This window comes from Hymenobacter wooponensis, assembly GCF_004745865.1.
Lineage (GTDB): Bacteria > Bacteroidota > Bacteroidia > Cytophagales > Hymenobacteraceae > Hymenobacter > Hymenobacter wooponensis.
In genome coordinates this window covers 56,453-169,413 of the sequence record NZ_SRKZ01000007.1, presented here as the reverse complement: position 1 = coordinate 169,413, position 112,961 = coordinate 56,453, and the positions used below count along the sequence as shown (strand labels likewise).

109 protein-coding genes and 2 pseudogenes (2 of these 111 running past the window's edge) are annotated in these 112,961 nt (G+C 57.1%); 65 read left to right on the top strand and 46 right to left on the bottom strand.

Annotated features, from left to right (window positions below; all coding sequences use genetic code 11):
• From EU557_RS21905 to EU557_RS21870, 8 genes and pseudogenes are all read right to left on the bottom strand, one after another.
• Positions 1–504, bottom strand: the 5' portion of a protein-coding gene (locus EU557_RS21905; RefSeq protein ID WP_135532620.1) for an erythromycin esterase family protein. Its footprint begins 792 nt before the window's first position; only the first 504 of its 1,296 coding nucleotides appear in the window; it begins with the start codon at positions 502–504; its stop codon lies off the left edge, out of view.
• A gap of 91 nt (positions 505–595) precedes the next feature.
• Positions 596–937, bottom strand: coding sequence for a hypothetical protein (locus EU557_RS21900; protein ID WP_135532619.1), 342 nt, complete (start codon positions 935–937; stop codon positions 596–598).
• Positions 938–1,057: 120 nt separating this feature from the next.
• A complete protein-coding gene (locus tag EU557_RS25740; RefSeq protein ID WP_210116108.1) occupies positions 1,058–1,255 on the bottom strand; it encodes a FeoB-associated Cys-rich membrane protein in 198 nt (65 codons plus the stop codon).
• Positions 1,256–1,472: 217 nt separating this feature from the next.
• Positions 1,473–2,270 (bottom strand): inositol monophosphatase family protein, encoded by a 798-nt coding sequence (locus tag EU557_RS21890; RefSeq protein WP_135532618.1) that lies wholly within the window; start codon positions 2,268–2,270, stop codon positions 1,473–1,475.
• Positions 2,271–2,329: 59 nt separating this feature from the next.
• The gene (locus EU557_RS21885; protein WP_135532617.1) at positions 2,330–2,674 is read right to left on the bottom strand and encodes a hypothetical protein; all 345 of its coding nucleotides are present in this window, start codon (positions 2,672–2,674) and stop codon (positions 2,330–2,332) included.
• Between the two features lies 1 nt (position 2,675).
• Positions 2,676–4,382, bottom strand: coding sequence for an apolipoprotein N-acyltransferase (gene lnt, locus EU557_RS21880; RefSeq protein WP_245326352.1), 1,707 nt, complete (start codon positions 4,380–4,382; stop codon positions 2,676–2,678).
• Entirely contained in the window at positions 4,372–5,115 is a 744-nt protein-coding gene (gene rsmI / locus EU557_RS21875) for a 16S rRNA (cytidine(1402)-2'-O)-methyltransferase (RefSeq protein ID WP_135532616.1), read from the bottom strand. Before rsmI ends, lnt begins: the two co-directional genes overlap by 11 nt.
• Positions 5,116–5,395: 280 nt before the next feature.
• A pseudogene (locus tag EU557_RS21870) lies at positions 5,396–5,662 on the bottom strand (4a-hydroxytetrahydrobiopterin dehydratase); the annotation flags it as partial.
• Between the two features lie 231 nt (positions 5,663–5,893).
• Between EU557_RS21870 and EU557_RS21865 the strand changes: the two are divergent.
• From EU557_RS21865 to EU557_RS21840, 6 genes are all read left to right on the top strand, one after another.
• Positions 5,894–6,622 (top strand): GAF domain-containing protein, encoded by a 729-nt coding sequence (locus tag EU557_RS21865; RefSeq protein WP_167855306.1) that lies wholly within the window; start codon positions 5,894–5,896, stop codon positions 6,620–6,622.
• Between the two features lie 285 nt (positions 6,623–6,907).
• Positions 6,908–8,134, top strand: a complete 1,227-nt coding sequence (locus tag EU557_RS21860) for a multidrug effflux MFS transporter (protein ID WP_135532613.1) — start codon at positions 6,908–6,910, stop codon at positions 8,132–8,134.
• 436 nt (positions 8,135–8,570) lie between these two features.
• Positions 8,571–9,662 carry a 3-oxoacyl-ACP synthase III family protein gene (locus tag EU557_RS21855; RefSeq protein WP_135532612.1) on the top strand — a complete coding sequence of 364 codons (1,092 nt, stop codon included), beginning with the start codon at positions 8,571–8,573 and terminating at the stop codon, positions 9,660–9,662.
• Between the two features lie 287 nt (positions 9,663–9,949).
• Entirely contained in the window at positions 9,950–10,450 is a 501-nt protein-coding gene (locus EU557_RS21850; protein WP_135532611.1) for a hypothetical protein, read from the top strand.
• Positions 10,451–10,517: 67 nt separating this feature from the next.
• Positions 10,518–10,733, top strand: a complete 216-nt coding sequence (locus EU557_RS21845) for a hypothetical protein (RefSeq protein ID WP_135532610.1) — start codon at positions 10,518–10,520, stop codon at positions 10,731–10,733.
• Positions 10,734–10,811: 78 nt separating this feature from the next.
• Entirely contained in the window at positions 10,812–11,510 is a 699-nt protein-coding gene (locus tag EU557_RS21840) for a metallophosphoesterase family protein (protein WP_135532609.1), read from the top strand.
• Here the strand turns inward: EU557_RS21840 and EU557_RS21835 are convergent.
• The 3 genes from EU557_RS21835 to EU557_RS21825 all read right to left on the bottom strand — a co-directional run bounded on the left by EU557_RS21835 (position 11,507) and on the right by EU557_RS21825 (position 15,309).
• Positions 11,507–12,313: a hypothetical protein gene (locus EU557_RS21835; protein ID WP_135532608.1), complete on the bottom strand. Its 807-nt coding sequence runs from the start codon at positions 12,311–12,313 to the stop codon at positions 11,507–11,509. The two genes, EU557_RS21840 and EU557_RS21835, sit on opposite strands and share 4 nt — an antisense overlap.
• Positions 12,314–12,414: 101 nt before the next feature.
• Positions 12,415–12,930, bottom strand: coding sequence for an RNA polymerase sigma factor (locus EU557_RS21830; RefSeq protein WP_135532607.1), 516 nt, complete (start codon positions 12,928–12,930; stop codon positions 12,415–12,417).
• Positions 12,931–13,062: 132 nt separating this feature from the next.
• Positions 13,063–15,309, bottom strand: coding sequence for a beta-1,3-glucanase family protein (locus EU557_RS21825; protein ID WP_135532606.1), 2,247 nt, complete (start codon positions 15,307–15,309; stop codon positions 13,063–13,065).
• A gap of 511 nt (positions 15,310–15,820) precedes the next feature.
• Here EU557_RS21825 and EU557_RS21820 point away from each other — a divergent pair.
• The 3 genes from EU557_RS21820 (at position 15,821) to rpiB (ending at position 18,650) form a co-directional block, all read left to right on the top strand.
• Positions 15,821–17,113 (top strand): serine hydroxymethyltransferase, encoded by a 1,293-nt coding sequence (locus tag EU557_RS21820; protein ID WP_135532605.1) that lies wholly within the window; start codon positions 15,821–15,823, stop codon positions 17,111–17,113.
• A gap of 135 nt (positions 17,114–17,248) precedes the next feature.
• Positions 17,249–18,121, top strand: a complete 873-nt coding sequence (tatC, locus tag EU557_RS21815) for a twin-arginine translocase subunit TatC (RefSeq protein ID WP_342588271.1) — start codon at positions 17,249–17,251, stop codon at positions 18,119–18,121.
• Positions 18,122–18,215: 94 nt separating this feature from the next.
• On the top strand, positions 18,216–18,650 hold the full coding sequence (gene rpiB / locus EU557_RS21810; RefSeq protein ID WP_135532604.1) for a ribose 5-phosphate isomerase B: 435 nt from the start codon (positions 18,216–18,218) through the stop codon (positions 18,648–18,650).
• 285 nt (positions 18,651–18,935) lie between these two features.
• Here the strand turns inward: rpiB and EU557_RS21805 are convergent, their stop codons facing one another.
• A complete protein-coding gene (locus EU557_RS21805) occupies positions 18,936–20,351 on the bottom strand; it encodes a hypothetical protein (protein ID WP_135532603.1) in 1,416 nt (471 codons plus the stop codon).
• 224 nt (positions 20,352–20,575) lie between these two features.
• Here EU557_RS21805 and EU557_RS21800 point away from each other — a divergent pair, with 224 nt between their 5' ends.
• The 6 genes from EU557_RS21800 to EU557_RS21775 all read left to right on the top strand — a co-directional run bounded on the left by EU557_RS21800 (position 20,576) and on the right by EU557_RS21775 (position 27,549).
• Complete coding sequence (locus tag EU557_RS21800; RefSeq protein ID WP_135532602.1) at positions 20,576–21,010, top strand: ribosome-binding factor A; 435 nt, start codon at positions 20,576–20,578, stop codon at positions 21,008–21,010.
• Between the two features lie 147 nt (positions 21,011–21,157).
• A complete protein-coding gene (locus EU557_RS21795; RefSeq protein ID WP_135532601.1) occupies positions 21,158–21,967 on the top strand; it encodes a class I SAM-dependent methyltransferase in 810 nt (269 codons plus the stop codon).
• A 92-nt stretch (positions 21,968–22,059) separates the two neighbouring features.
• Positions 22,060–23,289: an FtsX-like permease family protein gene (locus EU557_RS21790; protein ID WP_135532600.1), complete on the top strand. Its 1,230-nt coding sequence runs from the start codon at positions 22,060–22,062 to the stop codon at positions 23,287–23,289.
• Positions 23,290–23,588: 299 nt separating this feature from the next.
• Positions 23,589–26,558, top strand: a complete 2,970-nt coding sequence (locus EU557_RS21785; protein ID WP_135532599.1) for a DEAD/DEAH box helicase — start codon at positions 23,589–23,591, stop codon at positions 26,556–26,558.
• A gap of 42 nt (positions 26,559–26,600) precedes the next feature.
• Complete coding sequence (locus EU557_RS21780; protein WP_135532598.1) at positions 26,601–26,807, top strand: hypothetical protein; 207 nt, start codon at positions 26,601–26,603, stop codon at positions 26,805–26,807.
• A gap of 79 nt (positions 26,808–26,886) precedes the next feature.
• The gene (locus EU557_RS21775; RefSeq protein ID WP_135532597.1) at positions 26,887–27,549 is read left to right on the top strand and encodes a hypothetical protein; all 663 of its coding nucleotides are present in this window, start codon (positions 26,887–26,889) and stop codon (positions 27,547–27,549) included.
• A gap of 96 nt (positions 27,550–27,645) precedes the next feature.
• Here EU557_RS21775 and EU557_RS21770 read toward each other — a convergent pair whose 3' ends face one another.
• Complete coding sequence (locus EU557_RS21770) at positions 27,646–28,104, bottom strand: hypothetical protein (RefSeq protein WP_135532596.1); 459 nt, start codon at positions 28,102–28,104, stop codon at positions 27,646–27,648.
• Positions 28,105–28,313: 209 nt separating this feature from the next.
• Here EU557_RS21770 and EU557_RS21765 point away from each other — a divergent pair, with 209 nt between their 5' ends.
• The 7 genes from EU557_RS21765 to EU557_RS21735 all read left to right on the top strand — a co-directional run bounded on the left by EU557_RS21765 (position 28,314) and on the right by EU557_RS21735 (position 34,954).
• On the top strand, positions 28,314–28,769 hold the full coding sequence (locus tag EU557_RS21765) for an SRPBCC family protein (protein WP_135532595.1): 456 nt from the start codon (positions 28,314–28,316) through the stop codon (positions 28,767–28,769).
• A 102-nt stretch (positions 28,770–28,871) separates the two neighbouring features.
• A complete protein-coding gene (locus tag EU557_RS21760) occupies positions 28,872–29,408 on the top strand; it encodes a hypothetical protein (protein WP_135532594.1) in 537 nt (178 codons plus the stop codon).
• Between the two features lie 98 nt (positions 29,409–29,506).
• A complete protein-coding gene (locus EU557_RS21755; protein ID WP_135532593.1) occupies positions 29,507–30,694 on the top strand; it encodes a class I SAM-dependent rRNA methyltransferase in 1,188 nt (395 codons plus the stop codon).
• A gap of 474 nt (positions 30,695–31,168) precedes the next feature.
• Entirely contained in the window at positions 31,169–32,668 is a 1,500-nt protein-coding gene (crtD, locus tag EU557_RS21750; protein ID WP_245326351.1) for a 1-hydroxycarotenoid 3,4-desaturase CrtD, read from the top strand.
• A gap of 108 nt (positions 32,669–32,776) precedes the next feature.
• Positions 32,777–33,460, top strand: a complete 684-nt coding sequence (locus EU557_RS21745) for a carotenoid biosynthesis protein (protein ID WP_135532592.1) — start codon at positions 32,777–32,779, stop codon at positions 33,458–33,460.
• Positions 33,461–33,529: 69 nt separating this feature from the next.
• Positions 33,530–34,141: a TetR/AcrR family transcriptional regulator gene (locus tag EU557_RS21740; protein ID WP_135532591.1), complete on the top strand. Its 612-nt coding sequence runs from the start codon at positions 33,530–33,532 to the stop codon at positions 34,139–34,141.
• 198 nt (positions 34,142–34,339) lie between these two features.
• Positions 34,340–34,954 (top strand): TetR/AcrR family transcriptional regulator, encoded by a 615-nt coding sequence (locus tag EU557_RS21735; protein ID WP_135532590.1) that lies wholly within the window; start codon positions 34,340–34,342, stop codon positions 34,952–34,954.
• A 94-nt stretch (positions 34,955–35,048) separates the two neighbouring features.
• Here EU557_RS21735 and EU557_RS21730 read toward each other — a convergent pair whose 3' ends face one another.
• Complete coding sequence (locus tag EU557_RS21730) at positions 35,049–35,291, bottom strand: DUF6952 family protein (protein WP_135532589.1); 243 nt, start codon at positions 35,289–35,291, stop codon at positions 35,049–35,051.
• Positions 35,292–35,300: 9 nt separating this feature from the next.
• A complete protein-coding gene (locus tag EU557_RS21725) occupies positions 35,301–35,618 on the bottom strand; it encodes a thioredoxin family protein (protein ID WP_135532588.1) in 318 nt (105 codons plus the stop codon).
• Between the two features lie 389 nt (positions 35,619–36,007).
• Between EU557_RS21725 and EU557_RS21720 the strand changes: the two genes are divergently transcribed.
• The 5 genes from EU557_RS21720 (at position 36,008) to EU557_RS21700 (ending at position 39,817) form a co-directional block, all read left to right on the top strand.
• A complete protein-coding gene (locus EU557_RS21720; protein ID WP_135532587.1) occupies positions 36,008–36,601 on the top strand; it encodes an arylesterase in 594 nt (197 codons plus the stop codon).
• A 261-nt stretch (positions 36,602–36,862) separates the two neighbouring features.
• Positions 36,863–37,693 carry a metallophosphoesterase family protein gene (locus EU557_RS21715; protein WP_135532586.1) on the top strand — a complete coding sequence of 277 codons (831 nt, stop codon included), beginning with the start codon at positions 36,863–36,865 and terminating at the stop codon, positions 37,691–37,693.
• Positions 37,693–38,334, top strand: coding sequence for a hypothetical protein (locus tag EU557_RS21710; RefSeq protein WP_135532585.1), 642 nt, complete (start codon positions 37,693–37,695; stop codon positions 38,332–38,334). Before EU557_RS21715 ends, EU557_RS21710 begins: the two co-directional genes overlap by 1 nt.
• Positions 38,335–38,427: 93 nt before the next feature.
• Positions 38,428–39,228: a metallophosphoesterase family protein gene (locus tag EU557_RS21705; protein ID WP_245326350.1), complete on the top strand. Its 801-nt coding sequence runs from the start codon at positions 38,428–38,430 to the stop codon at positions 39,226–39,228.
• Complete coding sequence (locus EU557_RS21700; protein ID WP_135532584.1) at positions 39,212–39,817, top strand: hypothetical protein; 606 nt, start codon at positions 39,212–39,214, stop codon at positions 39,815–39,817. The genes EU557_RS21705 and EU557_RS21700 overlap by 17 nt, the downstream gene beginning before the upstream one ends.
• A 1-nt stretch (position 39,818) precedes the next feature.
• On the opposite strand, the gene EU557_RS21695 is transcribed toward EU557_RS21700, so the two are convergent.
• Entirely contained in the window at positions 39,819–41,219 is a 1,401-nt protein-coding gene (locus EU557_RS21695; RefSeq protein WP_135532583.1) for a lysophospholipid acyltransferase family protein, read from the bottom strand.
• A gap of 318 nt (positions 41,220–41,537) precedes the next feature.
• On the opposite strand from EU557_RS21695, the gene EU557_RS21690 reads away from it, so the two are divergent.
• Positions 41,538–42,350: a tetratricopeptide repeat protein gene (locus EU557_RS21690; RefSeq protein ID WP_135532582.1), complete on the top strand. Its 813-nt coding sequence runs from the start codon at positions 41,538–41,540 to the stop codon at positions 42,348–42,350.
• A 144-nt stretch (positions 42,351–42,494) separates the two neighbouring features.
• Here EU557_RS21690 and EU557_RS21685 read toward each other — a convergent pair whose 3' ends face one another.
• From EU557_RS21685 to EU557_RS21660, 6 genes are all read right to left on the bottom strand, one after another.
• Complete coding sequence (locus EU557_RS21685; RefSeq protein WP_135532581.1) at positions 42,495–43,568, bottom strand: proline iminopeptidase-family hydrolase; 1,074 nt, start codon at positions 43,566–43,568, stop codon at positions 42,495–42,497.
• Between the two features lie 154 nt (positions 43,569–43,722).
• Positions 43,723–44,610 (bottom strand): hypothetical protein, encoded by an 888-nt coding sequence (locus EU557_RS21680; protein WP_135532580.1) that lies wholly within the window; start codon positions 44,608–44,610, stop codon positions 43,723–43,725.
• Positions 44,611–45,195: 585 nt separating this feature from the next.
• Positions 45,196–46,299, bottom strand: coding sequence for a chorismate mutase (locus EU557_RS21675; RefSeq protein ID WP_135532579.1), 1,104 nt, complete (start codon positions 46,297–46,299; stop codon positions 45,196–45,198).
• A gap of 114 nt (positions 46,300–46,413) precedes the next feature.
• Positions 46,414–47,259 carry a prephenate dehydrogenase gene (locus EU557_RS21670; protein WP_135532578.1) on the bottom strand — a complete coding sequence of 282 codons (846 nt, stop codon included), beginning with the start codon at positions 47,257–47,259 and terminating at the stop codon, positions 46,414–46,416.
• 127 nt (positions 47,260–47,386) lie between these two features.
• Positions 47,387–48,574, bottom strand: coding sequence for a pyridoxal phosphate-dependent aminotransferase (locus EU557_RS21665; RefSeq protein WP_135532577.1), 1,188 nt, complete (start codon positions 48,572–48,574; stop codon positions 47,387–47,389).
• Between the two features lie 101 nt (positions 48,575–48,675).
• Positions 48,676–49,506, bottom strand: coding sequence for a prephenate dehydratase (locus EU557_RS21660; protein WP_135532576.1), 831 nt, complete (start codon positions 49,504–49,506; stop codon positions 48,676–48,678).
• Positions 49,507–50,141: 635 nt separating this feature from the next.
• Here EU557_RS21660 and EU557_RS21655 point away from each other — a divergent pair.
• A complete protein-coding gene (locus EU557_RS21655; protein ID WP_135532575.1) occupies positions 50,142–50,921 on the top strand; it encodes a porin family protein in 780 nt (259 codons plus the stop codon).
• 376 nt (positions 50,922–51,297) lie between these two features.
• Here EU557_RS21655 and EU557_RS21650 read toward each other — a convergent pair whose 3' ends face one another.
• Complete coding sequence (locus EU557_RS21650) at positions 51,298–53,217, bottom strand: vWA domain-containing protein (protein ID WP_135532574.1); 1,920 nt, start codon at positions 53,215–53,217, stop codon at positions 51,298–51,300.
• A 42-nt stretch (positions 53,218–53,259) separates the two neighbouring features.
• Positions 53,260–53,547 carry a hypothetical protein gene (locus tag EU557_RS21645; protein WP_135532573.1) on the bottom strand — a complete coding sequence of 96 codons (288 nt, stop codon included), beginning with the start codon at positions 53,545–53,547 and terminating at the stop codon, positions 53,260–53,262.
• A 185-nt stretch (positions 53,548–53,732) separates the two neighbouring features.
• Here EU557_RS21645 and EU557_RS21640 point away from each other — a divergent pair, with 185 nt between their 5' ends.
• Together EU557_RS21640 and EU557_RS21635 are read left to right on the top strand one after the other, a co-directional pair.
• Entirely contained in the window at positions 53,733–54,362 is a 630-nt protein-coding gene (locus EU557_RS21640) for an RNA polymerase sigma factor (protein WP_135532572.1), read from the top strand.
• Positions 54,349–55,794 carry a TonB family protein gene (locus EU557_RS21635; protein ID WP_135532571.1) on the top strand — a complete coding sequence of 482 codons (1,446 nt, stop codon included), beginning with the start codon at positions 54,349–54,351 and terminating at the stop codon, positions 55,792–55,794. Before EU557_RS21640 ends, EU557_RS21635 begins: the two co-directional genes overlap by 14 nt.
• A gap of 273 nt (positions 55,795–56,067) precedes the next feature.
• Here the strand turns inward: EU557_RS21635 and EU557_RS21630 are convergent, their stop codons facing one another.
• Positions 56,068–56,364, bottom strand: coding sequence for a hypothetical protein (locus tag EU557_RS21630; protein ID WP_135532570.1), 297 nt, complete (start codon positions 56,362–56,364; stop codon positions 56,068–56,070).
• A gap of 180 nt (positions 56,365–56,544) precedes the next feature.
• On the opposite strand from EU557_RS21630, the gene fumC reads away from it, so the two are divergent.
• The 10 genes and pseudogenes from fumC to EU557_RS21585 all read left to right on the top strand — a co-directional run bounded on the left by fumC (position 56,545) and on the right by EU557_RS21585 (position 70,526).
• Positions 56,545–57,951: a class II fumarate hydratase gene (fumC, locus tag EU557_RS21625; protein ID WP_135532569.1), complete on the top strand. Its 1,407-nt coding sequence runs from the start codon at positions 56,545–56,547 to the stop codon at positions 57,949–57,951.
• Between the two features lie 240 nt (positions 57,952–58,191).
• Positions 58,192–59,262 (top strand): DHH family phosphoesterase, encoded by a 1,071-nt coding sequence (locus EU557_RS21620; protein WP_135532568.1) that lies wholly within the window; start codon positions 58,192–58,194, stop codon positions 59,260–59,262.
• 106 nt (positions 59,263–59,368) lie between these two features.
• Entirely contained in the window at positions 59,369–59,965 is a 597-nt protein-coding gene (locus tag EU557_RS21615; RefSeq protein WP_135532567.1) for a GNAT family N-acetyltransferase, read from the top strand.
• The gene (locus tag EU557_RS21610; protein ID WP_245326349.1) at positions 59,958–60,350 is read left to right on the top strand and encodes a diacylglycerol kinase family protein; all 393 of its coding nucleotides are present in this window, start codon (positions 59,958–59,960) and stop codon (positions 60,348–60,350) included. Before EU557_RS21615 ends, EU557_RS21610 begins: the two co-directional genes overlap by 8 nt.
• Positions 60,351–60,469: 119 nt before the next feature.
• Entirely contained in the window at positions 60,470–60,946 is a 477-nt protein-coding gene (locus EU557_RS25905; protein WP_245326348.1) for a DUF6970 domain-containing protein, read from the top strand.
• An 86-nt stretch (positions 60,947–61,032) separates the two neighbouring features.
• Entirely contained in the window at positions 61,033–61,536 is a 504-nt protein-coding gene (locus EU557_RS21600) for a DinB family protein (protein WP_135532566.1), read from the top strand.
• A 96-nt stretch (positions 61,537–61,632) separates the two neighbouring features.
• Complete coding sequence (locus EU557_RS21595; protein WP_135532565.1) at positions 61,633–62,253, top strand: thioredoxin family protein; 621 nt, start codon at positions 61,633–61,635, stop codon at positions 62,251–62,253.
• Positions 62,254–63,484: 1,231 nt separating this feature from the next.
• Positions 63,485–66,469, top strand: coding sequence for an Ig-like domain-containing protein (locus EU557_RS21590; protein ID WP_167855305.1), 2,985 nt, complete (start codon positions 63,485–63,487; stop codon positions 66,467–66,469).
• A gap of 595 nt (positions 66,470–67,064) precedes the next feature.
• Positions 67,065–67,511, top strand: a pseudogene (locus EU557_RS26140) (Ig-like domain-containing protein); the annotation flags it as partial.
• 12 nt (positions 67,512–67,523) lie between these two features.
• The gene (locus EU557_RS21585; protein ID WP_245326347.1) at positions 67,524–70,526 is read left to right on the top strand and encodes an Ig-like domain-containing protein; all 3,003 of its coding nucleotides are present in this window, start codon (positions 67,524–67,526) and stop codon (positions 70,524–70,526) included.
• Positions 70,527–70,628: 102 nt separating this feature from the next.
• Here the strand turns inward: EU557_RS21585 and EU557_RS21580 are convergent, their stop codons facing one another.
• The gene (locus EU557_RS21580; RefSeq protein ID WP_135532562.1) at positions 70,629–71,468 is read right to left on the bottom strand and encodes a DUF4382 domain-containing protein; all 840 of its coding nucleotides are present in this window, start codon (positions 71,466–71,468) and stop codon (positions 70,629–70,631) included.
• 124 nt (positions 71,469–71,592) lie between these two features.
• Positions 71,593–74,673, bottom strand: coding sequence for an AsmA family protein (locus EU557_RS21575; RefSeq protein WP_135532561.1), 3,081 nt, complete (start codon positions 74,671–74,673; stop codon positions 71,593–71,595).
• A 364-nt stretch (positions 74,674–75,037) separates the two neighbouring features.
• On the opposite strand from EU557_RS21575, the gene EU557_RS21570 reads away from it, so the two are divergent.
• On the top strand, positions 75,038–76,051 hold the full coding sequence (locus EU557_RS21570) for a PorP/SprF family type IX secretion system membrane protein (protein WP_167855304.1): 1,014 nt from the start codon (positions 75,038–75,040) through the stop codon (positions 76,049–76,051).
• 67 nt (positions 76,052–76,118) lie between these two features.
• On the top strand, positions 76,119–77,375 hold the full coding sequence (locus tag EU557_RS21565; protein WP_210116106.1) for an SUMF1/EgtB/PvdO family nonheme iron enzyme: 1,257 nt from the start codon (positions 76,119–76,121) through the stop codon (positions 77,373–77,375).
• A gap of 106 nt (positions 77,376–77,481) precedes the next feature.
• On the opposite strand, the gene EU557_RS21560 is transcribed toward EU557_RS21565, so the two are convergent.
• Complete coding sequence (locus EU557_RS21560) at positions 77,482–78,189, bottom strand: ComF family protein (protein ID WP_135532559.1); 708 nt, start codon at positions 78,187–78,189, stop codon at positions 77,482–77,484.
• 206 nt (positions 78,190–78,395) lie between these two features.
• Between EU557_RS21560 and EU557_RS21555 the strand changes: the two genes are divergently transcribed.
• The 3 genes from EU557_RS21555 to EU557_RS21545 all read left to right on the top strand — a co-directional run bounded on the left by EU557_RS21555 (position 78,396) and on the right by EU557_RS21545 (position 79,972).
• Positions 78,396–78,776: a carboxymuconolactone decarboxylase family protein gene (locus EU557_RS21555; RefSeq protein ID WP_135430064.1), complete on the top strand. Its 381-nt coding sequence runs from the start codon at positions 78,396–78,398 to the stop codon at positions 78,774–78,776.
• A gap of 3 nt (positions 78,777–78,779) precedes the next feature.
• Complete coding sequence (locus EU557_RS21550) at positions 78,780–79,139, top strand: hypothetical protein (protein WP_135532558.1); 360 nt, start codon at positions 78,780–78,782, stop codon at positions 79,137–79,139.
• Positions 79,140–79,201: 62 nt separating this feature from the next.
• Positions 79,202–79,972, top strand: a complete 771-nt coding sequence (locus EU557_RS21545; protein ID WP_135532557.1) for an exodeoxyribonuclease III — start codon at positions 79,202–79,204, stop codon at positions 79,970–79,972.
• A gap of 150 nt (positions 79,973–80,122) precedes the next feature.
• Here EU557_RS21545 and EU557_RS21540 read toward each other — a convergent pair whose 3' ends face one another.
• From EU557_RS21540 to thrA, 6 genes are all read right to left on the bottom strand, one after another.
• Positions 80,123–81,388 (bottom strand): protoporphyrinogen/coproporphyrinogen oxidase, encoded by a 1,266-nt coding sequence (locus EU557_RS21540; protein WP_135532556.1) that lies wholly within the window; start codon positions 81,386–81,388, stop codon positions 80,123–80,125.
• A gap of 55 nt (positions 81,389–81,443) precedes the next feature.
• A complete protein-coding gene (locus EU557_RS21535; protein WP_135532555.1) occupies positions 81,444–82,271 on the bottom strand; it encodes a toxin-antitoxin system YwqK family antitoxin in 828 nt (275 codons plus the stop codon).
• A 112-nt stretch (positions 82,272–82,383) separates the two neighbouring features.
• Positions 82,384–83,061, bottom strand: a complete 678-nt coding sequence (locus EU557_RS21530) for a c-type heme family protein (protein WP_135532554.1) — start codon at positions 83,059–83,061, stop codon at positions 82,384–82,386.
• Between the two features lie 56 nt (positions 83,062–83,117).
• Positions 83,118–84,425 carry a threonine synthase gene (gene thrC / locus EU557_RS21525; RefSeq protein ID WP_135532553.1) on the bottom strand — a complete coding sequence of 436 codons (1,308 nt, stop codon included), beginning with the start codon at positions 84,423–84,425 and terminating at the stop codon, positions 83,118–83,120.
• A gap of 33 nt (positions 84,426–84,458) precedes the next feature.
• Positions 84,459–85,388 carry a homoserine kinase gene (locus tag EU557_RS21520; RefSeq protein WP_135532552.1) on the bottom strand — a complete coding sequence of 310 codons (930 nt, stop codon included), beginning with the start codon at positions 85,386–85,388 and terminating at the stop codon, positions 84,459–84,461.
• Positions 85,389–85,544: 156 nt separating this feature from the next.
• The gene (gene thrA / locus EU557_RS21515) at positions 85,545–87,986 is read right to left on the bottom strand and encodes a bifunctional aspartate kinase/homoserine dehydrogenase I (protein WP_135532551.1); all 2,442 of its coding nucleotides are present in this window, start codon (positions 87,984–87,986) and stop codon (positions 85,545–85,547) included.
• A gap of 410 nt (positions 87,987–88,396) precedes the next feature.
• Here thrA and prfA point away from each other — a divergent pair, with 410 nt between their 5' ends.
• The 4 genes from prfA (at position 88,397) to EU557_RS21495 (ending at position 92,366) form a co-directional block, all read left to right on the top strand.
• A complete protein-coding gene (prfA, locus tag EU557_RS21510; RefSeq protein WP_135532550.1) occupies positions 88,397–89,467 on the top strand; it encodes a peptide chain release factor 1 in 1,071 nt (356 codons plus the stop codon).
• 138 nt (positions 89,468–89,605) lie between these two features.
• On the top strand, positions 89,606–91,168 hold the full coding sequence (locus tag EU557_RS21505) for a right-handed parallel beta-helix repeat-containing protein (protein ID WP_135532549.1): 1,563 nt from the start codon (positions 89,606–89,608) through the stop codon (positions 91,166–91,168).
• 76 nt (positions 91,169–91,244) lie between these two features.
• The gene (locus EU557_RS21500) at positions 91,245–91,667 is read left to right on the top strand and encodes a secondary thiamine-phosphate synthase enzyme YjbQ (RefSeq protein ID WP_135532548.1); all 423 of its coding nucleotides are present in this window, start codon (positions 91,245–91,247) and stop codon (positions 91,665–91,667) included.
• Between the two features lie 108 nt (positions 91,668–91,775).
• A complete protein-coding gene (locus EU557_RS21495) occupies positions 91,776–92,366 on the top strand; it encodes a hypothetical protein (RefSeq protein WP_135532547.1) in 591 nt (196 codons plus the stop codon).
• A 97-nt stretch (positions 92,367–92,463) separates the two neighbouring features.
• On the opposite strand, the gene EU557_RS21490 is transcribed toward EU557_RS21495, so the two are convergent.
• Both EU557_RS21490 and gpmI read right to left on the bottom strand, forming a co-directional pair.
• Positions 92,464–93,051, bottom strand: a complete 588-nt coding sequence (locus EU557_RS21490) for a hypothetical protein (protein ID WP_135532546.1) — start codon at positions 93,049–93,051, stop codon at positions 92,464–92,466.
• Complete coding sequence (gene gpmI, locus EU557_RS21485; protein WP_135532545.1) at positions 93,044–94,591, bottom strand: 2,3-bisphosphoglycerate-independent phosphoglycerate mutase; 1,548 nt, start codon at positions 94,589–94,591, stop codon at positions 93,044–93,046. Before gpmI ends, EU557_RS21490 begins: the two co-directional genes overlap by 8 nt.
• A gap of 141 nt (positions 94,592–94,732) precedes the next feature.
• Here gpmI and EU557_RS21480 point away from each other — a divergent pair, with 141 nt between their 5' ends.
• The 9 genes from EU557_RS21480 (at position 94,733) to EU557_RS21440 (ending at position 100,587) form a co-directional block, all read left to right on the top strand.
• Positions 94,733–95,131, top strand: a complete 399-nt coding sequence (locus tag EU557_RS21480; protein ID WP_135532544.1) for a DUF4783 domain-containing protein — start codon at positions 94,733–94,735, stop codon at positions 95,129–95,131.
• A gap of 142 nt (positions 95,132–95,273) precedes the next feature.
• Positions 95,274–96,134: a carboxylating nicotinate-nucleotide diphosphorylase gene (gene nadC / locus EU557_RS21475; protein WP_135532543.1), complete on the top strand. Its 861-nt coding sequence runs from the start codon at positions 95,274–95,276 to the stop codon at positions 96,132–96,134.
• Between the two features lie 87 nt (positions 96,135–96,221).
• Positions 96,222–96,845, top strand: a complete 624-nt coding sequence (locus EU557_RS21470; RefSeq protein WP_135532542.1) for a hypothetical protein — start codon at positions 96,222–96,224, stop codon at positions 96,843–96,845.
• A gap of 61 nt (positions 96,846–96,906) precedes the next feature.
• Complete coding sequence (locus EU557_RS21465; protein WP_135430100.1) at positions 96,907–97,290, top strand: hypothetical protein; 384 nt, start codon at positions 96,907–96,909, stop codon at positions 97,288–97,290.
• A 3-nt stretch (positions 97,291–97,293) separates the two neighbouring features.
• Positions 97,294–97,557 carry a heavy metal-binding domain-containing protein gene (locus EU557_RS21460; protein ID WP_135532541.1) on the top strand — a complete coding sequence of 88 codons (264 nt, stop codon included), beginning with the start codon at positions 97,294–97,296 and terminating at the stop codon, positions 97,555–97,557.
• Between the two features lie 121 nt (positions 97,558–97,678).
• Positions 97,679–98,416, top strand: coding sequence for a class I SAM-dependent methyltransferase (locus tag EU557_RS21455; protein ID WP_135532540.1), 738 nt, complete (start codon positions 97,679–97,681; stop codon positions 98,414–98,416).
• Positions 98,417–98,563: 147 nt separating this feature from the next.
• A complete protein-coding gene (locus tag EU557_RS21450; RefSeq protein WP_135532539.1) occupies positions 98,564–99,295 on the top strand; it encodes a ZIP family metal transporter in 732 nt (243 codons plus the stop codon).
• A gap of 93 nt (positions 99,296–99,388) precedes the next feature.
• The gene (locus EU557_RS21445) at positions 99,389–100,135 is read left to right on the top strand and encodes a DUF2625 domain-containing protein (protein ID WP_210116105.1); all 747 of its coding nucleotides are present in this window, start codon (positions 99,389–99,391) and stop codon (positions 100,133–100,135) included.
• A gap of 92 nt (positions 100,136–100,227) precedes the next feature.
• The gene (locus EU557_RS21440) at positions 100,228–100,587 is read left to right on the top strand and encodes a hypothetical protein (protein WP_135532537.1); all 360 of its coding nucleotides are present in this window, start codon (positions 100,228–100,230) and stop codon (positions 100,585–100,587) included.
• A gap of 72 nt (positions 100,588–100,659) precedes the next feature.
• Here EU557_RS21440 and EU557_RS21435 read toward each other — a convergent pair whose 3' ends face one another.
• The 4 genes from EU557_RS21435 to EU557_RS21420 form a co-directional block, all read right to left on the bottom strand.
• Complete coding sequence (locus EU557_RS21435; protein WP_135532536.1) at positions 100,660–102,810, bottom strand: glycoside hydrolase family 97 protein; 2,151 nt, start codon at positions 102,808–102,810, stop codon at positions 100,660–100,662.
• Between the two features lie 406 nt (positions 102,811–103,216).
• Complete coding sequence (locus tag EU557_RS25975) at positions 103,217–104,806, bottom strand: OmpA family protein (RefSeq protein ID WP_135532535.1); 1,590 nt, start codon at positions 104,804–104,806, stop codon at positions 103,217–103,219.
• A gap of 183 nt (positions 104,807–104,989) precedes the next feature.
• The gene (locus EU557_RS21425; RefSeq protein WP_135532534.1) at positions 104,990–105,322 is read right to left on the bottom strand and encodes a chaperone modulator CbpM; all 333 of its coding nucleotides are present in this window, start codon (positions 105,320–105,322) and stop codon (positions 104,990–104,992) included.
• A 193-nt stretch (positions 105,323–105,515) separates the two neighbouring features.
• The gene (locus EU557_RS21420) at positions 105,516–106,445 is read right to left on the bottom strand and encodes a DnaJ C-terminal domain-containing protein (protein WP_135532533.1); all 930 of its coding nucleotides are present in this window, start codon (positions 106,443–106,445) and stop codon (positions 105,516–105,518) included.
• Between the two features lie 241 nt (positions 106,446–106,686).
• On the opposite strand from EU557_RS21420, the gene EU557_RS21415 reads away from it, so the two are divergent.
• Positions 106,687–107,103 (top strand): DUF6799 domain-containing protein, encoded by a 417-nt coding sequence (locus tag EU557_RS21415; RefSeq protein ID WP_135532532.1) that lies wholly within the window; start codon positions 106,687–106,689, stop codon positions 107,101–107,103.
• Between the two features lie 145 nt (positions 107,104–107,248).
• Here the strand turns inward: EU557_RS21415 and EU557_RS21410 are convergent, their stop codons facing one another.
• The 3 genes from EU557_RS21410 to EU557_RS21400 are packed head-to-tail and all read right to left on the bottom strand — an operon-like array spanning position 107,249 to position 108,722.
• Positions 107,249–107,446: a hypothetical protein gene (locus EU557_RS21410; RefSeq protein WP_135532531.1), complete on the bottom strand. Its 198-nt coding sequence runs from the start codon at positions 107,444–107,446 to the stop codon at positions 107,249–107,251.
• A 38-nt stretch (positions 107,447–107,484) separates the two neighbouring features.
• The gene (locus tag EU557_RS21405) at positions 107,485–107,880 is read right to left on the bottom strand and encodes a septal ring lytic transglycosylase RlpA family protein (protein WP_135532530.1); all 396 of its coding nucleotides are present in this window, start codon (positions 107,878–107,880) and stop codon (positions 107,485–107,487) included.
• An 11-nt stretch (positions 107,881–107,891) separates the two neighbouring features.
• On the bottom strand, positions 107,892–108,722 hold the full coding sequence (locus EU557_RS21400) for a glycoside hydrolase family 25 protein (protein WP_167855303.1): 831 nt from the start codon (positions 108,720–108,722) through the stop codon (positions 107,892–107,894).
• 120 nt (positions 108,723–108,842) lie between these two features.
• Here EU557_RS21400 and EU557_RS21395 point away from each other — a divergent pair, with 120 nt between their 5' ends.
• Both EU557_RS21395 and EU557_RS21390 read left to right on the top strand, forming a co-directional pair.
• Positions 108,843–109,115 carry a VF530 family protein gene (locus tag EU557_RS21395; RefSeq protein WP_135532528.1) on the top strand — a complete coding sequence of 91 codons (273 nt, stop codon included), beginning with the start codon at positions 108,843–108,845 and terminating at the stop codon, positions 109,113–109,115.
• A gap of 103 nt (positions 109,116–109,218) precedes the next feature.
• On the top strand, positions 109,219–109,545 hold the full coding sequence (locus tag EU557_RS21390; protein ID WP_135532527.1) for a hypothetical protein: 327 nt from the start codon (positions 109,219–109,221) through the stop codon (positions 109,543–109,545).
• Positions 109,546–109,632: 87 nt separating this feature from the next.
• Here the strand turns inward: EU557_RS21390 and EU557_RS21385 are convergent, their stop codons facing one another.
• A complete protein-coding gene (locus EU557_RS21385; protein WP_135532526.1) occupies positions 109,633–110,013 on the bottom strand; it encodes an Hsp20/alpha crystallin family protein in 381 nt (126 codons plus the stop codon).
• 236 nt (positions 110,014–110,249) lie between these two features.
• Between EU557_RS21385 and EU557_RS21380 the strand changes: the two genes are divergently transcribed.
• Positions 110,250–110,933 (top strand): alpha/beta hydrolase, encoded by a 684-nt coding sequence (locus EU557_RS21380; protein ID WP_135532525.1) that lies wholly within the window; start codon positions 110,250–110,252, stop codon positions 110,931–110,933.
• A gap of 109 nt (positions 110,934–111,042) precedes the next feature.
• Entirely contained in the window at positions 111,043–111,816 is a 774-nt protein-coding gene (locus EU557_RS21375; RefSeq protein ID WP_135532524.1) for a PPK2 family polyphosphate kinase, read from the top strand.
• Positions 111,817–111,844: 28 nt separating this feature from the next.
• Here the strand turns inward: EU557_RS21375 and EU557_RS21370 are convergent, their stop codons facing one another.
• Positions 111,845–112,153, bottom strand: coding sequence for a hypothetical protein (locus tag EU557_RS21370; protein ID WP_135532523.1), 309 nt, complete (start codon positions 112,151–112,153; stop codon positions 111,845–111,847).
• 124 nt (positions 112,154–112,277) lie between these two features.
• Positions 112,278–112,832: a GNAT family N-acetyltransferase gene (locus EU557_RS21365; protein WP_135532522.1), complete on the bottom strand. Its 555-nt coding sequence runs from the start codon at positions 112,830–112,832 to the stop codon at positions 112,278–112,280.
• A 106-nt stretch (positions 112,833–112,938) separates the two neighbouring features.
• Between EU557_RS21365 and EU557_RS21360 the strand changes: the two genes are divergently transcribed.
• On the top strand, positions 112,939–112,961 hold the beginning of the coding sequence (locus EU557_RS21360; RefSeq protein WP_135532521.1) for a hypothetical protein. It continues 394 nt past the right edge of the window; 23 of the gene's 417 nt are visible here — the first part of the coding sequence; it begins with the start codon at positions 112,939–112,941; the stop codon falls past the right edge of the window.

The window sequence follows — 112,961 nt, the reverse complement described above, 5'->3', positions numbered from 1 at the left end:
GGGCTCAAAGCACTGAAACGCTTTATGGGCGGCTTGCACGGCCCCGTCGCCCTGCTTCTCCACGTAGTGCAGAATCTCCTGCAACGACTCCCACAGGCTGTATACATCCAGCCCATAGAAGCCCACCCGCTTCTCCTCGGGCAAGGGGCGGTTGTGCTGGCGGAGCCATTCTACTAGGGCGGTAATTTCCCAGTTGCCCCACATCCAGGTAGGCCACCGGTTGAAGGTGCGCAGCACCCGGGACGCCGGCGTGTCAGATTCAGCTTTTTCTTTGATGGCAGCATTCACCTCGAAGCAGTCGGGCCAGTCGCCTTCCACAGCAATAAACTGAAAGCCTTTCTCCTGAATCAGGCGTTTGGAAAGGGCCGTGCGCCAGGTGTAGTACTCCGAGGTGCCATGGGAGGCCTCGCCGAGTAGCACCACGCGGGCGTCGCCGATGGCTTGCATCAGCGGGTCGAGGTCGGCAGCTGAACGCAGCGGATGGGTGGGCAGAGTCGTTTTCATAGTCGAGATTGGATGGAGCGGAAACGGAAGAGTGCGCCGCAACGGGGTTGCGGCGCACTCTTGAGTAGTGCGAAGAATGGTACGGAAGAGCTTATTTGTGGCTCTTGCTCAGATTTTTGCCGAGGTCTTCTACCTGCTTGAGGAACTCCAGCGCGTCGGAGTCGCCGTAGGTCCCGTAGGCCGAGGAGATGGTGCCCCGCACGCCATCGGTAGTTTCCAGGGCATACAGGATAGACATATCGTCGGGGTCACTCTCCCCTTCAAAGCGGTAGAAGTCTACGATGGTCACCTCATTAGGACCGTAGCTTTTGTCGCGCTCCGTGTCCATGGTGTGCAAGCGGCCGTCCGTCACGCGGAAATCGGCCGTGTAGCCATCCTGGCTGAGCTTGCGTTCTACGTTAACGAGCGAGCGTTCTTCTTCTTTATCTTGCATGGGAGGGGCGTTTTGGAAATGAAAGAGTCGGTTGGGAGAGGGCCCAAAAGAAAGCCCCGTATCGGCTATACGTAGCCAATACGGGGACGGGTTATCTGAAGTGTAGAAGAATACGGGCGCCTACTTGCCGGCACCCGGCGCGGCGGCCAGTTCAATGGTCCGCTGCAGGCGGTCAACGTCAATGGTGCTGCAAGCACCACCGCACCCTTTAGCACAACTGGCCTGGGTTTTGTCGAAGAAAGCACGCCAGAAAATCCGCCCGATGTAGAAGGCAGCTCCGGCAAAGAGCAAGGCGATGATCAGATACTGTATCCACATGATGGTCACAAAACTACGACGCTACAGGAAAAGTTTAGCGAAGTGGCCTAGAACCGTCATAACGATGTAGAGACGCATACTTGCATCTCGTCGTTGCTGATGTTGTTATGACCGGATCGTTCTAGGCCAGTTGTTGGCTCCTCCGACTTACGGTTCTGACATCGGCCGTTTAAAGACGAGACGCAAGTATGCGTCTCTACATCGTTCTGGCATCACACTATTCCTTCCAGAACTCCCGGATGGTGCTTTGCATTTCGTCGTGCACTAGGCCGTTGCTGGCTACAATCTCGCGGCCGAAAAGTGGGTCGCCTTCTTTCAAGAACTGGGTTACGCGGCCCCCGGCCTCACGCACTAGTAGAATGCCCGCGGCCACGTCGTAGGAGTTGAGGTTAAACTCGAAAAAACCCTCGAAACGGCCAGCAGCTACGTAGGCCAGGTCGGCGGCGGCGGAGCCTACGCGGCGCACCCCGTGCGAGCGGCGCATGAAGGCGCCCAGCAGCTGCAGGTAGTCGTCCATCTTGCCGAAGTCGGTGTAGGGGAAGCCGGTAGCAATGAGGGAGCTGTTCAGGTCGGGCACGTCGGTTACGTGAATCGGAATTTCGTTGCAGAAGGCTCCGGCCCCTTTAGCGGCCCGGAAGCACTCGTCGCGCACCACTTCATACACTACGCCAGCTACTAGCTCATCATGATGAATCAGGCCTACGCTCACGCAGTACACCGGCAGGCCATGCACGAAGTTGGTGGTACCATCCAGCGGGTCGATAATCCAATTGTAGCCTTCCGCGCGGTCGGCACCTTCAGTGCCTTCTTCCGTGATGAAGCCTGCCTCGGGCAGCACCTCGCGCAAGCCGGCCACCAGCAGCTTTTCCGTTTCCTTGTCCACGTACGACACCAGGTCGTGCACGCCTTTTGTTTCGATGTGGCTGCGGTTGAAGGTGGCCGCCTCCTGGCGAATGAACTGACCTGCGTGGCGCGTTACGGCCGCCAGCTGAAAGCTGAGTTGATTGTAGTCCATAAAGTGAAATATGTCCTCGGCGGTGCCGAAGATCGTGCGTGCAAAGATGCGCAGTTAAGCTAAAACAGCGAGTCGAACGGGACCCACTGTCCATCAACCAATTTCTCGAAGTAACTCCCTGATGGCGTGCCTTCGGAACGGCCTTTTACGCGAACCGGCGCAATCCAGTCATGTTGACACTCGGGTAAGGGGTCAGCAACGGGCACCCAACTAGCCGCAGATACTCCGTATTGCTCAAAGGCAGCTTCTTCTGCATCGGCAATGGTTTCAAACCAGGTATCCCACTGGCAGCCAGCATCAACTAGCGTCTTGTAGCCGAATAAATAAGCGCCATGCTCATCCTCATGCAGCATCAGCCGTACCGTATCCGCTATTGGCTGCTGAAGAGAAGCTGTTTTTCTCATTCTATGCCCTAGCTGCCCGCCGGTTTTGAACGGCCAACACTACCGTCAGCACTAGCAGGAGCACGGCCAGCACCTGCGTAGTAGGCCCAATTAGCTCGCCGTGGCGGACGTAGAAGGTGTCCTCCGTATTCAGGTGCACGGTGGCGCGGCTCACGGCCTGCACCCACCAGCCGGTGCGCTGCGTGATTTCGCCCTTCTGGTTGATGAAGCCTGAGATGCCAGTGTTGGCAGAACGGGCAATATCGCGGCGGGTTTCAATGGCGCGCAAGGTGGCGTACTGCAAGTGCTGGTTGTGGCCCGGCGAGTCAGACCACCAGCCGTCGTTGGTGATGATGCCCAGCAGAGTGGCGCCGTTCTTCACGTAGTCGCGCACAAAGTCGCCGTACACTGACTCGTAGCAGATGATGGGGCCGATGCGCAAGGCTGGCGTATTGGTCTGGTACACCGTGCGCTCTTCCTGCGAGCCTAGGCCACCGGCGGCACCGCCCAAGTCAATCACGAAGGCCGAAAGCCACGGCGGCACGCCCTCCACACCCGGCACCAGCCGCGACTTATGGTAGAACTCCGGGGCTGCGGCAGCATCGCGCAGGTGAATGGCGGCGTTGAAAATATCGTAGTAGCCTACGCCTTCACGGAAGCGGGCGGTGGGGCTGGCGGTTTCCTTAGCAGAATAGCGCACCGCCGACGTCAGGCCCGTAATCAGTTCCACGCCGGGGTGCTGGCCTAGCCACTGGCGCAGACGCACAATGTTAGGGTTGAAGTTGATGGTTTCCTCGGGGTACACCTCGTCGAGGGAAGTTTCGGGCCAGAACACCACCTTGGTTTGGGATGTCAGGTTCTGCTCGGTGAGGGTGAGCAGGCGGGTAATCTGCTCGGTGTGGGGGATGAACCGGGAGCCGCCCTCAAACTTTTCCTCGAAGGGGTCAACGTTGGGTTGAATTACCAGCACCTCGGCCGTAGCACCTTTCTCCTGGTACTGGCTGCCAATAAGATACGACAAGCCAATGGGCGCCACTACGGCCAATGCGGGCCAAACCCAGTTTACCCGTAGGCCACGGGTAGCCAGGCTGCCAGCTTCAGCTAGTGGCCTAGCCACGCTACGTAGCCCAAACCACGCCCCAAACACGAGAATGTTTACTACCCACACCCAAACGGAGCCGCCCAGGAAGCCCGTGTACTCATACCACTGCACCAGTTGGTTAGCCTGCGCGAAGCCGTTGCCGAGCGTCAGCCAGGGCCAAGTCAGGAACCAGTGCAGGTGGAGCTGCTCGAAGGCAATCCAGTAGATGGGCAGGGAGATATAGCCGATGAGGTGGCCTAGGCGCTTCTTGGTGTGGTAAAAGGCCGTGAGCGGCAGGCTCATCAGCAGAGCGTTGCACACCACCGCCGTGATGCCGCCGCCTAAGGTGCTGTAGCTCACCCAGTAGGTAGTGAACAGGTTCCAGAGCACTAAGGCCAGGTAAGTGTAGCGCCACACTTTCCAGCCGCTGGCCCCGCGCTGGCCCAGCACCTGCTCCATGCGCAGGTAGGGCACCCAGGCTACCAGCAGCACTAGTGCCAGCGGGGCCGGGTGCACCGGCCAGCCCAGCCAGAGCAGAAACGCACTGAGTACCGCCAGCAGGCTCGGGAGCCAGTAGGCCAGTCCGGATACAGGGCGTGCAGAGTCCGCAATTGCGGAAGCCGCGGAAGGAGTGGATTTAGTCAGCACTGCGGTCGTTGGTATAACGGTCTTCTTTGATACGTTCTTCTTTCTCGCGGCCCTGCACCACCAGCACAATCTCTCCTTTGATGGCGGCGCGGGCGGCAAAGTTGGCGGCCAGCTCGGGCAGGGTACCGTTCACGGTTTCCTCGAACAGCTTGGTCAGCTCCCGGCTCACCGAGGCCTGGCGGTCGGGGCCCAGTGTTTCGGCCAGCTGCTCCAGGGTCTTCACAATCCGGTGCGGCGACTCGTAGAAAATCATGGTCCGGGTTTCCGATGCCAATTCCTTCAGGCGGGTCTGGCGGCCTTTCTTCACCGGCAAGAAGCCCTCGAAGGTGAACCGCTCGGCCCCGAAGCCCGACTTCAGCAAGGCCGGCACAAAGGCCGTGGCACCCGGCAGGCACTCTACCTTCAGGCCCTTAGCCAAGCACTCCCGCACTAACAAAAAGCCGGGGTCCGAAATTCCGGGCGTGCCCGCATCCGAGACCAAAGCCATTGTTTCGCCCTTGCCTAGGCGCTCTAGCAGGCGCTGCACGGTTTGGTGCTCGTTGTGGAGGTGGTAGCTGAGCATAGGCTTTTTGAGACCCAGGTGCTGCATTAGGCGGCCACTGGTGCGGGTGTCCTCGGCCAGCACGGTATCTACCTCACCCAGCACCCGAATGGCGCGTAGCGTGATATCTTCCAGATTGCCAATGGGCGTGGGAACGAGGTACAGAACAGTAGGAGCAGCGGTATCAGACATAAGCACAAAGGTAACGGGAAACCTAGCGGCGCAGGCAGGCCTAGCGGCACCTGTATCTGGTCAACGGGCCACTTAGCGAGCAACGTGAGCTATTGGAGAGCATAGGCCAGTGTGCGGCAGGCTGCCATACATACCCTATTTTTAGGGCTGCGCTCTGCCTGTGCTCAGTTCTGCCTGGGCCTGTGAGTTTAACACAGTGCACAGGGCATTGCTGATGATTATCGCTAGCCTGTAGCTAGTACACTCACTGCCCGCCTCGCTAGGCCACTCGCTGCACGCTCTATTCCGCTACGCCGCTGTAATCGGTAGCGAGGTGGTCGATGGCGGCGGCCAGTTGATGGTCTTTCTCCGTCACGCGGTTGCCGGCGCTGTGGGTGCGCAGCCGAAACGTGACTACGTTATACTCATTGCTCCACCAGGGGTGGTGTTCCTGGTACTCGGCCTCCTCCGCCACATCCGACATAAAGCTGAAGGCAGTTTGAAAATCCTCGAAGCGGAAGGTGCGGATGAGGGCGTTGTCGTGTTCGGTCCACATAGCCATTGGTAAAGGAGAGTAAAGCTCAGAAGCGGTACGTTAATATACTGGCTGACCGGCAAAGCGATTCGTTTGGCCTGAGCGCAACATCTTGTACTTAAGTAGTCAGCAGCAAAGCTAGTTGCCCGGAAGCACGACACTACCTCCCACTTTTTCTAGGCCACCCAACTTCCGGATCGAGGCTTTTACAAGTATCTTTGACTGCCTTGGCATGCCGAATACCTGCTCATGGCTTGTCAACTTATGCCTTTGTCCAACGCCCTGCTGCCACTTAACGAAGCGGAACGCTTAGCAGCCCTCCGGCCATATCAGGTGCGCGGTTCGGCTCCCTTTTTCGAGGAGTTTATTCGTGTAACTGCCAAGCTGTTTGGGGTGCCTATCGCCGTTATTTCCCTGGTTGAGGCCGACAATGTGTGGTTTAAGGCCCATACGGGGTTGCCCGGCGCCACGGAGGTGGCCCGTCCTAACAGCCTGTGCTCCGTGGCGGTGCTGCAAGAAGATACCACGGTGTATGAGGAATGGCAGCAGGACCTGTGTACGCTGGTAAATTCTAATGCTATGCTACAGCTGGGCCTGCAGTTTTACGCTGGCCACCCACTGCGCACGCTCGCGGGGGAGGCCATTGGGGCCCTCGCTATTATTGATAGGCAGCCGCGGGCCTTTTCGGAAGAAGAGCGGGCGGTGTTGGAAAGCTTGGCGTCTGTGGCCATGCGCCTGCTGGAGTTACAAGTGGTGCTGGAAGGTGCTACCCTGCCCGTGCCTGCCCTCTGGCCCGATATCTACATTTCCATTGCTGACTCGCTGACTCGCCTGGATACGCTGACGGCGCTGGCTGAATGGGAAGAAAGCCCCGACACCGTTTCTGCCCAGGCCTACCGCCGCTCCCGCTATGAAGAAATGGCCAGCGTGGCCGCCGGCATGCAACGCCAGATTCAGTCGGCCATCGTGCGTTTCGCTGAGCAGCGAAACTAACTGGTACTACTACGGCCTCCCACTCATATGCGGCTTGGGCTGAGGTAGTACTCTGTTAATCAGGGTGATGTGCCTGGGCAATAAGCAGGACGAGTAAGGTTGTGCTAAGCTCAACGGGGGAGAGAAAGCAGTTATTTATTCAACTCCCGAATGAACAATTCGGGTAGGCTTTGCCTTGTAAAGCCTATTCTTCACGTACGCAGCCATTGCCCAACTGGGGCGTGCTGCATTTTGGGCTCCTTCCTCCGCGAGCCGTTGAACCGACGAGCGCCTGACGCCGCACCCATGAGCAAACAACGCTATTTCCTTCTGATCCTGATTCTGGGCACCTTGGCAGCGCTCGGGCCTTTCTCCATTGATATGTACCTGCCGGGCTTTCCGGCAATTGCCAAAGACCTGCGCACTTCGGTAGCAGAAGTGTCGTTGTCGCTTTCTAGTTTCTTCATAGGCGTTTCGGCGGGCCAGTTGCTTTATGGTCCTCTGCTAGACCGTTTTGGCCGTAAAAAGCCCCTCTATGTTGGGTTGCTGTTATATCTGCTGGCTTCAATAGGTTGCTACCTGGCCTACTCCATTGATGCGCTAATTGCCCTGCGGTTTGTGCAGGCGCTGGGTAGTTGTGCTGCCACCGTAGCCTCGGTGGCCATGGTGCGCGACCTGTTCCCGGTGAAGGATAGCGCCAAGGTGTTTGCCCTGCTATCACTTGTTATCAGTGTTTCGCCCATGCTGGCACCCACGGTGGGCAGCTACATGATAGCTGCCTACGGGTGGCAGTCGGTGTTTTTGGTGTTGATTGCCATGGGGGCACTTATGCTGGTGGCGGCGTTTCTGTGGCTGCCGGAGAGCTACCCACCCGACCCTAGCTATTCCCTGCACCCGCGCCCCATCCTCACCAACTTCTGGACGGTGAGCAAGAACCCCCAATTTTTCACCTACGCCCTCACTGGTGCCATGACGTTTGGGGGGCTACTGGCCTACGTATCGGGCTCCCCCTTGGTGTTCATGGATATTTTTGGCGTCAGTGAGCAGCACTACGGCTGGATCTTCGCGCTGCTTTCGGTGGGCTTTATTGGCTCTAGCCAAGTGAATAGCTGGGTGCTGCGCTATTACCGCAGCGAGCAGATTGTGCTGGTGGCTATGATTTGCCAGTCGGTTATTGGGGTGGTATTTCTGATCGGAACCTCGCTCGGCTGGTTTGGGCTGTTGGCTACGGTGGGAATGCTCTTTCTATTCTTATGCTGCCTGGGCTTTGCCAATCCTAACGCGGCAGCGCTTTCCATTGCTCCGTTTGCCAAGAATGCAGGCAGCGCGGCGGCCCTTATGGGAGCTACTCAAATGGCAGTGGGGGCCCTGGCATCTTTTGGGGTGAGTGTGTTCAATACCCATACTGCGGTACCTATGGTGGCCATCATGGCCGCATCGGCTCTGCTGGCGTTGCTGATTCAAGTAATAGGCCGCCGTGTAATTGGGCAGCCGGTAGCAGTGGCCGAAGACGCTACGGTAATGGCCCACTAAACTTGCTCTGGTCCAGAAGGCTACAATATCCTGGCTCAGTAAGCTAGGCCACTTCGCCTGAGCAGGTGAGTAGAGCTCTAGATAAGCAACGCATAGGCGTACATGAGCGCTGAAAGAATTGCCAAGCAGAGGTGAACTCAGAAATACGAACCAGCTGACACTGATTTGCTTGAATAGGCGATTATTGAAATAAGGCTATTGTTAGAGTATATTGAACGGCTTTCGCAAAAGCTTTGAATGCCGGCTTACTACTATAAAAAGTGCGATTTGTAGATGGGAAAGCCAGTGTAATACATTGCGCAGCTTCTGTTAAATAATTAAATAGTTTAATCTGTAAATCGTAGAAATTGTAATTGCTACAGGAGTAAATCAGCCGGGACGCCCGTATTATGTTACTTTTGATTTGATCGACACAAGAGCCGCATACAAAAAGTACATGATCAACACCTCTAGGATCTACTCCGTCATCGTCGGCTCAGGTAGCTACATCCCTCATAGCATCGTCACTAACCAAGACTTTAGTACCACCGAATTCTACGATTCGTCGGGCGCAAGGCTGCAAAAGCCTAGCTCCGAGATTGTGGAAAAGTTTGAGCAGATAACCGACATCCAGGCCCGGCGCTACGTGACCGATGACCAGGTGACGTCTGATATTGCATTTCTAGCGGCCCAAGAGGCGCTGTCTACATCGGGGGTAAATCAGGAAGAGCTGGATTATATTATTGTGGCGCACAACTTTGGCGATGTGCCGGCCCACAACAAGCGCACCGATATGGTGCCGAGCCTAGCGGCTCGGGTCAAGCATAAGCTAGGGATTGTGAACCCCTTCACGGTGGCCTACGATTTGCCGTTCGGCTGCCCTGGCTGGCTGCAGGCCGTCATTCAGGCCGACTATTACCTGCGCTCCGGCGACGCCAAAAAGATCTTGGTGATTGGGGCTGAGGTGCTTTCCCGGGTATCGGACCCGCACGACCGTGACAGCATGCTGTACGCTGATGGTGCCGGCGCCGTAATTCTGCAGGCCGTAGAAAGCGCTGAACCCGTGGGTATCATCACGCATACCACCCGCTCTGACACTGAACGGGCTGCTCATTTACTGCGCATGGGGTCTTCTTACAATGCCGAGTACGCTGGCACCGACCAGTTCCTTAAGATGGATGGCCGCAAGCTGTATGAGTACGCGCTCAAGACAGTACCCCAGGCTATTCAGGCGTGCCTAGAAAAAGCGCAGGTGCCTATTGAGGAGGTGCACAAAATCCTGATTCACCAAGCCAACGGCAAAATGGACGAGGCCATCTTGAAGCGCCTCTACAGCCTCTACAACATTCAGGAGGTACCACAGGACGTGATGCCGATGACCATTTCGTGGCTGGGTAATTCCTCCGTGGCCACCCTGCCCACGCTGCTCGACCTCATGCTAAACGACAAAATGGACAAGCACGAGATTAATGCCGGTGATACCCTAGTGTTTGCCTCGGTAGGAGCGGGTATGAACATCAACGCTGTCGTGTATAAGATGCCCAACTAACAGGCCTGCGGGCCGCTAGGCCACCCAGCCGCGGCTGCCGCGGCCTCAACTCTTACGAAGCCTCTTCGCAAAATCACTGTCTTTCTAGGCAGTGGTGCCGCGGAGAGGCTTCGCTGTTTTGCAGGCTATGCTAGAAAAAATGGATGGAAGAAGAGGGTTACGGAGTAGGATAATGTGCAGAGGATAACAATTTTATGTACTGTTCTTGGTTGGTCAGCTAAACCCAAACTCCCAAACCACAGTACATTCTAGTGTACTACCTCCCACTCCCACTCTAGATTACTCATATGGCCATTGACCCAAATAACCGTCCAGTTCGTGTCATCAACGATGATACCACGGACCAGGAACTAGCCGCCGGACACATTATCCCCGGCGCTGATCCACCCAAAAACGAATCGGCCCGCGGGGGCTTTGGCAACCGCGATGGCAAAGAGGGCTACGGCACCGATAGCGAATCGGGCATTACGGCTGTGGCCGTAAACGAAAACGCTGACGACGCGAACCGCCCTAAGGATAACCTGCGCAGCAACGAGGAAGGCCGCGAAGACCTGCCCAACCAGGATATGCCCCAGGACCGCGACCCTGATCTGCAGCCCCGCCGCCCCGTAGACGAGCTGGATGCCGATGACGACCGGCCCGGCAAAGACGAAATGCGCAACCCCAACTCGCGCGTGGGAATGGGCCAAATGGAGCAACGCCAGCCCAATAACGACGAACTCGCCCGCCAGGGCACCAACGCCGACCTAACTGACCGCAACGCCACTGATACGGCCATCGACCAGTAGTAGCCTGATAGGCTGCTGTTGATTTTGCCCTGATTTATCTGAAAACAAACGCAAAATTCTTCAAGCCATGCCCTACAAAAGCAATAATACCAACAAGCAGTCCCGTCGTGCACCCGGCAGCCCTACCCAGGCCGAACAGCCCAAAGGTGCCGGTAACCTTCCCGTAAATGACCGGGACCAGCAGACGGAAGACCATTTGGAAGAGGATGCACAAGATGCGCCACAGCGGCATCCTAACCGCAACCTTGATAAGCCAGAGCTCGGGAAAGCGCCATACGCTTAATCTCTCTCTACCTATTAGTAAAAGCACCTGCCTTGCGCAGGTGCTTTTGTTTTGTCTGGAAACTCCTCTTTGCTCTTTATGGCTCGCTACGTAACCACCGACCTGCACGGCTGCCTGCTTTCTTTCCGCCACCTGATTGAGGAAAAGCTCAAACTCACCCCTCAGGATGAGCTGTATGTGCTGGGCGACTACGTGAACAAAGGCCCCGATAGCCGGGGCGTGCTAGACTACTTGATGCGCCTGCCTGAGCGCGGCTACCGGGTAATATGCCTCCGCGGCAACCACGACCAGGAACTGCTTGATGCTGCCCGTGGCCTAGAAAGTCTTACCTGGGCATCGGCCCACGATCGGGCCCTAACCTTGCAAAGTTTTGGCGTAGGCCAGGTGGAAGACATTCCGGCCCCGTACTTGCGCTGGCTCGATGACCTACCTTATCAGTTTGAGCTACCCGACTTTGTGCTGGTACACGCGGGCTTCAACTTCCGCCTGCCTCCACAAGAAATGCGCCGCGACTGGCACACGATGCTCAATACCAAGGAGTTTGTAATGGATGCTTCCAGGCTGGGTGGCAAACGCTTGCTGCATGGCCACGTGCCCACGCCTACTACCACGGTGCAGCAACGGGTGAAGGACCACGCGCAAGCCATTGGGCTAGATACGGGCTGCGTGTACCGCCATAACCCAGAGTTTAGCCAACTAGCAGCCCTTAACCTCGATACGTTTACGCTAACCCTACAGCCCAATATTGAGGAGCCGTATGAAATAGCAAAGCGTTAACGCGCAATACCGTTGGTTTGGAGAATACGGCGGGCAGCTTGCTGATAGGGGTTGCTCGCGTCGTTGGCCACGGTTTGCAGGGCGGCGCGGGCTTGTTGCGGCTGCTTCGCAAACCAGTAGGCCATGCCCAGGTGGTACTGCGCCTTGGGGGCCAGCCCGGAGCCCGACTGTTGGGTTACTTTCCGCAGAAAGGTTTGGGCATCTTGGGCTTTCTCAGTGTCCTGCTTGCTCTGGCTAAGTAGAAAGATACCCGTGTAATACAACAGGGTGTCTTGACCGAGGTTGCTGGTGGGCACGCGGCGCAGCGTGAACAGGGCAGTGGGGTAGCGCCCTTCCTTGTACTCCCGCATTGCCTCAGCCAGTAACGGGCGCCGCTCTTCATTGATAACTGCTGCAGGCAAGCCCGCGTCGGGCACGTAGTACTGAGCCCAGGTTTCCTCAACGGAGGAGGTAGAAGGTCGGAGCAAAAGCCACAGGGCCAGCAATGCTACCCCAGCCACACTAGCAATGAGGCCCCACCGCTTCTGCGTTTTGCGCTGCTGCTGCTTAATCCGGGAAAGGGCCACATCGCGTTGGGTGAGGCGCCGGTCCAGCGACTCCAGGCGCAGGCGTAGGGTTTCGTGGCCAGCTACCCAGCGTACATCAGCCGTGAGCTGCTCGTAGGTCAGGAAGGCCTGGGCGAGAGCCGCATCCTGCTCTAGGCGCTGCTCAAAAGCCGCCTGCTCAGCAACAGTCATCTGCCCATCGGCAAAGCGTTCCAGCTCTTCCAGGTACGGGCGCAGATCGGGGGCAGACGGGGCCATGCTAAAAAACCAGAGATACAGTTATCCGCAACCAGAGCTGGTGCGGTGGCAGAGAGAAAAAGAACCAGGGGCTAAACTACGCAGAAGCCGGGAGCCGGCCGCTACGTGGTAGCGCTTTCGTTGCGCAGGCGCAGCTCGTAGAGCTGGCGCAGGCACCCAGCTTTCTGAATGCGGGCCACGGTAGAATTGGCGAAGCCCATCTTGCCGGCTACTTTCTCGAAGTTGTAGCCTCGGAAGTAGAAGTACATGAGCACTTTCTGGCAATCGGTGCTGAGCTGCCGGAACAGGCCTAGCAGATACTGGCGGCGGCTGGCCTCGGCCACGGGCAGCACGGCCGTGGTGCGGCTGGCTACTTCAATATGCTCACCAGCCATACCGTACAAGTACGCCCGCAAGTCGGGGGGAAGCTTGGTCATGCGGCCGTCCACCACTTGGTCGTAGAACTCGACTAGCACCGTCCGGAGCAGCTTATGAGCAGCCGGCGCATCCAGATTGTGATGGCGCCGGGCCCAGCGGGCAAATAAGCCGCGGTTCTGCTCGTAAAAGCTTATCAGGAACGATTGGTTACCGACGCGCAGGCTGGTCAGGACTTCGGCTAACGGCTGAGAAGTGTTCATAGTGGCAAGTAACAAGGAACTCTCGACATAGAAGCAAGCAAAAGACAAAATGAGTGGCCTAGCCGAGCACTCACGACGCAAAAAAGGCCGCCCAAGTTCGGGCGGCCTTTTAACCATTACGCTTTGCGCGACTTATTTAGTGAAGCGCCGAGTAACTACCCGGTGGTCTTGGGTGCTTACCTGCAATAGGTACATGCCCCCGGTCAGCTTTTCTACGGGGGCGGAGCCGCGGTCAAAAGCACCTTCGGCCACGGTTTTGCCGCGCACATCCAGAATACGGTAGCGGCTACCCGCCAACTGGCCCTCTAGGCCACTTACCTGCACCCGGTCTACCGCGGGGTTGGGGTAGAGTTGCACTGCCTCTAAGTTGCTGGCTTCTGAGGTAGCCAGCGTAGTGCGGGCGGCCGAGGCCGTAGTGGACTTGGTAATCCTAATCCAGTTGATGTTATAGCCACCAGTTTGGGCAAACACCCCGAAGTTGTAAGTACCCGCGTTGATGGTCACAGTTCTAGAAACGGTAGTCCAGGTCTGCCAGCCGCCGGTAGCCGGAATGGCCGTGTTGCCCAGCTGAATGGCGCCGGCGTTAAGGTCCGAAGAAATGGTGCCGCCGCTGGCGCCGCTGGCCACACGGTACTCAATGGTGTAAGTACCCGAGGTGGGGAAGTTGATGCCATTGAACACCAGGTAGTCGCCGGCATCTACAAAGCCCATATCCTGGCCGCCACCCGTATCGGAGCAGGCCTCCACCGTCATGCCGTTGTTCACGTTGGCGGCTTCAGCCTGGAGTAATAGGCTGAACGTGGTGCTGGTGGTAGCGGCTCGTACCCGCAGGGAAGTCGTCTTATCGTTCCAGTTGCCCGTACCGAGCGGGTTGTTTACCAGGCAGCTGTTGCCGGCGCTGCCCACCGTGAGCGTGCCGCCGGTGAAGTTGTCGTTTTCATACAGTACCACTTCATAGCCGGCATTCACCTTAAGGGAAGAAACATCGTCGTTGAGGATGCCGCGGCTCTGCAACGCGGCCAGGTTATAGTCGCCCATGGGCAGGTTCACGGCCGTACCCGTGTAGTTGCAGTCCTTGTACATGGTGCTCACGCCCGAAACCGGGGGCGGCGTGCTGCCGGCGTACCCGCCGAAAGTGGCAACAACCTTGGTGGGCTGGGGCGTCTGCAGCGTGGCCGACTGGTCGTTTACGTCATCGTAGGCGAAGCCGTAAGAGAGGTTATCGACGCTAATACCGGGCAGGTGCCAGAAGCGGGCGTAGTAGTTGGCCGGTGCGGCCTGATAGTACTTGGTGGCGTCGTACCAGTTCTGCTGGCCCGGCGTGGCAGTGGTTACGTCTACCACGTGGCGGTTAATGGCGGCCGTCATCTGGGCCTGCACCACCAAGTCACAGTCGCCGTCGCTCACGCGGTTATCGAGCAGGCCTTTACCCTCGAAGGCCATTTGTGTGGTGGGGCGGCCATTGATGATGCCCGTGCGGCCCGCAAAAGCGCCCGACTGCCCTACCACGACCAACCGGTCGTTGGCATCTACGCGGCCCTTGAATACGCCCGCGTTACCGGCGTAGAAGATTAGATCCGTGGTCTTGTACTTGTTCCAGATGGCATCTATGTAGCTTTTGAAGTAGTTGCCGTAGGGGCCGGCTACGGTACCATTTGAGCCATCTTGGAACGCCGCCGTTTTGGAGGGGAAGGTGATTTCGCCGGTCGTGTTATTCACGGTGCCCTGAAACTCAGTGGGCACGTTGGCTTTGTAGGCCGCCACAATATCGGCGGCGCTTTTCAGCTCCCCGGTGCGCTTCTGGTATCCATTGCCAAACAGCTCCAGGCCCATGGGGTAGCGGAACGCGTCGACGCGGGTAGTATTACCGAAGAACCCCGATTGATTATTGGTTAGCTCGATGAACTCGTACATGATGCCCGTATTCGGGTCGCTGGCATTCTGGGGGTTGGGCGCCGCGTAGCCCGAGGGTGCCCCGGATGCACCAAAGAAATATAAGTACAGCTGTTGGCCCTTGGAGATGAACACCCGGCAGCCGGCAATGTATGGCAGGGTGAAAGTCTTGTTAGGGATGTTGCTCAGCTTGGTGAAGCAAGCCGCGTACTTAGAATTGGCGCCGGGGCCGGTGTTGCCGTTAATAGTGGGCCCCGTCACAGTATTGTACGACGAAGACATGGGCAGCACCTGACTGTTGGCGGCGTTGATCCACACGTGGTTGCCAGCCGGGTCAATGCCCACAATGGCTACATACAAATCAGTGTCGGGGAAGGGCGAGTTGTTGGCAATAGTAAACGGAATGCTGCCCTGAGCCCAGGTAGCTAAAGGGCTAAGCACGCTGACTAGTAGAGTCAGCAAGGCCAATAGAGTACGCTTTTTCATAAGGTGAACTGGTTGTGGTGGGAAATGGATTGGACTGCGCGCACTAGGCCACTACTGCTCCGGCGGAAGCAGCCATAACCTATATGTGTAATGAGTGCCCAAGGGCAGATAAGCAAGACTAGGAGATGGCCTAGGGGCGGTACCGCCGCGCTAGGCCGCTGCTGCGGCAGGGGCCGCCGGTTTCATAGGATATTTGAAATATATCTGGGCTTTTCCAGGAAATAAAGTGCCCACTTAAGTGGCCTAGTGGGGCCTCAGCAACTCAGAATCACTTAATCCTCATTCGGGAGCAGGTTACTTCACATGTGAGGTTCACTGCCTGGGGTCAACTGGCCTACTGCGCTGCAATGCGCTTAACACTTACTGCACACGCCGCCAACTGGCTGAGGCTAGGCCACATAACCAAATTTTGTAACTCGCTCCGCTATAAAAGTGATAGCCACATAATGAGCTCACCTCCTCAGTAGATTGAGTGCCTACCTAATGCCCTCAATCCCCTACCTTTGAAGCCATGGAAACGCAAGCCACCACCCTCGCCCAAGACACGGCCATCTTCGACCTCATTCAAAAGGAAAAAGACCGGCAAACCCACGGTATTGAACTGATTGCCTCCGAGAACTACGTTTCGGAGCAAGTGATGCGGGCCCAGGGCTCCATCCTCACCAACAAATACGCCGAGGGCCTGCCCGGCAAGCGCTACTACGGTGGCTGCGAAATTGTAGACCAGATTGAGCAACTGGCCATCGACCGTGCCAAGGAGCTGTTTGGCGTAGAGTGGGTGAACGTGCAGCCCCACTCCGGAGCCCAGGCCAACGCGGCCGTAATGTTGGCCGTGCTCAACCCCGGCGACAAAATTCTCGGTTTCGACCTGAGCCACGGCGGCCACCTCACCCACGGCTCGCCGGTTAACTTCTCGGGCAAGCTCTACAAACCTTCCTTTTATGGCGTAGAGCCGGAAACTGGCCTCATTGATTGGGAGAAAGTAAAGGAAACCGCTCGCCGCGAGCAGCCTAAGCTTATCATCTGCGGTGCCTCGGCCTATTCCCGCGACTGGGACTACAAAGCCCTGCGCGAAGCTGCTGACGAGGTAGGCGCCCTACTGCTGGCCGATATTTCGCACCCCTCCGGCCTCATTGCCAAGGGCTTGCTGAACAACCCCTTCGACCACTGCCACATTGTAACTACCACTACCCACAAAACCCTACGCGGCCCCCGCGGCGGCCTCATCCTGTTGGGTAAGGATTTCGAAAACCCCTTCGGCCTGAAAACCCCCAAGGGCGAAATCCGAATGATGAGCAGCCTGCTCGATGGTGCCGTATTTCCCGGTACCCAGGGCGGCCCGCTTGAGCACGTAATTGGTGCCAAGGCCGTAGCCTTCGGTGAAGCCCTCAGCGACGCCTACACCGACTACACCCACCAGGTTATCAAGAATGCTCAGGCCCTGGCCGGTGCGTTTGTGGAGCGCGGCTACCAGATTATATCGGGCGGCACCGATAACCACCTGATGCTAATTGACCTGCGCAGCAAAGGCCTGACGGGTAAGCTGGCGGAGAACACCCTCATCAAAGCCGACATCACCATTAACAAAAACATGGTGCCCTTCGATGATAAGTCGCCCTTCGTGACCAGCGGCATGCGCATTGGCTCGGCTGCCGTTACCACGCGTGGCCTGCGCGAGCCCGACATGGTGCGCATCGTAGACTTCATCGACGAAGTACTGACCCATAACGCCGACGACGCCCGCATCAGCCAGGTGCGTGGGCAAGTGCAGGAGTGGATGCAGCAGTACCCGCTCTTCGCGTAAGGTAAACTGGTGAGCCGGCGCCCTGATAAAACAGGCCAATTCTAGGGTGCCAGCATCCTGTTAGGGCTAAATTTCGTTTGTCTTTCGCTGGTTACTGTATCGGCTCGCCGGCTCACCATTTCTCTACCTCACCCTTTGGCTACTTCCCCCTTGAATACCGAACAACCTGTGCGGGGCGACCAGCACGAAATGTCCTTCATAGACCACCTCGAAGCCCTGCGGTGGCACATCATCCGCGCGGCTATTGCGGTGGTGGCGTTTGCCACGGCGGCCTTCTTCTCGAAGGAGCTGCTGTTTCACGACCTTATCCTAGGCCCCTCGCGCCCCGACTTCTGGACCTACCGGATGTCGTGCAAGTTTGCTGCCTGGCTGGGTGCGCCCGACTTGTGCATCAACAAGATTGGGTTCGTGATTCAGAACCGCGAGATGAGCGGACAGCTGACCATGCACATCAGCACCTCGTTCATTGTAGGGCTGGTGCTGGGCTTCCCGTACCTGTTCTGGGAGCTGTGGCGCTTTATCAAGCCGGGCTTGTACCCGCACGAGCGCCAGAACTCGCAGGGGGCCGTGTTCTTTGTGTCAGTGTTGTTTGCGGTAGGCCTGTTGTTCGGCTACTACATTGCTGCTCCCATGAGCATTCAGTTCCTGGCTGGCTACGTGGTTGACCCCACCATTGAGAACCAGATTGACATGCAGAGCTACCTGAGCACGCTCACCACCATGTCGGTGGCCTGTGCTTTCGTGTTTGAGCTGCCCATGATTGTATTCTTCCTGGCCAAAGCCGGACTAATTACGCCCGAGATCATGCAGGTGTACCGCAAGCATGCCATCGTAGTGGTGCTGGTTATTGCGGCCATTATCACGCCCCCCGAGGTTACTTCTCAGATCATCGTTACCATCCCCATTGTGCTGCTGTATGAGCTCAGTATTCATATTGCCCGCATCGTAACGCGCAACCGCACGGCCTCGCTTAATGCGCAGCTCGCGGAAAACCAGGGAGTAGCCTGATTTCACTTGTTTGCATGAAGCAGGGGCTGGTCTGGTGAACGTTTCGTTACCCGACCAGCCCTTTTCATTTTCGTTCCATCCTAATCCTTTAGATATGAGTAACCTGATTGCCATCGGCTCCGACCACGCTGGCTTCGAGTACAAGCAGATGCTAGGCCAGTGGCTGCGCGATAATGGCTACGAGGTGCGCGACTTCGGCACCCACTCTACCGATTCCGTTGACTACCCCGACTTTGTGCACCCGCTGGCCTCGGCCATCACGAGCGGTGAGCTGGAGCGGGGCATTTTGGTGTGCGGCTCCGCCAACGGCGTCTGCATCACGGCCAACAAACACCAAGGGGTCCGGGCGGCTATTGCCTGGCAGGAGGAGTTGGCCGCGCTGGCCCGCCAGCACAACGACGCCAACATTATCTGCATCCCGGCCCGCTTTATCAGTGAGGAAACCGCCCGCGGCATCGTCAGTCAGTTCCTGAACACTGCCTTTGAAGGCGGCCGTCATCAAACCCGCGTGAACAAAATCAGCTGCTAAGCGGTGAAATTGTGAAGTGGTGAATTTGTGAGTGGCCTAGGCCTGTCATGGCAAGCACGTGGCGCATTAAGCCAGTGTCGAAGCACCCGCAGGACCGCGCCGCTAATCATAGACTTCTACTAGCTCTACGCTATTCAAAAGCCCTTACCTCCACACAGGAGGTAAGGGCTTTTCGCCTTTTTAAGGTGTTTGCGCTAAATAAGGAGGGTTTACTCCGCGTTGCTTGCAATGACGCCGTAGACGTAGGCTACTTCACTCATTCGCTCCCTTCACTCAATCACCATGTCACCGCGTCAGCCGGTACACTTTGGGGGTGTTGGTGCGCTCGTAGCGGCCGAAGATGGAGGGCACCTTGTATTGTAGCTCGGGCATGAGGCCCTTCTGGTCGATAATGTAGCGGGGCGGGGCTGGCTCGAAGTTTTGGGCCAGTCGGAAGACGGCATCGTACTCGTTGAGGTGAGCGAAGTCAACCTGGGCCAGCTGCCAGTCAAGGTAAGGTGTTGCCAGCCGGTTCTTCAGGTAGGGCCGCTGATCGGGACCTAGCACCAGCAGATGCTGACCTTCGAGAAAGGCGTAGGTAGGGTTGGGGTTCACCGCATACCGGCTCTCCGCCGGAATTTGCATTACCTGCTCTAAGTGCAGCACGCTGCGGTAACGAATAACCACTACGGTGCCCAGCACCACCAGCAACAGTACCTCGGGTACCCAGGCCCGGCGAGCTTTCTGCCACAGAAAGAGACAGTAATAGGTAAGGGCCGGCAGAAACAGCACCAGCGTACCCGTAGCCATGCCCCGACCCACGGCAGCCATGCCGGCAGCCACTAATAGCCACACCAGCATTAGTTGCTGAAACTTGATCTGGAATACCAGGCCTAGTGGGGTGGTAAAGCTGCGTACTAGGCCCAAGACTAGCAGCACACCCGGCACAATCAGCAGGCGTAGCAGCACCCACAGCGGCAGCCCGTCGGTTTCATTCATGAGCCCCTGGAGCGTAGGCTGGAGGTGAAACTGCGCAAATCCGGCCAGAGAATCGGTGTACATGAAGAACGTAGCCGCCACCGCGTACGGAAACAGGAAGCCACACACCAGCAGCAAAAAGCTTCTAAATGAGTTGGCCGCGAAGATGATAACCGCGAACAGGCCTACCAGCAGGAACAACGCCAGCGGCAGGTAGCACAGCGCCGCCACCCCCACCAGAAAGCCCGCCCGAAACAGTCGGCGGTTATCATAGCCTTCTCGGGAAGTGGGCAGCAGGGCACTTAGGGCCGCAATGATAAAGGTGTGGCCTAGCAGCAGCGGCGAGAGGGTGTCGAGGTCGGAGGTGAGGCTGGCCAGCAGCAAGTAGGTGAGGGCCCCCACGTACCCACGCTCCGGGTGCACATCGGCGCGGTTGAGCACGAAGTTGAAGCGTAGGGCCTGAAACCCCAGCAGCAGCAGGGCCAGCACGCGGTAAAGCCACAATGGGCGGTTACCCACCCACTCCAGAGCCCCAGACAGGGCCGCCGTGAGTGGCGCAGTGCTGTCGTACAGGTCGCGGTAGAGCACGGCCCCATCGCGGAGCCGCTCGCCCACTAGCAGCCCGTGTAGCTCAATGGGCGTCAGGGCCACGCCCCACCACAGCAAGGGCAGCCGTACCGCCAGTAGCAGTACCACCAGCGCGAAGAGGCGGGTAGGGAGGGAGCTTTTAAAGAATTGAAGCAAGGAAAATGAGGAGCTTAGGAACTTGGCCTACCGCGCCGGAGAGGCCTAGGCCACCCCGGCGCGGTAGGCCCGGATAAGACAAAGATAACCGCCGAGGCCGCCAGCACGCCCAGCTCTTTTCGGGAGCTTTTTGCGGCTGTGGCTCGTAGGCCAGTATAGCGGCCGTTACCACCCGTAACTTCCTGCGCTGCCAAGCCCCTAACTTCCTATCTTTGCGGATTCTTATGGAAAGTAAACGACAGCAAAAAGTAGCCAGCCTGCTCCAGCAGGAATTGGCCGCCGTATTTCAGCGCGACCTCCCGCACCTGTTTCCGGGCTTGCCGCCGGGTATCAGCTTGGTGCGCGTATCGCCCGACCTGGGCGTGGCCCGCGTGTACCTGAGCCTGCTGCTGGCCCGCGATGTAGAGGCCCAGCAGACCTTGGTAGAAGATAATGTGAAGGTGATTCGGCAGGCGCTGGCCAAGCGCGTAGGCAAGCAGCTCCGTATTGTGCCCGATCTGCAGTTTTTCATCGACGACTCAGCTGCCTACGCCGCCCACATGGACAAGGTATTCGGCGACCTGCACATTCCGCCCGCTCCCACGGAAGATGATGCGCAGGCCGGCCCTGAAGACAACAAACCCCAGCGTCCCAAGCTCTTCGCCGACGAAGACGAGTAAATAGTGATTTAGAGATTGAGTGATTAAGCGGATTGGATGTTCGACTGGCCTAGACTGCGCAAAAGGCATGTGTAGCGCAAGCAGAACATCAAACGCACTACTTCACTCAATCACTCAATCACCACTTCACTAAATCACGAATCCCCCTTGTATTACGACCCGATTAAGAAGTCGCTCGGCGAAGTCTTCAACCGTACGCCCTGGCTGCGGCGCTTGTTTTATCACCTGCTCGACCTGCTGTTGCTCCGCACCTGGCACGTGCACCGCGAGCTGCGCCAGTGGGCTAAAGGCCGCACCAATGAGCCCACCAGCATTCTGGATGCGGGCTCGGGCTATGGGCAGTACACCTACTGGATGTCGGGCCTAAGCAAGAAGTGGGAAATCCTGGCCGTGGATGTGAAAGACGAGCAGGTAGCCGACTCCAACCGCTTCTTCCGGCAGATTGGCCGTACCAATGCCCAGTTTGCCGTGCAGGATTTGGTGCTCTATCAACAGCCCAACACCTTCGATCTGGCCCTGTCGGTAGACGTGATGGAGCATATTCTGGAAGACGTAGAAGTGTTCCGCAACATCCACGCCTCCCTTAAGGATGGTGGTATGCTGCTCATCTCCACGCCCTCTGACCAAGGCGGCTCCGATGTGCACGCCGACGGCGAAACCTCCTTTATTGAGGAGCACGTGCGCGACGGCTACAACATCCACGAAATTCAGCAGAAGCTGCGTACGGCGGGTTTTGAGCGCATTGAGGCCCAGTACAGCTACGGCGAGCCGGGGCAGATTTCGTGGCGCCTGAGCATGAAGTACCCCATCCTGATGCTCGGCTACTCCAAGTGGTTCTTCGCGCTGCTGCCCTTCTACTATCTCGTTACTTTTCCCTTCTGTCTGCTACTGAACTGGTTCGATGCAAATACCAAGCACGAATCGGGCACGGGCCTGATTGTGAAGGCTTGGAAATAGACCTTTTGCGCCCTGTGGCGTATCTTGCTCCAAGATATTTAGGTCTAATTCATTCGTATTACGCTACCTACTAGCTCCTCCGCGCCCCGCACGTGAACGTACCGTTGCTCATTGCCCGGCGTTATTTTCTCTCGAAGAAGAAGCGCAACATTATCAGCATCATCTCAAACATCTCCATGATTGGCGTGGCGGTGGGAACGATGGCGCTGATTATCGTGCTGTCTGTTTTCAACGGACTAGAGGACTTGGTGCGCAGTCTCTACGGCAAGTCGGATCCCGATCTGGTGATTACGGCAGTGGAGGGCAAGTCCTTCCCCGTAGCGGCGCCCTTACTGACGCGTCTTACTTCCACGCCCGGCGTAGCCATGGTGACGCAGGTGATTGAAGATAACGCCCTGCTCCAGTACCACGACCGCCAGATGGTGGTAAAGATGAAGGGCGTATCCGACAACTACCACTACCAGAGTAACATCGACTCGGCCATTGTAGATGGCGACCACCGCCTCCACCACGATGGCGCCGATTATGCCTTGCTGGGGGCTGGCGTGCAGCACGAGCTGAGCATCACCATCAACAACCGCTTCTCGCCCATGCGGCTGTTGTACCCTAACAACACCGGCAAGAAAACGCTTTCCATGAACCCCGAAACGGCGTTCAACGAGCAGAGCATTCTGGCGGGCGGCGTGTTTCTGATTGAGCAGCACATCGACGACAGCTACATCTTTGTGCCGCTGGAGTTTGCGCAAGAACTGCTGAAATATGGCAACCGGCGTACGGCTTTAGAAGTGAAGGTGGCTCCGGGTAACTCCATCAGTAAAGTAAAGAGCGCCCTGAAAAGCCAGCTGGGTGACACTTTCAAAGTGCTTGACTCGGATGAGCAGCACGTGAGCCTACTCAAGGCCATTAAGGTGGAGAAGATGTTCGTGTTCATCACATTCGCCTTTATCCTGCTCATCGCCTCCCTCAATATCTTCTTCTCGCTGTCGATGCTGGTTATTGATAAGCGAAAGGACATTGCCGTGCTAATGGCCATGGGCGCCAGCACCCGCACCGTGCGCAACATCTTCTTGCTGGAGGGAGCCATTGTAGCCCTGGTAGGTGCAATTACTGGCCTAGTGCTGGGCGTGAGCATCTGCTGGGCCCAGCAGACGTTTGGGCTGGTAAGCATGGGCATGGCAACCAGCGTGGTAGACTCTTATCCCGTAAAAATGCAGTCGTCGGATATCTTCTTGACGGCCATTGCTATCATTGTTATTACTATTTCGGTTTCTATCCGCCCGGCCCTCAACGCCTCCCATCTCGACGTACGCGAGAACCTCTAGGCCACTCCTCAGACTTCTGTGTAACCGCATGGGAACAGGCGTAGCTAGGCCTGTTTAGAGGAGCACGTATCTCAAAAGCGCTGAATTTCACAAGGCTGCCGTACAAACCTTTTGAGGGAAATATAATTTAACCCCGAAAAGGCCTATATATTCGTCTACTGCAAAGGGCAACTAGACCAGGCTCAGAGCACGTTCGTCCTTTTGGTATAACTATTCTCTGAATGAATTTTACTTTTCGTTAAATAATCGACTATTTGTCAATTGTTATTACTTTCAACGCTGCATTATAGCCGCCGACTATGAAGGTTTCTACTTCACAGCCATTTCAAATTGTTTATTCCTTACTCGAGCACGAGTATTTAGGCTATCTATTCGAGTCATACGTAGTCCAGCGGAACCAGCGCGGACAACTCACGCTGCAGCACCAAACGGTATCGGCTAAGAACGCCCCTGAGTTTGCCGATGGCCTAGACATCATTGACTTCGAGCTCATTGCCCTCACCGACCAGATTCAGCAGGATGTGGTGATGAAGGAGTTCTGGCCGAAGAAAACCACGCCTGCCGAGTTCTTTCTCAAGATTTACGACCCGGAGAAGGGCGATAAAGCTCTGCAGGAAACCATCTGCCAGTACGTGCAGGAGCGCATGGGCCAGATTCTGGAACGCCTCCAGGGTAAGCTGGTCTTTATCATGGGCAAGGACGGGGAGCCCACCTGGCGCGAGATGCGCGTTGCCACCGAGCCGGCCTCAGTGCTGTTTCACTTCCGGCGCAACGAGGACAGCACCCATTACTTCCCCACCATTCAGTACAAAGGGCAAAAGCTCGACTTTCAGTACAAGAACGCCGTGATTGTGTGCGAGCAACCCGCTTGGCTGCTACTCGGCGATGTGCTGCACAACTTCCATAAGGATGTAGACGGCAAGAAGCTCAAGCCCTTCTTGAACAAGAAGTTTATCGTCATTCCGCGGCAGGTAGAGGAAAGCTACTTCCAGCGCTTTGTGGCGCCGTTGGTGGAGTCGTTCGACGTGCATGCCCGGGGCTTCGATATTCGCTCGGAGCGCTACGTGGCGCGGCCCCATCTTACCTTCTCCGATGCACCCGGCACTACAGTGGTTGCTGCCGAAACAGTGCGGGCTTCGGGCCCGGGCCGCCGGGCGGCTTCGGCCGTGGCTACAGTTACGGCCGAAGCGGCCGTGTCAGACCACATTCACTTTGACCTGAGCTTCCGCTACGGCGACCATACCGTGCACACGGGCCATGGCAAGCGGGTGTGCGTGAAGCTGGAAAAGCAGAACGACAATTACATCTTCCACCGGCTCATCCGCAACCTCGACCGGGAGCAGGAAATCATCAGTGAGCTGCACGACCGCGCCCTGGAGGTACGTAACGGCCGCGCGGTGCTGGAGAAGGCGACGGCCTTCCGCTGGCTCCACAACCACGCCGACGACCTTGTGCGTCTGGGCTTTACAGTACAGCAAGGCACTACCTCCGGCAAGGATTACTTTATTGGCACCATTACGGTGCAGGTGGGCATCACGGAAACCAACGACTGGTTTGACGTGCATGGCACGGTGCAGTTCGGGGAGTTTGAGATTCCCTTCATTAAGCTGCGCCCCTACATCCTAAACAAGCGCCATGAGTTCCGGCTGCCCAATGGGCAAATTGCCATTATCCCGGAGGAGTGGTTTACGCAGTACTTGGAGCTGTTTGCCTTCAGCGAGGAAAACCACCACACCCTCATGCTGCGCAAGCACCATTTGGCGCTGGTATCGGACCTGCAGAACGGCAATCTGGCTACCGTGCTCATGTCGAGGAAGCTGGAGAAGCTGCGCGAGTTTGAAACAGTAGAGGATAAGCCCATGCCCGCCGGGTTCCGGGGCGAGCTGCGGCCCTACCAGAAGGCGGGCTACAACTGGCTCCACTTCGTGCAGGACTACCACTTTGGCGGCTGCCTCGCCGACGATATGGGCCTGGGTAAAACCGTACAAACGCTGGCCTTGCTGCTCGACCGCAAGGAGAGTGGGGCAGCCAAGGGCGCGGCTTCGCTGCTGGTAATGCCTACTTCGCTGGTGTATAACTGGATGAGCGAGGCGTTTAAGTTCACGCCTGGCCTACGCCTGCTGATTTATACCGGCACCTACCGCGACAAAAACGTGGAGCAGTTCGCCGATTACGACGTGGTGCTGACCAGCTACGGCATTGTGCGCCTGGATATTGAGCTACTGAAAAGCTATAAGTTCGACTATGTGATTCTGGATGAGTCGCAGGCTATCAAGAACCCCAGCTCCACTACCTCACAGGCCGTGCGGGGGCTGCACTCGCGCCACCGCCTGATCTTGACGGGTACGCCCGTGGAGAACAGCACCATGGACCTGTGGTCGCAGATGTCGTTCATCAACCCTGGCCTACTGGGCTCGCAGTCGTTCTTCCGGAAGGAGTTCCTCAAGCCCATTGAGAAGGGCAAGGACGAGGCCAAGACCAAGCGCCTGCACGCCCTCATCAAGCCCTTCATCTTGCGCCGGCACAAGGCCCAGGTAGCTACGGAGCTGCCCGAGAAGATTGAGCACCTCAGCTATTGCCCCATGACCGAGGAGCAGCAGCACTGCTACGAGGAAACCAAGAGCTTCTACCGCAACAAGATTCTGCAGAGCATTGAGGAGCATGGCACCGCCAGCACCCAGTTTATGCTCCTGCAGGGCCTCACCAAGCTGCGCCAGATTGCCAACCACCCCCGCATGGCCGACGAGGAGTACGAGCATGAGTCGGGTAAGCTGCGCGAGGTGGTTCGGATGATTAAGAGCGTAGTGTCTGAAGGGCACAAGGTGCTGGTGTTTAGTCAGTTCGTGAAACACCTCGACATTGTGCGGGCTTCTCTGGATGAGCGGCAGATTGAGTACGCCTACCTCGATGGCAACACCCGCGACCGGCATAAGGAAGTAGCTCGCTTCCAGGAAACCGAGGACCTGCGCGTGTTCCTGATTTCGCTGAAAGCGGGTGGCGTAGGCCTCAACCTCACCGCCGCCGACTACGTGTTCATCCTCGACCCCTGGTGGAATCCTGCCGTGGAAGCCCAGGCCGTAGACCGCGCCCACCGCATTGGGCAGCAGCGTACGGTGTTTACCTACAAGTTCATCACCAAGAACACGGTGGAGGAGAAAATCCTGGCCCTGCAGAACAAGAAGATTCAGCTGGTCACAGACCTGATTACCACCGACGAAGCCATTATCAAGAGCCTAACCAAGGAAGATATTGAGGAGCTGCTGGGCTAGGCCACTGCTTGGCAGCTTTATCCTACGCTATAGTATACCTGAATGGGTTTATTCGATGCTCCTAAGCCCGTGGGAGTTGAAATAAAGGGCAACGTGCTGTACTGCGTTATCTGCCGGCACGACCGGTTCTGGCGGCGACACATCCGGCTAGACCCCGCCGAGCTATTTAACTCTGACTGGTTCGACCCAACCGTAGTGGCCTACACCTGCGACAACTGCGGCTACATCCACTGGTTTAAGCCGCAATAAAGCTCCACTGGCCGTTTGCGCCGATATGATAGGTATAGTAGCTTGGAGCCACTTTCCATGCTATTATTCCTTGTGTCGCATGAATTATTCGTTTTTGCCGCGTACTGCGGCAGTAGCTGGGCTGTTGCTCATTGTTGCAACCGGTGTACGTGCCCAGGAGGCAGCTCCATCAAGCAGCCGGTTTAGCATCCAGGCGCATTATGGCGTCAATGGTAATTTCTTCACCTCTTCGCAGGTAACGGAGTTTCCGGGCGAATACATTCGCACTAATTTTTTGGGCACCGCTGGCGGCGGTGCAGTGGCCTACCGGCTTACGCCTAGCAGTGCAGTGGCGCTGGAGTATACTCGTAGCATCAACTCCAAGCCGGTTCATTTCACACAGTACATTGGCCCGTATGGCTATCCGCTGGAAAGTGACCTGAGGATTCGCTACATCAACAATGCGTTTCAAGCCGTGTATGAGCGGCAATTCAGCCAAAGCTCGAACTGGAAATACCATGCGGGCCTGCTGTACATGACAACGGCATCCCAGAGTTTGAGTACGGGGCGCTATTTGTCCGTCAGTGAAGTCAACCGCAGCAATAGTTACTCCGAAGAAGCTGGTGTAATAGCCGGCTTAGAGTACTCCCGGCCCATCGACACCCATTTCCGGCTAGGCCTGCGGGCGCGTGGTTACTATATCATATCCGTTACCACATTTGAGATGGTGACGCTTACGCCCACCCTTACCTACAGCTTCTAGGCCACGCTTAACTTGCCGGTAGTCTCTCATAAAGGGTAATAAACCAGCCGCCCATTCCTGATTCCGGCGCGGGCGGCTGGGTGGAAAGCAGCTGGCTTACTTTGCCAAAATAGCGCCGTTGCAGTTGTGAGGACACTTCTCGTAACTCTCAACCGCCAAAACATCCTCGGCATTGTTGGACTTGGTCGTGGTGATGTCGCGGCCTTGCTCATCTACGCCTACCACCACGATGCCGTGGGTATTGTCGTCGTTCAGAATGCGGTATACCCGGATGCCGTAGCAGTTGGTAGCAGCCTTTATATCTTCAATGGCCTGTATGCTGCAATAGTTGGAGCTGGTATTGCCTTTGTACTTCGACTTGTACTTGTTGGCGTACTTCTTGGCCGTAGGAATAGAAACCGGGTCACCAGCGTTGGGATTGAACGGGCCTGTCATGTTTTTGTCGGAGTCGCCGAGGGGTAGGCCCTTGGAGCCGCCTTTTTTACGCGATGTAAGCAGCAGAGCAGTTCCGGTCAGCAGCAGGCCGAGCCCGAGTAGGGTGTTGTCGTTTTTCATTAGTCGGATAAGAGTGTAGGTGTGCAGTGCCGGATGCGCCAGCCCTGGGGTAAAGTATCAGCGGCAACTCAGGTTCTAGGTCTGCAATTACTGGGGCAATAGCAAATGAGGCCTTCGGGCGGAAGGCATTGCAAATCTGGCTAGGCTAGGTTGCGCCGGGCAACGTGGAGTTGCTGAACAAAGAACCCAGGGTGGAGGTACTACCAAGTATGCACTTCACCCTTCGCACGCACGTAGCTGCGCCGCCCGCCCAAGTGTGGGCGGGCTTTACCCGGGAGCTGTTTTTGGCGTTGGCCCCGCCGTTTCCGCCGTTTCATCTGCTGCGCTTCGATGGCTGCCGCCGCGGCGATGAGGTGCACATTGAATTAGGAGTGGGCCCCCTACGCAAACCCTGGACCTCCCTCATCACCGACCACGGCGTGCTCCCCGACGGCACGTATTATTTCGTGGATGAAGGCCAGATACTGCCCACCCCGTTGCGGTTTTGGCGCCACCGCCACCTAATGCAGCCTGCGCCCGGCGGGGGTACCTATATTGTAGAAGATCTGGAATACCGCACTGGCCTAGGTGTGCTTGACGTGCTGATGCGGCCCGTTATGTGGGCGCAGTTTGCTTGGCGTAGGCCTATCTACCGGCGCTGGTTCGGCAAGCCACGGGCCCACTGATCCATGAAAACTAAACCATAGGGCAGCGCCAGCCGGGCTGCTCCCGTATAGGACCGCAGCAAGTAGTGTAGCTTGCACCCGCTTCTGGTTTTGCCCATGCGTATGATCTGTACTTCTGCTCGCCGTGTCCGGCTTTCCTTTTACCTATCCCTGGCCCTGATGCTCCTGACGCTGGCGTCGGGGTGCCGCAGCGGGCAGTCGGCTTTTCAGTTTCGGCCCGCCCCAACGGTAGCCGCTAGGCCAGTTCCCGCCCCTGTGGTTGATGCTGTACCGGTTGTGGTAGCAGAAGTGCCAGCCCCAGCAAAGCCGGTAGCAGCGCCCCAGGCCGTAGAGCCGGCGCCCTTGAGGCCCCGCCACCTGCGCCAACAGCTACGGCGGGCGGTAGCGCAGGCCGTGGCACCCCGGCAGCTACTCAAGCCCTTACTGGCGAAGCCGGCCGCGCAAGGTGTGCGCCGGGCTGCTGGGCCACGCCATACTGCCGAAGTAGGCCTGGGTACTACGGTGCTAGGCGTGCTAGGCCTGGTAGTACTGCCCATTAGCCTGATCGGGCTGCTGATCTGGGGTGGTCCGGTATGGGCTATTCTGGCGGGGCTGGCCGCGCTGGCCGTGCTAGTGGCCTACCTTGACCCCTTCGGCTAACAGGTGATTTGACGCTGCCCACTGTGCTATTGGCCGGATGCTAGGCCACCGCCGGGCTATGGTGTACCTTTGCAGTCCGCTTTTCAACTTTTGCTGCCATGCCCGCCACTATCACGCTCAAACCCGGTAAAGATCAATCCCTTCGTCGCCGCCACCCATGGGTGTTTTCGGGGGCTATTGGCCGCATGCAGGGCGAGGTAGTAGAAGGAGAAGTGGTACACGTACAGGCCGCCAATGGGGAGCTGCTGGGCGTAGGCCACTATGCCCCCGGCTCCATTGCCGTGCGCATGCTCGACTTCGGCCCCGATGCCCAGCTGCCCGACGCGGCGTTCTGGGAAGCCCGCCTGCGCAATGCCTACCAACTGCGCCAGGGTCTTGGCCTCACCGGCACCGGCAACACTAACGTGTACCGCCTCACCCACGCCGAGGGCGACGGCCTGCCCGGCCTCATCATTGACGTGTACGGCGACGTGGCCGTGGTGCAGGCCCACAGCGCCGGCATGTACAAGGCCCGCCCCCTGATTGCAGCGGCCCTGCAAGCCGTGATACCTGGCCTACGCGCCATCTACGACAAGAGCGCCGAAACCGTGCCCGCCAAAGCGGCGCCTGGCGCCCAAAACGGCTACCTCTTTGGGGAAAGCAACGGGCAAGAGCACATTGTGCAGGAAAACGGCCACCCCTTTGCGGTAGATTGGGAGTCGGGCCAGAAAACCGGTTTCTTCATTGACCAGCGCGACAACCGCAGCCTGCTGGCCCGCTATGCCCCCGGCCGCCGCGTGCTCAACACGTTCTGCTACACGGGTGGCTTCAGCAGCTACGCCCTGGAAGCTGGCGCTGAATTGGTACACTCCGTGGATAGCTCCAAGAAAGCCATTGAGCTGACTGAGCGCAACGCCGCCCTCACTGGCCTAGAGGGCAAGCACGCCGCCTTCGCGCAAGATGTGTTTACCTTCATGAAGGACACTGAGGAGCAGTACGACCTCATCGTGCTTGACCCGCCGGCCTTCGCTAAGCACCTCTCGGCCCGCCACAACGCCCTGATGGGCTACAAACGCCTGAATGCGGCCGGCATTAAGCACATTGCGCCGGGTGGGCTGCTGTTTACCTTCAGCTGCTCACAAGTAGTTTCGGCCGAGCTGTTTGAAGGGGCCGTGCTGGCCGCCGCTATTGAAGCTGGCCGCCCCGCCCGCATCCTGCACCGCCTCACCCAACCCGCCGACCACCCCGTGAGCCTCTTTCACCCCGAAGGTGAATACCTAAAAGGGTTGGTGTTGGCGGTAGAGTAGGAGGGCAATGGATACGCTGGCTGATCCGTGGAATTTTGCCAATGAGGTCAGTGCGTTCTACTCGCCCAACGGCACCCAGCAGCTAGAGTACGGTGAGCTATACGAGAAGGGCCAGGGCGGGCCACTTAGCGGCAATTGTTTCTGGCTTACAGTACACGGGCAGCGTTTCCAACTGCCCGGTAGCTACGGCAGCCCACCTGTGTGGGAGCCACAAGGCTACCGGGTTGCATTGCCCCTTTGGTCAATCTCGTGGGGTACAGCTCAGCAGCTAGCTATACTGAATACGCAGCTTCGAAGGCTAGTTGTGTTTAGACAAAGCTTTAGATTACTGCATCTGCAGTCATTTGATAGTCTGCTGGTCAAGGGGCTAGATAGCCCAATCTATAAGCCTAGGCCCGTAAATTTCAATGCGGGTACGGAAGCCAAACAGCGCATTTTCGAGTTATAGCTGTACTATACTTTTAACACCGTCCTGTGGCACGTTCTACTACTCGTTCTTCTCTGAAGCAGCCCGCCGCCATTATTGGGGCCGGTATTGGTGGCATTGCTACGGCTGTGCGGCTGGCGCTGGCGGGGCACAAGGTCACGGTGTTTGAGGCCCAGGAGAGCTTTGGGGGCAAGATGCACCAACTGGTGCTGCCGGGCGGTTACCGGTTTGATGGGGGGCCGTCGTTGTTCACGCTGCCGCACCTGGTGGATGAGCTGTTCCGGCTGGCCGGCCGCAACCCGCAGGAGCACTTTCGTTACCAGCGCCTCGACCCTATCACCCAGTACTTCTTCCCCGACGGTACCCAGCTCACTGCCTGGGCCGATGAGGAGAAGTTTGCCCAGGAAGTAGAGCAGAAGCTGAAAGTGCCCGCCGCCGAGGTGCGGACTTTCCTGGCGCGCAGCCGGCAGGCCTACGATGCCACTGCCGATACCTTTCTGCAGAAATCCCTGCACAAGGCCAGCACGTACCTCTCATCTGATGTGCTGAAGGCCCTGGCGGCCCTGCCTACGCTAGGCCTCACCAGTACCATGCACCAGCGCCACGCGGCCGCCTTCCCCCAGGAGCCGCGCCTGGTCCAGCTCTTCGACCGGTTTGCCACCTACAACGGTTCCGACCCTTATCAGGCGCCGGCTACGCTCAGCATGATTCCGCACTTAGAGCACGGGCTGGGGGCCTTCTACCCTGAGGGCGGCATCTACGCCATTGCCGAAAGCTTGGTGAAGTTGGCCGAGGAGCTGGGCGTGCAGTTTCGCTACAATGAGCCAGTGCAGGAAATACTAACCGCCGCGGGCCGCGTGACTGGCCTACGCACTGCCCAGGAGGTGTATGACTTCGGGCTGGTGGTTAGTAACATGGATGTGGTGCCTACCTACCGGAACCTGCTGCGCGGGCAGCCGGCCCCGGAGCGCACCCTGCGGCAGCCGCGTTCCTCCTCGGCCCTGATCTTTTACTGGGGCATTGGCAGGCGCTTCCCGCAGTTAGGCGTGCACAACATCTTTTTCTCAGGAGACTACCGGCGCGAGTTCGACGCTATCTTCCAGGAAAAAACTATTGCCGCCGACCCTACTGTGTACGTAAACATTACCAGCGGCCACACCCCCACCGATGCGCCTGAGGGCCACGAGAACTGGTTTGTGATGGTGAACGTACCCCACGACCAAGGGCAGGACTGGCCTACGCTGGTAGCCCGTACCCGGCAGGCTGTGCTGGCCCGCGTGAGCAAAGCCCTGGGCACCGACGTAGGCCAGTTGATCCGGGCCGAGCACGTTTGGGACCCGCCGGGCATTGAAGCGCGAACCTCCTCGTTTGGTGGGGCGTTATACGGAAGCTCCTCCAACAATACGATGGCAGCCTTCCTGCGGCACCCCAACTTTTCGCAGCAAGTAGAAGGCCTGTATTTTTGCGGGGGCTCAGTGCATCCGGGCGGCGGAATTCCGCTCTGTTTGCTTTCGGCCCGCATTGTGGCCGGTCTGATTACCAACTAAATAAAGGAAACGTTGGGCCGTAGCCGTACGTTTTCTGAACCACCGAGCGGCGGCCTTGTTGTGGGGGCGCAGGTGTAGTTTTTGCGTGAGAATTTTTATTTGCCTCTGATGACCGAACCAACCCAACAGCCTCAGCCCATAGCCACCGTAGCGCCCCATGCTGCGCAGCGCCGCCTGCGGCTGGCCCAGGGAGTGCTGCTGCTTTTCCACGTTACGGGATTTCTGGGGCTGGGCTTCGCACAGGACAAGTCGTTTTACCTGCAGTTCGTACCCCTGAACCTGCTGCTCACGGCGGGCCTGCTGGTGGCCTTCCAGCCCCGCCGCGATGCTACTTTCTGGAGCTTTGCCATCGTAACCATGCTGGTGGGCTTCTTCGTGGAGGTGGCTGGCATCCAAACGGGCGTCATCTTCGGGCAGTATGAGTATGGGCCCACGCTAGGCCCACAGTGGCTGAGCGTACCCCTAATCATTGGCCTCAACTGGTTTATGCTCGTTTTGATGGGGGGCTCACTGGCCAACTACTTACGGCTGCCCAGCTTCCTGAAAGCGGTGGTGGCGGCGCTCCTGCTGGTGGGCATGGATTTGTGCATTGAGCCAGTAGCAGTGCAGTACGGTTTCTGGAGCTGGCGCTACAACATCATTCCGCTGCAGAATTTTAAGGGATGGTTTGCAGTAGCCCTCATTTTGCAAGTATATTTCAATCGAATGGATGTCAGCCGACGCAATCCACTAGTACCTTTTTTGTTCTTACTTCAACTCCTGTTTTTTTTCGGGTTGAGCATGCTAGGCTAGGCTTGTTTGCCGTTTGGTACTAGGTTGGTGCGAGCGGATGGCCTCATTATTTTTTTTATCCGAATTTTTATGGAGGACATCGTACTCCACCAACTAATAGAACGCGCCAACGAGTTAGTACGCCAAGTAGGCGTTGGCATTTTGCACGAAGAGCAGTTAGCCGTTGCCCTCGACCTGAGCTTACCAACCTTTCGCGAGCTATTTGGCAGTAAGGCCGGTCTCTTACGCCTTACCACCCAGCAAAACCTGCAGCGCCAGCGCCTAGAGCACGACGAGCTATTTACCAACCTGGCTACCCCGGTAGAGTGCCTGCTGGCCTGGCTGCACCACAGCCTGCAGGAGCTGCGCCGCTCACCTCACTACGACTACCATGTGCTGCGGGAGCAATACCCAGAGTGCTGGGGCCTGATTCAGGAGCACCTTTACGTGTATTCTTTCCCGCTGCTCACGCGCCTGCTGCAAGAGGGTATGCAGGAGGGGCAGTTCCGGTCTGATTTGGAGCCGGGTATGATTGCCCACATCATGATGGCTCAGATGAACCTGATCCTGAACGAGGCCTACTTCCCGCCCGACCACGTTAACCAAGCCGACATCTACCGGAGCATGTTTGCGCCCTACGTGCGTGGCCTCTGCACCGTAGAAGGCCTGCGCTTAGTAGCCCTGCACTTCGAGCGAATGTAGCCTTGCACAACCCGCAGCCCCCGCACTTGGACGTTATCGGTTAGGCGTACGGCTGAGCTGGCAACTGCGCACGCGGGTGTATGCTAAGCGCAGGCCCCCGCGAAATATTGGCCGGAAGATTGTGGGAGGGGCCGAAAGAAGCGTACTTTGGTAAGGGCAGCGATGCCTAAACGCCTCTGCTCGACCCTAACACTACCTATGACTCAAACTGACAAGGCCCGCCTGTTCGAACAGGTGCAGGCTCTATTTGACCGCGCCGGCGGCATGACTGAGTTGTCAGAAGACGACCTGATTACTGGCCTAGGACTCACTCCGGCCGACTTTCAAGCCACATTCCAGAATAAAGAGGAGTTCTTGGTGCAGGCAGTCCGCTACGATCTGGAGCGGCAAAAGCGGGAGCACCAACAGATTCTGTCTCAGGTGCACTCCCCGGTTGAGCGCATTCTGGCCCTGCTGCAGCATGGCATTGCCGAAATGCAGCGCGCGCCCAAAACCAACTATGCTGCCCTGCAGCAGGAGTACCCGCGGGTGTGGGAGGCTTTGCTGCTGCACTTGAGCACCTACTCAACCCCGCAAATTCATGGCCTGCTGAACGAGGGCGTACTGCAGCGCCAGTTCCGGGGCGACATCAACATTGTGCTGGTAACCAAGATTATTCTGGAGCAGATGCAGCTGATTCTGAATACGGCGGTATTCCCGCCTAGCCGCTATGACCTGGCTGAGGTATTCCGGAGCATCTACCTGTACTACATCCGGGGCATTTGCACCGAGGAAGGCATTCAGCTGGCCGCAGCGCACTTCTCCCGCATCTAGCGCCCACTCTAGGCCACCAAGCAACAGCGCCTGCTTTCCTCTGTGGAAGGCAGGCGCTGTTGCTTGGTGGTGCTAAGCAGCAGGGGCGAGTGGCCTAGCTGATGGATACGCGCACCTTTTTGGTGTATTCGCGCAAGGCGTCCTTAAACTGAGAGCCGTGCTCCCGCATGTGGTTGAGAATGAAGATGGCCGCGAAAATATGAGTCAGCTTTTCGCCTTCGTCTTCACCTTCTACCTCAAACGGTAAGGGTTGCTCTTCCAAGAGCGCCTCCTCAGCGGCTACCAGATTTTCCAGCGTCTGAGTTTCTACTAGGCGCTTGATAACGGGCATTTTCATGGCGTAAGCTTAGTTGGCGTGGAGTTTCGAAATCAGCTCTACTACCGCTTCTTCCTTGCTAGCAGCCAGAGTCTCAACCAGCTCACCATTGCGGAACACCGCGAAATAGGGCAGGTTGGTAACGTTGGCCAGCTTGCGGGTTTCGGGGCTGGTTTCGGCGTTTACATCCAGAAAAGCAACTTCGGGCTCAGCCTCCGAGAGGCGCTTGAACTTCGGCGAGAACAGCCGGCAGTTGCCACACCAGTCGGCGTAGAATTTCACCACTACCTTTTCATGCTGGTCGAGGAGCTGGCGGAAATCGGCATCAGTGGCTTTCGTAACGGGCATTACAACAGAATTTGGGTGAACAAAAGAAACGGCCAGATAAGAATGATTCTTATCGGGGTGCAAAGGTAAGGCACCCGTTCCGTAAAAGTGTACCCACCTGTGAAAGTTGCTGATATAGTAACTCAGAGGAGCGTAATAACTTGCTTATCAAAAGCTAGGGCTGCGTAAGAGCATCATTTTTAAGAGTCAATGAACCTGTGTTGGCAACAGTTGGCCGGGGCAAGTGGCCTACCGCTATAGCGCAACGGTGCCCTGGCTTGGCAAGGGAATGCCTTAACCTGAGGCCCCGGCTTACGTTAGCCTTAGCACGGCCAGCACCCCTAGGCCAGGTAGCGCCACTGCGGGGCGGCACTTGGTGGTGCAGGCACAACCGCAGCTATGCTTCGTGTATGCAGAACCTAATCTTCTTCGGCAACAGCCTCACCGCCGGCTATCAGCTTCGGGCCAGTGAGTCGTTTCCGGCTCGTATTCAGGAAAAAATAGATGCCCTAGGCCTGCCCTATAAAGCGCACAACTATGGGGTGAGTGGCGAAACCACCGCGGGTGGTCGGCAGCGCATCAGTTCCGTGCTGGCCCGCTTCACTACCATTGAGGTGTTTGTGCTGGAGCTGGGCGCCAACGATGGGCTACGGGGCATACCCGTGCGCGAAACCACTCAAAACCTGCAATTCATTCTGGATGAGGTAAAGCGCCAGCACCCCGAGGCGCGCATTGTGCTGGTGGGCCTGGAGTTTCCCTTTGATCTGGGGCCGCTGGCTACGTTGGGCGGCGGCCGTTACGGGCACTATGCCCAGGAGTTTAAAGCCTTATTCCGGCAGCTGGCCGAGAAGAACCAGCTCGACTTTGTGCCCTTCCTGCTGCAGGGGGTTATTGGGCAGCGCCACCTTAACCTTCCTGATGGGGTGCACCCGAATGCTGCGGGCCAGCGCATCCTGGCCGACAACGTGTGGGCCGTATTGCGGCCGGTTTTGGAACGAGGGTAGCCCGCAGCGCAGCTGGCTACCACATTTTTTTGCTGGAAACGCTGCTTTTTTTGAAGCTTGCTTACAGGTTTTGAATTCGGCCTTCCCAATAGTGGAAAAGCGGTTGACTATGGAAACTCAACCGTTACCAAGTGCCAGGGGCGGGGCCACGGCAAACAACGAAGCTGCACCATATTCAAACAAACGGGCGGAATCGCAGGTATATAGCTCTGTTATGATGCTTCAATTTGTATGAAGCCGCAGCTGTCACAGTGCAGAGGTATGCTTTCAATTTTCCGCTCCCATTCCCTTATTTCTTATCTATCCATAGCCGCCACCGCCGTTGGCCTGAGCAGCTGTGAGATGATAGAGTTTAGCCCCAACGATCATCGCTCCCCCGACGACAAGCAGGCGCTAACCGACAAACACCTAACCACCTTATTGGCTAACCCTCTCCCCGCTGGTGATACTCTGCGTTTTGTGTACACCGGTGACTCTCAGCGCTTCTACGATGATGCGGAGGACTTGGTGAAGAGCGTAAACCAGCAGAAAGGCGTGCAGTTTATGCTGGTGGCCGGCGACATTTCCGACTTTGGCCTAGCCCGCGAAATGTGGTGGGTAGATGATCAGCTGCGCAAGCTGACCATTTCTTACCTCACCGTCATCGGCAACCACGACCAGGTGGGCAACGGCCGCAAGGCCTACGGGGAAGTGTTCGGGGCACTCAACTACTCTTTCGTTTACGGCGACACGAAGTTTATCATGACCGACACCAACGGTCGGGAGTACAACTTCAACGGCCGCATTCCGGATATGCCGTGGGTGCGCCAGCAGTTGCAAGACAACACCGTGCGCCGCCACGTGATTATCTCCCACGTGCCGCCGCAGGATGAGGACTTCGACCCGGCCGTGCGTGAGGCCTACGTAACTGCTCTGCGCGAAGACCCGCGCCTAGTGTTCGAAATGAATGGCCACCGCCACGACTTCAGCATCGGGCAGCCCTTCAACGACGGCGTTACCTACGTCAACTCCTATGCCTTCGAAAAGCGTCAATACCTCATCGTGACGATGTGGGGCGACAAGGAGTTCCGACTTAAAAAAGTACCCTTCTAATGGCACCGCAATTACTTTTGGCGGCCGCGTTGGCCGGCCCAATGACGGAGCCCGACACCTTAGCTCGCCCCGCCACTCCTGATTCACTCATCACGCGCTCAACTGGCCTAGAGCCCCTTGACAAAAAGCCCTGGTACCGCCCACGCCACGTGGTGCTGCAAACCGGCGGCGGCATTGGCATGGTAGCGGCGGGTGTGGGCTACAGCCTCGGCAAAGACAAAAATGAGCTGGATATTCTGGTGGGCTACGTGCCTACCAAATACGCGGGCTCTTCACTGACCATTGCCACGGCTAAGTACACCTACTCGCCCTTCGTGCTGCCCGTGGGTGAGCGGTGGCAGATTCGGCCCCTCACCGTGGGTGGATACCTGAGCTATACCCACGGTACCGTCAACGACGAGGAAAAAGGCCAATATGCCAAAGGCTACTACTGGTTTTCTACTGATACCCGCGTGGGTCCTGTATTGGGCAGCCGCCTGGCCTACCGCCGACGTACCCCCGCTGGCCAGCCCCGCAACGTAGCCTTTTACTACGAGCTGGGCAGCAACGACCTCTACATTCTCAGCTACGTGCAGAACCGTAAAGCACTGTCAGTGGGAGATATCCTTACGCTAAGCCTAGGCCTGAAGGCAGACTTCTAGGGTGGCCTTTAGGCCGAAATGCAGGTTGGGTCAGCTAACGTAGCTCGCCCTTTAGGTTTCAGATGGATGAACAGCTGGTATTCCTGCGGATGTATGCTGGCCCTCACTGGTTTAGTGGGCTGCTCACTGGTGGAGTACAGTCCCAACCAAACGCACCTGCCCACTGCTGAGCGGGGCCTGACCACCCAAACGCTGGCCCTCCTGCAGCAAATGCCCCGCGCCGCAACCGCTGACACCGTGCGGTTTGTATTTGTGGGCGACACTCAGCGGTTTTACGATGAAACCGAGCAGTTTGTGGCCAGCGTTAACCGGCAGCGGGCCATTGACTTTGTGTTTGTGGGCGGCGACATCTCCGACTTTGGTCTGCTGCGAGAGTTTCGGTGGGTGCACCAGCGCCTGCAGCAGCTGCGCGTGCCCTACCTCACGGTGGTAGGCAATCATGATCTGGTGGGCAACGGGCGCGCTATCTATCAGTCTATCTACGGGCCCCTGAACTACACCTTCCAGTACGGCGGCACCAAGTTTATCTGCCTCGACACCAACGGCCGGGAATACGGTTTCGGCGCTCAGGTGCCCGATGTAGCTTGGCTCCGTCAGCAGCTTCAAGACACCACGGGCAGCCAGCGCGCGGTGGTGCTCAGCCACGTGCCTCCTACGGATGAAGACTTTGACCCCGCCCTGATACCCACGTACACGGCGGCGTTGCGTGGCTGTTCCCGGCTGGTATTTCACCTGAGCGGGCACGTGCACCGCTACACGGCCGGCCAGCCCTTCCGAGATGGAGTCACTTATCTGACCACCTACAGCTTGGCCAAGCACCGCTACCACATCATCTCGCTGTGGGGGCAGCGTCAGTTTCGGCTAGAAACCGTGACGTATGGGCCAGATGCGTAGGGTGCTGCTGGGGCTACTGGCCTATGGCTCAGTGATCCTGCCCATGCAAGCGCAAACCGACGCCCCGCCCCAGGCCGGACCGTTCTTTCTGACGCTGCACTTTGCCGGCGGTACTGGCCTAGTGGCGCTGGGGGGCGGCTACCGCGTAGCGCACCAGCGCTTAGAGCCGGAAGTACTTGTAGGGTACTTGCCGCGCCGGCTGGCTGGGCACCGGGCGGCTATCATCACCCTTAAAACCAGCTATATTCCTTTCTCGCCCCGGCTAGGCCACTCGCGCTGGGAGGTGAGCCCCGTGGCGGTGGGTGGCTTTATCAATTACACCACGGGCAGCCAGTACTTTCTGACCAACAACTCCGCGGGACGCTACCGGCCGGGCTATTATTGGTGGTCGGCGGCGGTGCGAATGGGCGCGTTTGCGGGCCCTCGCCTGACGCACCTAGGCCACCTCTCGGGTCGTTATGTGCCTAAGCAAACCCTCTACGCTGAACTGGGTACCAATGAGTTGTATCTAGTGAGTGCCCTCACAAACCGTAGCCTCAAGCTGAAGGAAATTCTCACGCTTGGAGGAGGCGTTAAAGGCAGTTGGTAGCTTAAGCACTCGGAGCACTGTCGGTGGCAGAGGCAGCGGTGCTAAGGTACACCTCCCGAGCCTCGCGCAGAACGCGAATGAGCTCGGTGCGCTGCCGCAGCAGCCCCTCCATGAGGGGGCGCTCCGTACGAAATAGGCGCAGCACCCGCAGCCGCCGTAGCCGGGCCGCCAGATTGCCCGAGTAGCTGAGGGCGTAAAAACCCGAAACCGGCAGGCTGAGGAAGTAAAGCAGCGTCCAGCGCCAGTCTTGCGTGAAGTGATACACCAGCACCGTTTGCCCTATGTAGGCCAGGGTAAACGTAATCATGCCTACTACCAGCATAATGGGCGCCACAAACTCTACGTCCTTCGTGGCTCGTTTCGCTACCATGGAGGGTATTTTGTAGGGCAAGTAGTTGTTGATGACCCCATACACAAACAGCGGCGCGCCCAGCAGCAGCCGGACGCCGGCTGAGAAGGCCCGGCTGGCCCGGCTGCCCTCTACGTGGCGAGTTTCCAGGGCGTCGTCGGTGAGGCGGAGCCGCCGGAGTTCCTGGTGGTAGTTGTGCAGCTGCTCGCGCACTTCGGCCAGCCGTACGGGGTCATGGCCTTCATAAAAACGCACGGCCTTAAGCAAAGTGCGGCTGAGCTGAAAGTTGTCGGATAGGGTTTCTTCGTCGTCCTGAATGAGGTGCTGGCCAAAGGTGCGTTCTACCTGCGTTACCAGCTCATCTTCCTCATCGGTGCGGGTAATGATGAGGCTGGCTTCCATGCGCCTTCGGATTTCGTCAGTCAGCACATCGGCGGCAGCTTCGGGGTCTTGGCGGTAGTGCTCGGCGTAGTCGGCCACGCTGATGGGCTCGGCCAGCTCCACAAACACATCGGAGCGGAAGCGCTGCGGGTCGAAGTAGTTGATGCCCATGGGCAGAATGTGCAGGCCTAGCTCAAAGTTGTGCCGGGCTTCGGCACCCAGCGCAATGCGGGCCGCGCCCGTTTTAAGGGGCCGCAGCCGCCGCTCCGACACGCTGGTACCCTCGGGGAAAATCATGATGGTGCCGCCCTTATCGAAGTAGTCGTAGCACCGCCCGAAGGCCTTCTCATTCTGGGCTTCCAGCTGGGCCGGCGTTAAGGTTTCGGCGCCAGTGTCAAGGTCTTGGCGCCGATAAATTGGGATGGAGTTGCCCGACTCCATAATGGCCCGCAGAATGGGGTTCTTGAAAAAAGTGCTTTTAGCCAGAAACGCCACCGGCTGCCGGCGGTTGATGGCGGCCACCAGCGGGTCCATGAGGGTGTTGGGGTGGTTACTGGTGATGAGCAAGGGGCCGCGCATTTGCAGCCGCTCGGGGTGGCGCACTTCCAGCTGCCGGAAAAATACGCGCAGGGCCACCTGCACGAGGGGCTTCATCACAGTATAAAAAAGCATAGGGGCAAGAAAAGCAGAAGGTGGGAGTACTGCGAGCGGAGAACGAGTTGTTGTTGAGCTTACGAGAGCAAAGAAAATTTAGAAACGTACCGGGGCCATCTTTCAGCCAGGGTAAGGCGAGTTAGCTGAGCTAGCGTGGTGCTACGCGGGCAGCAAGCGGTGGCGCGCCAACCAAGAGGGTAAGACTTAGTACGGTGGTTATCGTACGATGGGAAGGCCATGCAGCGTTCAAGCACGTAAGTGCCAGCGGGCAATATCCACTTCCGCTGCTTCCGCCCAAAATCCAGCATCTTTGACCCAAGTTTTCAATTGCCCGTTATGCGTTTGCTGTTTGTTTTTCTGGGGATGTTGCTGGTCCCGATGGTAAGTAAGGCCCAAACTTCGACTGCGGCCGAAGCGGCGGCACTGGCCACGACGCTAAAGAAGGCCAACCAGCTGATGCTGGAGCGCCGTTACGAATCGGCGTGGAAGCTATTGAAATTCGCGGACCAAATGAATGTGGAGCCGGCCGTAGCCCTGAAAAAGACGGAGCTAGCCCTCAATTACCACATTGGCACCGAAGAGCTCAAGCGCTTCGCCTTCCGCGACCTGGCGCTGCTGGCGCCCTCCATCGACAGCCTACGTCAGTCGGGCAAAGACTCCGTCCGGTACACCTTTCCGGTGCGGCGGGTGCTGGAGAAGCTCAAGGAAAAGTACCCCGACAACTATAAGCTCGACCGCGCCCTCGGCGACTACTACTTTGCCGTGCAGCAGTGCGACTGCGCCGAGCAGGACCTGGGCGAGGATGAGGTGTTTCGGCGGACCATTCAGTTCTACCAGCAGGCCCACGACCACGGCCAGGGCGACTACCTCTCGTATTTCGCGCTGGGGTATGCCTATCAGCGCCTAGGCCAGTTCAAGGAGAGCCTGGCGCCGTTTGAGCGCTCTATTCAGCTGCGCAAGAACTACCCTACCTCGCATCTCAACGTGGCCTTTGTGTACCTTGAGCTCAAGGAATTTGATAAGGCCCGCGCCCATGCCCGGCGCGCCGTTCAGCTTTTTGACGATGCCGCTCACAAAGAAGACGCCGGCTTCCTGCTAGCCCAGATTGAGGAACGCATGAAGGAAACCGCGTCCTCCAAGCCGCAGTAAAGCCAATCTTGCCTATCAGCACATCATCCTGACGAAGGAAGGATCTTATCACGCATAAACAGGTGGCCTTGGCCAGTTGTGTTACCGGGGTAAGGTCCTTCCTTCGTCAGGATGATGTGCGGGTAAGTGTGTATCGGGCGGGTGCTACAGCGTGGTACCTGCTTTGAAGGTGCCGTCGTTTACGGATTTGAGGAACTTGGTAAGGCCGCGGAAGTAGGTTTGCTGGTCGTCCCACATGCTCATATGGCTGCCTTGGGGGCAGAGTAAGTAGTTGCCTTGCTTCACCTTGTGGCTCATTTCCTCCATGTCTTTGGGGTTCATGGTATCGTACTGGCCGCCAATCATGAGGGTGGGCACGGTAATCTTATTGAGGTCGTTCCACCGGTCCCAGGTGAAGAGGCGGCCCATGGTTTTAAACTCGTTCGGGCCCTGCATCAGCTCATATACGTGCTGGTTCACGTGCTTGAAAGAGCGCGCCACTGGGTCGGGCATTTCGGGTAGGCGCAGCAGGTGCTGGGAGTAGTAGTTCTTGAACACCAAACCCTCGTAGGTGGGGTTGTGGTAGTCCTTCTTCACTTCAAACTTCTCCAATGAATCCAGCAGGGAAGGCCGCAGCTGGGCGCGCAGCGTCTTATTGTAGGCGTCGTAGCGCGGAATGCTGGCCACCATGTTTGAGATGACAAGGCCGGCCAGATGGTCTTGGTGCTTGAGGGCATACTCAAGGGCCAGAATACCGCCCCAGGAGTGGCCTAGTACGTAGAATTTATCAATGCCCAGGGCCTGCCGCACCTGCTCTACCTCATCCACGAAGCGCTCGGTGCGCCACAGGTCGTCATCGTTGGGCTGGTCGGAGTAGTAGGAGCCGAGCTGGTCGTACTCGTAGAACTGAATGCCTTCCTGCGGGAAGAAGCTCTCGAAGCACTCAAAGTACTCATGCGTCATGGCCGGGCCCCCATGCAGGAGCAGCACCTTTATCTTGCCCGTCCCAAACCGCTTCGTCCAAACGTTGAACGTGCCTTTACTCGTCTTAATCGGAATCAGCTGTACGCCCCCGCTGCGGATGCCCGTCTCAAACGGCTGCAAATAGACCGTGGTAACAGTATTAGGTGATTCAGCGGCTGGCGCCGACGGAGCATCGGGTTTCTGCTGACAACCGGTGAACAGCAAAGTAGCGGCCAGGGCTAGGCCACTTAAGCGGGCTAGGAGAGGTGCGGGCATGGGTGGGGCGTGTTAGTTCTCACCAATAGTAGAAAGAACTGACGGAAAGCCCGCTAAGCAAGTGGCATTCCCCCAAAAAAGCCCGCCACCCTACGCGAAGGATGACGGGCTTTTAGGTAACAGAGTAAAAAGTTGAGGATAGTGCCCTGACGGGTTACTTCCCTTTCTTCGCTAAGTAAGTTTCAGTTGATTTCAACAATGCTTTTTGCGCGTCGTCAATAGCCGTTGATGAGTTAATTCGGACGATGTAGCGGTCCATTGCCTTGGCAACTAAGCGTACACCTTCTTGCACTTCTTCCTTCAACTTCTTCGGATTGGGTTGGGTCTCTTGACCGGAAGCCGCAGTACTTAGGTGACTAAACTCATTGACAGCTTTGGCCAACTGTTCACCAGCCGTAAGCCTCTCAGTTAAGGCAGCATCTTGAATGAGTTGGTTGGCAGCACCTTGATCAAATTTGTCGGCGGCAAGCTGGGCATTGATGTTGCTAACCGAGAAGGCGGAGGGCATTGATGGAGGCGAAGCAAGATTGAATCCCAGAAGGCCAGTGGTGAGCGAGGTGAGCGTGTCGTTGTAAGCCTTAACGGAGGCCTGCAACTGCGCTCCTTCCCGGTTTTTCCACCATGACTTATCCATCAGGTTCTTGTTGAGGCGTTGCAACTGCTGCTGGGCCTCGGGCGAGAGTTGCTGGGCCTGCAGTGCATTGGTTACCTGTTCAGGCAAAAACACCTCACGGTAGTTTTTCACGGCGAGGCGGTTCAACTGTTTGTCGTCTTTTTTCTGCTGAAGCACCGCCTGCTGCGGGTTTGGGGCGGGGTGCTGCTGTCTTCTACGCTCTTGCTCCTGCGCCAATTGCGTAAGTTTCTCGTTGGCTTCCAACTCTAGCTTTTGCTGTTTGGCTTGGGCCTGCAGCTGCGCTTCTTTGCTCATTGGTCCAGCGCCGTAACCAGTTCGATTTTTTTGCGTCTGTGCCATGCGAAAGTCTTGACTCCGCTGGTTTGTCATCCTATTAAAATCCTGGCGGGACTGCTGGTTCTGCTGCATGGTAGGGCCGGTGTAGCCCCGGCCGAACTGGGCAAATGCATGGGCTGGTAGTAGAAAAAGAAGGAGTACAGCGTGTTTCAATGTATAAGGGAAAAAGTGAATAAACTCGTTTTGAATTGCCAGTAGCTATAGTATTTGAATCAACTGTGACTCTTGATTAAATTCAGTTTTAATTAAGAATTTTGCTGATGGCGTTATTTACAGCCACTACTGTTCGCATGCCCGCCAATGCGCTATTTATAGGTGCAGGCTTGGATGAAGTGTGTAAGATATTGTACCGCACGGTAAGGTGCAATCTTTTAATATTTCTATCTGCTGCCCAGCACGATTCGTGCTCCCAACTCTTGCTTGCTCACTAGGCTTGACAAGACGCGCTATACGTGTAGGTGCCCTATGGTAAAGACAAAAAGCAGCACGTCATCCTGATAGAAAATAGAGTTCAGCAGGTAAACACGACTAGGTAAGAACCTTATCGGGTTTGCATGAAAACTCTGTTTCCTCCAGAATGACGTGCTGCTTACAGCAACGACCCGGGCGAAATATTTAACGAGCTCGGAGAGACGAGCTTTTTACTTTGTCACTCCATTACAAATTCTCGCGGTTCATTACACGGTTTTGGCGGTTGATGGACTCCAGGTGAACGGCGTCGAAGTACTTCAGAATGAAGTCGCGGGTGAGGCCGAGCCGGTCGCCTTTCTGGAGGCCGCGCTCAAGGATCTCGTTCCAGCGGTTGGTTTGCAGAATAGTGATGTCGTTCTCCTTCTTGTACTGACCGATGCGCTCAGCTACCTGCATGCGGTTGCCCAGCAGGTGCAGAATCTCGTCGTCGAGCTGGTTGATTTGCTCGCGCAGCGTGGCCATTACCGTTAGGAACTGCTGCTGGTCGGTGGTTTCGTGGCGCCAGATCAGGCCGTCGAGTAGCTCGGCGAGGCGCTCGGGCGTTACCTGCTGCTTGGCGTCGCTCCAGGCATTGTCGGGGTCGATGTGCGACTCCAGCATCAGGCCGTCGAAGTCCAGGTCAATCGACTTTTGCGCGATGCCCGCTAGGCCAGTCCGGTTGCCGCAAATGTGGCTCGGGTCGCAGATGATGGGCATATCGGGCAGGCGGCGCTTCATCTCGATGGGCAGGTGCCACATGGGCGCGTTGCGGAACTCCGTGTTGCCGTAGCTGGCGAAGCCTCTGTGAATCAGGCCAATGTTCTTCACGCCAGCTTTAGCCAGGCGCTCCACGGCGCCCATCCACAGTTCTAGGTCGGGGTGCACGGGGTTCTTGATGAACACGGGCACATCGGTGTTGCGCAGGGCATCGGCCACGGCTTGCACCGAGAACGGGTTTACGGTAGTGCGGGCGCCAATCCAAAGCACATCTACCTCGAAAGCCAGGGCATCTTCCACGTGCTTGGGCGTAGCCACTTCCACGGTAGTGGGTAAGCCAGTCAGCTGCTTGGCTTTCTGCAGCCACGGCAGGCCCTTGGTGCCCACGCCCTCAAACAGGCCGGGCTTGGTACGTGGCTTCCAGATGCCGGCGCGCAGCATGTCTACCTTGCCAGTAGCGGCCAGGCGGGTGCAGGTTTCAATGAGCTGCTCCTCCGTCTCAGCTGAGCAAGGGCCAGAGATGATGAGGGGCTTCTTCGCTAGGAAGGTCTTATGTTCGGCCGCGTCGGCAGGGGAGGTGATGAGCTGTTCCATTATATGAGGTTGAGTTTTGCAGTTGGAAGGTGGCCTAGAGAGGCCTAAGAGTACTAGATTTTTAGACTAGGCTCCCCTCCTCAGATGAGGAGGGGAGCTAGCTTCTAGCTCTGGTTATTTCAGGATTTTTTTAATCAGGTTGGCTTGCTGTATCTGTTGATAAACAGCCGAGTAGTCTTCCTTATTCAGTAGCTCGCGCAGGTGTTGAAGCTGGTGGATGTGCTCATCTAGCACATCGAGCACATTCACGCGGTTCTGGCGGAAGATGGGCACCCACATATCGGGCGAGCTTTTAGCAAGGCGCACCGTCGACTCAAAACCACCACTTGCCAATGCAAATATCTGTTGTTCTTCCTTCTCTTTCTCTAACACGGTGAGAGCCAAGGCAAAAGAAGTAATATGCGAGATGTGCGAGATGTAGGCCGTGTGCAGGTCGTGGGCGGTGGCATCCATGTACACCAGGTGCATAGCCAGCCGCCCGAACACCGCTTCTACCCGCGCTACGGCGTCTTCAGCGCTGCGGGCAGCGTCGCAGATAACTAGGGTTTTGTCGCGAAATAAGCCGGGCACGGCCGCTGAGGGGCCAGAATATTCAGTGCCAGCCATGGGGTGCACCGCCACGAAACGGGCGCGGTTAGGATGACTGTCTACATGGGCTAGCAGGGTCGCCTTCGTCGAGCCCACATCAATAACTACCTGGCGCTCCGTGGTGGCATCCAGCACCTGGGGCAGCACGCTCAGCATAGCATCCATGGGTACGGCTACTACCACCAGGTCGGCCCGCCCGACAGCAGTAGCCAGGTCGGCCTCAATCTCGTCAACTAGGCCTAGGGCCACGGCCTGCTTCTGGTTATCCAGGCTTTGGTCAACGCCAATGATGAGGTGCGCTAGGCCACTTTCCTTGAGGCTTAAGGCAAGGGACCCGCCAATCAGGCCGATTCCGATTATTGTGACTACCATCGGGGAAATGTGAGATGGTGAAAGGGTGAGTTTATTCTTCAGGTGTCTGAGCGGAGCGAAGGACCTGCGAACATCAGGCATGCACCCCGACGACACCGTTGCAGCGGGAGCAGGCCCTCCGTTCCGCTCAACTTGATGCGGAAGCGCTGAGCTGCTGAGCTTGCTTGATGCGGCCCAACGCCGCTTGCAGCACTTCTTTGGTCTGGCACAAACTCACCCGAATGAAGTGGTTGCCGTTGCTGCCGAAAATGCCGCCCGGCGTGATAAACACGTTAGCGTTGTAGAGCAGCTCGTCGCTGAGGGCGTACCCATCGGCGTAGCCCGCCGGAATGGGCGCCCACACAAACAGGCCTACCTGGTTGCGGTCGTAGCTACAGCCGATGGTATCGAGCAGCTCAAATACCAGCTCGCGGCGGGCGCGATAGTGGGCGTTCAGCTCCTGATACCAGGTTTCATCGAGGTTCAGGGCCTCTACGGCAGCCAGCTGCACGGGCAGGAACATGCCGGAGTCGAGGTTGCTCTTAAAGCGCAGCACCTCCTGCAGCAGATCGGCGCGGCCCGCCAGCAGGCCAACGCGCCAGCCCGCCATGTTATGCGACTTGCTCAGGGAGTTCAGCTCCAGCACCACCTCCCGCGCGCCCGGCACCGCCAGCAGACTCTGGGGCTGCTCGGTGTTCAGGATGAAGCTGTAGGGGTTATCGTGCACTAGCAGAATGTTATGCGCAGTGGCGAAGGCTACTAGCTTGGTGAAAAACGCGGCATCGGCGGCGGTGCCGGTGGGCATGTGGGGGTAGTTCACCCACATCAGTTTCACGCGGCTTAGGTCGCGCTGGCCTAGCGCCTCCAGGTCGGGCAGCCAATGGTTTTCGGCGGTCAGGTCGTAGTCGATGGGCATGGCGCCGCTCAGGTGGGCGGCGGCCCGGTAAGCCGGGTAGCCAGGGTTTGGAATCAATACTTCGTCACCGGCCTCCAGAAACGTCATACTCACGTGAATGATGCCTTCCTTGGAGCCCAGCAGCGGCAGTATTTCAGACTCGGGGTCTAGCGTCACGCCGTATTGCCGCTGGTACCAGCCCGCCATGGCCTGGCGCAGCGCCGGCACACCCTTGTAGCTCTGGTAGGCGTGCGTGTTCGGGAGCTCGGCCGCGCGGGTCAGGGCTGCCACCACGTTGGGGTGGGGCGGCATATCGGGTGAGCCAATGCCCAGGTTGATGATCTGCTTACCGGCTTTGTTCAGGCCATCAATCTCGCGCAGCTTTTGCGAGAAGTAGTACTCCTGAGTGTGCTGAAGGCGGCTGGCGACGGAAACTTGCATGAGGGTAGGGGTTTGTCATCCCGACCGGGAATCTGGGGTAGCCTCTAGGCCAGTGTATCAGATTCCTCGCTGTGCCCGGAATGACAGTTCGAGTTGGGTTCTTAATGTGTGGTGCCCTTGTGATACATGCCCAGAACTTCTAGGCCATCCGTCACGGGGGTAATGTCGCGGAGGGCGGCTTGGAGCTGTTCGGGCTCGTCGAATTCAAGGTCGGCGTGGAAGTAGTAGTGCCAGGTGCTGCCTGGCTTGGGGCACGACTGTAACTTGGAGAGGTTGATGCCCAGATCGGCAATGCGCACTAGCACCCGCGCCAGGCTACCCTGGGTATGGTTGGTGTGGAAATAAAGTGAGGCCTTGTTAGGTCTCTCTACTTCCAACGCGTTTTCTGGGCGAGCTACCACCAAAAAGCGGGTATAGTTCTTTTTCTCGGCGTGAATGTCCTCAGCTACTACTTCCAGATCGAACAGCTCGGCGGCCAGCCTGCCTGCTACAGCCGCCACACCGGGCCGGCCTTGCTCCCGCACGCGCTGGGCGCTCAGGGCGGTATCTTCCGACTCTACCAGCTGCCAGTGGTGGTATTGGTTCAGGAAATCAGCGCATTGTAGTAGGGCCATGGGGTGGGAGTGCACCTCCCGGATATCGGAAAGCTGCTGGCCCGGCAGTGCCATCAGATGCTGCCGAATGCGCAGGTACACCTCGCCCATTACCCGCAGGCCCGACTTGCGCAGCAGCGTGTAGTTGGGCAGAATGCTGCCGGCAATGGAGTTTTCGATAGCCATTAGGCCGGCACCGGTGCTGCCGCTGGCTACCTGGCGCACCACCTCGCTAAACGTGGCGCAGGGCGCAGTCAGCGTTTCGGGGCCGAAGTAGTGGCGGGCGGCTATCTGGTGGAAACTACCTTCAAAGCCCTGGATGGCAACGGTGGGGAGCATGGTGCTGGTGATGAAATGGCAATAAAAAAGGCCTCCGGAGTGCGGGGCCTTGGGTTTGCTGTGGTTCTGCTCTAGGTCAGTCTCGGCAAATCGGGCCCCGCTTCTTCGTAAAAAAGAAGTAGTAGTAGCCGTAATAAAAGAAGTGCTGAGCCGACATGTGTAGTACTGAGTGAGCGTAAAAAAAGCGCCTCCCGAGGTTGTCGAGAGGCGCTGGAGAGTTTCGGTTGGGAAAGCTACAGAGGGGCCGCTCGACTACGCGTTGGCGTAGTAGAAGTAGTAGCTAAAATAGAAGCGGCCGGTAGACTGAAGCATGAGTATCAAGTGCTTTGATAGGGGCAAGGTGGGGCACGTGGGCGGTAATTCCAAATTATTTTTTGAAAATACCTACGAACAAACGTTTGCTAAATGCTCCTAATTGATGCTCATCAAGGCAAAAGAAATTGTTTGATGGGAGCTGCGGGTTTACGCTGCATGCCGCCTATATACCTATTATGAAATGCCTCTATTACCCAATAGACACGGATTTTGTGAAGCTCTCAAAAACTTGGCACGGTTTTGAAATAGTACCCGTCAGAAGCTAGTCGCCCACCCTGCGCAACGCGGCGATTAGCGCATTCCTTCCAACTCTTCCTGCCATGAATACGAAGCGACTTTTCGGCCGCCTGGCCGCGGCTACCCTATTAATTTCTGCTTTTGCTACGGCTGCTGAGGCCCAGGTGCAGACCCACCGCGTACCGGCTTATACTGGTCCAGCGAAGGCCCGTTCCGTGCCCGCCACCCGTTCTTATTCCACGTCTTCCGCCACCGATGGTCCTAAAATCGGTATCCGGGCTGGCGTGAACGTCTCAGACTGGTCGGGTGATGCCGTGAACAGCGTGATGGACGTAGCCGAGTATACCAACGGTGCCGTGACCAAGGAAATGAAGCCTGGTTTTTATGCGGGCCTCTATGCCACGCTGCCGCTGGGCCCCCGCTTCGCTATTGAGCCCGGCGTAGGCTACTCTGAGAAAGGTACGGTGCTGACTGGCCGCATTCCGCTGGAACAGTTTGATTTCCTGAATGCCAAGGTGCGCGCTACGGCTCGCATGGCCTACCTCGATATTCCGGTGCTGGCAAAAGCCTACCTCACCGATGGCCTGTACGTATATGCCGGCCCCCAAGCCTCCGTGCTGCTGTCGGGTAAGGCACGCGTTGATGCCAGTGCCCTCGGTTTCTCGGCCTTCAAAAAGGACTTCGATATTAAAGACCAGTTCCGCCCCGTCGATTTCTCGGTGGTGGGTGGCCTAGGCTACCAGTTCCAGAATGGCTTTGGCCTGAGCGCTGGCTACGATTACGGCCTTACCTCGCTGGACAAAAACAACCGCTTCGACGCGCAGAACCGCGTTATCAAAGCGTCCCTGAATTACTCGTTCTAATCTCTCTTCCATCTCCTATTCCCCGCACAAAGGCCCCGTCGAATTCTCGGCGGGGCCTTTTTCGGATAGTGGCCTAGCGGCAGCGGGGCCAAAGATGAAACAGTTACGATACGTCAGGTAAGATTCAACACGTAGGATAGATAACAAGCCGAAGTCGACCCAACGGCCTTTGCTGGGGGCGAGGCTGCAACCAGTGCCTCCAGGCCGCAGTAGTGAGTGAAGCGCGGGCCGACTTCGGTAACAACGCCTGGTATGGCCTAGGCCAGTAAAGAAATCACGGGCTGATAGTAGGAGCCAGTTCAAATAAGATAAGTTGCATTCGGTTGACTGCCTGATGATTAAATTTTTTTAAGGCTTTTTCCTGGCCGCAAGCTGCTTACCGCACGCCTATTTCTGCCGGGGTGGGCCGCAGGCCTTCGGCCAGCTTTATCAGGCGGACCAGTTCGGCGCGGTAGCCATCGGGGTCGAAGGTTTTGGCGCCTTTGGCTAGGGCGGCAGTGGCTTCCCAAGTGGCCGAGCCCCGGTAGTCGCTCTGGCGCAGGAGCATCCCGAACTGGGCCACCGCCGCGGCAAATCGGAGGTTTTCGCTAGCCTCGGCAAGTGGCCTAGCAGCACCGGTAAGAGGGCTTTCCAGCAACTTGCTACTGCTGCCCTGGGGTTGTTTATAGCGCAGCTTCACTGTGAGAAGCTCAGCGGTGGCTGGTGCGCTGGGGGCGGTTGCAGTCGGTTGGTATTTGAGCGGATCGACGGAGGCGCGGGCGCCTACGGGCACTACTTCGTAGAGGGCTGTTACGGTGTGGCCCGAGCCCATTTCGCCGGCGTCTTTACGGTCGTTGTTGAAGTCCTCGGCGGCCAGCAGGCGGTTTTCGTAGCCTACCAAACGGTACTCGCGCACCCGGGCGGGGTTGAACTCTACCTGCAGCTTCACATCCTTGGCAATGGTAAACAAGGTGCCCCCAAACTGCTGCACCAGCACCCGGCGGGCCTCGTCGAGGTTGTCGAGGTAGGCGTAGTTACCGTTGCCCTTGTCGGCTAGCAACTCCATTTTTTTGTCCTGATAGTTGCCCTGGCCTACGCCCAGCACGGTCAGGAACACGCCGCTTTCGCGCTCTTCTGTGATGAGGCGCTCCATGGCCGCGTCGCTCTGCTCACCCACGTTGAAGTCGCCGTCGGTGCAGAGAATCACGCGGTTGTTGCCTTCCTTATTGAAGTTTTGGCGCGCTACCTGGTAGGCCAGTCGGAGGCCCGCCCCACCGGCCGTAGAGCCGCCCGCCGTAAGCCGACCAATGGCCGCCAGAATATCAGCGCGGCTCGAGCCAGCAGTGGGTGGCAGCACAGTGCCCGCGGCTCCGGCATACACAACCATAGCTACTTTATCTTGGGGGCGCAACTCCTTGGTGAGCAGGCGCAGGGCCTGTTGCACCAGGCCTAGCCGGTCATCGCCCTGCATCGAGCCCGACACGTCAATCAGGAAGACCAGGTTGGCGGGTGGTAGCTTCTCGGTGGGCACTTTGCGGCCCTGCAATGCCACTTGCACCAGCTGGTGCTCGGGGTTCCAGGGGCATTGGGCCTGCTCCGTGATTACGCGAAACGGTTCGGGGGTGGTAGGCGCGGGCTGGGGGTAGCTGTACTGAAAATAATTGATGAGCTCCTCGGTGCGTACGGCATCGGCGGGCGGCAGCTGGCCCTGCTGCAGGAAGCGACGAACGTTGCTGTAGCTCGCGGCATCTACATCAATGCTGAAGGTGCTGAGCGGTTCTTTGGTGGCGTTGCGGAAGCCGTTTTCAGCAATGGTGGCGTATGACTCGCCGGCCCCAGGCTCCGGTTGGGCCGGGTAGCCATAGCCGTAGGCGGTTTTGTCGGCTACTTGCTCGTATTTTCTTTTCAAGGAACGGCTGCCTCGTATAGAAATGCCAGCAGCTTTGCCCGACAGACCCGTTACCACTACTTCACTCAGCTGCTGTGAATCGGCCGCCAACCATACATTAATAGTAGTCTGCCCAGTCAGCTTTACTTCGCGTTGTATGAAGCCAATGGAGCTGAATATTAATAACTTGGAATGCTTTGGTACTTGAATAGAATAGGTGCCATCGTGGTTGGTGCTTACGCCAATGGTAGTGCCTTTCACGAGTACCGTCACGCCGGGCAGCCCTTGGCCGGTGCTGCGGTCCGTGACGCGGCCCTGCACGGTATAGCTAGCAGCTGAAGCAGCGGCCGGCGTTGGAGTTGGTTGAGCCAGAGCAGGTGCTGATGGCAATAGGGCGGCTGCCAGTGCGCAATAGAGTAGATACTTCATGAGATGAAAGAATAGGAGTGAGCGGATAGCGTAAAGGGTGGCCTAGGGTCGGCGCTGTGGTTCGGGCTGCTCCTGAGCCCAGCGACGCAAGGTGCGAGTACGCCGCTGGGCGGCACGTGGTGCAGAGCTGTTTTCCTCGGCCCGAATGGCGGCACATTCTTGGGCGTTCGGCAGCCACCAGGGCAGATCTGGGGCTGGAGCACTGCGCGGCGGTGCCAGAGCGTAGGTTACTGAATCAGAAGTTGGGGCTGAAGGAGGGGCGGCGGTTTGAGCCAGCGCGCTGCCGGAGAGTACTAATCCGGCCAGAAGTAGAAGATAGCAGTAACACATGGCAGCGGCGAGTGGGGCGTTGTTGCTAGGTTGATGCCGCTAGGCCACGGATTCCACACGGGCACCAGAAAATTTTTAACTATTTTTTCTGTAGGCCAGAAATGCGGCTGGCAGGTAGCCGGCGCCAAGCGAAGTTTGCCGCCGAAGCCGTAGCTTTCGGTTCAGCCTCATTCACCTGGTATTGCATGTTTTTCCGCCGTCGTCCTGCGCCTGCTGCTGAGCTCTCCGATGCGGAGCTGCTACTGCGCTACCGCGCCGAGGGCAATGTGCACGACTTGGGCACCTTGTATGAGCGGCACATGCCCGCGGTGCTGGCCATCTGCCGGCGCTACCTGCGCGAGGAGGAAGACGCCAAGGATGCCGTGATGCAACTCTTTGAGCAGCTGGTAGACAAGCTGCGCCGCCACGAGGTAGACAACTTTCCGGCCTGGCTGCACACCACCGCCCGCAACCACTGCCTAATGGCGCTACGGGCCCGGCAACGCGCCGGCCCCGCAGCCGGCGGGTCCCTGGTAGTGCACTTCCCGGATGCCGCCGATATGGAATCGGCCGTCAGTCGGCATCTGGTAGACGATGACCCTGCCGAAGCCGACTTCCATGAGCAACAGCTCCAGCAGATGGAGCAGGCCCTGGCCGGGCTGCCACCGGGACAAAAACAGTGTCTGGAGCTGTTCTACCTCGAAAAGAAGTGCTACCGCGACATTGCCGACCTCACGGGCTTCGACCTTAATGCCGTAAAAAGCCATATCCAAAACGGCAAGCGCAACCTGCGCCGCCACTTAGAATCAACTGCTGCCTCCAATGCGTCCCCTTAACCCCGCTTCTGAGCTACTGCCTTCTGCCAGCCGGCATCTGCCGGTAGAGGTGCTGCGCGAGTACGTGGCCGGGACGCTCCCGCCCGCCGAGCAGCAGCAGGTAGAGGCCCACACCCTTGACTGCCCCCAGTGTTCTGAGGTGCTGACGGGCCTAGAGATGCAGCCCGCCACTGTTACCGACGCCAGCCTCGATGAGCTGCGCCAGCGCCTCCACGCCCGCGTAGAGGAATTGGCCACAGAGGCAAGGCCACGGCCAGCCCTAGGGTGGGCCTGGCAACAGCTGGCCGCTGCCGCGGCGCTGGTGCTCACCCTGGGTGCCTCCGTGCTATGGTTTGCCGTAATGCATAGGTCTTCTACTGAAGTTGCCTCCTCGGGCCGGCAAGCCATAGAGCGGCTCGCCATTCGAGCTCCTAGGCCAGTACCTGTACCGCAAACCGCAGTTGACGCGGCTGAGCCCCTAGCTGAGCCCATACCGCCAGATGTGGTGGCCAGCATGGCCGCGTCGCCGCAACGGGCACCTAAGGCAGTGCGACGTCGAATGCAAAAGCCGCAGGACGCCCGGGTTGCGCCTAAAGTACACAACGGACCTGATGTGCAGTCTGGTACGGAGGTTATCGGTACGCTGGCAGCCGGAGCACAAGCAACCGTGCCCCGTGCCGATACTGTGCTGGTAAACGCTGCCACGGTCAACTCTACAGACCAGAAGCAGGACTACGCCGTGCAGCCAGCCCCGGCCGCACCTGCCAACAAACCAGGCACAGCCACCGCCACTTTGCAAGCGAGTGGCCTACCAGCAGCAAAACGCAAAACGAAGGCGGCTGTTTCTGATTCTGGGGCAATGCGCACCGTGTATGGCCGCATTACGGATCAAACTACCGGGCAAGGTCTGCAAGGGGCTACGGTGCTAGTGCCCGGCACCCGGCAAGGGGCTTCCACCGCCGCCGATGGCTCGTTTAGCCTGACGGTACCTGCAAACACCTCACAGCTCAGCATCAGCTCAATAGGCTACGCTGCCAAGACCCAACCGCTAAAGCCCAACGACTCCACCCTGGCGCTGGCCCTCGCTCCCGATACTAAGCAGCTCAGTGAAGTGGTAGTAGTGCGCCGAGAAGCCGCGCCCGCGCCCATGGCGGTAAGCGCCATGCCGGCCGGCGGCTACGGCAGCCTGAAAAAGTACTTAAAGGACAGCCTCGACTACCCCGAAAAAGCCCTGGAGGCGCACACCGAAGGGACAGTGCGGCTCCGCTTTGTGGTAGGCGAGGACGGCAAGGTCAGTGACATCAAGGTGGTAAAAAAGCTCACCGATGAATGCGACGCCGAAGCCATCCGCCTGATTCAGGAAGGCCCCGCCTGGTTCCCGGCCATCGTCAATGGCCGCCGCACGCCCCGGCAGGTTGAGGTGAGCGTGCCGTTTAAAATTGAGGGAAGGTGAAGCGGTGATTGAGCGAAGAGGCCTCGGCCTGTCATTGCGAGGATGCAGGACGAAGCAATCTTTCCTGGTTGTTTCTCGAACCGTTAGCATAATCAAAAGCCCTTACCTCCATGATGGAAGTAAGGGCTTTTGATTATGCGGGTGTATGACCTGGCGACAAGGAAAGATTGCTTCGACACAGGCTTGATGCGCCACATGCTCGCAACGACGCGCTAGGCTACTGCCCCCGTAAGCTCGTCAAACTCACCATTTCACTCAGTCACTAAATCACCGTTAGCCGCTGTAGCCGCCGCCGCTTTCGGGCTCGGTGGCGCTGCCGCCGGCTTTGTCGGGGGTAGGCAGGTCGGGCTCGGTTTTCACGTCGATGTGGCTATAATCGGGGGCACCGTTGCCAGCTACGGGCACGGGCGTTTCGTCGGTGTCAGAGCTAGTATTGGAGTTTTGGGCCGAAGGAGGCGTGGGAGCGGTGTTTTCCTGTGAGGGCGGAGTTACAGCAGCGGGCTGGGACGTGGTGGGCTGATTGGACTGAGCTGACAGGGCGTCGGATTCGTCTTCGAAAGTCTTTTTCATGGGAAGGAATTGCTAGTTAAGTACTGGGCTATACGGTAGACGTGCGCCGCGCGGCTAGGCCACTGCCGCGCAGAATTTTGGGGTGGCGGTGGCGCACGGGGCGCGGTTGTGTACTTTTGCGCCGTGCCGGCTTGCGGCGCGCTTTCTTGTCACCTTACTTTCTTCTCACCCACTAGAAGCATGGCTCAGTTCCGCACCGAGAAAGATACCATGGGCACCGTACAGGTTCCCGCCGACGCCTACTACGGCGCTCAAACCCAGCGCAGCATCGATAACTTCCAGATTGCCCAGGACATCAACAAGATGCCCAAGGAAATCATCCGCGCCTTCGCCTACCTGAAGAAAGCCGCCGCCCTCACCAACCGCGACGCCGGCGTGCTCGACGCGGAAAAGGCTGAGCTGATTGGCCGTGTGTGCGATGAAATCCTGGAAGGTAAGCTCGATAAAGAGTTTCCGCTGGTGGTATGGCAAACCGGCTCGGGCACCCAGAGCAACATGAACGTGAACGAGGTAGTGGCCTACCGCGGCCACGTGCTCAACGGCGGCCAGCTCTCCGACGAGAAGAAGTTCCTGGCTCCCAACGACGACGTAAACAAGTCGCAGAGCTCCAACGACACCTTCCCGACGGCCATGCACATTGCGGCTTACAAGATTCTGGTGGAGGTAACGATGCCCGGTATTGAGAAGCTGCGCGACACGCTGCGCCAGAAGTCGGAGCAGTACATGCACATCGTGAAAATCGGCCGCACCCACCTCATGGACGCCACGCCCCTGACCGTAGGCCAGGAGTTCAGCGGCTACGTGTCGCAGCTCGACCACGGTTTGCGCGCCATCAAGAACACCTTGGCTCACCTCTCCGAGCTGGCCCTGGGCGGCACCGCCGTGGGTACCGGCATCAACACGCCTCCCGGCTACGCCGAGAACGTGGCCAAGCACATTGCCGACCTGACGGGCTTGCCCTTCATCACGGCCGAAAACAAGTTTGAGGCCTTAGCCGCTCACGACGCTATTGTGGAAGCCCACGGTGCCCTGAAAACCGTGGCCGCTTCGCTGATGAAGATTGCCAACGATATCCGTCTGCTGGCTTCGGGTCCGCGTGCCGGCATCGGTGAGTTGCACATCCCCGACAACGAGCCCGGCTCCAGCATTATGCCCGGCAAAGTAAACCCCACCCAGTCGGAGGCTATGACCATGGTAGCCGCGCAGGTAATGGGCAACGACGTAGCCATCAACATCGGCGGCATGAACGGCCACTTTGAGCTGAACGTGTTCAAGCCCCTGATGATCTACAACTTCCTGCACTCGGCCCGTCTCATTGGCGACGTGTGCGTGTCGTTCAACGATAAGTGCGCCGTGGGCATCGAGCCCCTCGAAGCCAACATCCAGAAGCACGTAAACTCGTCCTTGATGCTGGTAACGGCCCTTAACCCCCACATTGGGTACTACAAAGCCGCCGAAATTGCTCAGACGGCCCACAAGAACGGCTCTACTCTGAAGGAAACCGCCCTCCAGCTTGGTTACCTCACCGAGGAGCAGTTCAACGAGTGGCTGAAGCCAGAGGACATGGTTGGCGAAATCAAGAAGTAAGAACTACAGCTAAAAAACTAGCTCCCCTCCTCAGATGAGGAGGAGTTGGGGGTGGTTGAAGTGGCCTAGAACGACTTTTAGAATTAGAGCTAGTTGACGTTCAACGGTTGGTCAACCACCCCTAGCCCCTCCTTATCTAAGGAGGGGAGTTAGTTCTAGCTTAATAGCAGGAGCTTACAACCTCCACCGCAATTTTTACGAACAACGGGCAGCTTGCTACTATGCGGGCTGCCCGTTTTCATGCCCGCTTATCCGCAGTTTGTGGCGCCCTTCCGGGCCTTTCTTGATCAGGTACCAACGGGTGGCCGGCTCGTTGTCTTCTGCCATTTCGATGCCGACGGGCTAGCGGCGGGAGCTCTGTTCGGGCGCGCCCTGAACCGCATCAACCCTACCTGGCAGGTAGAAGTAGTGCCCTCTGGCAAAGGTGAAAACGCCTTCCTGACGCCCAGCGCCCACGAGCGGCTTCTAGCCCTGAAGCCCGATGCGCTGATTGTCACGGACCTGGGTGTGCACGCGCACGGGACCTTAGAGTCGGCGGGCATCCCGGTGCTGTACGTCGACCACCACATTCCGGAAGGGACACCGCCAGCTGGTGGCACCGTATTGACGGGATATGGCCTAGAGCCAGTGCCGTGCTCCGCGTGGCTGGCCTACGAACTGTTGGCCGCCGAAGCTGATGTCGCTGACCTACAGTGGGTGGCGGCCATTGGCATACTCTCTGATTTAGGTGACTCCGCCGGCTGGGCTCCGCTACCCGCCGTAAAGAAGCAGTACACTGCCAAGTGGCTAAAGGAAGCCGTGGCCATGTGCAACGCCGCGCGCCGGGCCGGCGAGTTTGACCTGGAACTTCCGCTGCAGTATCTCCTGCAAGATAATAACCCCCGCGGCCTGGCTCAAGATGAGCGCTTAGGCCAGTACCGGGCCGAAGTAGCCGCTGAGTTGGCTGCTGCCCGGAAGCTCCCGCCTAAGTTTCCGCCAAAAGGTGCTGCACATGCGGCGCCCGTTGCCGTGGTTTCCATCGACTCACCCTGCCAGATTCACCCACTCATTGCCCAGCAATGGATTACGCGCCTGCCCGACCGGGTGGTACTCTGCGCCAACCGCGGCTATTTGCCAGCGGGGTACGTTGCTATATCAGGCCGCACCGCTAACCGGGAGCTGCATATTCCGGACCTATTACGCGCCGCGTTTGCCCAGCAAGGAGCTACACCGCCCGCAAATTTTGCACATGGCCATCCGCAAGCCAGCGGCGGCCACCTCTCCGAAGCCGATTTCAGTTTACTGCTTCGCGGCCTGGGCTTTGAGGGGTGAGAGCCCGTTGCTAGTGGCCTAGAAGCGCTCTTACTAGACTATAGTACAGGCCGTATTTTGCTTTTTTCGGCATCTTTACGCATCCTTCCCCTCCGACCCGCTCCTCATGGATTTTGCTCGTTGCATTACGCTGGAAAATAGCCGCGTCCGTCTTCGCCCGCTTGATCTTACCGACTTCGAAGACCTCAAGGCCATTGCCTTCGACGCCGACGTGTGGCGCTTCCTGACCACCCCTATGCCGCACAACAGCGTGGAACTGGCCGCCTACCTGACCCAGGCCGTGCGCGACCGGGAGGCGGGCAAACGCTACCCGTTTGCTATCATCGATAAGGAAACCGGGCGCGTAGTGGGCAGCACCAGCTACGGCAACATTGCCCTAGACGACAAGCGGCTGGAAATCGGCTGGACGTGGCTGGGCTCGGAGTATCAACGCACGGGTATCAACCGTGCCGCCAAGCACTTGCTGCTGAAGTATGCGTTCGGGGAGCTGGGCTGTGAGCGGGTGGAGCTGAAAACTGACGCCCGCAATTGGAAGAGCCGGGAGGCTATGCGCCGCATGGGTGCCACCGAGGAGGGCACGTTGCGCAGCCACTGCCTCACGCAAGGTGGCCTACGCCGCGACTCCGTGTACTTCAGCATCCTGAAGCCCGAATGGGATGAGCTGTGCCACAGCGTGTTTCAGCAGTTTGAAGCCCGTGGATAACGTGCCCACCCCACGGCCTGGTATGGTGCGCCGCCGGGTAGCCAGCTTCGGGTATGCCTTTCAGGGGGTGTGGTCGGCGCTAAAAACAGAGGTGCACCTGCAATTTCACGCGGCGGCCACAGTGGTGGTGCTAGGCCTAGGTCTGTACCTAGGGCTGGAGCGCTGGGAGTGGGTAGCCGTGGCGGTTGCCATTGGGGCCGTATGGAGTGCCGAGCTGGTGAATACGGCCGTAGAAACCATCGTAAACCTAGTGTCGCCGGAGTACCACCCGCTGGCTGGGCGGGCCAAAGACGTGGCGGCCGGGGCTGTGCTGGTAATGGCTGTAGCGGCGCTAGTGGTGGGGTTACTGATATTTGGGCCAAAAGTCTGGGCGCTACTTGCCTAGCGGGCAAGACAGGGTACGGCGGCGTAACAACCTCGGCCGGAGGCTCGCGTAACAAGAGTTTGTGTGCATCTTTGCCGCCCGATTTGGGTGCATCGCTTCCCGCCACCTGTTCCTCTCCCATGATGCGCTTTCCAGTACTCTTCACGGCCGCTTCCTTCGCCCTGCTGCTCGGCAGCTCGGGTTGTCAGCGCAACGTGGCCGTTACCACACCCACCGATGCGCCCCAAACCGGCAATGTGAATGGCGTTTCCTCCACGCCGGCGCCTACCAGCGCCAACACCATTGAGCCGACGCCCCAGCCCGATGCTACCTTCGATGATCGAAAGCGCCCACAGTGGCTCAACGACCGGATTCAGCATCATCTTAACGAAAAGAAACAGAACCCCCCGGTCCAGATCATGAGCTACCAATACAATGGGAGCTTGGTGTTTTATGAAACCGTAGGCTGCTGCGACCAATATACTACGCTGTACGCAGCAGATGGCAAGGTGCTCTGCCACCCCGACGGCGGCCTAACCGGCCGCGGCGACGGGCAGTGCGCCGACTTTGCTAAAGCTCGTACCGAAGAACGCCTCGTTTGGCAAGACCCTCGCTAAAAGTAAAGAGGTATTGAAGTGATGAAGCAACACTGCATCCGACTTCTCTACCTCATCACTTCATTACCCCCGTTACTTTCTTACCCATGATCAACACCAATGAAAAGCTGGGAGCCTACAACGTGTGGGCGAACGAAACCCTACTGCGCCATTTGGATGGCCTAGTAGCTGGTGGCGCTACCATTCCTGCTAGTGCCCTGCGCTTGTTCAGCCACGTGCTCAATGCCCAAGCTATCTGGCTAGGGCGCCTGACCAACACGCCCAGCCCAGTGAAAGTGTGGCAGGAGCACGACCTCGCTACCCTGCACCACTGGCACGAGCAAACTTCGGAGCGCTTCCATCAGTACGGCATTTCGGCCGACGATGCGGAGCTGCAGCGCCTGATTACCTATACCAACTCCATTGGGGAGGGCTACACCAGCCAGGTATCAGATATCATGACCCACGTGCCCGTGCACGCCAACTACCATCGTGCACAGGTAGCCCGGGAGTTGCGTCTGAACGGCCTGGAGCCCATCAACACCGACTTCATCACCTACTGCCGTGAGCTATCGGCAAAGGCCGCCGCGGCCGATGTGCCCAGCCTCTAGAACTGGTCTACGAGCAAACAAAACCCTTTTCGAGTGGCCATGCCACCGAAAAGGGTTTTTTGTTGTTATAGCATTTGTAACTTCTAGTTGACCTCTATGTCTACCAACACATTGGCTCCGGTGGTCGCGCCGGAGCGCCTTGCTACTGCTTATTCCTATGGCGCCTATCGTAAGCTCATTGATGAGCTGCAGGCGCAGGGTAAAACTACCGGCATTCAGCAGTCAGAAATGCTGACCCACTATACGCACCTCAACGTGCAGCGCATGCAGCGCCTTGATAAAACGGTGCAAGTATTGCCCGAGCTGCGCGAAGCGGTGCAAAACCTGAAACAGCCCTACGCCTGGCTGATTCTGACGGAGGGCTGGTGCGGTGATGCCGCCCAAATTGTGCCTGTGCTCGAAGCTGTGGCCCAAGCAAGCAACGGGCTCTTCAGCACGCACTACTTCCTGCGCGATGAAAACCTAGACCTGATGGACCGCTACCTCACCAATGGTGGCCGCTCCATTCCTAAGCTGGTGGTTTTAAATGCCGAAACGCTAGCAGAGGTTGCCCAGTGGGGCCCTCGCCCTGCTGAAGCTCAAGCACTGTTCCTGAGCTTAAAAAACAGCGGTGCCACTCACGAAGAGTACGCTGAGAAAGTACATGCATGGTACGCCCAAAATAAAACTCAGGCTACGCAACGTGAGCTGTTAACCCTAGTGAAAAGCTTAGCCTAAATAGGGGCCTAGCCAACAGTAAATTCTTGGTAAGCCACTAGCCCATGTACAGTAATTGTGCATGGGCTTTTGTTTTGCTGTGTGTTAGATATTACAAATATAATTATAAAAAATATCGTATAGTTTATGGTGTGAAAATGCGGCAGTAGGAAGTAGTATAAAATAATGTGAGGCGCTTTATTCCCATCTTTTGAAGCGATTGAGTTGCTTAGATGAAAATATTATGAAATATATTCAGAATGGGAGATAGATTTGCAAAAATGGAAATATGCTAATGCGATGAAAGTTGGAATCAGGTTTGTTTCTTGAAAAACTACACTTATCGCATTAGTTTTGACCTAGTTATCTGCGGGAAAAGCCGGCAGTATCTACCACTTGTCCATCCTAATTCATTCGTATGAAAACACCTTTCCGAATACAAAAATGGGGAGACCCTGTAAGGAGTCAAGCCAAGTTTCTTAAAAGTGCATTTACGATGGTGCTACTCTTATTAAGTGTAGCGCAAGTGCAAGCTCAGACTAGCACGTTAGTCCGTAATCCAACTAATGCTTCCTCTAATGTCAATCCCGGTGACGTTGTCTCCTACACGTTTACCGTTGAAGTCACTAGTAATGGTAATCAGACATCTACTGTTACGCTAACTGGAAATGCAAAGCCCGCAAGTGTAAGTGGCACCGACAACCCTGTGTATGATTCTGGTACTGGTATTATCACGTATCCAGTTAGAGATTTTAAGAAGAATGATCCTGCGTACGCTCGAACTTTAAATATCACCCTGAAAAATCCAGAGGGAGCAGGCAACCAGATGCAGGCGTCTGGTAAAGGTGGCTCGTCAATTCCAGCATCCAGTGTTGTAACCGTTACAATCAACAATGTAGCGCCTAAGGCCAGCGACGTAGCAGCAACCGTAACCAGCACTGGATCACGTATAAAGCTACCCGCTTTCGTTGCCACTGATGATAATGGGGAAGCAATAACATACAGTATGACTTTGCCTTCTACTACACTGGGGGCATTTTATCGTGTGTCTTCTGGAGGGGCAGCAGTAACTGGAAGCCAAACCTTTACGAGTGCAGAGGCCAACAGTTTCTATTTCCAACCTAATGGATCTGGAGCTGGTACTCTAAGCAGTAGCTATACGGCAACTTCTAACGGCAACTTATCTTCTACGGCGCTCTACACTATTAAAATTCAGGTTCCACCCACTAGTACTAATGTTCTTGCGGCAGTAATGCCTAGTACTGCGGATGCTACTACCATCTCGCCGCTCTCGGCTTCTCCTGTTTCGGGCAACACCATAACCAGCTATACCCTAAAGACTCTACCTCTAGGTGGGAAGCTCTACCTGAACAGTACTGAGATTACGGCCCCCCGTTCTTTAACCGCTACCGAAGCTGGGCAGCTGAGCTTTGATCCATCGGGAGCCCGATTTGGGGACTTGACCTTTACCTACACTGCCACTAACAATGATGGCCTGGAGTCAGCTAACACGGCTACGTATACCATTCCGGTGGCCAACATACCCCCAGTAGCGGTAAACGACCCCATCGTAACGGTAACGCGAAACCAGTCGGCCTCTATCTCGGTGCTGGTTAATGACACGGATATTGACAAGGATGCCAGCGGCAAGGGAGGCATCGTGGCCAGCACCGTCGACTTGAACCCCGAGGAGGCAGGTATTCAACAAACCCGCGCTCTGGCAAACCAGGGCACGTTTACGGTGGCGCCAAGCGGCATCGTCACGTTTGTGCCCGTAAATAACTATGCTGGTATCAGCACCATCACCTATACCGTACAGGACGCGCAAGGCCTCACTTCTAATCAGGCGTCTATCAAAGTAGAGGTGAAAAATGTAACCACTGCCTACGACGATAGCAACGAGGTAGAGAAGAACACGACCGTTTCTGGCAACGTGATTCTCAATGATATCGACCCGAAGAACACCGGTTTCAACGTAACGTTGGTGGCGGGCAAAAATGTCACGCACGGTACGCTCACGTTGAACTCCAACGGCTCATATACCTATACTCCCAACCAAGGCTACCTAGGCACGGACAGCTTCACTTACCAAGCCTGCGATAAGGCTACGCCAGTGCAGTGCAGCAGCGCCACGGTATACCTGAATGTGTATGACCCCGCGGTACAGTGTATTGCCGCCACTGGCCCCAACCAGCTGGTGAACTCTAGCTTCACGAATGGCAACGTTGGCTTCAACACCAACTACGAGTACAAGGAAGATCTGCCTGACGTCAGAGACGAGTTAGTACCCGAAACTACCTATGGCATTGGCTACAACGCTAATAACTACCATAACGCCTTCCGCGGATATGGCCGTGGCGGTAGCTCTACGGTCAACAACAATTTTATGATGATTAATGCCACCTCGGCCATTCGGACGCTGTACACGCAGACGTTTAAGGTGCAACCGAACCGGTATTATACCTTCTCGGCATACTTCAATAACCTGCTGCCACCCAACTCGAACAGCAAAGAGCCCGAAGTAGGGTTTGTTATCAACGGGCAGTCGACTTCCGGTACGCTGGTTATCAAGGAGTCGCCCGACGAGTGGGTAAACTACTCCGACGTGTGGTACTCCGGCGATAACACCACGGCCACCTTCGAAATCCGGAACCTGACTCTGGATGCGGGTGGTAATGACATTGGTATTGATGACTTGTACTTCGGCACGTGTAACGCCGTTCCGGTAGCAAACAATACGCTTACGAGCGCTATTCCGAGCAATACCACGGCAGCCACTGCCATTGCCGCCATGGATGCTACTGACTCTGACGGTACTATCGTTTCCTACAGCATCAAGTCGTTGCCAGCCTTTGGTACGCTGTACGTGAATGGGGTAGCGGCTGTCGTAGATCGAGCGTATTCTCCTGCCGAGAATGGTAAGCTGACCTATGTGCCTGCTGCAGGTCGTAATGGCAACTTCACGTTCACCTTCCTAGCCACCGACAATAGCGGTTCCATTAGCAATACGGCAACGTATACCATCCCGGTAGGCAATACTGCCCCGTTGGCTCAGAACGTGACCACCTCACCGGCTATATCTAACACGGCGGATATTACACCCATTAACCCCCTACGTGCCACCGATGGCGACGGTACTATCGTTGGATACGTCATTACGAGCGTGCCTAATCCTGCGCATGGCACACTTTACGTAGGCGGGGTTCGGGTAACGACGGCACCACAGCCAGTGCAGCCTAGTCAGCTCACCCAGCTCAGCTTCGACCCCACTGGTACCTACGCGGGTGATGCCACGTTCACCTACTACGCCCTCGACAATGATAACAACCAGTCGAACACGGCCATTTACACCATTCCGATCAGCAACCAGTTGCCGGTAGCCCAGAACAAGACGGCGCCTTCAATGCGCAACACGGCCAGCTCTACGCCACTAAGCGCGCTAGTGGCCACGGATGCTGATGGCACTATTGCCTCTTACACTATTGCTACGCTGCCTACGTCTGGCACTTTAACGCTGAATGGAGTATTGGTAGCGGCTAACCAGACTATCCGTCCTGAGCAGGCTAGTGAGTTGTCGTATGCTCTGGCGAAGTCAGCCACGGGAACCTTCAACTTCACCTACTACGCCACCGATAACCTGGGCGGGATTTCTAATGTAGCCACCTATACTTTGCCGGTTGGTGGCCCCCTGCCAGTAGAACTGGTGAGTTTCGAGGCCAAAGCTGTAGGTAATAGTGCTCAACTAAATTGGAGCACTGCCTCAGAGCTACACAACGACCGGTTCGAAGTGGAGCGCAGCTCTACCGGTGAAGCCTTCGTAACCGTTGGCACCGTGAAAGGTAAAGGCACTACTAGCACTGGAGTGGCCTACCGCTTCACCGACGCCAACGTTCGTAACCGGGTGAGCGGCACAGTATACTACCGCCTCAAACAAGTAGACACCAACGGCGAAGCCACCTATAGCTCCGTTCGGACGGTAACCTTCAACAAGCAGGAGGCTGCCATTAGTGTAGTGCCCAACCCTGCAACTACTGAGGCTACGCTTGATCTGACCGCTCTACCTGTAGGCCAGTATCAGGTACATGTCTTTGATGCTACAGGTCGCACCGTATATAACAGCAACCATGTTGGCGGTCAGGCAGCGTCGCTGCCCCTAGGCGGCTGGCCTAGCGGTATGTACATTGTAGTGGTACGCGGCGAGGCTGGCAAGTTCACCCAGCGCATCGCCAAGCAGTAGGGGTATTAATTACTGTAGTAACAAAAAAGCCTTGGCTACATAGCCAGGGCTTTTTTGTTATGCTGAGCTAAGTGGCCTAGGCCACTCTATGCAGTCATGAGAGGAACGAAGTAAAGCAAACTACCATGCTGCTCGCTCATCAGAGTCTCTTTACTAAAGGCTCCACTGAAAGTAGGTATGGTAGAGGTCTAATTAGTTGATTGCGTGCGTTCAGGAGTATAATAGAAGAGAACGAGTCAGAATAGAAGCTAACTGGCCTTTATGTTCTATGAAAATGAGGTAAGTTAGTTTAATTATATTTTAATTGATCGGGGTGCGGATAGGCGTTATGGTTGTGCTCTCTATATGGGAAAGGTGATTGTGAGTCTCATATTGGACTTTTATCCTGAATATGGAATAATTGTATGATTTAAATCATTTTATAGACTGAATTTGGCTGGGAAAGATAAATCATAAAAAACTTTGTGCTTGCTAAATGAAAAGTGGGTGAGCACTGAAAAATCATATATACGGGTAGTAAATTTAAGAAAGGCCTCATTTTCACTCAATCAGGTGGTTGAGGCCGATCTGCTGATGCTCACTAATTCTTCCCAATATGAAAACACTTTTCCGCGCGACGCCTTCTGCACGAAGTCCGATAGGAGCAAAAAAGCTCAAACGCCTAGTCGGATTGACAGGTATCCTGTTGGGGTTACCAATGGCTGCTTGGGCCTCGGCACCAAATGCGGTAGACGACGCTGTTAATGTTCTTATTAGTTCGCAGTCAGTAACTATTAATGTACTGGCAAATGATGAGAGTGGCGGAGGCTTTTTTTCTGGTATAGCACCTAATGCTATTGATCCTACCTCAGTTAAGTTAGTTGGTACTGCTTCTAACGGCGGAACGTTCTCAGTGAATGCTAATGGGACTGTAACGTTTACAATGCCTAACCCTGTGATACCAAACACACGGTACCAAACTTCTATTAAGTATACTGTTAGTAACGTTGGTGGCCGATATCTAGGTACCCCGATTAGTCAGGAAGCTTCCAATCAAGCCACCATTACAGTAACAGTGGTAGTTCCGCCCGTCGCTAACAACATCCGGACGGGGGCAATGCCTAGCAACGCCGCTAACACGGCTATTGCTGCGCTGTCGGGTACGCCGGCTACGGGCAACACCATCACTGCTTTCAGCCTGAAAAGCATTCCTACTGGTGGTAAGCTTTTCCTGAATGCTACCACCGAAATTACCGCTGCCCGGAACCTGGCTTTTGCCGAAGGGAGCAAGCTAAGCTTTACGCCTAATGGCACCTCCGGCGAGCGTACGTTCACGTACACCGTCATCAACAACGACGGACTGGAGTCGGCTAACACGGCTACTTATACCATACCGGTTGCCAATATCCCACCCACAGCCGTCAACGACCCAATCGTAACCGTTGCGCGCAATCAAACGGCCATCGTCAATATCCTGGCAAACGACACGGATAGCGACGGGACGATCAATAAAACCACGGTAGATCTGGACCCCGACGTGGCGGATCTGCAGAAGGAGCGCACTGTAGCGGGGCAGGGTAAATTTACGGTTGATGCCGACGGGGTTGTCACGTTTGTTCCCGTCAACAACTTTGCCGGTATCAGCACCATAACCTACACGGTACAGGATAACTCCGGCCTGACATCTAACCGCGCAACGGTGCGGGTAGAAGTGAAAAACGTAACGACGGCCTTCGACGACAGTAATGAGGTAGAGAAGAACACCAAAATCTTCGGTAACGTAATTCTTAACGACATTGACCCCGAAAACACTGGCTTTACGGTAACATTGGTAACGCCAGTAGCCCACGGAACGCTGGTGCTGAACACGGACGGCTCGTACAACTATACTCCCGCCACGGACTACCTCGGCTCCGACAGCTTCGTGTACAAGGCGTGCGACAAAACGGGTGTTCCGCAGTGCGGCACCGCCACGGTGTCTTTGAACGTCTACGACCCCCGCATTCAGTGTATCTCAGCTACCGGCCCCAACCTGCTGACCAACTCCAGCTTCGAGTCGGGCAACGTGGGTTTCAACACCAACTATGAGTACAAGGAAAACCTGCCAGGTGTAAGCAATGAACTGGTGCCCGAAACTACTTATGGCATTGGGTCCAACGCTAGCGAGTACCATTATAACTTCCAGGGTAAAGGACACGGCACGGGCACAGCCAGCCTGGATGGTAACAACTTCATGATGATCAACGCCACTTCGGCCATCCGGACGTTGTACACCCAAACGTTTAAAGTAGAGCCAAACCGGTATTACACCTTCTCGGCCTGGTTCAACAACTTGCTGCCGCCTAACTCCAACGGCAAGTTCCCCGAAGTAGGCTTCGTGATTAATGGTGCTTCTACCTCGGGCACTATTGTAGTCCCCGAAACGCCCGACCAGTGGGTGCAGTACGCCGACGTTTGGTATTCCGGTAACAACACGACGGCCACCTTCGAAATCCGGAACTTGACACTTGACCGCGGCGGCAACGACATCGGTATCGATGACTTGTATTTCGGTACCTGTAATGCGGTGCCAGTAGCCTACAATACCACCACTACAGGCCTAGCCGTAAACGCATCGGTTTCGGGTATTGCGGCCATGAACGCTACCGACCCCGACGGTACTATCAGCACGTACACTATTACGGCGCTGCCAAGCTCGGGTACGCTATATGTTGATGGCAAGCCAGCCATCAGAGGAACTGCTTTTGCGGCCGCCCTCAACAGCAAGCTAACGTATCAGCCCGCGGCCAACTATAGCGGAAACGTTACTTTCAGCTTCGTAGCCACCGACAACAGCGGCTCGCTTAGCAATGAAGCTATCTACACCATTCCGGTGGGTAACAAAGCTCCGCTGGCAGAGGACGTCACTACTTCACCGGCTATTTCTAACGCAGCAGCGGCTACTAGCATCAACCCCCTCAAAGCCACTGATGGTGACGGTACCATCACCAAATACTTCATCACCAGTGCGCCTCAGGCCGCGCATGGCACACTGTATGTAGCAGGCGTGAAAGTGGGCACCACGCCTGTAGAGGTACTGCCGAGCCAGCTCACCCAACTCACCTTCGACCCCGCGGGGCTGTACGCAGGTAACGCTACGTTCACCTACTACGCCCTCGACAACGACAACAACCAGTCGAACACGGCCATTTACACCATTCCGATCAGCAACCAGTTGCCCGTAGCCCAGAACAAGAGCCTGACCGGTATGCGCAACACGTGGGGCACCACCCTGCTGAACCCCCTGGTAGCAACCGACGCGGATGGTACTATTGCTTCGTACACGATAGCTACCCTGCCTGCTAAAGGCTCCCTGACTCTGAACGGCGTAGCAATGGCAGTTAACCAGACCATTCGTCCTGAGCAGGCGTCTGAACTGTCGTACACGCCAGATCCAAAGGTTACCGGAAGCTACAACTTCACGTACTTCGCTACCGACAACCTGGGCGGAACATCTAATACGGCGGTTTACACCATTGGCACCAGTGGTCCATTGCCGGTTGAGTTAGTGGCCTTCGAAGCAAAAGCTGTGAATGGTACTGCTCTGTTGACCTGGAATACGGCCTCGGAGCTGCACAACGACCGGTTTGAGGTAGAACGCAGCTTCACTGGCACGGCTTTCACTACCGTGGGTACAGTAAAGGGTAGCGGCACCACCTCAAGCGGCGCCAAGTACCGCTTCACCGATGCCAACGTCTGGGCTAAGGGCACGGTATATTACCGCCTCAAGCAAGTAGATACCGACGGTACCGTGAGCTACAGCATGGTGCGCACGCTCACCTTCCGTCCCGAGCTGAACGCTGGCATCAGTGTGACGCCAAACCCAGCTAGTTCTGACGCTACGCTGGACCTGACGGCGCTGCCCGTAGGCCAGTACCAAGTGACGGTAGTAGATGCGGCTGGCCGCACCGTGTATAGCGCCATTCAGGCGGGTAGCCAAGTAGTGCAATTGAGCCTGAGCACCTGGCCTAGCGGCATATACATTGTGGTGGTACGTGGCGAGGCTGGCAAGTTTACCCAGCGTATTGCTAAGCAATAGACGACTTTCCTCTCCTACACAAAAAAAGCCCTGGCATGTAGCCAGGGCTTTTTTATTGCGCTCAGTATGTGGTGGGAGTGGCCTAGCTACTTGGCACACCGCCTAGTTCAGGGAAGTCTGACCTAAGTCTGTTACCTGCTCATTCGTAACGGTGATGCCCGTACGGGTTACCACTTTATAGGCGGGCTGGTTAGCGGGGGCGGTGGTGCTGGGGAAGAACTGCACTTTATAGGTGCCCGATGGAAGACCGCTCAACTGATAAGCACCCGATGCATCGGCGGCGGTGCTAAACGTATCAGGAACCGTGATGGAGGAGCGGATGGCCAACACCTGCGGCAGAGCGGCGGCGGGTGCTACGGTGCCGCGTAGGCCACCTTTAATAGCTTGCGCTACCACCCGAACAACCGGCTTTAACAGGTAGCGCTCTTTGCGGTCGTTGCCGGGCTTCCAGTTGCCGCGCTCTACAACAGACTTAGCTACATCAAAGTCAAGCAGGAGCTGGAAGGTTTCCCGCTCGCGCAGCGTAGCCTGGTCCAGCTTCAGCTTAACGCCGGAGGTCTGTCCGCTCGGGGTCTTGAGGTCATAGCGCTGGCCGTCGCGGCCAATAACGTAGCTGCCAGAGCCCAATACCAATCGAATTTCCTTCAGGTCGCCGGGGGCAAAGTCGGTGTTGACTAACAGAGCCGACTTGCCATTCACGTACTCCAGCACATTAATGGTCTGGGCCTTGAAGGGCAGTAACTGCCAACCGTCGGGGTTTGCCTCATCCTGCAGGTGCACTTCTACTTGCTGCACATCCAGCACCACGCTCTGATAGTCGCCGGGGGCATCCATCAGGCGTACTTCCAATTTCGAGGAACCAGCAGATTCGTTGTCTTTGCTGCAGCTAGCCAGGGCTACTGGTAAGGCTAGTGCCAAGGGGAGTAAGCGAAGGAGTTTCATTGGGAGGGGGAGAAATGTAGGAGAAGTAAAACAGAGGAGCCGGCACACGCTATAGTGTACCGGCTCCTCTGTTTCACAAGAAATTAGCCAAACTCCTCCGTAAAGGAGGGTTGGAAAATTTACATCATCTTAATTTCATGCTATCGGGCTGAGCGGCTGGGGCAGGCTCCGCCGCCTTTGGAGCTTCAGCGGGCTTAGCTGGCTGCGGTTTGGGCTTCCCGAACAGGATGTTGTTCAAGCCCTGTTTAGCCTGGTTTTGAAGCTTGCTTTGGGCTTCTAAGCGCCTTTTATCGAGCTCCAGCTTAGCCTTTTCAGCTAGTTCTTGCTGCTTGCGCTGCAACTCACGCTGCAAGCTGTCTTGGGCAACTTTGGCCTGGGCCTGGAGCTTGAGCTTGGCATCGTCCACTTTCGCCTGCACAATGTTGCTCACCAAATCCTTGGCCTGGGCTTTCACGCTGCCGGTCGTCAGCTTCACCTGCGGGTTGGCTACGGTGCCCCCAATGTTGAGGCCTAGCGTCACGCGGTCGGTACCCTGCAGGTTCTGAACACCGGTTAGGCTAGTGAGCTTGCTGTTTAGCTGGCTGCCGAGCTTACCCGTGGGCACGTTCAGGGCCGTGACGTACTCTAGGCCACCCGTACTCACATTATTTGAGCCACCCACTGTCATCTTGATCTGGCCGACCGTAAGATCGAAGGGCTTCACCACGAAGTTGCCGTTGATGATTTCGGCGGCTACATCCTTATTGTTTACCGCAAAACTCTTCAGCTCCTGAAATTGGGTGAGGCTACTGATCTTGTTAAGCACCGGCGAGTTGGCTACGGCGGCCCGTACCACTTCAAACAAGCCCTTGCCCGTGAGCGTGCTGTACTTGGGCATCATATCGGGTCCCATCTCACCACTCACGTTAAAGTTGGTGGAGAATACGCCTTCTAAGCTGCTAGCCAGCGGTACCAGCGTTTTGATAGAGTTGAAGGCTTGGAATGCATTCTGAAAGTTCAGGTTTTGAATCTTCAGGCCTAAATCAAACTTGGGGTGCGCCAGATTCTGGCTGCTGTAGCTGCCATTGGTGGCGAAGGAGCCGCCCAGGGTATTGAAGGTTAAGTTGTTGAGGGTAGCTACCTGGTTGCGCACCGTCACGGCACCCTTCACGTTGTCGAGCTTCAGGTTGTCGTAAATCACCTGGCCTACGGTGGTATTCAGCACTAGGTCAAACTCCTTCGGTATCTGGAGTACCCCTTCGGCTTTGGCCGGAGCTTGGCCAGTGGCTGCCACCGTGGGTTTCGCCGATACCTCATCTACCATCCATTCATTCACATTGAAGCGGTTGCTGTTCACGGAGAGCGTACCACGTAGGGGCTGGCCGGGCACAAACAGATAGCCCATGTAGTTGGAGATAGTGCCCGAGGCCGCGACATCCGACGAACCCAGGGAGCCCGTCATGTTCTGCAGTACAATCTTGTCGTTGTTGAAGGTAGCCGTGGCCTGGGTAACCTTCATACCCTGGGGCAGGTCTTTGCTCTTATAGGTTACGTTCTGAGCCTTTACCGTGCCCGAGGCCACTACCGTCTGATAGCGGCCGGCTTCAATGTCGGCCATGTTTCCCTTGGCGGCAATGTCGCCGTTGAGGCGGCCCGTTACGGTCATGCCCTCCAGCGGGAAAATCTTGGTGATTTTCGTTAGGTCAATTACGCCTTTTACATCGGTATCAAACCGCAGCTTATCTACGCCCTGGGTAGCTACCCGGCCCTCCAAGGGTTCCCCATCCAGCAGCATTCGGAACTGCGGAATGTCTACGTGGGTGTCGTTGAGCTGGCCGGTGGGGTTCGTGACGGTGCCATTCAGGGTCAGGTTCTCAATGGGAGCCGGAAACTGCTTGCTCTTCACGTAGCCGTTGGTCAGGTTCATCTTGGCCTGCACCACGGGCATCTGGGTTTTAGAATAGATGCCCTTGGCAGTGCCATCCACGAAGAGCTTGCCCCGCAGAATCAAATCTTGCACGGGGTATACCTTCATCATTTCGGCCAGGTCAACGTTGGCTTTCACGCGGCCATCTACCTTCATGGGCTCTAGGCCATCAATGGCCACGTTGCCGTCCACGGGGTTGGCGCCCAAGTCGAGGTGGAACTGCTTCACGTTTACCTTCACATTGTTCGTGAAGCCGGAAGGGTTATCCACGTTCATGTCTACGTTGATGTTGCGGGCTGCTTGGGGAAGGTCGGGGTACTTGAACGTGCCGTTCTTCACCTGCAGGTTCACGCCGTAACCGGGCATTTTGAGGGCATTCTGCACGCCCTTGAAGTAGCCATCGAATGCTACAGTACCCTCAGCCTTCATGTCCTTAAACTGCTCGGTGTAAGCACCAGGCACCAAGCTCAGGATGTTCTTGAAGTCGGTTTCCAGCGCCTTGAAGGTCAGGTCGTAGGTTATGTCGGTGGCATTGGGCAGGCCTACAGTGCCCTGGAAGGTGGCCGGGAAATCGTTGAGCTGCACCTTGTTGTCTTTGAAGGTGAACAGCATCTTCTCCAGGTTCATGGCCATGGTCACGTCGGCCGTCAGCTTTTTCTTGCTGATATAATCAGTGCCATCGTAGTTCATGGTGAACTGCTCGGCGGTGGTCTGGCTCACCATGTCAAACACATTACTTTCGAAGTCGCCGGAGCCAGTGTGGTTCACGTGGCGGGCTTCCATCGAAAACGGAATGCTGCGGTCGTCGTAGCGCAGGTGGCCATCATTGATCTTCCACCCCTTAATTGCCAGGTTCACGGCGGTAGTATCCTGCCCTTTAGAAGCGGCCGCCGAGTCAGACACGAACACGTCCCAGTTGGCGCGCCCGCTTTTGAGTACCCGCAAACTAATATCGGGCTGCTCCAGAGTTACATTTTTGATCTTAATCTGGTCGCCGCTGATTACGCTCATTAGGTCTAGGCCTACATCAAGGCGGGGCAGGTAGGCCAGGGTATCGCGAGCGAAGGAGTCCTGCCCAATAATGCGGAGCTGATCTAACCGCAGGGAAAGGTTGGGGAAAGTGCTCAGTAAGGTCACGTCCACGTTGCCGGGGTCGTACTGCACCTTGGCTTTCACGCGCTGAGCCAGCTGCTGGTCGAAGGCCTGCCTGATTTTGTCTTTGAATAGAAAAGGCGCGGCGGCCAGGGCGGCTACCAGCACCACCACAAAAATTAGGAGGCCAAGAAAAAACTTACGCATATAGATAAAAGGAAGGAGACGATAGGAGCCACTGCAAAGGCTGGGCCGCATATGGCCTAGACGGCAACAAGTAAACGACAATCGTTGACTGCTGAGGTTACCGAACGTTTAACAGAGGTAAAAACATCCGTCTTCGTTGCAACTAGCCAAGTGCAAAAATAGGCTAATACCGTACTGGCTTAGAGCCAAATGAGAGTACAGCCCTATTTATTTGCCTCCTAAAGAATGAGAGACTACTATTAAAGATGAAAGAATTGGCCACTTTAGTTCCGTGAAGTGGCCTAGCGGCCGTACCAAAGACCCGCTTTGGGCGTTAGAGTTTCCCGGTATGCGCCCCCATCGATTGTACTCCGTTTCTTCTTCCATGCTCCGACGGCTAACAGCTCTGGTAACTATAGGCTTAGGAATGGGCGGGGCCGCGCAGGCGCAGGATTTGTACTTCGCGCAGCCCTATGCCACGCGCATGTACCAAAACCCTGCTTACGCAGGCTTGCTCGACGACTACAGCCTCACGCTCAGCTACCGCAACCAGTTTCCTACTCTAGCCGGCACTTTCCAGACCAGCCAGTTAGCTGCCGACTACCGCCTCCGTGACCAGCGCAGTGCCGTAGGCCTGTTGGTGAATTATGACCGGACTGGCGGCATTGGCTATACGCGGTTTCAGGCGGGTGGCGTGTACGCGTATCATGCCCGCCTCACGGAGCAACTGAGTTTAAGCGGGGGCGCCTCCGTAAGTTACGGCTTGCAGCGCGTGAGCTATGGCAACTTAGTCTTCGGCGACCAGCTTTCCGATGACGGGATAATACGCGACCAAACGCTGGAAGTGGTAGACTATAAGCCGGTGCATTATTTCACGGCGGGCGTGGGGGGGCTGCTCTATACTGATAAGTTCTGGGTAGGGGCCTCGGCACACCACATCAACCAGCCCGATTTAGGCTTCGTGACCCAAACGCAACTACCGTTGCGCTTAAATTTTCAGGGCGGGTATAAATACTATTTTCTCAAGACCAACGTTAAGCAGGAGTTCAGAGAAATTAGCCTTTCTCCTACCGCATCTTACACCCACCAAGGAGGGTCGCAGCGGGCAGAGGCCGGGTTGTATTTTACTGCGACGCCCATTACGCTGGGAGCGGTTTACCGGGGCATTCCACTCCCGGGTTCTAGCCATCCGCAGCAGATTCTGACGGCTATTGCGGGGTTGAGCGTTGGTAGTTTTCGGCTCGGTTATAGCTACGATGTGAGTTTGAGTCAGTTTAGTGCTGATTTAGGAGGTGCTCATGAAATTTCTTTGAGCCTTCGAGAGTTTGACATGCTGGAAGCCGCTTGGCGACGTTTAAAACGACGGAATTACCCGTCAATTCCTTGTCCGGCGTTCTGAAAAGCCGTATCATTGCAGCAACTTGCCTTATCTAAAACCTTTTCTCACAGGTAGTTTCAACTCAATCATGAATTTCTCCAAGTACCTGCGCTTTGCTGTAGTTGGCGCCTGCGCGCTGGCAGCCTGCAAAGGCGGTCCGCCTACGGCCCAGAAACCCGGTAAGTACAGCTCCACCACGGGCATTGAGTACAACACCGAGGAAGGAATGAAAGTCGCGGACTACCAAGGCATTCCCGATGGACCCGGTCTGGTGTTTATCGAAGGTGGTCGTACCGTTCTAGGCTCCGCCGAAGAGGACGTTGCCATGACCCACGACAACCTCGAGCGTACTGTTACGCTGGCCTCGTTCTACATGGACGAAGCCGAGGTGGCCAACATCCACTGGCTCGAGTATCTGCACTTTGTGCGGAAGGACTCGGCCGAGGAGTTCTACCTGTCAGCTTTGCCTGACACCACGGTATGGGCCCGCGAGCTGTCGTTCAACGACCCCTACGTAGATTATTACCTGCGTTATCCCGGCTTCCGCTACTTCCCTGTAGTGGGTGTAAGCTGGCTGCAGGCTAACGACTATTGCACCTGGCGTACGGCTAAGGTAAACGAGCGCCTAGCTGGCGACGCTGATGACAGCGGCAGCAGCGGCGGCGGTGGCCTGTTCAAGCGTAAGAAGAAGGCGGATGCCGGTGCCGCAGCTGAAGGTACTTCAGAAGACGGTGGCAAGTCTAAAATTGCCATCGAAAACGGCAACACGCTGCCTAACTACCGTCTGCCCACGGAGGCTGAATGGGAATACGCTGCGCAGTCGCTGATCGGTACCCAGGAAACTGGCAACGAGAACCAGGAGAACAAGCGCATCTACCCATGGGATGGCCGCCAGGTGCGGAACTCCTACGGCAAGAAGATGGGCCAGTTCTTGGCTAACTTCAAGCGTGGCCGCGGTGACTATGCTGGTATTGCTGGCTCGCTCAACGACGGTGCTATGATCACGGAGTACGTGTATGCCTACCCACCGAACGATTACGGCCTGTACAACATGGCTGGTAACGTAAACGAATGGGTACAGGACATCTACCGTCCGCTCTCGTTTGAAGATGTGGAAGACCTGAACCCCTTCCGTCGTAACGGCTTCCTCGACCCTTCGGAGAAGTACGACAAGAAAGGCTACCAGTCACTCATCGACGACCACGTGCGCGTGTACAAAGGCGGTTCTTGGCGCGATGTGGCCTACTGGCTCTCGCCCGGTACGCGCCGCTTCATGGCCGAAGATTCAGCCACGGCTACCATCGGTTTCCGTTGCGCTATGATCAACGCCGGTTCCAACAAATAAGAACTACGGCTTCGTAATTGATCCAAACAAGAGAGCCACCTCGCAAGGGGTGGCTCTCTTGTTTTGTATAATCATGAGAAGCACCAGCGTGCCAAGCCAGTCTGTACTACTGTCGGTCGGCAGTGGCGATGGTAGCTATGCTAACTTCTGCGGCACCAGCTGCCAATAGTGCTGCCGCACAAGCTTCTAGCGTAGCCCCAGTTGTGAGAACATCATCCACAACAAGTACACGTTGACCAGCCACTGCAGCCGAGTCGGCAGCTTCAAACACGGTGGCTACATTTTGCCAGCGCTGGAGGCGGTTTTTGCGAGTTTGGGAGGAGGTGTGGGTGGTGCGGCGCAAAGCCGTGGCGTGCCAGGGGAGGCCTAGGCCAGTAGCCAAACCCTCCGCAAAGCTGTCGGCTTGGTTGTAGCCGCGCTTGGCCAGTTTGCGCGGGTGTAACGGCACGGGCACAAGTATGTCGAATTCAGGAGCAAACCCGGCTTCCAGCAACTCCTGCCCATACCAGTGGCCTAGCACCCGACCTACATCTTGCTGCCCTTGGTACTTCAGCTGATGCAACAGGTGCTGCACACGTCCATGGCGCAGGAAGCGCAGGTAACTCAGCGTGTGCTTAACGGGTAGCTTACCCCAAAAGCGCCGGGCCAGAGGGTTCTCGGCGGGCGGCAGCTTGTGATAGTCGGTGTAGGGAAGTTGGGCACGGCAGTGAGTGCAGATATGATCTTCGCCCCGCGCCAAGGGCTCATCGCAGGCTAGGCACACGCGCGGGAACAGCAGCGAAACGAAGTCGGATAGCAGCGCCGGAATAGGCATATCGGGAGATAGAAGCGAGCGGAGATATAAAAACACGAGTAGCTAACCTGAAGCAGACGAGCATCTTCCGCAGCGGGGTACTTATGCTGGTGAACTTCTCCCTAATTTTAAGTTTTAAATACGGTAATGAAAAGCACCCAGCGGCCGATAGTGGCCTAGTGCTCTAGTTATCGTCTTTTCCTTCACTCTGAACTTACGGACTACTTATGAGCCTCGTCACCGAATTCAATGACTACCGCCAGCGCATGAACGAAAAGATCATGGCGGCCGATAATAAGGTCATTAAGCGGTTTTTTAACCTCGATACGAATACCTACCAGGAAGGCGCGCTGTCGGTGAAAACCAAGGAGATTGTAGGCCTGGCCTGCTCCATGGTACTGCGCTGCGACGACTGCATCAAGTACCACCTCGGCAAGTGCTACGAGGAAAAACTCACGGATGAAGAGGTGTACGAGGTATTTGCCATTGCCAACCTCATTGGGGGCAGCATCGTGATTCCGCACTTCCGCCGTGCCGTGGAATATTGGGAGGCCCTGAAGGAAGAGTCGGCCACGCCGGCCCCCATTCACGCCGAGCACCAGGCCTAGGCCATGCTGAATCCAGAGGAAACCGAAGCGCAGTTTGAGCAGCGCTGGTGGGAACTGATGAACCAGATGCGCGAGCGGTTCGGTAAGAAGCCCGACATGAATGCGCTGCTTCTGCTCATCGGTGTGCAGGAGCTAGGCCAGGGTGCCGGCCCCTTCACCAAGGAGCAGAAGCAGGACCTAATGCACATTGCCACCTGTAAAATCTTCAGCTACTCCGGCTACTACGAGCTCGACCACGTCGACGAGGAAGGTTGGCCCCACTACCGCTTAGTGCGCCCTGTGCCCTTCGCCAACCTAAAGGAGCAGGAGCGCATGCTCAAGTGGCACGTGCTGGAGTACTTCGACGCGCAGGAGGACGAATAAATTGTTTACTAGCCCGTCATGTCGAGCTTGTTGAGGCATGACGGGCTATAGAGCTGTTTTTAGTGAAAATCATTTCCTACAACGTTAACGGGCTTCGTTCCGCGCTAAGTAAAGGGCTGCTAGACTGGGTGCGCGAGGCTAATCCGGACGTACTGTGTCTGCAGGAAATCAAGGCTGGGCGGGAGCCGCTGGATGTGTCGGGGTTTGAGGCTATGGGCTACCACGCCTACTTGCATCCGGCACAAAAGCCCGGCTACAGTGGGGTAGCCACGTTCAGCAAGCAAGTGCCGCTGAATGTGGTGCATGGCTGCGGCACGGCCCTCTACGATGACGAGGGCCGGGTGCTACGGCTTGATTTCCCCGACTGCTCGGTGCTGAACGTATACATGCCCTCCGGCACCAGCGGCCCCGAGCGACAGGCGTTTAAGGTAGAGTGGCTGCACTTCTTCCGGCGCTACGTGCGGGAACTGCAGGCAGCCGGAGCCCCGCCGCTGGTTATTGGAGGCGACTTCAACTGCTGCCAGCGCGACATCGACCTGCATAACCCCAAGGCCAACCAGCAAAGCCCCGGCTTCACCCCCGAGGAGCGGCAGTGGTTCGCCGATTTCCTGCAAGATGGCTTCGTGGACACTTTCCGCCACCACCACGGCGACGCCGTAGGCCACTATTCTTGGTGGACGTACCGTGCCGGCGCCCGCGCCCGCAACGTAGGCTGGCGCCTCGACCACTTACTGGTAGATAAAGAACTGGTGCCGCGCGTGCATGAAGCTCATTTGCTGCGCGACGTAGTGCACTCCGACCACTGCCCCACACTGGTGGAGTTCAGCAGCTAGGCAGTGGCCCTACGTGGCGCACTTAACCCAAGTAGCACGTCATCCTGAGTACAGCGAAAGATCTTATTGCGTTGAAGCAACTGGCCTAGCGCCTCGTGCTCCCGTGACAAGATCCTTCGCTGCACTCAGGATGCCGTGCTATGTAAGGGGCTACCCGGCCAGCAACATCTCCGCCACCTCACGGCCGGTAGCAATGGCGGCGTTGAGCGAGGGGTAAGAGGTGTAGTCGCCGCAGCGGTAAAGGGTATCGGCAACTTTCAGGGTTTGGCGGGCAGGCTGGCCGGCCGCGTACACGGGCAGCGCCTGCGGAATGAAGTAGGTGCGCAGGTGGCGCCATTGGCTCACTTGCGGGCCAAACCAAGCCGTAAGCTCCTGAAGCAGACGGCCCGTCAACTCCTCTTCGGCTAGGCCATGTTCGCCCTGAGTGCTAACTGAAACCAACGTTTGCCCGAAGGGCGCATAGTCGGGGGAAACATCCGAGGAGAAGCTCACATTATGCGCCAGCGCATCGGGGGCGGCATTGAGGCGCAGCAGCTTATCGTGGCGGGCGGGGGAGTGAGGGGCCGCGAAATAGGTGCAGGTAGTGCGGCGCCAGGTAGTGGCGGGCGCCTCATCAGAAGGGGGTAGAAGCTTTTTGGCGGCTTCGCCATCTACGGCTACTACCACGGCAGCCGCCTCAATGGTTTCGTCGGTCCAGAGGCGCACGGTGTTGCCGTTGATGGCATCCACGGGCGAGTTAAGCCGGATGGTGCCGGCAGGCAAGCGTTGGGCAAGCTGCTCCGGAATCTGCTGGATGCCCAAAGCGGGCACAACAGCATCACCTTGGGCAAATTGCTGGAACACAAACTCAAAGAAGTTAGCCGCCGTGGTCAGGCTACGGTCCAGGTACACGCCGCCGAAGAAGGGCCGGAAGAAGTTGTCGATGATCTGCTCGCTCCAGCCATACTCTCGCAAAAACGCGAGAGTGTCTTGGGTGTTGGTGGAGTTGCGGCTGATAAGCTGCCCGCTGGTGTACTGGCTTACATGGCGCGTCAGGCTCAGAATGCGGAGTTTGTCTTCTAGGGTGCCAATGGGCGAAAGCAGGGAAGTAAAGGCCGCAGTAGGTTTCTGCAGCGGGTTCTGCACTGTTGTTTCGCGGCCATCAGCGAGCCGGATAACAGCTCCCGAGCGAAAGGCTTTCAAATTAAGAGCCCCGTAGTCAATGAGATGCTGTACCTCGGGGTACTTAGTGAGCAACACCTGAAAGCCCCGATCCAGCCGGAAGCCTTCGGGGGTGATATCCGTCCGGACGCGGCCCCCAACGGCGTCGCTGGCTTCGAGTACCAGCACCCGACGGCCAGCGCGGTGGAGGTAGCAGGCGCAGGCCAGCCCGGCCATGCCGGCCCCGATGATAACTATAGGAGCGGAAGAAGACATTAGAAGAGAGTAAGATGGCAGTGGTATTCGTGCCAGCAGTTAAGTAGCAACGTAACTAAGGCGCGGGCTGCGGGCTTTTAGGCGTACAGGCCGGCTGGATTTTAACCTGCTCGGCCTGACTATAGTTGTCCCAGTCAGTGATATAAATGGTAGACTGGTTGGTGTAGTACAGGCCCGTGCCCCTGATCATACCGCTGGAGAACCGGCCTTTCCGGAAGTTTTCCTGGGCTAAAATTTTCTGCTGGCCCTTTACCTCTTTCACCTCCTTCACCAGCCATCGGCCTTCAGGCATACCGTTGAGTACTGGCCCTCCCATCCACACACCTTCTTCTACCCGGTACCACGTGCCGTTGCCGTTCGTGGCCAATTGCTCGCCCGCCTCATTCCAAAATTGCTGCACCAGCAGCAGGCTGCCGTCGCCGAAGCTCAGGACCTGCCGTTTTGCGCCCGAGGGATACCAGTAGGCCCAGTTGCCAATCATGCGGCCGTTGCGGTAGTTGCCACTAGCGGCCAGCGTCCCGTCTGGATGGTAAATTTCGAAAGGCCCCTCTTTGCGCCCTGCTGCATTGTAGGCCCCCTTGAGAGCAGGCTTGGTGTTGTTGAGCCAGTAGTCGCGCACAAAGCCCCGGAAGCGCCCTGTAGCGCTATCTACCTTGGCCTCCCGCCAAATAACGGCACAACCTGGTAGCGTCAGCTCATAGTCCTGGCTGTAAAAGAACGCCGCACTATCTCGGCCCAGCACGCGGTAATACTGGGAGAGGCGGTAGGAGGGTGGCGCGGTAGAATCAGGCGCGGCAGCGCGCTGCTTCTGTGCCTGTACAGGCACGCTGGCTAGCGAGGCCAGCAACCCAGCTAGTATACAAGTAGTAAAGCGGTGCCCCATAGCATAGTGTACAGTTGAGATAATAGAGACGCTCAGGTATAATAGAATGTTGCCGAGGTACAAGCGGCCGTCTAGGCCAGTGGCATGCGGGAGGGGCGAACAATACCAGACGCTAAAAAAGCGGCTTGCGCTTCTTCATGATCTTGCGCGTCTTCATGGTGTACAACTCCGCTACGCCCGCTCGCTTCAGGTTCACGCGCCACACCCCCATGGCATCGCCCACCTTATAGCCCGTAGCTTGGTCTTGGGAGTATTGCTTTTTGATGAGGGCATAATCGGCGGGCTTGATATCCTGACCGACGGTGCCGTGGCAGCGCAGGCACAGCGCGTCATTCAGCACCACGGGACGCTGGTAGGTGAATTCCTCCGCCGAGAGCCGGGCCACGCGGCGTGCCGTGTCGGTGGGTACCAGCTCTGCGGGCGTTAGAGTTGCCCGGTGCGCGGGGTTGCGTGGGCGCGGGCTCACCCAACTCAGCGAGCCCTGCAGCACTTTCGCCACTGAATCAACTTCAAGGAAGGTCATGGGGCGGCAGTAGGGCAGGGCCGCGGCCACCCCGCCTTCCTGAAGCTTTTCAGCCAGTATGCGGCGTAGCTCCCGGTCGGCGGTATTAGTTAAGGAGTCGCCGCCCCAGCGGGTGGCCCGGAGTAAATCGGCGGGCATGATGCGCTTCACCTGCCAGTTCTCGGCCTCCACGGCCAGCTCTTTGGTGTTGCTGAGATGCTCAATCTGGTCGGGGCGGCAGGCGGGGAGCAGCAGACAAAGCAGGGCGGCGCGGAGGATAGTACGCATAAGGCGGGTGGCAAATGGAGGCGAAAAGGTAACAGCCAGCCGCCAGAAATGTCATCCTAGGCCACTACCTTTTCCAGCAGGAACGCCCGCAACGCCTCATACTCCGGCTGCAGCGTAATGCTGTGCTTAGGCTTACGCAGGAGTTCATTTAACGCGGCTGGCACCGGCACCGGCTGGCCGGTGGCTGGCTCCACAGCTTCCGGAAACTTCACCGGGTGGGCCGTTTCCAGGAAGATGCCCCGCGCCTCCGGGTTCTGACTCAGGTAGTCTTCCAAAGCGAAGTAAGCTACCGCCCCGTGCGGATCAGGTAGATACCCCGTCTGCTCGTACACTCGCTGGATGGTAGCGGCCGTATCAGCATCCGACACGGAATAACCCGTCAGGAGTTGCTGAATGACGGGGTGCTCGTGCCCGAACAGCTCCAGAATGCGCCCGAAGTTGCTGGGGTCGCCTACATCCATAGCGTTAGAAAGCGTGGCCACGGCGACTTGGGCGGAGTAATTGCCCGAGCGCAGGTAAGCGGGCACCGCATCGTTGGCATTGCAAGCTGCCACAAAGTGCGCCACTGGCAGCCCCGACACGTAGGCCAGTAGCCCCGCGCACAGGTTGCCAAAGTTGCCGCTAGGCACCGCCACCACGGGCGGCGCGGCTATACTAGGCCACTGGGCTAGGGCATAGCAGTAATACACCTGCTGGGGCAGCCACCGGGCCACGTTGATGGAGTTGGCAGAGGTGAGGCGGCGCCGGCTCATCAGTTCCGTGTCCCGGAACGCCTGCTTCACCAGCCGTTGGCAGTCGTCGAAGTTGCCGTCTACCTCCAGGGCCGTGATATTCTGGCCTAGCGCCGTGAGCTGCTGCTCCTGCACTGGGCTCACCTTGCCGGAAGGGTAGAGGATAACTACCTCCACGCCTGGCACGCCCAGAAACCCGCTGGCTACTGCCCCACCGGTATCACCGGAAGTAGCCACCAGCACCGTAACCGGACGTGTTTCGTGGCGGGAAAAGTAACCCAGGCACCGGCTCATAAACCGCGCCCCTACGTCCTTGAAGGCCAGCGTAGGCCCATGAAACAGTTCCAAGGCGCTGATGTGGTCGGTAACGGGCACCAGCGGAAACGGGAAGTCCACGGCCTCCGCGCAGATGCGGCGCAGCTCTGCTTCGGGAATGGTGTCGCCCACGTAAGGCTGCAGCACCGTGTAGGCCACTTCCGCTTGGCTCAGCTCTGGAAGCCGTTCCACAAAGCCCGCCGGAAAGCGCGGAATGGTTTCAGGAAAGTAAAGGCCCCCATCGGGAGCTTGGCCTGCTATTGTGGCGGCCCGGAAATCAACGGATTCGGTTTGGCGGTTGAGGCTATAGTAACGCATGCGAGAAAGCAGTAAGGTGAAGTGGCTAGGCCGCTAGTAAATCCGGCAGCCCTGCTGGTTAATGGTCGTCAGATAGGTATGATGGTCGAGGCCTAGGGCAGTATATACTTCCCGCATCACCACCTCCACAGCTTGCGCCGTAGCTTCCTCCCGGCTCAGCATAAACAACGACGGGCCTGAGCCAGAGATACCGCCGCCCAGCGCGCCTGCCTCGCGGCTGCGCTCCTTCACTTCAGCAAAGCCCGGAATCAGAATGCTACGCACCGGCTCAATAATCACATCTTCAAGGGAGCGGCCAATCAGGTCGTAGTCCAACTGTAGCAAGCCTGCCACCAGTCCCGCCACGTTGCCCCACTGCCGAATAGCATCCTTAAGTGGCACTTCCTGCTTGAGAATCTGCCGGGCATCCGAGGTTTTAATTTCAATCTGTGGATGCACCACCGTCACAAACAAGGGCGGTGCCGCCAGTGGCACGATATCCGGCAGCGGCGTAGTGGCCCGGATCAGCGTGACGCCCCCGTAAATGCCCGGCGCAATGTTGTCGGCGTGCCGCACCCCGGAGGCTACTTCTTCGCCATACATGGCAAAGTCTACCAGCTCAGTCTTGCTGAATCGTTCTCCCAGGAGCCGGTTAGCCCCTACTACGGCCCCCGCCGCGCTGGCGGCGCTGCTGCCAATGCCGCTGCCCGGCTTGATGGCTTTGTTGATGCGCACTTCTACCCCCACTGGCTCCGGCACGGCCCGCAGCAGCGCCAGTAGCGCGGCCCCGGCCACGTTGCGGGTAGGTTCCGTGGGGAGGTCGTAGTTGTCTTCGTTGATGATGGTTACGCCCGGCTGCTCCGTCAGGCGCAGGTGCATGGTGTCGTTTGGTTCGCTCAGCGCGAAGCCCAGCACGTCAAACCCACATACCACATTGGCCACAGTGGCCGGAGCCAGCACGGTAACAGAATCAGAGAAGTTCATAGGTGTTCAAGTCGATAATCAAAGGGCCGTCATGCTGAGCGAAGTCGAAGCATCTCTACCGCTTCGCCCTCACGTTAGAAGTTAGCCAGAGGTAGAGATGCTTCGACTTCGCTCAGCATGACGTTCTAAATTCATTAAATAAGCACGAGGTTACGACTATTGCACCGCCCGTAAAATATCCGCAAATACCCCCGAGGCCGTTACGTCGGCCCCGGCGCCTGCTCCCTTGATGACGAGGGGTTGCTCTATGTAGCGGTTGGTGAAGAACAGTACGGCGTTGTCCTTGCCTTGGAGGGCGTATAGGTCGTGACCGGGGGCAATGGACTGCAGGCCTACGCGCGCTTGACCGTCGCGGTAGCGGGCCACGAAGCGGAGCTTCTCGCCTTTCTCAGCTGCCGCGTCATACAAAGCCCGGAAGTGTGGCTCGTGCACGGCCAGCTGCTCGTAGAATGCGGCCACGTCGCCTTCTAGGCAGGAGGCCGGCAAGAAGGAGTCGTTTTCGATGTCGCTGAGCTCCAACTGCTGGCCCGACTCCCGAGCCAGAATCAGGATTTTGCGGGCCACATCAACTCCCGTCAGGTCCAGCCGCGGGTCGGGTTCGGTGTAGCCTTCGTTCTGGGCTTGGCGCACCACCTCGGCAAAGGGGCGGGTACCATCGTAGTTATTAAACACGAAGTTGAGCGTGCCCGAGAGCACGGCCTCGATGCGGTGCACCTCGTCGCCGCTGCGCAGTAGATCGTTCAGTGTCCCGATGACCGGTAGGCCCGCGCCCACGTTGGTTTCAAACAGAAATTGGGTGTTGAAGTCACTGGCCAGAGCTTTGAGGCGGGCGTAGGCCACATAGTCGGAAGATGCGGCCACTTTGTTGCAGGCCACCACCGCCACCGAGCGGGCTAGCAGCGGGGCGTAGCACGTGGCTACGTCGGCGCTGGCCGTCACGTCCACGAATACCGTGTTACGCAGGTTCAGGGCCAGCAACTGCTCCGTGAGGGTAGGCAAATCCAGGGGCTGACCTGCCGCCAGGGCTTGCTGCCAATTTGCTAAGTCGAGGCCTTCCTCGTTTAGTACGAAGCGGGAGCTGTTAGCAAGGCCTACCACCCGCAGGTTCAGGCGCAGCTTCTCGCGCATCCAGGTTTGCTGCCGGGCCAGCTGCTCCAATAGTTTGCTGCCCACGTTGCCCACGCCCGCTACCACCAGGTTCACTTGGCGCGTGGTGGCCTCGAAGAACGTCTCGTGGAGCACGTTGCTGGCCTTGCGCACGTCCTGCTGCCGGATAACGGTGGAGATATTCTTCTCCGAGGAGCCCTGAGCAATAGCCCGGATGTTGATACCATTGGTGCCCAGCGCCGAAAACATGCGCCCACTGATGCCGGGGTGGTCCTTCATCTGGTCGCCCACCAGCGCCACAATGGCTAGGCCACCTTCCAGAGCCAGCGGGTCGAGGCGGCCGTTGCTGATTTCGGCCGCAAACTCCGCGTCGGCGGCCTGTTTGGCCCGGGTGGCTTCGGCCTCACTTACCGCCACCGAGATAGAGTGCTCCGAGGAGCTTTGCGTGATGAGAATGACGTTGACCTGCTCCCGGGCCAGGGCCGCAAACAGCCGCCGCGAGAAGCCCGGAATGCCCACCATCCCGCTGCCCTCCAGCCGCACTAAGGCTACTGGCCCAATGCTCGACAGCCCTCGCACAATGGCCTTGTTAGCTGGAGGCTCTACTTCTACTAGCGTCCCAGCATCCTCGGGCGCAAACGTATTCTTGATCCAGAGCGGAATGCCTTGCTGGCGCACCGGCTGAATGGTAGGCGGATATAGCACCTTGGCCCCGAAGTGCGAAAGCTCCATGGCCTCCTGGTAGGAGATGCGCGGAATAGGCCTAGCGTGCCGCACCAGCCGTGGGTCGGCCGTCATCATGCCACTCACGTCCGTCCAGATTTCCAACTGCTCAGCCCCTAGCGCACCCGCAAAAATGGCGGCCGTGTAGTCGGAGCCACCGCGGCCCAGCGTGGTAGTGCTGCCGCTGGCCTCCGAAGCCACAAACCCCGGCGCTACCAGCAGCGGCACCCCAGCTGCCGCCACTGACTCCTGAATCTGCTGGTTCGTTACGCCGAAGTCTACCGCCGCGTGGCCATACTTGGCATCGGTGCGGATAAGCTGCCGGCTGTCTAGCCACTGGTGGGCCACTCCACGGGCCGCTAGACCAGCTGCCACCACCCGTGACGACAGCAATTCTCCGTAGCTCACCAGCCGGTCGAGGGTGCGAGGGGAAAGCTCGCTCAGCGCGAATATGCCGTCGCAGAGGCTTTCCAGCTCATTGCAATGCGTTTTCACGAAGCTGAGCACGGCGCTTTGGCCCGTGATGGGCAACAGCCCGCGTACCACTTCTAGGTGGCGCTCCTCTAGGTGCCGCAGCTGCTCCCGGTACTGCCCATCGGTGGCCGCGGCCCGCCGTCCGGCCTCAATCAGTGCATCGGTCACGCCCCCCAGCGCCGACACCACCACTATGGTGGTCGTGCGACGGGCGGCAGCCTCTGCCAGGGTTAACACTCGCTGAATATTCTCGGCCGTAGCCACCGATGAACCTCCGAATTTGAGAACCTGCATAATGTGTTGACATGAAAAAGCCCGCATCGGCCCGGTAGCTCCCTGGTGGGGCTTTCCGGCGAAGCGGGCGGCGAAGAATCTAAGGTGTAAGAGAAATCCGCAGCCCGCTTAGCGGGTTGTTGTCACGGTTGTCCCTGTAATAATGACCGGGTGGGCCATTACCATGCGGGGTGAAACAAAAAGGGCTCGGAGCGAGGCCATACGTGCGGGTTTGTGGCGGTAAGCTAGGAATTATTCTGAAAGAGCAATGTTTATCAATTAGTTAATTCTACAATTTCTACGGGAGAACAAACGGTAAGGATTATTCCGCTCGGAATGACAAACTACTACGCTGCCAGCTAGTTCGCCCGCATTCAGGGACGGATTCGTTTGCGTACCTTTGCACTCCCAATATCATTTCTGCAGGCACGATGCTAGATAAACTAGAGGCCATCCAACAGCGCTTCAACGACGTAAGCGAACAGCTCACGCACCCCGACGTCATGAGCGACATGAAGCGCTTCAAGACGCTCAATAAAGAGTATAAGGATCTGAATAAGATCGTGGTCGAGTATAGGGCCTACCAGAATGTGCTGGCCAACATCGACGGCGCCAAGGAAGTTATTGCTACCGAAAAGGACGAGGATTTCCGCCAGATGGCGAAGGATGAGCTGGAAACGCTCTATCCCGAGCAGGAGCGCCTGGAGTCGGTGATTAAAGACTTGCTGATTCCGAAGGATCCTAACGATTCCAAGGACATTATCATGGAAATCCGGGCCGGTGCGGGTGGCGACGAGGCCGCTATTTTCGCCGGCGACCTGCAGCGTATGTACATGCGCTTCGCCGAACGCCAAGGCTGGAAAATGGAGCTTGTGGACGCTACCGAGGGCACCTCGGGCGGTTACAAAGAAATTATCCTGGCCGTGAAAGGCGAGGACGTGTACGGTAAGCTCAAGTTTGAGTCGGGCGTACACCGCGTGCAGCGCGTGCCGGCCACTGAAACCCAGGGCCGCATTCACACCTCGGTAGCTTCTATCGTGGTGATGCCGGAAGCCGAGGAACTCGACGTAGAAATCGATATGAACGAGGTGCGTAAGGACCTGTTCATGTCGTCGGGCCCTGGTGGTCAGTCGGTTAACACCACTTACTCGGCCGTGCGCCTCACGCACTTACCCACGGGTATCGTGGCGCAGTGCCAGGACCAGAAGTCCCAGCTCAAGAACTTCGACAAGGCCCTGCAGGTACTTCGCTCGCGCCTCTACGAGATTGAGTTGGCCAAAAAGAACGAAGCCGAAGGCGCAGCCCGTAAGAGCATGATCGGGGGCGGCGACCGTTCCGACAAGATTCGCACGTACAACTACCCCCAGGGCCGCGTAACCGACCACCGCATTGGCTATACCGTGTATAACCTGACCAGCGTAATGGACGGCAACATCGACGATTTCGTGGAGCAGCTGCGCCTCGCCGAAAGCGCCGAACGCCTAAAAGAAGGAGTGGCCTAGGTGCACTAAGTCAGCCGTCAACCCGTTGTCATGCTGAGCTTGCTGAAGCATCTCTACCTCTGGCTACTGGCCTAGAGAAGTATTAGAGATACGTCGGCGGGCTCAGCATGACGCTTTTATACCCCGTTATTTCCCTCTATGCGCTTTCTACTCCCGTTGTTGCTTGTGTTGTCTTGCATTACGGTGCTGCTACCGGGCTGCGAGCCGAAGGAGGATCTGCTGACCAAGGATAGCAGTGCCGTGCTTGAGTTTTCCACCGACACGGTCAAGTTCGATACTGTGTTTACCTCGGTGGGCTCTGTCACGAAGCGGCTGTGGGTACGCAACCGCAACCCGCGGGCCGTGAAGGTGGAGGAAATTAGCATTGAGAGCCAGCCAGGTGTAACGTACTCCCTACTCATAGATGGCGACGCCGCTACCACGGCCCGCGACAAAGTGATTCGGGGCAAAGACAGCCTGCTGATACTCGTGCGGGCCACCATCGACCCCACGCCCAGCGACGAGAAACCATTTTTGGTAGAAAACAACCTGCGCTTCCGCACCAATGGCAACGACCAGCAGGTGAAAGTGGTGAGCTACGGCCAGAACGCCTACTTCCATTCGGCCGAACGACTAGCCTGTAATACCATTTGGAAGGCTGATAAGCCGCACGTCATCTATGGATATGCTCTGGTAGATTCTACCTGCACACTTACTATTGAGCCCGGCGCCCGCATCTACAGCCACGCGGGCGCATTTCTGGTGGTGAAGGGTCGCTTACGCATCAGCCCTAATTACAGGCCTACGGGCGAGGTAAAGGCTGATGACCGCAACATTGTGCGCTTCCAAGGCGACCGGCGCGAAAAGGATTACGCAGAACTACCCGGACAGTGGGGTGGCATTGAGTTCGACGCCAGCAGCCACGACAACGAAATTCGGTTCACAGAACTCAAGAATGCCTCGTTTGGTCTGCTGATATATAACCCCTACAATCGCCAGCCGCGTCCGAAAGTGACGGTAGAGAATTGCTCCATTAGAAACATATCCAGCTATAGCCTCGACTTTGCTAGTGGTGGTCTAGCATTGCAAGGTGCCGCTTTGCTAGGCCTCTCAGGCGACTTTACCGTGCGCAATACGCTAATTACTAATTGTTGGGAGTATGCTATTTGGGGTGTGCAAGGCAGCGTATACCAGCTAGATTACTGTACTATTGCTAATTATGTATATGCCCCTCCAGGTTCTAGCTCCTCCTCACTTATACGCCTAACCCCCTCGGTACTTCTTTCTGATAACATTAAAATTAATAATCAGACTAGACCAGTAGTGAGCCCCCAGTTTACTATGCGGAATTCTATTTTATGGGCGCAGCCACGGCTCACTTTTGATGGTACTAGTCAGGATGAGCTAACCTTCTTGAATGGTGAACGGTATGCCAGTAATATTAACATTTCCAATAGCGTACTACTTACTAAGCAGTACACAACCGGCCCACTCAGTCAAGACAAGAACGGTAACATTCTGAATCCTACCGAAGGACCTAATTACCTATTTAAAAGTACCCCCTCTCGGCCACGAGGTAAAGCGTACAATTTCGAGCTAGATACCTTGTCGCCAGCCAGCAATAAAGGGGTGCCGTTGCCAAGCCTGACCACCGATTTGCTCAACCGCCCGCGCGACCCCGCCACGCCTGACCTTGGTGCGTATGAGCGCAAGAACCCGTAGCCAGTTGAGTATTTATTGCTGGCTGTTGATGGTTAAGCGGTAGCAACCGACAGCCAGCAATTAACAACCACCCACCATGCAGTTCATTCAGAAGCGTTTGCGCCTGCCGGCGGTTAGTCGGGGCTTTCATTTGATAACTGATTTGCTGGTGGCCGAGCTACCGGAGCTGGAACAGCTGCGCACAGGTACGGCCCACTTCTTCATTCAGCACACCTCCGCGAGCCTGAGCATTAACGAAAACGCCGACCCTACGGTGCGGCACGATTTCGAGCAGTTCTTCAACCGGACAGTGCCCGAAAACGCGCCCTACTTCCGCCACACTCTGGAAGGCCCCGACGACATGCCCGCCCACATTAAAGCCAGCCTGCTAGGCCACGCAGTAAGCATCCCGATTACCAATGGGGAATTGGCGCTGGGTACTTGGCAGGGCATTTACCTCGGTGAGCACCGCAACCACGGTGGGCGCCGTTGGGTGGTGGCTACATTGATGGGGCAATAAGTTGTTTCTGCACAGCTGAAGCTGTTTCCCACCGATTTACCCAGTGATAAGCAAGCCGTTGGCTGCACTTTTGCGTATAGTGCCAAAAGGTACTCTTCGCCTGCGCTTATGTTAGCCGTGCTGTTACTCTCTACTTCCGCCAAAGCCTTGACAGCTGCTTCGCTCTACACAACGATGCTGCTGAGTGCTTGTGGCCCTGACGGTTCCAAAACCGACGAGCGTAAGCAGGCTACCCAGGCCCCCAAGCCACCTACTACAGCGAAGTCCGCTGCGGCCGTGCCCGGCCCCACAGCAAAGGTGGTACGCCTAACCAATGACTCCTTGGCCGGCCAGCCCTTCGGCCCAGAGCCGACGGTAACTGAATTGCTGAAGGCAGGTGGCACGGTGGTGACGCGCAAACCCTTCCGCAACCTCCATGAAGCTGGTCAGATAGATACCATTCTGCTACTACGCCACCGGGGTAATCTATTTGAGTTTTACCGCGCGCCGGAGAAGGACCTGCTCCGCGACGCCTCCATTACCAACTTTGAAACCGCCTATGGGCAGCGCCTCCGCGCCCGCATGGCGGCTGCCCACCGTCCCGCCGCTGGCACCACTGAGCGGGTCCGCATTGGCGATACGGAGCGCGCCAACTACGTATCGGTAACCTACAACGGCGGCCGGTTAAGTGCCGTGCATGTAGAGCCCTACGTAGACTAGCCAATAGGATAATTTATCATAAGAAATGGGGCCAGAAAGTGAGCACTTATGCTACTTTCTGGCCCCATTTTTTTGTCAGGCTGCTTGCCCCCAATAATTACAGCACCTTGCCAGCGGCCGAGTACCGCACGCTATCAAACAGAATCAGCTTCTGGATGCCATCTACTAGATAGCTGGCCACTTGACCGTTACGACACTGGAGCTCCAGCTTTTTCTGCGAGTAAACGAGCGGATTGTCTTGCGCCAACGTGGCGGTAAGTGATTGTACAGCTGGGCCTTGGGTAACTACCGTCAGCTGCTCTACTGGGAACTCCTGGCCCGGCAGGCGGCGGTAAGTCCGCTTGGTTAAACCCTCGGGGGTGGTGAGGGAATCGATGGCGTAGGTGCCCCGTAGGGCTGGCTTGTTAATGTCGGCCTGCTGGAATATCTGCAGCTCCTTCGTCCAGTCTACTTGCGGTACGCGCGTAGTTTCTAGGCCACCCGTGCGCAGCTGCACCTGCTTTTCCACGGCGGGTCGCTGCTGGTTTAGGCGGGCGGCTTCCTGGCTTACAAAACCACTTACATCGAAGTAGCGCAGTGCCCGGGCTGGCTTGTTGGAGCTGGCCGTAACGGGCTGCTCCTGCCCACCGCACGCGGCCGTGAACAGGAGCAGCAGTACTACCGATGCGCAACCGACGTTACGCATTCGGAGTGGTTTCAGGGCGAAGCAGGCTTTGGCCGGTCATAACTTCTGGCTGGGGCAGGCCCATCAGCTGCAGCACTGTGGGGGCAATGTCTCCGAGCTTGCCATCTACCAGTGTACCGTGGTAGTCGTTGTCGGCCAGGATGCAGGGCACCAGGTTGGTTGTATGAGCCGTGTTAGGTGTACCATCGGGGTTGATCATCATATCGGCGTTGCCGTGGTCGGCGATGATGATGCAAGAGTAGTTGCTAGCCAAGGCAGCTTCTACCACGTCTTTGGCGCAAGCATCTACCGCTTCAGCGGCTTTCACAGCGGCTTCGAACACCCCAGTGTGGCCTACCATGTCGGTATTAGCGAAGTTCAGTACCACGAAATCGGCAGACTTAGCCTGTAGTTCGGGCACCAAGGCGTCGCGCAGCTCATAGGCACTCATCTCGGGCTGCAGATCATAGGTGGCCACTTTGGGCGAGTTGCGCATGATGCGGCTCTCACCCTCAAACTCTTTCTCGCGGCCCCCAGAGAAGAAAAACGTTACGTGTGGGTACTTCTCCGTTTCAGCAATGCGGATCTGCTTCTTGTGGTTGGCTTCCAGCACCGCGCCCAACGTGTCTTCGAGGTTATCCTTCTCGAAAATGGGAGTGACGCCGGTAAAGGTGGCGTCGTAGTTGGTCATGGTGAGGTAGTGCAGGTTCAGCCGGTGCATGTTGAAGGCGTGGAAGTCCTGCTGAGTTAGGGCCTGCGTGATTTCGCGGCCCCGGTCGGTGCGGAAGTTGAAGCAAATCACCACGTCACCGTCCTGAATGGTTGCCAACGGCAGCCCGTCGGCTCCAACCTTTACAATTGGCTTCAGGAACTCATCAGTTACGCCCTCCTTGTAGGAATCGAGCATGGACTGAATCAGGTTCTGCGACTGGGTGCCTTTGCCGTTTACCAGCAGGTCGTAGGCCACTTTCACCCGTTCCCAGCGGTTGTCGCGGTCCATGGCATAGTAGCGGCCCACAATAGAGGCAATTTTGCCGCTGGCGCCGTGCTGTAGGTGTTGCTCCAGATCATTCACGTAGCTCACGCCGTCCTTGGGGTCGGTGTCGCGGCCATCGGTAAAGGCATGGATGAATACTTTGTGCACGTCCTGGTCGTGCGCCAGGGTGCAGAGGGCTTTCAGATGCTCGATATGGGAGTGTACACCGCCGTCGGAGAGCAGACCCATCAGGTGGAGGGGCTTGCCATTCGTGCGGGCATAATCCAAGGCTTGCACCAGCGCAGGCATCGAGCCCAGCTTTCGCTCCCGAATTGACTTATTGATGCGGACCAAGTCTTGGTATACCACGCGGCCGGCCCCAATATTCATGTGTCCGACCTCAGAATTACCCATTTGCCCATCAGGCAAACCTACGGCCTCGCCGGACGCTTGAAGCTTGCTATGCGGGAAGCGCTGAAACAACGAGTCGACAAAGGGCGTACGCGCTTGGTCAATGGCCGATACTTCTTTGTTCTGCGCCAGACCCCAGCCGTCCAGAATCACCAACAATACCTGTTTGTTCATAAGGGCAAAGATACACGTAGGCCACTGAAACACGCACATTTTCCTAACTTAGCCGCGTAGGGGTGGCCTAGGAGAAGATTTTTTTACGACGCCAGCTTGGCATAGTTTTCGCGAATGAGATGATGAAATCTTTACGTTAACATGAAACGCAACCTCTTTTTGGCTTTTGCCCTTGTTTGGAGCCTACTTATTGCGGTAGGTGCCAACGCCCAAGGTGAAGCCTTCGCGCCCATTCGCAATGCCATCCGAGGAAGTTCTTCCCGGGAGCTGGCCGATTATTTTGCTCCTACGGTGGAATTGAGCTTCGATGGCGACAAGCAAAGCTACAGCGCCACGCAGGCCGAGTTTGTGATGAAGGATTTCTTTGCGAAGAATTCACCGGCTTCTTTTGACTTTATCCACTACGGCGGCAGCAACGAAGGAACGCCCTATGCCGTGGGCAAGTACGCTGGCAAAACCAGCACCTACCGCATGTTTGTGAAGATGAAATCGGTAGGAGGAACTCTGAAAATCGGCACAATCGATTTTTCTAAAGAGTAGTTAGCTTTCAGACTCTCCCTAAAGCGCGTCGCAGAACCCTCTGCGGCGCGCTTTTTTTGTGGATTTCAGCCTGACTAGGCCACCTAGGCCACCCAGGAAGCTGGACGGCGCTAGTCGGGCTGTTTTTTGCTATTTTTGCACCGTGCAAACCCCTCCCTACATCACCCCTGAGGCTCTCTCCACGTTCATCCGGACGGCTCTGGCCGAAGATATCGGCGATGGCGACCATTCTACGCTGGCTTCTATCCCGGCCGATGCCCATAACCGGGCGCACCTGCTGGTGAAAGACGCTGGCGTGCTGGCCGGAGTGGAGCTGGCCCATCATATCTTCCGGGAAGTAGACCCGGAGCTGCGCGTGCAGAATATTCTCACCGACGGGGCCCGTGTGCAGCACGGCGATGTAGCCTTTATCGTGGAAGGCCGCTCACGCAGCATTCTTACGGCTGAGCGCCTGGTCCTCAATTGCATGCAGCGCATGAGCGGCATTGCTACCCACACGGCCTACCTTACCAGCCTGCTGGTGGGCACCAAAACCCGCCTGCTCGATACCCGCAAAACCACCCCCAACTTCCGGATGTGTGAGAAGTGGGCTGTGCTTATTGGTGGGGGCGTAAATCACCGCTATGGTCTCTTCGACATGATTATGCTGAAGGATAACCACGTGGATTACGCCGGTGGTATCCGTCAGGCTATTGAGGCTACGCACCAGTACTTGGCCCAAACGGGCCGGCAGCTGGAGATTGAGGTAGAAACGCGCAACCTCTCCGAAGTACAACAGGTGTTGGAAGTAGGTGGCGTCAACCGCATCATGCTCGACAACATGGGCCCAACCCAGCTGCGCGAAGCCGTGGCGCTGGTTGCAGGCCGTTTCCCGCTGGAAGCCAGCGGGGGTATTACCGAAGAAACCCTAGCCGAGGTGGCTGCCTCCGGCGTCGACTATATCTCGGTGGGCGCTTTAACGTACTCCGTTAAGAGCCTGGACCTGAGTTTGAAAGCTTTTTAATGAGTTATCAGTTACCGGTTGTCAGTTATCAGTAGTGTTCTGCTACTAACTCGCAACCGGCAACTGGTAACTGACAACTGAAACATAATGCAACTTCCCAATCAACGTGGCGGCTTTCGGCAGCAGCAATCCCAGTCGGGAGCTTCACCGCTGGCCATCGTCACCAAAAAGCACCAGCTCGATACCGACACCTATACCCGCATTGCAATGGGCCGAGTGTGGCGGAAAGAATGGTGGTATGCGCTCATTCCGTTTGCCATTGGCCTAGCGCCTGCCCTCATCTGGCACTCGTGGTGGTGGCTGGCTTCGGCCCTCATCCTAACGCTGTTGTACGTGCTGCTGCGCTCAGCCCAGATTACGGGTGCCACCCAAATGGAGCAAAGCAAACCGCTGTTCGAGAAGCTCAATTATGAGTTTGATAACAAGCAGATTGTGCTGCGCCGCAATGAGCGCGAAGGCATGCGCCTGACCTGGGACATGATTGGCGGCGTGCAGCGCGAGGCCGATGGCTACCTGCTCACGCTGAAAGGCCCCGAGGAGCTGCCCGCCGAAATTACCGGCTGGAAGCGGTGGGCTGCCAGAACCTTTGACACGCCCATTTTCCTGCAGGTACCCGATAAAATTTTTAAAGGCGCCAACGACCAGAAGCTGTTCGAGGCTATGTTGCGCCGCAAGAGCCTGCTGTCGGCACTGCCCGGCCAGGTGGCCTAGCCAAACCCCACGGGACCTTCTTTCGTCATTAACTCGTTTGTATTAGCTCATTCTTCTTCTCATGACCAAGCAATTCGCGCTTTCTGCCTTAGCTCTGGCTACTCTCGCTCTGAACGCCTGCAGCTCTGAGCCCTCCGATTGGCGCCCAGAAAATAAAGTATCCCTCGACATGGTAGCCCCTGGCTCGCGCTCTTCCGATAACTTCGACCAGCACACGGCTGCTGCCGCCGACCAGTCAAAGGGTGGTGCTATTGAGGCCCCCATTAGCTCGCACGCAGATCTGCAGGGCGATGAGCGTCCGAATGGTGACCAGAGCCGCACAGCTAACGATGATGCCGCTCCTGCCACCAAGAACACGGCGGCCCCTAACAGCGTGAAGAAGAGCAACCCTACGCCAGCTGAGCAGCCTAAGGCAACCCAGCAGAAGGCTGGCAGCCAGCAGTAAACGATGCGGAATACCTCTTGGAAATCGTGGGTGGCAAGTGGCCTAGTGGCCATGGCAGCAGCTTTTGCTAGCTGCCAGCAGAAACCTGCTGAACAGACGGCTGCCGCACCCACTGCTACCACTCCCGCGAAGGTTGCTGCCTATGTCTGCCCCATGGGCTGCGAGGGTAGCGCTAGCGACAAGCCCGGCAACTGCCCAGTGTGCGGGATGGAGCTAGAGCCTAACCCCGCTGCAAAAGCTACAGCTGCCCCCACCGACTCGCTTTGATTTTACCAGCCGGGCGCCTATGTTTGCAACATTGTTGCGAGTATAGGCGCCCAGTTGTTTCTGGGACTTCAGGAGAAGGGCGTGCAGACGCCCTTTTTCATTGTGTGCATTCTTGTTCTCTATGCCTTCCACCCACACCGAATGGTTCAGCACCTGGTTCGATTCGCCCTACTACCACCTCTTGTACCAGGATCGAAATTATGCCGAGGCGCAGGCGTTTATTTCAGCTTTGCTAGAGCGGCTACAACCTAAGCCGGAGGCTCGATTATTGGATTTAGCGTGCGGTAAAGGCCGACACGCCATTTACCTCAGTCAGCAGGGGTACCACGTTACAGGCATCGACCTCTCGCCGGAGAGCATTGCCTCTGCCAGCGAAGCCGAACACTCGCATTTGCGCTTCTTCGTGCACGATATGCGTCAGCCCCTACCCGGCGAGTTCGATGTGATTTTTAACCTGTTCACCAGCTTCGGGTACTTCAAGGAAGAGGCTGAGAACGTGGTGGCCCTGCGCAATGCTACGGCAGCCTTGAGGCCGGGTGGTAAAATGGTCATCGACTTCCTGAATACCGAGCGAACCGTGCGCGACCTAGTGGCGACGGAAACCAAGGAAAAAGGAGGCACCACCTTCCGAATTCAGCGACATCTGCACCACGATTTCATTGTGAAAGACATTTGGTTTCAGGATGAAACGGGGCAGGAGCGGCACTTTCAGGAGTGGGTACGTGCCCTTAGCCGTGAGCGGTTTGAGGAATATTTCCGTATGGCAGGCCTACGGCTGGTAGAAATTCTCGGCGACTATCACTTGGCGCCCTTCGAAGAGGCCACCAGCCCCCGCATGATTTTCGTGCTCAAAAAATAAAGAAAGTAGAAGAGTTAACGGTTGATGTGTGCCTACTGCTGTGATAGAGCCCTAACGCTTGCATGTTCTAGGTCTCTCATCTAATCGGTTGGCAGCACATACTCCAGTTGCCTTCACTTCACCACCTCACTATATCACCGCCTGCCCATGTGGTTTGCCGTTTTTGCGTTGTTCTGCACAGTGTTGGGAGCCGGCTGGCTCACCCGCCTGATGCCCACGGCTCGCACCACCTGGATGAAGCCGCTGCTAGCCTTTAGCGGTGCATACTTGTTTACGCTCACCATCACGCATCTACTGCCCGAAGCCCTGGAAATGATGCCGGGCCACCGCATTGGCTACTTTGTGCTGGCGGGCTTCTTTGGGCAGCTAGTATTAGAGGTGTTCTCGCAGGGCGTGGAGCACGGCCACGTGCACCACCACACCGAGCATGCCGGGCGGGTGCCCTTCCTGCTGCTGTTCTCGCTGGTGCTGCACTCCTTTTTGGAAGGCAGCATCCTGGTGAAAACTCCCGAGGCCGGCGACGTGAGCAATAATTTCTACGCTATTCTGGCTGGCGTAGCCCTGCACCATATTCCGGCGGCGTTTGCCCTGATGGCGGCTCTGTTGCTACGACTTGGCAGCTTCCAGAAGGCGCTGCCTTACTTGGTGCTGTTCGCGCTGGCCGGACCAGCGGGCATCATCATGAGCAACTATGTGGTGCTGAAAGACTTGCTGCAGAATGGTATCTATGCCTGCTTGCTAGGCCTGGTTGCCGGCAACTTCCTGCACGTGTCCACCACCATCCTCTTCGAAACTAGCCCCGACCACAGCCTGAACATGCGCAAAGTAGTGGCTACCGTAGCGGGCCTGGCGCTAGCGCTGCTGGTGGATTTGGTGTAGCTCAATAATGATATAGTAGCGTTTACGTGCTTATCAGTGCGTTTAATTATCTTTTCTGCTAGCCAAACAATTAGCATTCTCGTGCCAAGTAATTTGAACACTACCCGTGTACTTAGCTGCTGCCTCGGCATGCTATGTACGGTTATGGTTACCTCAAGTCTGCACGCGCAGGGACCAGCTAAACGGCCGTTATCGGAGTTAATTAATCTTCAACAGCCAGGATGGGAACTCGTAAATCAATGGATGCGCGAGGCAAAGAATAAAGTGCAAGTATTACCGAAAATACCCGCTCGCGCCGATAGCGCTTTGCTTGCTGCCCAGGTTACAACTCGTTCGCCCATGGGCGCAGTTATTTATGAGACGGGAGGAATTCTCGTTGATGACGGGTGGCTACGGATACTGGGCTCTGGTAGCCCCAAAATGAACCGCTCCCTTATGAGCTGGAACCAAGACAAGCCAGCAGGAATGCTACTGGTGGCGGATGATGTATTAGGAGGCTTTTATGCCATTAATGGTGGCGCATTCGGACAAGAAACCTTGGGCAAGATTTTCTATTTTGCTCCTGACAATCTTCGCTGGGAAGCCACGAATAAAACTTACTCTGAATTTCTGGTTTTTTGTTTCTCCGGCGATTTAAAGGGGTATTACCGTAACCTGCGCTGGAAAGGGTGGGAGCAAGAAGTTAGCGCCCTGACGGGTACTCAAGGGTTAGCTTGTTATCCTTTCCTATTCACGAAAGAAGGGAAAAATGTGGGCAAGGATAAACGAGGTACTGTGCCAATCCAGGAGCTTTGGAATTTTGAGCAGGATATGCAGCGTAAATTAGACGGCTCACAGTGAATCTGCTAACGCACAAGCTTTTGGTGGATTTGGTGTAGGCTAGCCGAAAAAACAACTGCCATTTTAGGTTAATAATAGCAATAGCAAAACAAATGCTTGAAAGTGAGGCAAAAGCTCGGCTCAGTGCTGGAAAGCCACTTGCTCAAATTCTATCTTCTCGACAAGAAGGGGAAGACGTTATTCTAAGATTTGTCACGCTAGACGCTGACGAAGAAAAAGCTTATGGTATCAGGTACCATGAAGTGTTCGACGAAAGTGATGAGGGGTATCTTGACATAACAGACTTTACCCCATTTGATGAGGAGGAACCTTATGGAATAACCACGGATTTTGACACAGTAGAGGCTGCATTTGCTTTTGCCGAAACAGAGTACGGCGCCTTCCGGGATAAGTATGTAGCTGAGAGCATGCTGGAAGAAGAATTTGCCAAGTACGTAAAGAACAGAACATAAGTAATAAACCAAAAAGCGGCCCGCTCTGGTAGAGCGGGCCGCTTGTGTTTAGTAGGCCTAGGCCACTAAAACTTACTTGCCAGCTTCCATGAGGCTAATGGCGTAGCCGCCGCCGGGGGCGCAGAGCTGCGAGAGTTTGGTTTTGTTGGTCACCGTCATCTTGCGGATGGCGTAGGCCTGGGGGTTCTTCTCGTAGTGGGCGTTTTTGCCGTCGGCGTAGATGGTGGCGGTGTACTTCTTGCCGGGGTCGAGGAAGCTGAAGTTGATTTTGGAGGTGCGGCCCTGTTCGTCGCAGGTGCTGCCCACGAACCAGCTGCTCTTGCCTTTGGCCTTGCGGGCAATGGTAATGTAGTCGCCAGGTTCGGCTTCCAGTACTTTGGAGTCGTCCCAATCTACGGCTACGTCCTTGATGAACTGGAAGGCGTCGAGGTGCTTGTTGTAGGTTTCGGGCAGGTCGGCGGCCATTTGCAGGGGGCTGTACATGGTCACGTACAGGGCCAGCTGCCGAGCCAAGGTGGTGTGCACGAAGGAGTTGTTGCTGGGGTTGTAGGCGCTAACCTTGGTTTGGAAGATACCGGGCGTATAGTCCATGGGCCCGCCAATAAGGCGGGTGAAGGGTAGGATGGTGGTATGGTCGGCGTTGTTGCCGCCAAAGGCCTCATACTCGGTGCCGCGGGCGGCCTCGTTGCCGATCAGGTTAGGGTAGGTGCGCGCTAGGCCAGTGGGGCGCACGGCCTCGTGGCCGTTCACCATGATCTTGTGCTCAGCAGCTTTTTCCAGCACGTACTGGTAGTGGTTGTTCACCCACTGGTCGTAGTGGTGGTGGCCTAGGGGCACAATGTCACCCACGTATCCGGTTTTCACGGCGTTGTAGCCGTACTTGTTCATGAACTGGAAGGCCGAATCGAGGTGGCGCTCATAGTTGCGCACCGAGCCGGAGGTTTCATGGTGCATAATCATCTTCACGTTCTTGCTGGCCGCATATTGCTGCAGCTCTTGCACGTTGAAGTCGGGGTAGGGCGTCACGAAGTCGAACACGTAGTCTTTGTGCTTACCGAACCAGTCTTCCCAGCCGGTGTTCCAGCCTTCCACTAGCACCCCATCAAAGCCATGCTTGGCGGCAAAGTCAATGTATTCTTTCACGTGGGCCGTGTTGGCGCCGTGGGTGCCGTTGGGCTTCACCTTGGAGTAGTCAATTTCGTCGAGCTTGATGTTCTCCTGATTGGTGTACGACCACGTGCTCTTGCCCGTAATCATCTCCCACCATACGCCCACGTACTTCACGGGCTTAATCCAGGACACGTCCTTGAACTTGGTGGGCTCATTGAGGTTGAGCACCAGTTTCGACTCCAGAATATCACCCGCCTTATCACTCACAATCACCGTGCGCCAAGGCGAAACGGCCGGGGTCTGAATCAGGCCTTTGTCGCCCACGGCGTCGGGCGTGAGGTGCGACTCCAGCACGAAGTTCTTATCGTCGAGCTCCAGGTGCATGGCGGAGTAGTCGATGAGAGCCGCTTCGTGGATGTTGATGTAGAGGCCGTCCTTGCTCTTGAGCATGAGCGGCGTCTGCACGCCCGTAGCGGAGAAGGGTGTTTGCGACGCATTAGGGGTGGTGGCTTCCTTCATCAGCCCACGCACCTGCGAGAGGTTGCTGGTAACGGTGCTGTACTCCTGGGTGTCGTAGTCGCCGGGCAGCCAGAACGCTTTATGGTCGCCGGCCAGCGCAAACTGCGACTTCTCTTCCTTAATGGTGAAGTAGTCAAGCTTGGGCTGACGCGGGAACTCGTAGCGGAAACCCAGGCCATCGTTAAACACTCGGAAGTGCACGATAACCGTGCGGCTGGTGGCAGGCTGGTTGAGCGTGACGGCCAACTCGTTGTAGTTGTTACGGATGCTCTTCACCTCGCCCCACACTGGCTGCCAGGTTTCATCGAAGGTGGTGCTTTTGGAGTCGGCTACTGTGAAGCCGCTGGTGAGGGCTGGGGCATTCTTCAGCTCCAGGCCTAGCTTGCTGGTTTTGATGACCGGCCGGCCCTTATACGTGAGGCTGTACGTGGGTACGCCGTCGGCCTGCAGGGTGAAGTCCAGGGTCAGCTGCTTATTCGGCGACTGAATTTCTTCGGCGTTAGCCAAGCCGCTTACAAGGCAGGTGCCGAGCAGTAGGAGGTGGCGACTCAGGCCCCGCAGGGAGAGTGGCCTAGAAGTGAAGTGGTCCTTCATGGGTGGGGAAAGAGAAAGTAGCGCACTAGAGAAAGCTCAGTTTCAGCCAAACAAGGTCATCAAACTGAGGGAAAGTTACTGGCAGGCAAGTTCTATTCTTCCTGGGTAAGTTGCTACCGCGCCGTTGCCGGGTTCCTGTGCGCTATTGACCAGCTAGGCCAGTTTAGGTGGGTAAGTTGAGGTAATAAACGGCCGTAGAGACACATATTTGTGTCTCCTCGCGTGCTGATGTTATTTACCTCACATCATTCAACGGCTATTGTGCTAGCTAGTCGTTCAAATGTTGTCTTTCAACGACGAGACGCGAATACGCGTCTCTGTAGCCGTTCAATGCTAGCAAAAACAAAAAAGCGGCCCGCTCAAGTGAGCGGGCCGCTTTCAGGAGTGGCCTAGGCCAGGGGCCGAATTACTTACGGCGCGGGGCTGGCTTGCGGGCCGGAGCCTTCTTCACGGGTGCCTTTTTGGCGGGAGCCGGAGCGGCTTTAGCGGGAGCAGCCGGAATCTCGGGAGCCGGGCCGTACTTGGTTTCGGCGGGGTTCGGGTCGCCGGGCAGGTACACGTCGAACTCTACGCGGCGGTTGAGGGCGCGGCCTGCTTCGGTGTTGTTGTCAGCAATAGGCTTGCTCTCACCGTAGCCGTGCGACACAATACGGTTCTCAGGGATGCCCTTGCGGAGCATGTACGCGCGGGCCGAGGCAGCACGCTCATCCGACAGACGCAGGTTGTAGTCATCGTTGCCGATGTTGTCGGCGTGGGCCGAGATGCCGAGGAAGTAATCCGGGTAATCGTTCAGGATCTGCACCAGACCGTCGAGGGTTGGGAAGGAGATAGGCTTCAGGGTAGCCTTGTTGAACTCAAACTGGATGAACTTCGTGGCTTCCTGCAGACGCTTCTTCTCCTCAATCTTCATCTCGGGGCAGCCTTTGTTCGAGGCCGGACCGGGACGGTTGGGGCAGCGGTCTTGGTAGTCGGGCACACCGTCGCCGTCAGAGTCAATGGGGCAGCCGTTGGCATCTACTTTCACACCGCCGGGAGTATCGGGGCACTTATCGTTCTGGTCAATTACGCCGTCGTTGTCCGAGTCGGGGCAGCCTTGCAGCTCCGCTTTGCCGGGGGTGTCGGGGCACTTGTCGTCGCCGTCGCGTACGCCGTCACCGTCACGGTCGGGGCAGCCTTCCAGTGCTGCTAGGCCCTTCTCGGTGGGGCACTTGTCCTGGTAATCCGGAACGCCGTCGCCGTCACCATCTAGGGGGCAGCCGTTGGCATCCACTGCTACGCCAGCGGGCGTGCCGGGGCATTTGTCTTTGCGGTCAGGTACACCGTCGCCGTCTTCATCCTTGGCTTTGCCTAAGTTTATGTTCAGGCCTACGGTATGCTGCAAGAACTTGTCGTCCCACTTGTTGTCGTCGCGGGTCTGCACGCCATCAATGTTGGCGCCTAACGGAATGTGCTGCCCAGTCTGCACGAATAGGCTCGCTGCGTCTCCCAACCGGAAGCTCAAACCAGCGGCCCCAAACAGGTCGAAATAGTTCTTGTCCTCGTCGGTGCGGGTAATAGTGTTGTTGCGGTTGAGCGTGCCTTCGCGGCTCATGTAGGTCAGGCCCGGAGCAGCCAGCAGGTAAGGCCGGATGAACGACTCCTCCTTGAAGAGCTTGAATTTCAGGCCCAGGTTCACATTCACCACATTAGTAGCGAAGTTGCTGCCGAAGTAAGGGGCGCCCGCGGCTGTGTTCTTCTTGAACTCAACATAATTACCGCTCAGCTGCAGGTCCAGACCGTTGGTCAGGTAGCGGCTGATGGTAATGCCGGGCGCATACTTGTTCTCGCTCCAGTTCCAGTAGTCAGAACCGAAGTTGCCCTTGTACTGCATGGCGCTTACGTTGATACCAATGGCCGTTTTACGGTCAGCAGTCTGAGCATGCGAGGCCAGTGGAGCCAGGGCCCAGGCTGATAACCCCAGCGCTATGGCTTTAGATAGGGGAATGCGTGGAAGCATATAACGGGGAAAAAGGTGGCAGATCAACTATCTGTAGGTCAGTTAGGGGCTTTATACCATACTAAGCCGGAAAAGTTGTACTTCTCTTACCTTACTAGGCCCGCAGAAGCTGCCGGATAGCAACCTGACTGGCTAATTCCAGCAAGCTGAACCGTATTGGCCTAGGCAAGCCACTGATTAAGCTTACAATAAATCAATATCCAGAAGGGGTGCTGAGCCGCGCAGAAACCTTTCTAGCTGGCGCACGCGGGCCTGTTGGAGCTGTAGTTCCTGCTGTAGTTGTTGCATGCGTTGGCGCATGGCCAGCACCACTTCCAGGCTGTCTTTGCTCAGGCCAAGCTCATGGTGCAGGCGGGCCAGCCGGGCCAGGTGGTCGGGCTCCTCTTCCAAGGCATTGGGGGTGCTAGTGGCCGGGTGCAACAGACCTAGCTCCACGAACTCCCGCACATCGGCTTCACTTAGCCCGTAGCGGGTGGCGCAGTCGCGGAAGGTAATCGTGATGATGTGGGTATCCATAAGCTGTTTTCAAGGGTAAGCGGACGGAGAAACGATGTTCAACTGGCCTAGGTGGCACTTACGCTGACGGAGCAAGCAAGAAGCTTGTCGTTCCAACGCAGGAAAAATCTGGGTCATAGCCGTATTCGATTTTATCCAGATTCCGCCTGCGTCGGAATGACAAGGCACTGTGTCGGTTCGGAATACTCGTGGGCTACTCGGGGCGCAGGGCAGCGAGCTGGCGGAACAGGTCTTTCTCCTGATCGGTGAGGTTCTGAGGCAGAGTTAGGGTCAGGCGTAGGTACAGGTCGCCGAACTGGCCTTCCTGCCGATACACCGGGAAACCCTTGCCGCGCAGGCGCAGGCGGGTGCCGTTCTGCGTTTCGGGCTTGATATTGATTTTCACCGGTCCCGATAGCGTTTCTACAATCTGCTCGCCTCCCAACAGAGCCTTGTAAATGCTCACGGGTACATCCATGGTCAGGTCGTTGCCGGTGCGGGTATAGCGGGCATCGGGGCGCAGCCGAATGGTGATGTAGAGGGAGCCGCTGGGCCCGCCGTTGCGGCCCGGCGCACCCTGGTCGCGCAACCGGATGGTCTGGCCGTCTTCCACGCCGGGGTGGATGTTGATGCGCAGCTTTTTGTCGTTGACGGTAAGCGTGCGGGGGCCACCCTGGTAGGCATCCTCCAGGGTGAGTTCCAGCTCGGCCTGGTAGTCCTGGCCGGCGCGTGGGCGTGCACTGCCGCCCTGGCTGCCACCCATGCCCCCAAACATGGAACTGAAGAAATCGGAGAAGTCGGCGCCGCCGAATGGGTCGCCGCCCTGGCCCTCGAAACCGCCAAAGCCGCCCCCACCACCCTGCGCGTACTGCGACCAGTCGAAGCCGCCGGCCCCCCGGCCCGCGCCGGCCTGCTCGTAGCGCTGCCAGTCGGCGCCGAGGCGGTCATATTTAGCGCGTTTCTCATCATCGCTAAGTACCTCGTTGGCCTCATTCACCTCCTTGAACTTGCGCTCCGCTTCCGGGTCGTTGGGGTTCACGTCGGGGTGGTATTTGCGGGCCAGTTTCCGGTATTGCTTCCGAATCTGCTCTTTGGTGGCCGACTTATCGAGCTCCAGAATTTTGTAGTAGTCTTTGTATTCCACGATGTTGAATAAAAAGCAGAAAGAAGGACGGGCGTGCGGCGCAGCCGGCTTGCCTTGCCCAACCGCTCATGGTCGGGGAGAAATCGTTCTGGTCCGTACCAAACGGGCACGATTATCGTTTTGAAACGAACTCCAGCCCATTGAGGTTACTGCCAAAAATGCGGAGCTACGTGCGCCGTAGTTTGTATTTTACACACCAGTTAGCTGGTTTATTACTCTCTCACCAACATCATTCACTAGTATGAAGCAGTACGTTATTCTGGCAGTAGCCGCTGTGCTGTGCGCCACCAGCCTGAGTGCTCAGGCGCAAACCACCATGCCGCCCCGCAAGGCCGTGCAGCCCAAGCAGAAAGTCGTAATTAAGGGCGCCACCATGAAGGATGGCTTCCTGATGAAAGACGGTAAAGTAATCATGACGCGCGACGCCCACACCGATGCGCTGACCTCGGAAACTACGCTGGTAAACGGTACCAAAATCGGGGCAGATGGTACCGTAACCATGAGCGACGGCACCACCACTACGCTGAAAGAAGGCGACTATGTATCACTAACCGGCCGCTTAACTTCAGCCTCTTATAAAGCTCAGCAAGACAGCATTATGCAGGCCAAGATGAGCGGAGGCAAAGGCAAGGTAAAGGCCAAGAAGAAAGGCAAGTAACCCTGTACTGGCCTACGAATGCCGACCAAAAAAGCCCGGTGGGAGTCAGCTAGCTGACTCCCACCGGGCTTCACGTTTCTAGGCCACTTACCCGGCTCGATGATGGTTGGCAGTGAACTTGTCTCTTTACTGCAGGAAGCGAAGCTTATCGGCGCTGGGTATAATCTTCCAGGATGAGGGTAACCTCGGCTTCGTCGCGGGCTTCTACCAGCTCATCAATCACAAACTGTACTTCGGCTTCACTCCAGCCTTGGGTTTCGGCAGCTTTCACAAAGGCACCCAAGCGCACAAAGCGGTCAGGGTCGGCGGGAATAGTCCACTGGAGTTTTTTGCGGATGCGCATAGGAGTAAAAGAATGAGGTACTGGGTGTGGGTACTGGCCTAGCCTTTCTTACGATGAACTACTTTAAGCTCAACGGGGGCCACGCCGGCATCAACAATCCCAATTTTACGGGCCGCCTTCTTAGAAAGGTCAATTACGCGCCCCTTGGCGTGGGGCCCGCGGTCAGTGACGGTAACTTTCACGGAGCGGTGGTTGCGGGGGTTGGTAACGCGCACCACCGTACCAAAGGGCAGTGTGTTGTGCGCCGCCGTGCGCTTGTTGGGCCGGTACGTGGTGCCGCTGGCTGTTTTGCGGCCATTAAACTTGTCGGCGTAAAAAGAGGCTTTGCCCGATTGCGTGAAGGTTTCGGCCCCGCCGGCGCAACTGGCCAAGAGGCCTAGTGTAGTGCTCAGAAGAGAAAGTTGCAGGAACCGAGGCAGGGGCAAGGTAGGCATGGACCAATGAGTTAGTGAGGTGCCGACGCGGCAGGTTTGGGCGGAATACGCAAATCTAGCAGCCGCCGGAAGTTACCCTGGAACACGTTGAAGTCAACGGTGCCCTTGATGCCAGGCACGTAGGCCTCATCTGAGTGCTGCCAGATAATCCACCTGTTGCGGGGCAATTTAGGCTGATCTACCTCGTAGTGCGCCAGCCACAGCGGGTACTCATCGAAGTGGCCCGCCAGGTAGCGGCGGTAGAAGCTGTAGTTGGAGTACAGAATAGGCCGTACGCCATAGTGGCGCTCTACGAGGCGCAGCCAAGTGGCAATGCCCTTGCGCATCTTGTGCACATCATGAAACTGGGGGTGCTCCACGTCCAGCACCGGGGGGAGGTCGCCGGGCATCAGGGGTACTTGGCGCGTGAACAGGTTGGCCTGGCGGGCACCGTCGTAGTCGGGTTGGAAGTAGTGGTAGGCCCCCCGGTAGATGCCGGCGGCGTGGGCCTGCTTCCAGTTGCGGCGGAAGCGCGGGTCGCGGAGGGTAACTCCTTCCGAGGCCTTGATGAAGGCAAACCGGACCTGATGTTCCGCAACCTTAGACCAGTCGATGCGGCCCTGATAGGCAGATACGTCAATGCCGTGCACACTGTAGCCGGCCAGTAACGGCGTCTTTTCTAGGCCAGTCAGGTGGCCGCTGCGCCAAGTGGCGTACGCCCGGCGTACGTACCGGTTAATTTGCCGTCGGTAGTGACCGTAGAAGAACGCCGTGCCCAGCAACCCTACCAGCAAAGCGAGCAGCAGGGGCCGGCGCCAAGCAGCGGCACGGCGACGGATGACGGGGCGGCGAAGGGTCTTCATAAGCGTCGGCATCTCAAAGGTAACGTGCCAAATGTGTGTTCTGGTGCCTACTTAGGGCAAAGAACACAGAAAAACCGGTCTTTTTACGGACCTTCGTAGGCCACTATTTGCTTGTTTCTCATGGCCGAATCTATAAATCCAGCTGATGCCCGCGACGAATCGGGGCACCTGATCCGCGAGCTGCACGGCGTTACCTTGGCCCAGATTCTGGAGTATCTGGTAGACCGATACGGCTGGCCCGAGCTAGACCGCCGCATCCGCATCAACTGCTTTGCCGTGAATCCCAGCATCAAGTCTAGCCTTACGTTTCTGCGTCGCACGCCCTGGGCTCGCACCAAAGTAGAGGAGCTCTACATCCAAACCCGCACCCAAGAGGTACTAAAGAAGCGGTAGAGCAGAGAGAGTAAAGGTGCCGCGGAAGCATCGTCGCGGCTATCGGCGGCACCACCCTAGGCCACTGCCCTCTTCGCAATTTTAAAAATCACCACTCGCCCCAATGGCTGAAATAACCAAGAAATCTGGGCCTTTGGCTTTATTGGCCGGTTTTGGCTTGTTTCTGCTGTTTGAACTAGTGGCCTACCAGGTGCTGAAGTTTGCTACCTCAGGCCTGGGCATGCAGGATCAGATGCAGCCAGAAAATACCATCGTGAGCAACTGGGTGAAAACAGTGGTGTTCTTGCTGCTGCATCTGGCCCTGGATGTAGTGGCCGTGCTGATACTCAGCAACCGGATGCCGCGGCGCCACCGGGGGCAGCTTATGGGCTGGTTTTACCTCTCGCTGCTGACAGGGTTCCTGCTGCTGTGGCCCCTGTTCAATCCGTGATAAAATAAAAAAGCCACTGCGGGGGCAGTGGCTGGTGAAACCATGGGGGCCGGTCGGTCCCGGCCATATGAGCAGCGGCTGAGTGGCCTAGCGCTGCTTAATGGTGATTTCGCGTTGCTCGGCGGGGTCGCGGAAGGGAATACGAACCTGCAGTTCATGGCCTTCAAATACAGCGTCCACGCGGTTGGCATCGAGGTTGGCGGGCAGCTTCAGCGTGCGGCTGAACAGCGGGGCCGACAGCTGATCCTCGGGGGTGTGGCGGTAGTCGGCGTATACCGTGAGGGTGTTGTTCTGGAGCAGAACGTGGAAGTTATCGGGGCTCACCGAAGGCAAGGCCACCCGTACCACTACTCCTTTTTCCCGCTGGTCCACATGCAGCATCGCCTGCGCAATACCGCCACCCAACGTGTTGAGTAAGTCAAGCTGCGGAGCAATGTTGTGAATGAATTCCTTGCTTATAAGATTCATGGTGAAGTTCCTTTCTTAGTTGTGTATGCTCTATTACAAACCCTGTACCAAGGCAGATTAGCTGCCTGATAGTGTATGTTTCGGCCATAATGGCGTTTATTGTTGGGCTTTTACAAAGTACAAGTGACATTGTGGCCGGCTTTTAAGCTTGTTTTAACGCTAAGCATGTGCCTTTCGGGCCAAGTCGTCGCTTTTAGCTCGGCTGCGTATATAGGTCAGTTACCAGCTTTTGGCCTATGCAACCGCAGTTCTTTACTACTCCACGCACAGCTCGTTATATCAGCCTGGGTGAGCCTGGTCCGGGCATTCAACACGTGTGGTTTTGCCTGCACGGCCGGGAGCAGTCGTTGCAGGACTTTGCCAGTCAGCTAGTGAACCTCGATACGCCTGAGCGCCTGCTTGTTCTGCCCGAAGGCCTTTCCCGTTATGCCTTACCGGCCCTGGACACCACCCCCGAAACAGCCGCTACCGTGGCCAGCTGGCTTGCTCCCGACTCTAGTGAAGCCGACTTGGCTGACCTTACCGTCTACCTCAATGGCCTAGCCGCGCAAGTGCTGGCCGCTTGCCCGCCCAACACTCCCGTTACGGTGCTGGGCTTCGGCCACGGGGCGGCCATAGCTTGCCGTTGGCTAGCGGCCGGCCGCATCCCCTACGACCGGCTGGTGCTCTACGCTTCCATCTTTCCCGCCGAAATAGACCGCCAGGCCACGTTAGCCGCCTTGCCCAACCGGCCGGTTACAGTAGTGACTACTACCACTGATACGTTTACCTCTGAAGCGGCCGGCGAAGGCCTGGTGCAGGACCTGCAAGCAGCCGGCCTGACAGCTCAGTTGCGCTATGTTTCAGAAGGACCCCTAACGTTAGCGGCCTTAGGTGCCAGCGGGGAGGTACCCGCAGACCCGCCTTCCCCGGCTCAATAACCAGCCTAGGCAGGCCTACTCGCACTAGCACTATGTAGGTTGAGCAGTGGCAACTCTTACGGCTCTTTCAGTTCTTATCTATCTAACCCTCCTCAAGTACCCGCCCCTCATGTCACACGATGCCTCCGAGTTTGACCTTACCAAGCTGCCGACCCGCGCTCCGCATTCTATCAACAAAGAGAAAGCGGCTCGGGAGTTGGAGCGCTTGCGCCAGGAGTTGATTGAGTTGCAAGACCGACTCTATGCCGAAAACCGCCGGAGCGTGCTAGTAGTGCTGCAGGGTATGGACGCCAGTGGAAAAGACGGTCTTATTCGGCGGGTTTTTAGCGGCATCAACCCCCAGGGGGTGCGCGTGCACGCGTTCAAGGAACCCACCGACGAAGAAATTGCCCACGACTTTCTGTGGCGCGTGCACCTGCAAACCCCACGGCGGGGCATGATTCAGGTATTCAACCGCTCCCACTACGAGGATGTGCTGATTACGCGGGTGGCCGGTATAATTAACACGGAAGAGGCCAAGCGCCGCTTTACCGCTATTAATGCCTTCGAGAAGCTATTGCAGCAGGCGGGCACTACGGTGCTTAAGTTCTACCTGCACGTATCGGAGGAGGAGCAGCGCCAGCGCCTGGAGGAGCGCGTAACGGATGCCAGCAAGCAGTGGAAGTATGAGGCCGGCGACGAGCAAAAAGCCCTGCAGTGGCCCCAGTACCGCACCGTGTACGAAGATGTGTTTCAGCACTGCAACCCGGCCAGCTGCCCCTGGCACATCATCCCCGCCGACCAAAACTGGTATAAGGCCTATGCTGTAGCCCAAACCCTGCGCGACGCTATGGTGAAAATGGACCCACAGTATCCCCAACACAAAGCCGACCGGCCTAAATAGGCCTACACCTACGGGCTACGTTTTTCAACTAGGGCGTGGGGCGGGACGCTGGCTTGCGCGACGCTTTGTTCTTGGAGTTAGGCCGTTCCTTCACCATCTGCGGGGCTTGCTGACTCATGGGAGCATCGGCCCGGGTACTGCCCACGTTTTTGGTGCCTGATACGGCCGGCGTAGAGCTGGGCGTAGGCTGCGCGGGCGTGGGCGTTTGATCGGTGGTGCTGGCTGCGTTCTTAGTGCCAGATACCGGGGGCGTTGTGGTAGATTGTGTAGGGGCGGTTTGGGCGTGGCCACTCAGAGCGGCGCTCAACAGTAAGGCGAGGGGCAGGAGCGTTTTCATCAGCTAGTTCTAGAGAAGTCTCCTGCATCGTACGCAGACGAAAGCGCTATGTTCCTGGCGATAAACACGTAAAAAGCACTTGGCGCGGCGCTCTTAGTACGTGTTTATCAGAGCGCTAGGCCACTTAGCTACCCGCTATCAGGGGCTCCACTGCTCGTTCGAAGTGGAGGTAGCCTTCGAAATCCAGCTCGCCGGCGGTGAAGCCATTGCGGGTCAGAATTTTTTGGGAGGCCGTGTTTTCTGGGGTGGTGCGGGCCGTTAACTGGCGCACCATGCCAGTTTGGGCCGCGTGGGTGATGAGGCCAGCGGCCAGTTCCATGCCCAGGCCCCGCCCGTGCCAATCATTCGCCACGGAAAAGCCTATTTCAGCAGTGCCATCGGGGGAAGGCGGGCCGTGGAAGCCACCCGTACCAATGAGCACATTGTGGGGCGTTTCGGCCCCGGCCCGCAGAATAGCATACCATCCATACCAACCCGCGGCCGTACGTCCCCCGGCAGTTAGCTTCTCCAGAAAGAAGCGCATGGCCTCTTCGTCGTACTCACCGGGCGGCCAGTGAGCCGGCATGGCGGCACCCAGCAGAACCGGGAAGTACTGAGGTTTGTGCAGCTCGGCCGTGAGCAGGGCCCGGCTGGCGGCAATCAGAGTAAGGCGGGGGGTATAGGCAATCAACGGAATCATAAGCGCCGGAAGATAGGGAGTTAAACAGGAAGGCGTTAAACAGCTGGCGGCAAGGGCGGGTTCTACGTAAGATATCTACCTTTGACCGCCTCCGTATTGTTCGTGTATGTCCAGTATCCCACCCGATTA

What these genes read in the sequence shown, in the direction of transcription:
- EU557_RS25740 (WP_210116108.1), bottom strand. Translation starts at nt 1,255, where the DNA reads ATGTGGATACAGTATCTGATCATCGCCTTGCTCTTTGCCGGAGCTGCC.
- EU557_RS21830 (WP_135532607.1), bottom strand. Translation starts at nt 12,930, where the DNA reads ATGAACACTTCTCAGCCGTTAGCCGAAGTCCTGACCAGCCTGCGCGTC.
- EU557_RS21555 (WP_135430064.1), top strand. Translation starts at nt 78,396, where the DNA reads ATGAGCCTCGTCACCGAATTCAATGACTACCGCCAGCGCATGAACGAA.
- EU557_RS21620 (WP_135532568.1), top strand. Translation starts at nt 58,192, where the DNA reads ATGCCCGCTTATCCGCAGTTTGTGGCGCCCTTCCGGGCCTTTCTTGAT.
- EU557_RS21460 (WP_135532541.1), top strand. Translation starts at nt 97,294, where the DNA reads ATGCGGAATACCTCTTGGAAATCGTGGGTGGCAAGTGGCCTAGTGGCC.
- EU557_RS21480 (WP_135532544.1), top strand. Translation starts at nt 94,733, where the DNA reads ATGAAACGCAACCTCTTTTTGGCTTTTGCCCTTGTTTGGAGCCTACTT.
- EU557_RS21400 (WP_167855303.1), bottom strand. Translation starts at nt 108,722, where the DNA reads ATGAAGACCCTTCGCCGCCCCGTCATCCGTCGCCGTGCCGCTGCTTGG.
- fumC (WP_135532569.1), top strand. Translation starts at nt 56,545, where the DNA reads ATGGCTCAGTTCCGCACCGAGAAAGATACCATGGGCACCGTACAGGTT.
- EU557_RS21745 (WP_135532592.1), top strand. Translation starts at nt 32,777, where the DNA reads ATGACCGAACCAACCCAACAGCCTCAGCCCATAGCCACCGTAGCGCCC.
- EU557_RS21535 (WP_135532555.1), bottom strand. Translation starts at nt 82,271, where the DNA reads ATGGGGCACCGCTTTACTACTTGTATACTAGCTGGGTTGCTGGCCTCG.
- EU557_RS21470 (WP_135532542.1), top strand. Translation starts at nt 96,222, where the DNA reads ATGCAACTTCCCAATCAACGTGGCGGCTTTCGGCAGCAGCAATCCCAG.
- EU557_RS21670 (WP_135532578.1), bottom strand. Translation starts at nt 47,259, where the DNA reads ATGGTAGTCACAATAATCGGAATCGGCCTGATTGGCGGGTCCCTTGCC.
- EU557_RS21710 (WP_135532585.1), top strand. Translation starts at nt 37,693, where the DNA reads ATGGCACCGCAATTACTTTTGGCGGCCGCGTTGGCCGGCCCAATGACG.
- EU557_RS21890 (WP_135532618.1), bottom strand. Translation starts at nt 2,270, where the DNA reads ATGGACTACAATCAACTCAGCTTTCAGCTGGCGGCCGTAACGCGCCAC.
- EU557_RS21760 (WP_135532594.1), top strand. Translation starts at nt 28,872, where the DNA reads ATGATCTGTACTTCTGCTCGCCGTGTCCGGCTTTCCTTTTACCTATCC.
- EU557_RS21385 (WP_135532526.1), bottom strand. Translation starts at nt 110,013, where the DNA reads ATGAATCTTATAAGCAAGGAATTCATTCACAACATTGCTCCGCAGCTT.
- EU557_RS21560 (WP_135532559.1), bottom strand. Translation starts at nt 78,189, where the DNA reads ATGCCTATTCCGGCGCTGCTATCCGACTTCGTTTCGCTGCTGTTCCCG.
- EU557_RS21425 (WP_135532534.1), bottom strand. Translation starts at nt 105,322, where the DNA reads ATGGATACCCACATCATCACGATTACCTTCCGCGACTGCGCCACCCGC.
- EU557_RS21435 (WP_135532536.1), bottom strand. Translation starts at nt 102,810, where the DNA reads ATGAAGGACCACTTCACTTCTAGGCCACTCTCCCTGCGGGGCCTGAGT.
- EU557_RS21630 (WP_135532570.1), bottom strand. Translation starts at nt 56,364, where the DNA reads ATGAAAAAGACTTTCGAAGACGAATCCGACGCCCTGTCAGCTCAGTCC.
- EU557_RS21570 (WP_167855304.1), top strand. Translation starts at nt 75,038, where the DNA reads ATGCTCCGACGGCTAACAGCTCTGGTAACTATAGGCTTAGGAATGGGC.
- EU557_RS21495 (WP_135532547.1), top strand. Translation starts at nt 91,776, where the DNA reads ATGTTAGCCGTGCTGTTACTCTCTACTTCCGCCAAAGCCTTGACAGCT.
- EU557_RS21820 (WP_135532605.1), top strand. Translation starts at nt 15,821, where the DNA reads ATGGAAACGCAAGCCACCACCCTCGCCCAAGACACGGCCATCTTCGAC.
- EU557_RS21845 (WP_135532610.1), top strand. Translation starts at nt 10,518, where the DNA reads ATGCCCTACAAAAGCAATAATACCAACAAGCAGTCCCGTCGTGCACCC.
- EU557_RS21615 (WP_135532567.1), top strand. Translation starts at nt 59,369, where the DNA reads ATGGATTTTGCTCGTTGCATTACGCTGGAAAATAGCCGCGTCCGTCTT.
- EU557_RS21705 (WP_245326350.1), top strand. Translation starts at nt 38,428, where the DNA reads ATGCTGGCCCTCACTGGTTTAGTGGGCTGCTCACTGGTGGAGTACAGT.
- EU557_RS21665 (WP_135532577.1), bottom strand. Translation starts at nt 48,574, where the DNA reads ATGCAAGTTTCCGTCGCCAGCCGCCTTCAGCACACTCAGGAGTACTAC.
- EU557_RS21575 (WP_135532561.1), bottom strand. Translation starts at nt 74,673, where the DNA reads ATGCGTAAGTTTTTTCTTGGCCTCCTAATTTTTGTGGTGGTGCTGGTA.
- EU557_RS21365 (WP_135532522.1), bottom strand. Translation starts at nt 112,832, where the DNA reads ATGATTCCGTTGATTGCCTATACCCCCCGCCTTACTCTGATTGCCGCC.
- EU557_RS21600 (WP_135532566.1), top strand. Translation starts at nt 61,033, where the DNA reads ATGATCAACACCAATGAAAAGCTGGGAGCCTACAACGTGTGGGCGAAC.
- EU557_RS21500 (WP_135532548.1), top strand. Translation starts at nt 91,245, where the DNA reads ATGCAGTTCATTCAGAAGCGTTTGCGCCTGCCGGCGGTTAGTCGGGGC.
- EU557_RS21725 (WP_135532588.1), bottom strand. Translation starts at nt 35,618, where the DNA reads ATGCCCGTTACGAAAGCCACTGATGCCGATTTCCGCCAGCTCCTCGAC.
- EU557_RS21765 (WP_135532595.1), top strand. Translation starts at nt 28,314, where the DNA reads ATGCACTTCACCCTTCGCACGCACGTAGCTGCGCCGCCCGCCCAAGTG.
- EU557_RS21505 (WP_135532549.1), top strand. Translation starts at nt 89,606, where the DNA reads ATGCGCTTTCTACTCCCGTTGTTGCTTGTGTTGTCTTGCATTACGGTG.
- thrA (WP_135532551.1), bottom strand. Translation starts at nt 87,986, where the DNA reads ATGCAGGTTCTCAAATTCGGAGGTTCATCGGTGGCTACGGCCGAGAAT.
- EU557_RS21405 (WP_135532530.1), bottom strand. Translation starts at nt 107,880, where the DNA reads ATGCCTACCTTGCCCCTGCCTCGGTTCCTGCAACTTTCTCTTCTGAGC.
- EU557_RS21655 (WP_135532575.1), top strand. Translation starts at nt 50,142, where the DNA reads ATGAATACGAAGCGACTTTTCGGCCGCCTGGCCGCGGCTACCCTATTA.
- EU557_RS21440 (WP_135532537.1), top strand. Translation starts at nt 100,228, where the DNA reads ATGCTTGAAAGTGAGGCAAAAGCTCGGCTCAGTGCTGGAAAGCCACTT.
- EU557_RS21690 (WP_135532582.1), top strand. Translation starts at nt 41,538, where the DNA reads ATGCGTTTGCTGTTTGTTTTTCTGGGGATGTTGCTGGTCCCGATGGTA.
- EU557_RS21650 (WP_135532574.1), bottom strand. Translation starts at nt 53,217, where the DNA reads ATGAAGTATCTACTCTATTGCGCACTGGCAGCCGCCCTATTGCCATCA.
- EU557_RS21835 (WP_135532608.1), bottom strand. Translation starts at nt 12,313, where the DNA reads ATGGCCCCGTCTGCCCCCGATCTGCGCCCGTACCTGGAAGAGCTGGAA.
- EU557_RS21565 (WP_210116106.1), top strand. Translation starts at nt 76,119, where the DNA reads ATGAATTTCTCCAAGTACCTGCGCTTTGCTGTAGTTGGCGCCTGCGCG.
- EU557_RS21780 (WP_135532598.1), top strand. Translation starts at nt 26,601, where the DNA reads ATGGGTTTATTCGATGCTCCTAAGCCCGTGGGAGTTGAAATAAAGGGC.
- EU557_RS21740 (WP_135532591.1), top strand. Translation starts at nt 33,530, where the DNA reads ATGGAGGACATCGTACTCCACCAACTAATAGAACGCGCCAACGAGTTA.
- EU557_RS21410 (WP_135532531.1), bottom strand. Translation starts at nt 107,446, where the DNA reads ATGCGCATCCGCAAAAAACTCCAGTGGACTATTCCCGCCGACCCTGAC.
- EU557_RS21770 (WP_135532596.1), bottom strand. Translation starts at nt 28,104, where the DNA reads ATGAAAAACGACAACACCCTACTCGGGCTCGGCCTGCTGCTGACCGGA.
- prfA (WP_135532550.1), top strand. Translation starts at nt 88,397, where the DNA reads ATGCTAGATAAACTAGAGGCCATCCAACAGCGCTTCAACGACGTAAGC.
- EU557_RS21825 (WP_135532606.1), bottom strand. Translation starts at nt 15,309, where the DNA reads ATGAAAAAGCGTACTCTATTGGCCTTGCTGACTCTACTAGTCAGCGTG.
- EU557_RS21720 (WP_135532587.1), top strand. Translation starts at nt 36,008, where the DNA reads ATGCAGAACCTAATCTTCTTCGGCAACAGCCTCACCGCCGGCTATCAG.
- EU557_RS21865 (WP_167855306.1), top strand. Translation starts at nt 5,894, where the DNA reads ATGCCTTTGTCCAACGCCCTGCTGCCACTTAACGAAGCGGAACGCTTA.
- EU557_RS21855 (WP_135532612.1), top strand. Translation starts at nt 8,571, where the DNA reads ATGATCAACACCTCTAGGATCTACTCCGTCATCGTCGGCTCAGGTAGC.
- EU557_RS21455 (WP_135532540.1), top strand. Translation starts at nt 97,679, where the DNA reads ATGCCTTCCACCCACACCGAATGGTTCAGCACCTGGTTCGATTCGCCC.
- EU557_RS21700 (WP_135532584.1), top strand. Translation starts at nt 39,212, where the DNA reads ATGGGCCAGATGCGTAGGGTGCTGCTGGGGCTACTGGCCTATGGCTCA.
- EU557_RS21530 (WP_135532554.1), bottom strand. Translation starts at nt 83,061, where the DNA reads ATGCGTACTATCCTCCGCGCCGCCCTGCTTTGTCTGCTGCTCCCCGCC.
- EU557_RS21850 (WP_135532611.1), top strand. Translation starts at nt 9,950, where the DNA reads ATGGCCATTGACCCAAATAACCGTCCAGTTCGTGTCATCAACGATGAT.
- thrC (WP_135532553.1), bottom strand. Translation starts at nt 84,425, where the DNA reads ATGCGTTACTATAGCCTCAACCGCCAAACCGAATCCGTTGATTTCCGG.
- EU557_RS25905 (WP_245326348.1), top strand. Translation starts at nt 60,470, where the DNA reads ATGATGCGCTTTCCAGTACTCTTCACGGCCGCTTCCTTCGCCCTGCTG.
- EU557_RS21595 (WP_135532565.1), top strand. Translation starts at nt 61,633, where the DNA reads ATGTCTACCAACACATTGGCTCCGGTGGTCGCGCCGGAGCGCCTTGCT.
- EU557_RS21520 (WP_135532552.1), bottom strand. Translation starts at nt 85,388, where the DNA reads ATGAACTTCTCTGATTCTGTTACCGTGCTGGCTCCGGCCACTGTGGCC.
- EU557_RS21755 (WP_135532593.1), top strand. Translation starts at nt 29,507, where the DNA reads ATGCCCGCCACTATCACGCTCAAACCCGGTAAAGATCAATCCCTTCGT.
- EU557_RS21550 (WP_135532558.1), top strand. Translation starts at nt 78,780, where the DNA reads ATGCTGAATCCAGAGGAAACCGAAGCGCAGTTTGAGCAGCGCTGGTGG.
- EU557_RS21490 (WP_135532546.1), bottom strand. Translation starts at nt 93,051, where the DNA reads ATGCGTAACGTCGGTTGCGCATCGGTAGTACTGCTGCTCCTGTTCACG.
- rsmI (WP_135532616.1), bottom strand. Translation starts at nt 5,115, where the DNA reads ATGTCTGATACCGCTGCTCCTACTGTTCTGTACCTCGTTCCCACGCCC.
- EU557_RS21685 (WP_135532581.1), bottom strand. Translation starts at nt 43,568, where the DNA reads ATGCCCGCACCTCTCCTAGCCCGCTTAAGTGGCCTAGCCCTGGCCGCT.
- EU557_RS21380 (WP_135532525.1), top strand. Translation starts at nt 110,250, where the DNA reads ATGCAACCGCAGTTCTTTACTACTCCACGCACAGCTCGTTATATCAGC.
- EU557_RS21900 (WP_135532619.1), bottom strand. Translation starts at nt 937, where the DNA reads ATGCAAGATAAAGAAGAAGAACGCTCGCTCGTTAACGTAGAACGCAAG.
- EU557_RS25975 (WP_135532535.1), bottom strand. Translation starts at nt 104,806, where the DNA reads ATGCTTCCACGCATTCCCCTATCTAAAGCCATAGCGCTGGGGTTATCA.
- EU557_RS21680 (WP_135532580.1), bottom strand. Translation starts at nt 44,610, where the DNA reads ATGCAGCAGAACCAGCAGTCCCGCCAGGATTTTAATAGGATGACAAAC.
- EU557_RS21730 (WP_135532589.1), bottom strand. Translation starts at nt 35,291, where the DNA reads ATGAAAATGCCCGTTATCAAGCGCCTAGTAGAAACTCAGACGCTGGAA.
- EU557_RS21800 (WP_135532602.1), top strand. Translation starts at nt 20,576, where the DNA reads ATGGAAAGTAAACGACAGCAAAAAGTAGCCAGCCTGCTCCAGCAGGAA.
- EU557_RS21540 (WP_135532556.1), bottom strand. Translation starts at nt 81,388, where the DNA reads ATGTCTTCTTCCGCTCCTATAGTTATCATCGGGGCCGGCATGGCCGGG.
- EU557_RS21660 (WP_135532576.1), bottom strand. Translation starts at nt 49,506, where the DNA reads ATGCTCCCCACCGTTGCCATCCAGGGCTTTGAAGGTAGTTTCCACCAG.
- EU557_RS21695 (WP_135532583.1), bottom strand. Translation starts at nt 41,219, where the DNA reads ATGCTTTTTTATACTGTGATGAAGCCCCTCGTGCAGGTGGCCCTGCGC.
- rpiB (WP_135532604.1), top strand. Translation starts at nt 18,216, where the DNA reads ATGAGTAACCTGATTGCCATCGGCTCCGACCACGCTGGCTTCGAGTAC.
- EU557_RS21640 (WP_135532572.1), top strand. Translation starts at nt 53,733, where the DNA reads ATGTTTTTCCGCCGTCGTCCTGCGCCTGCTGCTGAGCTCTCCGATGCG.
- EU557_RS21635 (WP_135532571.1), top strand. Translation starts at nt 54,349, where the DNA reads ATGCGTCCCCTTAACCCCGCTTCTGAGCTACTGCCTTCTGCCAGCCGG.
- EU557_RS21370 (WP_135532523.1), bottom strand. Translation starts at nt 112,153, where the DNA reads ATGAAAACGCTCCTGCCCCTCGCCTTACTGTTGAGCGCCGCTCTGAGT.
- EU557_RS21390 (WP_135532527.1), top strand. Translation starts at nt 109,219, where the DNA reads ATGGCTGAAATAACCAAGAAATCTGGGCCTTTGGCTTTATTGGCCGGT.
- EU557_RS21860 (WP_135532613.1), top strand. Translation starts at nt 6,908, where the DNA reads ATGAGCAAACAACGCTATTTCCTTCTGATCCTGATTCTGGGCACCTTG.
- EU557_RS21415 (WP_135532532.1), top strand. Translation starts at nt 106,687, where the DNA reads ATGAAGCAGTACGTTATTCTGGCAGTAGCCGCTGTGCTGTGCGCCACC.
- EU557_RS21675 (WP_135532579.1), bottom strand. Translation starts at nt 46,299, where the DNA reads ATGGAACAGCTCATCACCTCCCCTGCCGACGCGGCCGAACATAAGACC.
- EU557_RS21785 (WP_135532599.1), top strand. Translation starts at nt 23,589, where the DNA reads ATGAAGGTTTCTACTTCACAGCCATTTCAAATTGTTTATTCCTTACTC.
- EU557_RS21590 (WP_167855305.1), top strand. Translation starts at nt 63,485, where the DNA reads ATGCCTAGTACTGCGGATGCTACTACCATCTCGCCGCTCTCGGCTTCT.
- EU557_RS21885 (WP_135532617.1), bottom strand. Translation starts at nt 2,674, where the DNA reads ATGAGAAAAACAGCTTCTCTTCAGCAGCCAATAGCGGATACGGTACGG.
- gpmI (WP_135532545.1), bottom strand. Translation starts at nt 94,591, where the DNA reads ATGAACAAACAGGTATTGTTGGTGATTCTGGACGGCTGGGGTCTGGCG.
- EU557_RS21465 (WP_135430100.1), top strand. Translation starts at nt 96,907, where the DNA reads ATGACCAAGCAATTCGCGCTTTCTGCCTTAGCTCTGGCTACTCTCGCT.
- EU557_RS21450 (WP_135532539.1), top strand. Translation starts at nt 98,564, where the DNA reads ATGTGGTTTGCCGTTTTTGCGTTGTTCTGCACAGTGTTGGGAGCCGGC.
- EU557_RS21395 (WP_135532528.1), top strand. Translation starts at nt 108,843, where the DNA reads ATGGCCGAATCTATAAATCCAGCTGATGCCCGCGACGAATCGGGGCAC.
- EU557_RS21775 (WP_135532597.1), top strand. Translation starts at nt 26,887, where the DNA reads ATGAATTATTCGTTTTTGCCGCGTACTGCGGCAGTAGCTGGGCTGTTG.
- EU557_RS21715 (WP_135532586.1), top strand. Translation starts at nt 36,863, where the DNA reads ATGCTTTCAATTTTCCGCTCCCATTCCCTTATTTCTTATCTATCCATA.
- EU557_RS21645 (WP_135532573.1), bottom strand. Translation starts at nt 53,547, where the DNA reads ATGTGTTACTGCTATCTTCTACTTCTGGCCGGATTAGTACTCTCCGGC.
- EU557_RS21375 (WP_135532524.1), top strand. Translation starts at nt 111,043, where the DNA reads ATGTCACACGATGCCTCCGAGTTTGACCTTACCAAGCTGCCGACCCGC.
- EU557_RS21735 (WP_135532590.1), top strand. Translation starts at nt 34,340, where the DNA reads ATGACTCAAACTGACAAGGCCCGCCTGTTCGAACAGGTGCAGGCTCTA.
- EU557_RS21580 (WP_135532562.1), bottom strand. Translation starts at nt 71,468, where the DNA reads ATGAAACTCCTTCGCTTACTCCCCTTGGCACTAGCCTTACCAGTAGCC.
- EU557_RS21840 (WP_135532609.1), top strand. Translation starts at nt 10,812, where the DNA reads ATGGCTCGCTACGTAACCACCGACCTGCACGGCTGCCTGCTTTCTTTC.